Origin of the sequence: Arthrobacter sp. Rue61a (assembly GCF_000294695.2) — a bacterium.
Lineage (GTDB): Bacteria > Actinomycetota > Actinomycetes > Actinomycetales > Micrococcaceae > Arthrobacter > Arthrobacter aurescens_A.
The window spans coordinates 4,461,673-4,573,505 of sequence record NC_018531.1; the positions used below are offsets into that span (position 1 = coordinate 4,461,673).

119 protein-coding genes and 1 riboswitch (2 of these 120 only partly in view) are annotated in these 111,833 nt (G+C 63.2%); of the genes, 56 read left to right on the forward strand and 63 right to left on the reverse strand.

The window, feature by feature from the left end:
* The 4 genes from ARUE_RS20370 to ARUE_RS24245 form a co-directional block, all read right to left on the reverse strand.
* Positions 1-254, reverse strand: the 5' portion of a protein-coding gene (locus ARUE_RS20370) for a DUF1206 domain-containing protein (protein ID WP_014923140.1). The gene continues 595 nt to the left of window position 1, outside the view; 254 of the gene's 849 nt are visible here — the first part of the coding sequence; the start codon lies at positions 252-254; the stop codon falls past the left edge of the window.
* Positions 255-338: 84 nt separating this feature from the next.
* A complete protein-coding gene (locus ARUE_RS20375) occupies positions 339-542 on the reverse strand; it encodes a hypothetical protein (RefSeq protein WP_014923141.1) in 204 nt (67 codons plus the stop codon).
* A 120-nt stretch (positions 543-662) separates the two neighbouring features.
* Positions 663-2,570, reverse strand: coding sequence for a DUF2264 domain-containing protein (locus tag ARUE_RS20380; protein ID WP_014923142.1), 1,908 nt, complete (start codon positions 2,568-2,570; stop codon positions 663-665).
* Positions 2,571-2,665: 95 nt separating this feature from the next.
* On the reverse strand, positions 2,666-2,842 hold the full coding sequence (locus ARUE_RS24245; RefSeq protein ID WP_162486197.1) for a hypothetical protein: 177 nt from the start codon (positions 2,840-2,842) through the stop codon (positions 2,666-2,668).
* A 191-nt stretch (positions 2,843-3,033) separates the two neighbouring features.
* On the opposite strand from ARUE_RS24245, the gene ARUE_RS20385 reads away from it, so the two are divergent.
* The 14 genes from ARUE_RS20385 (at position 3,034) to ARUE_RS20445 (ending at position 12,644) form a co-directional block, all read left to right on the forward strand.
* Complete coding sequence (locus ARUE_RS20385; RefSeq protein ID WP_011776531.1) at positions 3,034-3,522, forward strand: Asp23/Gls24 family envelope stress response protein; 489 nt, start codon at positions 3,034-3,036, stop codon at positions 3,520-3,522.
* Entirely contained in the window at positions 3,519-3,710 is a 192-nt protein-coding gene (locus ARUE_RS20390) for a DUF2273 domain-containing protein (RefSeq protein ID WP_011776532.1), read from the forward strand. Before ARUE_RS20385 ends, ARUE_RS20390 begins: the two co-directional genes overlap by 4 nt.
* A complete protein-coding gene (locus ARUE_RS20395) occupies positions 3,707-4,084 on the forward strand; it encodes a hypothetical protein (protein ID WP_011776533.1) in 378 nt (125 codons plus the stop codon). Before ARUE_RS20390 ends, ARUE_RS20395 begins: the two co-directional genes overlap by 4 nt.
* Entirely contained in the window at positions 4,081-4,662 is a 582-nt protein-coding gene (locus ARUE_RS20400; protein WP_014923143.1) for a hypothetical protein, read from the forward strand. Before ARUE_RS20395 ends, ARUE_RS20400 begins: the two co-directional genes overlap by 4 nt.
* Positions 4,659-5,264 (forward strand): hypothetical protein, encoded by a 606-nt coding sequence (locus tag ARUE_RS20405; protein ID WP_014923144.1) that lies wholly within the window; start codon positions 4,659-4,661, stop codon positions 5,262-5,264. Before ARUE_RS20400 ends, ARUE_RS20405 begins: the two co-directional genes overlap by 4 nt.
* A gap of 43 nt (positions 5,265-5,307) precedes the next feature.
* A complete protein-coding gene (locus tag ARUE_RS24845) occupies positions 5,308-5,439 on the forward strand; it encodes a hypothetical protein (protein WP_286139874.1) in 132 nt (43 codons plus the stop codon).
* Positions 5,440-5,532: 93 nt separating this feature from the next.
* Positions 5,533-6,132, forward strand: a complete 600-nt coding sequence (locus ARUE_RS20410; RefSeq protein ID WP_014923145.1) for an RNA polymerase sigma factor — start codon at positions 5,533-5,535, stop codon at positions 6,130-6,132.
* Positions 6,129-6,740 (forward strand): Asp23/Gls24 family envelope stress response protein, encoded by a 612-nt coding sequence (locus ARUE_RS20415; protein ID WP_014923146.1) that lies wholly within the window; start codon positions 6,129-6,131, stop codon positions 6,738-6,740. The genes ARUE_RS20410 and ARUE_RS20415 overlap by 4 nt, the downstream gene beginning before the upstream one ends.
* Entirely contained in the window at positions 6,737-7,087 is a 351-nt protein-coding gene (locus ARUE_RS20420; protein WP_011776539.1) for a hypothetical protein, read from the forward strand. The genes ARUE_RS20415 and ARUE_RS20420 overlap by 4 nt, the downstream gene beginning before the upstream one ends.
* A gap of 74 nt (positions 7,088-7,161) precedes the next feature.
* On the forward strand, positions 7,162-8,265 hold the full coding sequence (locus ARUE_RS20425; RefSeq protein ID WP_011776540.1) for a substrate-binding domain-containing protein: 1,104 nt from the start codon (positions 7,162-7,164) through the stop codon (positions 8,263-8,265).
* A 138-nt stretch (positions 8,266-8,403) separates the two neighbouring features.
* On the forward strand, positions 8,404-9,717 hold the full coding sequence (locus ARUE_RS20430; protein WP_014923147.1) for an ABC transporter substrate-binding protein: 1,314 nt from the start codon (positions 8,404-8,406) through the stop codon (positions 9,715-9,717).
* A gap of 58 nt (positions 9,718-9,775) precedes the next feature.
* Positions 9,776-10,735 (forward strand): carbohydrate ABC transporter permease, encoded by a 960-nt coding sequence (locus tag ARUE_RS20435; protein ID WP_014923148.1) that lies wholly within the window; start codon positions 9,776-9,778, stop codon positions 10,733-10,735.
* Positions 10,732-11,643, forward strand: a complete 912-nt coding sequence (locus ARUE_RS20440; RefSeq protein WP_014923149.1) for a carbohydrate ABC transporter permease — start codon at positions 10,732-10,734, stop codon at positions 11,641-11,643. Before ARUE_RS20435 ends, ARUE_RS20440 begins: the two co-directional genes overlap by 4 nt.
* Positions 11,640-12,644: a hydroxyacid dehydrogenase gene (locus ARUE_RS20445; RefSeq protein WP_014923150.1), complete on the forward strand. Its 1,005-nt coding sequence runs from the start codon at positions 11,640-11,642 to the stop codon at positions 12,642-12,644. Before ARUE_RS20440 ends, ARUE_RS20445 begins: the two co-directional genes overlap by 4 nt.
* A gap of 225 nt (positions 12,645-12,869) precedes the next feature.
* On the opposite strand, the gene ARUE_RS20450 is transcribed toward ARUE_RS20445, so the two are convergent.
* A complete protein-coding gene (locus ARUE_RS20450) occupies positions 12,870-13,295 on the reverse strand; it encodes a DUF7793 family protein (RefSeq protein ID WP_286139880.1) in 426 nt (141 codons plus the stop codon).
* A gap of 228 nt (positions 13,296-13,523) precedes the next feature.
* On the reverse strand, positions 13,524-14,936 hold the full coding sequence (locus ARUE_RS20455; RefSeq protein WP_011776546.1) for an MFS transporter: 1,413 nt from the start codon (positions 14,934-14,936) through the stop codon (positions 13,524-13,526).
* Between the two features lie 78 nt (positions 14,937-15,014).
* Between ARUE_RS20455 and ARUE_RS20460 the strand changes: the two genes are divergently transcribed.
* Positions 15,015-16,244 (forward strand): GAF domain-containing sensor histidine kinase, encoded by a 1,230-nt coding sequence (locus tag ARUE_RS20460; protein ID WP_014923152.1) that lies wholly within the window; start codon positions 15,015-15,017, stop codon positions 16,242-16,244.
* A gap of 84 nt (positions 16,245-16,328) precedes the next feature.
* Positions 16,329-17,786, forward strand: a complete 1,458-nt coding sequence (locus ARUE_RS20465; protein WP_286139881.1) for a polysaccharide deacetylase family protein — start codon at positions 16,329-16,331, stop codon at positions 17,784-17,786.
* Positions 17,787-17,850: 64 nt separating this feature from the next.
* Here the strand turns inward: ARUE_RS20465 and ARUE_RS20470 are convergent, their stop codons facing one another.
* Entirely contained in the window at positions 17,851-19,215 is a 1,365-nt protein-coding gene (locus ARUE_RS20470) for a serine/threonine-protein kinase (protein WP_014923154.1), read from the reverse strand.
* Between the two features lie 228 nt (positions 19,216-19,443).
* Positions 19,444-20,085, reverse strand: a complete 642-nt coding sequence (locus tag ARUE_RS20475; protein WP_043470821.1) for a TetR/AcrR family transcriptional regulator — start codon at positions 20,083-20,085, stop codon at positions 19,444-19,446.
* A 127-nt stretch (positions 20,086-20,212) separates the two neighbouring features.
* On the opposite strand from ARUE_RS20475, the gene ARUE_RS20480 reads away from it, so the two are divergent.
* From ARUE_RS20480 to ARUE_RS20500, 5 genes are all read left to right on the forward strand, one after another.
* Positions 20,213-21,658 (forward strand): purine-cytosine permease family protein, encoded by a 1,446-nt coding sequence (locus ARUE_RS20480; RefSeq protein ID WP_011776551.1) that lies wholly within the window; start codon positions 20,213-20,215, stop codon positions 21,656-21,658.
* Positions 21,655-22,878, forward strand: coding sequence for a serine hydrolase domain-containing protein (locus tag ARUE_RS20485; RefSeq protein WP_014923156.1), 1,224 nt, complete (start codon positions 21,655-21,657; stop codon positions 22,876-22,878). The genes ARUE_RS20480 and ARUE_RS20485 overlap by 4 nt, the downstream gene beginning before the upstream one ends.
* Positions 22,875-24,488 carry an amidohydrolase gene (locus ARUE_RS20490; protein ID WP_014923157.1) on the forward strand — a complete coding sequence of 538 codons (1,614 nt, stop codon included), beginning with the start codon at positions 22,875-22,877 and terminating at the stop codon, positions 24,486-24,488. The genes ARUE_RS20485 and ARUE_RS20490 overlap by 4 nt, the downstream gene beginning before the upstream one ends.
* Before the next feature lie 83 nt (positions 24,489-24,571).
* On the forward strand, positions 24,572-25,495 hold the full coding sequence (locus ARUE_RS20495) for an alpha/beta fold hydrolase (protein ID WP_043470825.1): 924 nt from the start codon (positions 24,572-24,574) through the stop codon (positions 25,493-25,495).
* A gap of 82 nt (positions 25,496-25,577) precedes the next feature.
* On the forward strand, positions 25,578-26,171 hold the full coding sequence (locus ARUE_RS20500) for a histidine phosphatase family protein (protein WP_014923159.1): 594 nt from the start codon (positions 25,578-25,580) through the stop codon (positions 26,169-26,171).
* 9 nt (positions 26,172-26,180) lie between these two features.
* On the opposite strand, the gene ARUE_RS20505 is transcribed toward ARUE_RS20500, so the two are convergent.
* Entirely contained in the window at positions 26,181-26,465 is a 285-nt protein-coding gene (locus tag ARUE_RS20505) for a hypothetical protein (RefSeq protein ID WP_011776556.1), read from the reverse strand.
* A gap of 17 nt (positions 26,466-26,482) precedes the next feature.
* On the reverse strand, positions 26,483-27,127 hold the full coding sequence (locus ARUE_RS20510) for a TetR family transcriptional regulator C-terminal domain-containing protein (protein ID WP_011776557.1): 645 nt from the start codon (positions 27,125-27,127) through the stop codon (positions 26,483-26,485).
* Between the two features lie 113 nt (positions 27,128-27,240).
* On the opposite strand from ARUE_RS20510, the gene ARUE_RS20515 reads away from it, so the two are divergent.
* The 3 genes from ARUE_RS20515 to ARUE_RS20525 all read left to right on the forward strand — a co-directional run bounded on the left by ARUE_RS20515 (position 27,241) and on the right by ARUE_RS20525 (position 30,603).
* Complete coding sequence (locus tag ARUE_RS20515) at positions 27,241-28,803, forward strand: APC family permease (RefSeq protein ID WP_014923160.1); 1,563 nt, start codon at positions 27,241-27,243, stop codon at positions 28,801-28,803.
* Entirely contained in the window at positions 28,804-29,703 is a 900-nt protein-coding gene (locus ARUE_RS20520) for a carbon-nitrogen hydrolase family protein (protein WP_014923161.1), read from the forward strand. It abuts the gene before it with no gap.
* A 102-nt stretch (positions 29,704-29,805) separates the two neighbouring features.
* Positions 29,806-30,603: a ZIP family metal transporter gene (locus ARUE_RS20525; RefSeq protein ID WP_014923162.1), complete on the forward strand. Its 798-nt coding sequence runs from the start codon at positions 29,806-29,808 to the stop codon at positions 30,601-30,603.
* A 76-nt stretch (positions 30,604-30,679) separates the two neighbouring features.
* Here ARUE_RS20525 and ARUE_RS20530 read toward each other — a convergent pair whose 3' ends face one another.
* Both ARUE_RS20530 and ARUE_RS20535 read right to left on the reverse strand, forming a co-directional pair.
* Positions 30,680-30,910: a DUF6458 family protein gene (locus ARUE_RS20530; protein ID WP_043470828.1), complete on the reverse strand. Its 231-nt coding sequence runs from the start codon at positions 30,908-30,910 to the stop codon at positions 30,680-30,682.
* Between the two features lie 118 nt (positions 30,911-31,028).
* Positions 31,029-31,925 carry an SDR family oxidoreductase gene (locus tag ARUE_RS20535; protein ID WP_014923163.1) on the reverse strand — a complete coding sequence of 299 codons (897 nt, stop codon included), beginning with the start codon at positions 31,923-31,925 and terminating at the stop codon, positions 31,029-31,031.
* Positions 31,926-32,041: 116 nt separating this feature from the next.
* Here ARUE_RS20535 and ARUE_RS20540 point away from each other — a divergent pair, with 116 nt between their 5' ends.
* Genes ARUE_RS20540 through ARUE_RS20550 form a run of 3 tightly spaced genes read left to right on the forward strand, consistent with a single transcriptional unit; the run spans position 32,042 to position 34,466 of the window.
* Complete coding sequence (locus tag ARUE_RS20540) at positions 32,042-32,644, forward strand: helix-turn-helix domain-containing protein (RefSeq protein ID WP_014923164.1); 603 nt, start codon at positions 32,042-32,044, stop codon at positions 32,642-32,644.
* On the forward strand, positions 32,641-33,570 hold the full coding sequence (locus ARUE_RS20545) for an EamA family transporter (protein WP_014923165.1): 930 nt from the start codon (positions 32,641-32,643) through the stop codon (positions 33,568-33,570). The genes ARUE_RS20540 and ARUE_RS20545 overlap by 4 nt, the downstream gene beginning before the upstream one ends.
* Before the next feature lie 2 nt (positions 33,571-33,572).
* Entirely contained in the window at positions 33,573-34,466 is an 894-nt protein-coding gene (locus ARUE_RS20550; RefSeq protein WP_014923166.1) for a dihydrodipicolinate synthase family protein, read from the forward strand.
* A gap of 47 nt (positions 34,467-34,513) precedes the next feature.
* Here ARUE_RS20550 and ARUE_RS20555 read toward each other — a convergent pair whose 3' ends face one another.
* Positions 34,514-35,566 (reverse strand): NAD(P)-dependent alcohol dehydrogenase, encoded by a 1,053-nt coding sequence (locus tag ARUE_RS20555; protein WP_014923167.1) that lies wholly within the window; start codon positions 35,564-35,566, stop codon positions 34,514-34,516.
* 117 nt (positions 35,567-35,683) lie between these two features.
* On the opposite strand from ARUE_RS20555, the gene ARUE_RS20560 reads away from it, so the two are divergent.
* Together ARUE_RS20560 and ARUE_RS20565 are read left to right on the forward strand one after the other, a co-directional pair.
* Positions 35,684-36,349: a TetR/AcrR family transcriptional regulator gene (locus tag ARUE_RS20560; RefSeq protein ID WP_014923168.1), complete on the forward strand. Its 666-nt coding sequence runs from the start codon at positions 35,684-35,686 to the stop codon at positions 36,347-36,349.
* Positions 36,350-36,444: 95 nt separating this feature from the next.
* On the forward strand, positions 36,445-38,304 hold the full coding sequence (locus ARUE_RS20565) for a glycoside hydrolase family 15 protein (RefSeq protein ID WP_014923169.1): 1,860 nt from the start codon (positions 36,445-36,447) through the stop codon (positions 38,302-38,304).
* On the opposite strand, the gene ARUE_RS20570 is transcribed toward ARUE_RS20565, so the two are convergent.
* Positions 38,273-38,473, reverse strand: a complete 201-nt coding sequence (locus tag ARUE_RS20570) for a hypothetical protein (RefSeq protein WP_014923170.1) — start codon at positions 38,471-38,473, stop codon at positions 38,273-38,275. The two genes, ARUE_RS20565 and ARUE_RS20570, sit on opposite strands and share 32 nt — an antisense overlap.
* 114 nt (positions 38,474-38,587) lie before the next feature.
* Entirely contained in the window at positions 38,588-39,436 is an 849-nt protein-coding gene (locus tag ARUE_RS20575; protein ID WP_011776567.1) for a PRC and DUF2382 domain-containing protein, read from the reverse strand.
* 274 nt (positions 39,437-39,710) lie between these two features.
* Between ARUE_RS20575 and ARUE_RS24250 the strand changes: the two genes are divergently transcribed.
* The 3 genes from ARUE_RS24250 (at position 39,711) to ARUE_RS20590 (ending at position 42,354) form a co-directional block, all read left to right on the forward strand.
* On the forward strand, positions 39,711-39,956 hold the full coding sequence (locus tag ARUE_RS24250) for a hypothetical protein (protein ID WP_143711672.1): 246 nt from the start codon (positions 39,711-39,713) through the stop codon (positions 39,954-39,956).
* Between the two features lie 106 nt (positions 39,957-40,062).
* Positions 40,063-41,463, forward strand: coding sequence for a glutamate decarboxylase (gene gad, locus ARUE_RS20585; RefSeq protein WP_014923172.1), 1,401 nt, complete (start codon positions 40,063-40,065; stop codon positions 41,461-41,463).
* A 21-nt stretch (positions 41,464-41,484) separates the two neighbouring features.
* Positions 41,485-42,354: a class II glutamine amidotransferase gene (locus ARUE_RS20590; protein ID WP_043470834.1), complete on the forward strand. Its 870-nt coding sequence runs from the start codon at positions 41,485-41,487 to the stop codon at positions 42,352-42,354.
* A gap of 85 nt (positions 42,355-42,439) precedes the next feature.
* Here the strand turns inward: ARUE_RS20590 and ARUE_RS20595 are convergent, their stop codons facing one another.
* On the reverse strand, positions 42,440-43,822 hold the full coding sequence (locus ARUE_RS20595; protein WP_014923174.1) for an MFS transporter: 1,383 nt from the start codon (positions 43,820-43,822) through the stop codon (positions 42,440-42,442).
* Positions 43,823-43,988: 166 nt separating this feature from the next.
* Here ARUE_RS20595 and ARUE_RS20600 point away from each other — a divergent pair, with 166 nt between their 5' ends.
* Together ARUE_RS20600 and ARUE_RS20605 are read left to right on the forward strand one after the other, a co-directional pair.
* A complete protein-coding gene (locus tag ARUE_RS20600; RefSeq protein WP_043470837.1) occupies positions 43,989-44,873 on the forward strand; it encodes a helix-turn-helix transcriptional regulator in 885 nt (294 codons plus the stop codon).
* Between the two features lie 93 nt (positions 44,874-44,966).
* On the forward strand, positions 44,967-45,590 hold the full coding sequence (locus ARUE_RS20605) for a hypothetical protein (RefSeq protein ID WP_043470839.1): 624 nt from the start codon (positions 44,967-44,969) through the stop codon (positions 45,588-45,590).
* 11 nt (positions 45,591-45,601) lie between these two features.
* Here the strand turns inward: ARUE_RS20605 and ARUE_RS20610 are convergent, their stop codons facing one another.
* Positions 45,602-46,060 (reverse strand): VOC family protein, encoded by a 459-nt coding sequence (locus ARUE_RS20610; RefSeq protein WP_011776573.1) that lies wholly within the window; start codon positions 46,058-46,060, stop codon positions 45,602-45,604.
* A 44-nt stretch (positions 46,061-46,104) separates the two neighbouring features.
* Here ARUE_RS20610 and ARUE_RS20615 point away from each other — a divergent pair, with 44 nt between their 5' ends.
* Both ARUE_RS20615 and ARUE_RS20620 read left to right on the forward strand, forming a co-directional pair.
* The gene (locus ARUE_RS20615) at positions 46,105-46,455 is read left to right on the forward strand and encodes a MerR family transcriptional regulator (RefSeq protein ID WP_014923178.1); all 351 of its coding nucleotides are present in this window, start codon (positions 46,105-46,107) and stop codon (positions 46,453-46,455) included.
* Between the two features lie 48 nt (positions 46,456-46,503).
* Positions 46,504-48,510 carry an HNH endonuclease signature motif containing protein gene (locus tag ARUE_RS20620; RefSeq protein ID WP_014923179.1) on the forward strand — a complete coding sequence of 669 codons (2,007 nt, stop codon included), beginning with the start codon at positions 46,504-46,506 and terminating at the stop codon, positions 48,508-48,510.
* Between the two features lie 136 nt (positions 48,511-48,646).
* Here the strand turns inward: ARUE_RS20620 and ARUE_RS20625 are convergent, their stop codons facing one another.
* Together ARUE_RS20625 and ARUE_RS20630 are read right to left on the reverse strand one after the other, a co-directional pair.
* Complete coding sequence (locus ARUE_RS20625; RefSeq protein WP_014923180.1) at positions 48,647-49,834, reverse strand: 4-hydroxybenzoate 3-monooxygenase; 1,188 nt, start codon at positions 49,832-49,834, stop codon at positions 48,647-48,649.
* Positions 49,835-49,952: 118 nt separating this feature from the next.
* Positions 49,953-50,693, reverse strand: coding sequence for an IclR family transcriptional regulator (locus ARUE_RS20630; RefSeq protein ID WP_011776577.1), 741 nt, complete (start codon positions 50,691-50,693; stop codon positions 49,953-49,955).
* A 216-nt stretch (positions 50,694-50,909) separates the two neighbouring features.
* On the opposite strand from ARUE_RS20630, the gene ARUE_RS20635 reads away from it, so the two are divergent.
* The gene (locus ARUE_RS20635; RefSeq protein ID WP_043470842.1) at positions 50,910-52,223 is read left to right on the forward strand and encodes an MFS transporter; all 1,314 of its coding nucleotides are present in this window, start codon (positions 50,910-50,912) and stop codon (positions 52,221-52,223) included.
* A 15-nt stretch (positions 52,224-52,238) separates the two neighbouring features.
* On the opposite strand, the gene ARUE_RS20640 is transcribed toward ARUE_RS20635, so the two are convergent.
* The 3 genes from ARUE_RS20640 to ARUE_RS20650 form a co-directional block, all read right to left on the reverse strand.
* Complete coding sequence (locus tag ARUE_RS20640) at positions 52,239-52,655, reverse strand: Hpt domain-containing protein (RefSeq protein WP_014923182.1); 417 nt, start codon at positions 52,653-52,655, stop codon at positions 52,239-52,241.
* The gene (locus ARUE_RS20645; RefSeq protein WP_014923183.1) at positions 52,648-53,340 is read right to left on the reverse strand and encodes a signal peptidase I; all 693 of its coding nucleotides are present in this window, start codon (positions 53,338-53,340) and stop codon (positions 52,648-52,650) included. The genes ARUE_RS20640 and ARUE_RS20645 overlap by 8 nt, the downstream gene beginning before the upstream one ends.
* Before the next feature lie 107 nt (positions 53,341-53,447).
* A complete protein-coding gene (locus ARUE_RS20650; RefSeq protein ID WP_014923184.1) occupies positions 53,448-54,056 on the reverse strand; it encodes a TasA family protein in 609 nt (202 codons plus the stop codon).
* Positions 54,057-54,276: 220 nt separating this feature from the next.
* Here ARUE_RS20650 and ARUE_RS20655 point away from each other — a divergent pair, with 220 nt between their 5' ends.
* Complete coding sequence (locus ARUE_RS20655; RefSeq protein ID WP_043470845.1) at positions 54,277-55,032, forward strand: ZIP family metal transporter; 756 nt, start codon at positions 54,277-54,279, stop codon at positions 55,030-55,032.
* Positions 55,033-55,066: 34 nt separating this feature from the next.
* Here ARUE_RS20655 and ARUE_RS20660 read toward each other — a convergent pair whose 3' ends face one another.
* Entirely contained in the window at positions 55,067-56,323 is a 1,257-nt protein-coding gene (locus ARUE_RS20660; RefSeq protein WP_014923186.1) for a hypothetical protein, read from the reverse strand.
* A 209-nt stretch (positions 56,324-56,532) separates the two neighbouring features.
* On the opposite strand from ARUE_RS20660, the gene ARUE_RS20665 reads away from it, so the two are divergent.
* Genes ARUE_RS20665 through cls form a run of 3 tightly spaced genes read left to right on the forward strand, consistent with a single transcriptional unit; the run spans position 56,533 to position 59,600 of the window.
* Positions 56,533-57,018: an SHOCT domain-containing protein gene (locus tag ARUE_RS20665; RefSeq protein ID WP_353580103.1), complete on the forward strand. Its 486-nt coding sequence runs from the start codon at positions 56,533-56,535 to the stop codon at positions 57,016-57,018.
* Between the two features lie 44 nt (positions 57,019-57,062).
* Positions 57,063-58,127 (forward strand): AI-2E family transporter, encoded by a 1,065-nt coding sequence (locus ARUE_RS20670; RefSeq protein ID WP_014923187.1) that lies wholly within the window; start codon positions 57,063-57,065, stop codon positions 58,125-58,127.
* A gap of 6 nt (positions 58,128-58,133) precedes the next feature.
* Positions 58,134-59,600, forward strand: coding sequence for a cardiolipin synthase (cls, locus tag ARUE_RS20675; protein ID WP_014923188.1), 1,467 nt, complete (start codon positions 58,134-58,136; stop codon positions 59,598-59,600).
* A 31-nt stretch (positions 59,601-59,631) separates the two neighbouring features.
* Here the strand turns inward: cls and ARUE_RS20680 are convergent, their stop codons facing one another.
* Complete coding sequence (locus ARUE_RS20680) at positions 59,632-60,282, reverse strand: DedA family protein (RefSeq protein ID WP_014923189.1); 651 nt, start codon at positions 60,280-60,282, stop codon at positions 59,632-59,634.
* Between the two features lie 74 nt (positions 60,283-60,356).
* Here ARUE_RS20680 and ARUE_RS24255 point away from each other — a divergent pair, with 74 nt between their 5' ends.
* Both ARUE_RS24255 and ARUE_RS24260 read left to right on the forward strand, forming a co-directional pair.
* Complete coding sequence (locus ARUE_RS24255) at positions 60,357-62,807, forward strand: winged helix-turn-helix domain-containing protein (RefSeq protein ID WP_014923190.1); 2,451 nt, start codon at positions 60,357-60,359, stop codon at positions 62,805-62,807.
* A complete protein-coding gene (locus ARUE_RS24260) occupies positions 62,711-62,992 on the forward strand; it encodes a response regulator transcription factor (protein WP_286139900.1) in 282 nt (93 codons plus the stop codon). The genes ARUE_RS24255 and ARUE_RS24260 overlap by 97 nt, the downstream gene beginning before the upstream one ends.
* Positions 62,993-63,146: 154 nt before the next feature.
* On the opposite strand, the gene ARUE_RS20695 is transcribed toward ARUE_RS24260, so the two are convergent.
* The 17 genes from ARUE_RS20695 to ARUE_RS20775 all read right to left on the reverse strand — a co-directional run bounded on the left by ARUE_RS20695 (position 63,147) and on the right by ARUE_RS20775 (position 81,041).
* The gene (locus ARUE_RS20695; RefSeq protein WP_011776589.1) at positions 63,147-63,407 is read right to left on the reverse strand and encodes a GlsB/YeaQ/YmgE family stress response membrane protein; all 261 of its coding nucleotides are present in this window, start codon (positions 63,405-63,407) and stop codon (positions 63,147-63,149) included.
* Positions 63,408-63,480: 73 nt separating this feature from the next.
* On the reverse strand, positions 63,481-64,410 hold the full coding sequence (locus ARUE_RS20700; RefSeq protein WP_014923191.1) for a serine/threonine-protein kinase: 930 nt from the start codon (positions 64,408-64,410) through the stop codon (positions 63,481-63,483).
* On the reverse strand, positions 64,407-64,772 hold the full coding sequence (locus ARUE_RS20705; RefSeq protein ID WP_286139902.1) for a hypothetical protein: 366 nt from the start codon (positions 64,770-64,772) through the stop codon (positions 64,407-64,409). The genes ARUE_RS20700 and ARUE_RS20705 overlap by 4 nt, the downstream gene beginning before the upstream one ends.
* A 115-nt stretch (positions 64,773-64,887) precedes the next feature.
* Complete coding sequence (locus ARUE_RS20710) at positions 64,888-65,385, reverse strand: MarR family winged helix-turn-helix transcriptional regulator (protein ID WP_051025037.1); 498 nt, start codon at positions 65,383-65,385, stop codon at positions 64,888-64,890.
* A gap of 96 nt (positions 65,386-65,481) precedes the next feature.
* Positions 65,482-66,546 carry an FUSC family protein gene (locus ARUE_RS20715; RefSeq protein ID WP_043471576.1) on the reverse strand — a complete coding sequence of 355 codons (1,065 nt, stop codon included), beginning with the start codon at positions 66,544-66,546 and terminating at the stop codon, positions 65,482-65,484.
* A 159-nt stretch (positions 66,547-66,705) separates the two neighbouring features.
* On the reverse strand, positions 66,706-67,971 hold the full coding sequence (locus ARUE_RS20720; RefSeq protein ID WP_014923195.1) for an Ig-like domain-containing protein: 1,266 nt from the start codon (positions 67,969-67,971) through the stop codon (positions 66,706-66,708).
* Positions 67,968-68,483 (reverse strand): hypothetical protein, encoded by a 516-nt coding sequence (locus tag ARUE_RS20725; RefSeq protein WP_014923196.1) that lies wholly within the window; start codon positions 68,481-68,483, stop codon positions 67,968-67,970. Before ARUE_RS20725 ends, ARUE_RS20720 begins: the two co-directional genes overlap by 4 nt.
* Position 68,484: 1 nt before the next feature.
* Positions 68,485-69,333 (reverse strand): COG1470 family protein, encoded by an 849-nt coding sequence (locus ARUE_RS20730; protein WP_043470848.1) that lies wholly within the window; start codon positions 69,331-69,333, stop codon positions 68,485-68,487.
* Between the two features lie 90 nt (positions 69,334-69,423).
* Positions 69,424-69,876: a hypothetical protein gene (locus tag ARUE_RS20735; protein WP_014923198.1), complete on the reverse strand. Its 453-nt coding sequence runs from the start codon at positions 69,874-69,876 to the stop codon at positions 69,424-69,426.
* Positions 69,877-70,169: 293 nt separating this feature from the next.
* Positions 70,170-70,610, reverse strand: a complete 441-nt coding sequence (locus tag ARUE_RS20740; protein ID WP_286139905.1) for a hypothetical protein — start codon at positions 70,608-70,610, stop codon at positions 70,170-70,172.
* Positions 70,611-70,728: 118 nt separating this feature from the next.
* Positions 70,729-71,736 carry a lipoyl synthase gene (gene lipA / locus ARUE_RS20745; protein ID WP_014921380.1) on the reverse strand — a complete coding sequence of 336 codons (1,008 nt, stop codon included), beginning with the start codon at positions 71,734-71,736 and terminating at the stop codon, positions 70,729-70,731.
* Positions 71,737-71,782: 46 nt separating this feature from the next.
* Positions 71,783-73,195 carry an L-serine ammonia-lyase gene (locus tag ARUE_RS20750; RefSeq protein ID WP_011773727.1) on the reverse strand — a complete coding sequence of 471 codons (1,413 nt, stop codon included), beginning with the start codon at positions 73,193-73,195 and terminating at the stop codon, positions 71,783-71,785.
* A gap of 302 nt (positions 73,196-73,497) precedes the next feature.
* Complete coding sequence (gene glyA / locus ARUE_RS20755) at positions 73,498-74,817, reverse strand: serine hydroxymethyltransferase (RefSeq protein WP_011776600.1); 1,320 nt, start codon at positions 74,815-74,817, stop codon at positions 73,498-73,500.
* The gene (gene gcvH, locus ARUE_RS20760) at positions 74,814-75,197 is read right to left on the reverse strand and encodes a glycine cleavage system protein GcvH (RefSeq protein WP_014923200.1); all 384 of its coding nucleotides are present in this window, start codon (positions 75,195-75,197) and stop codon (positions 74,814-74,816) included. The genes glyA and gcvH overlap by 4 nt, the downstream gene beginning before the upstream one ends.
* A gap of 22 nt (positions 75,198-75,219) precedes the next feature.
* A complete protein-coding gene (gcvT, locus tag ARUE_RS20765) occupies positions 75,220-76,341 on the reverse strand; it encodes a glycine cleavage system aminomethyltransferase GcvT (protein ID WP_014923201.1) in 1,122 nt (373 codons plus the stop codon).
* Between the two features lie 11 nt (positions 76,342-76,352).
* Complete coding sequence (gcvP, locus tag ARUE_RS20770; protein ID WP_043471578.1) at positions 76,353-79,205, reverse strand: aminomethyl-transferring glycine dehydrogenase; 2,853 nt, start codon at positions 79,203-79,205, stop codon at positions 76,353-76,355.
* 147 nt (positions 79,206-79,352) lie between these two features.
* Positions 79,353-79,451: riboswitch (glycine riboswitch) on the reverse strand.
* Positions 79,452-79,526: 75 nt separating this feature from the next.
* Positions 79,527-81,041 (reverse strand): PucR family transcriptional regulator, encoded by a 1,515-nt coding sequence (locus tag ARUE_RS20775; RefSeq protein WP_014923203.1) that lies wholly within the window; start codon positions 81,039-81,041, stop codon positions 79,527-79,529.
* 187 nt (positions 81,042-81,228) lie between these two features.
* Between ARUE_RS20775 and speB the strand changes: the two genes are divergently transcribed.
* From speB to ARUE_RS20805, 6 genes are all read left to right on the forward strand, one after another.
* Positions 81,229-82,245 (forward strand): agmatinase, encoded by a 1,017-nt coding sequence (speB, locus tag ARUE_RS20780; protein WP_187329906.1) that lies wholly within the window; start codon positions 81,229-81,231, stop codon positions 82,243-82,245.
* Positions 82,242-83,681, forward strand: coding sequence for a purine-cytosine permease family protein (locus ARUE_RS20785; RefSeq protein ID WP_014923204.1), 1,440 nt, complete (start codon positions 82,242-82,244; stop codon positions 83,679-83,681). The genes speB and ARUE_RS20785 overlap by 4 nt, the downstream gene beginning before the upstream one ends.
* A gap of 44 nt (positions 83,682-83,725) precedes the next feature.
* Positions 83,726-85,243 carry an aminobutyraldehyde dehydrogenase gene (locus ARUE_RS20790; RefSeq protein ID WP_014923205.1) on the forward strand — a complete coding sequence of 506 codons (1,518 nt, stop codon included), beginning with the start codon at positions 83,726-83,728 and terminating at the stop codon, positions 85,241-85,243.
* Between the two features lie 29 nt (positions 85,244-85,272).
* Complete coding sequence (locus ARUE_RS20795) at positions 85,273-86,565, forward strand: D-arabinono-1,4-lactone oxidase (RefSeq protein ID WP_051025039.1); 1,293 nt, start codon at positions 85,273-85,275, stop codon at positions 86,563-86,565.
* Positions 86,566-86,772: 207 nt separating this feature from the next.
* Entirely contained in the window at positions 86,773-87,237 is a 465-nt protein-coding gene (gene mscL / locus ARUE_RS20800) for a large conductance mechanosensitive channel protein MscL (protein ID WP_014923207.1), read from the forward strand.
* 149 nt (positions 87,238-87,386) lie between these two features.
* Positions 87,387-88,301, forward strand: a complete 915-nt coding sequence (locus ARUE_RS20805; protein WP_014923208.1) for an ACT domain-containing protein — start codon at positions 87,387-87,389, stop codon at positions 88,299-88,301.
* Positions 88,302-88,335: 34 nt separating this feature from the next.
* Here the strand turns inward: ARUE_RS20805 and ARUE_RS20810 are convergent, their stop codons facing one another.
* The 6 genes from ARUE_RS20810 to ARUE_RS20835 form a co-directional block, all read right to left on the reverse strand.
* Complete coding sequence (locus tag ARUE_RS20810; protein ID WP_011776611.1) at positions 88,336-88,893, reverse strand: dihydrofolate reductase family protein; 558 nt, start codon at positions 88,891-88,893, stop codon at positions 88,336-88,338.
* A 6-nt stretch (positions 88,894-88,899) separates the two neighbouring features.
* The gene (locus tag ARUE_RS20815; protein ID WP_014923209.1) at positions 88,900-89,247 is read right to left on the reverse strand and encodes a hypothetical protein; all 348 of its coding nucleotides are present in this window, start codon (positions 89,245-89,247) and stop codon (positions 88,900-88,902) included.
* 114 nt (positions 89,248-89,361) lie between these two features.
* Positions 89,362-89,616: a hypothetical protein gene (locus ARUE_RS20820; protein ID WP_238324420.1), complete on the reverse strand. Its 255-nt coding sequence runs from the start codon at positions 89,614-89,616 to the stop codon at positions 89,362-89,364.
* A 119-nt stretch (positions 89,617-89,735) separates the two neighbouring features.
* On the reverse strand, positions 89,736-91,109 hold the full coding sequence (locus ARUE_RS20825; protein ID WP_011776614.1) for an NAD(P)(+) transhydrogenase (Re/Si-specific) subunit beta: 1,374 nt from the start codon (positions 91,107-91,109) through the stop codon (positions 89,736-89,738).
* The gene (locus ARUE_RS20830) at positions 91,106-91,483 is read right to left on the reverse strand and encodes an NAD(P) transhydrogenase subunit alpha part 2 (protein WP_014923211.1); all 378 of its coding nucleotides are present in this window, start codon (positions 91,481-91,483) and stop codon (positions 91,106-91,108) included. The genes ARUE_RS20825 and ARUE_RS20830 overlap by 4 nt, the downstream gene beginning before the upstream one ends.
* Complete coding sequence (locus tag ARUE_RS20835) at positions 91,483-92,694, reverse strand: Re/Si-specific NAD(P)(+) transhydrogenase subunit alpha (protein ID WP_043470852.1); 1,212 nt, start codon at positions 92,692-92,694, stop codon at positions 91,483-91,485. Before ARUE_RS20835 ends, ARUE_RS20830 begins: the two co-directional genes overlap by 1 nt.
* 186 nt (positions 92,695-92,880) lie before the next feature.
* Between ARUE_RS20835 and ARUE_RS20840 the strand changes: the two genes are divergently transcribed.
* Positions 92,881-93,492: an NADPH-dependent FMN reductase gene (locus tag ARUE_RS20840; protein WP_011776615.1), complete on the forward strand. Its 612-nt coding sequence runs from the start codon at positions 92,881-92,883 to the stop codon at positions 93,490-93,492.
* A 118-nt stretch (positions 93,493-93,610) separates the two neighbouring features.
* On the forward strand, positions 93,611-93,994 hold the full coding sequence (locus tag ARUE_RS20845; RefSeq protein ID WP_043470856.1) for a superantigen-like protein SSL4: 384 nt from the start codon (positions 93,611-93,613) through the stop codon (positions 93,992-93,994).
* Positions 93,995-94,017: 23 nt separating this feature from the next.
* Here ARUE_RS20845 and ARUE_RS20850 read toward each other — a convergent pair whose 3' ends face one another.
* Together ARUE_RS20850 and ARUE_RS20855 are read right to left on the reverse strand one after the other, a co-directional pair.
* Positions 94,018-94,722, reverse strand: coding sequence for an HAD family hydrolase (locus tag ARUE_RS20850; protein ID WP_014923214.1), 705 nt, complete (start codon positions 94,720-94,722; stop codon positions 94,018-94,020).
* Positions 94,712-94,993 (reverse strand): hypothetical protein, encoded by a 282-nt coding sequence (locus tag ARUE_RS20855; protein ID WP_043471583.1) that lies wholly within the window; start codon positions 94,991-94,993, stop codon positions 94,712-94,714. Before ARUE_RS20855 ends, ARUE_RS20850 begins: the two co-directional genes overlap by 11 nt.
* A gap of 115 nt (positions 94,994-95,108) precedes the next feature.
* On the opposite strand from ARUE_RS20855, the gene ARUE_RS20860 reads away from it, so the two are divergent.
* Positions 95,109-95,750 (forward strand): NADPH-dependent F420 reductase, encoded by a 642-nt coding sequence (locus ARUE_RS20860; RefSeq protein ID WP_043470859.1) that lies wholly within the window; start codon positions 95,109-95,111, stop codon positions 95,748-95,750.
* Between the two features lie 214 nt (positions 95,751-95,964).
* A complete protein-coding gene (locus ARUE_RS20865) occupies positions 95,965-96,762 on the forward strand; it encodes a VOC family protein (protein ID WP_187329907.1) in 798 nt (265 codons plus the stop codon).
* Here the strand turns inward: ARUE_RS20865 and ARUE_RS20870 are convergent, their stop codons facing one another.
* Together ARUE_RS20870 and ARUE_RS20875 are read right to left on the reverse strand one after the other, a co-directional pair.
* Entirely contained in the window at positions 96,763-97,647 is an 885-nt protein-coding gene (locus ARUE_RS20870; protein WP_011776619.1) for a PaaX family transcriptional regulator, read from the reverse strand.
* 153 nt (positions 97,648-97,800) lie between these two features.
* Complete coding sequence (locus ARUE_RS20875) at positions 97,801-98,181, reverse strand: hypothetical protein (RefSeq protein ID WP_014923218.1); 381 nt, start codon at positions 98,179-98,181, stop codon at positions 97,801-97,803.
* Positions 98,182-98,363: 182 nt separating this feature from the next.
* On the opposite strand from ARUE_RS20875, the gene ARUE_RS20880 reads away from it, so the two are divergent.
* Positions 98,364-98,897: an ABC transporter permease family protein gene (locus ARUE_RS20880; protein WP_011776621.1), complete on the forward strand. Its 534-nt coding sequence runs from the start codon at positions 98,364-98,366 to the stop codon at positions 98,895-98,897.
* A 29-nt stretch (positions 98,898-98,926) separates the two neighbouring features.
* On the opposite strand, the gene ARUE_RS20885 is transcribed toward ARUE_RS20880, so the two are convergent.
* Genes ARUE_RS20885 through ARUE_RS20915 form a run of 7 tightly spaced genes read right to left on the reverse strand, consistent with a single transcriptional unit; the run spans position 98,927 to position 107,104 of the window.
* A complete protein-coding gene (locus ARUE_RS20885; protein ID WP_014923219.1) occupies positions 98,927-99,322 on the reverse strand; it encodes an acyl-CoA thioesterase in 396 nt (131 codons plus the stop codon).
* 7 nt (positions 99,323-99,329) lie between these two features.
* Positions 99,330-100,688 carry an MFS transporter gene (locus ARUE_RS20890; RefSeq protein WP_014923220.1) on the reverse strand — a complete coding sequence of 453 codons (1,359 nt, stop codon included), beginning with the start codon at positions 100,686-100,688 and terminating at the stop codon, positions 99,330-99,332.
* A gap of 2 nt (positions 100,689-100,690) precedes the next feature.
* A complete protein-coding gene (locus ARUE_RS20895; protein ID WP_014923221.1) occupies positions 100,691-103,081 on the reverse strand; it encodes a bifunctional salicylyl-CoA 5-hydroxylase/oxidoreductase in 2,391 nt (796 codons plus the stop codon).
* Between the two features lie 15 nt (positions 103,082-103,096).
* A complete protein-coding gene (locus ARUE_RS20900; protein WP_043470861.1) occupies positions 103,097-104,794 on the reverse strand; it encodes an AMP-binding protein in 1,698 nt (565 codons plus the stop codon).
* 56 nt (positions 104,795-104,850) lie between these two features.
* The gene (locus ARUE_RS20905; protein ID WP_014923223.1) at positions 104,851-105,723 is read right to left on the reverse strand and encodes an acyl-CoA thioesterase; all 873 of its coding nucleotides are present in this window, start codon (positions 105,721-105,723) and stop codon (positions 104,851-104,853) included.
* 3 nt (positions 105,724-105,726) lie between these two features.
* Entirely contained in the window at positions 105,727-106,209 is a 483-nt protein-coding gene (locus tag ARUE_RS20910; RefSeq protein WP_011776625.1) for a cupin domain-containing protein, read from the reverse strand.
* Between the two features lie 40 nt (positions 106,210-106,249).
* Complete coding sequence (locus ARUE_RS20915; protein WP_014923224.1) at positions 106,250-107,104, reverse strand: fumarylacetoacetate hydrolase family protein; 855 nt, start codon at positions 107,102-107,104, stop codon at positions 106,250-106,252.
* Between the two features lie 137 nt (positions 107,105-107,241).
* Between ARUE_RS20915 and ARUE_RS20920 the strand changes: the two genes are divergently transcribed.
* Both ARUE_RS20920 and ARUE_RS20925 read left to right on the forward strand, forming a co-directional pair.
* Positions 107,242-107,640, forward strand: coding sequence for a RidA family protein (locus ARUE_RS20920; protein WP_011776627.1), 399 nt, complete (start codon positions 107,242-107,244; stop codon positions 107,638-107,640).
* A gap of 41 nt (positions 107,641-107,681) precedes the next feature.
* Positions 107,682-108,026 carry an iron chaperone gene (locus ARUE_RS20925; protein ID WP_014923225.1) on the forward strand — a complete coding sequence of 115 codons (345 nt, stop codon included), beginning with the start codon at positions 107,682-107,684 and terminating at the stop codon, positions 108,024-108,026.
* Here the strand turns inward: ARUE_RS20925 and ARUE_RS20930 are convergent, their stop codons facing one another.
* The 5 genes from ARUE_RS20930 to pcaC all read right to left on the reverse strand — a co-directional run.
* Complete coding sequence (locus ARUE_RS20930; protein WP_014923226.1) at positions 108,027-108,830, reverse strand: IclR family transcriptional regulator domain-containing protein; 804 nt, start codon at positions 108,828-108,830, stop codon at positions 108,027-108,029. It lies immediately after the preceding gene.
* A gap of 105 nt (positions 108,831-108,935) precedes the next feature.
* Entirely contained in the window at positions 108,936-109,604 is a 669-nt protein-coding gene (locus tag ARUE_RS20935) for a 3-oxoacid CoA-transferase subunit B (protein ID WP_011776630.1), read from the reverse strand.
* A 2-nt stretch (positions 109,605-109,606) separates the two neighbouring features.
* Positions 109,607-110,293, reverse strand: a complete 687-nt coding sequence (locus ARUE_RS20940; RefSeq protein ID WP_014923227.1) for a 3-oxoacid CoA-transferase subunit A — start codon at positions 110,291-110,293, stop codon at positions 109,607-109,609.
* A 14-nt stretch (positions 110,294-110,307) separates the two neighbouring features.
* Positions 110,308-111,522, reverse strand: a complete 1,215-nt coding sequence (locus ARUE_RS20945; RefSeq protein ID WP_011776632.1) for a thiolase family protein — start codon at positions 111,520-111,522, stop codon at positions 110,308-110,310.
* 36 nt (positions 111,523-111,558) lie between these two features.
* Positions 111,559-111,833, reverse strand: the 3' portion of a protein-coding gene (pcaC, locus tag ARUE_RS20950; RefSeq protein ID WP_011776633.1) for a 4-carboxymuconolactone decarboxylase. 169 nt of this gene lie beyond the right edge of the window; the window shows 275 of its 444 coding nt (coding positions 170-444); its start codon lies off the right edge, out of view; it ends in the stop codon at positions 111,559-111,561.

The window sequence follows — 111,833 nt, forward strand, 5'->3', positions numbered from 1 at the left end:
CAGAGCAGGAAGGGGCCGGCTGGCTTGTTGGCCAATTCGGTCACCGCACCACTGACATCGGCCTCACCGCCGCGGCCCACCGCGAGTTGGACTGCGATGACGCCGATCAGCACGTGCAGCAGCCCGCTCACGGCGTAACCGGCCCGGGCAACAGCTGCGAAAGTTCGCGAGTTCGCGGCTTCCTCGGCCACATCAGCGGCCTTCCTCATCTCTTCCTTGATGGCAAGCCTCCTTATTTTCGCGTTGGACTCCATCGTCCCTTAAACGACGTCGGGCAGGCACCCCTTGGTGCCTGCCCGACTCAAAGGGTGCCCGCCCGACTCAAAACTTGAAGGGACTTAGAATCCGACGACCGACTGTGGCCAGATGCTCCGGAGACCCGCGCCCAGGGGATTGAACGGCTCGCGGACGATCACCACGGCACGGGCCTGGCCTGGAAGTTCCCCTGACTGGTGGGCAGCCTCCGCTGCGCCTGCATGGGCATCGGACTTTACGTGGGTAGCGCCGGTGTTCATGGACTTGGCGGTGATCTGCTCGGTCATTTCGGTGGTCCTTCCTGGAAGTTCCCGTCAGCTCCATTGGCTGATGTTTCAACCATCGGACGGGCTCCTCAAGAAGGACGCCGGGTCATCTCAAGATTTCCTCAAGATTCCGAGCGGGCGTCAGAAAGCGAGCAGCACCTCCAAAAGCGGCCCGGATTCCAAGGCGAGACACGCGCTCACGCGGGTGCCGTCGTCGAGCAGTTCGATGGAAGGCCCGACGGCGGGCGGAACCCAAGCCGGCGGCTCACCGCCGAGGTACACCAGCGAAGCGAAGCAGCTGCGTTCCCCGGACAGCGTGCCCTCCAGGTAGCCGCAGGCTGCCTGCTGACCAAGGGGTGAAACGCCTTCCGCCCGGTAGACGCCGCTGCCGGAGTACCCGTGCAGCGGCCACATGGCTGTGTGAAGCCCACCGGCCGTGAGCACGCCGTGGTGTTCCTCTACAAGGAGTGCATCGGCCAGCGCGTAACCGCCATCGCGGACGGCGGTTACGCGCTTGCCGGAGCCAGCCTGCGCCACCACAACGTGTACCCGAAGCTCATACCCGCATGCTGCGGCGGTTCCCGTCGCCACCCGCCAGGGCGACTTGGCGGGATCATCGTTGTCACTCCACACGGGGGCGTGCCAGCTGGCCCCTTGCCGGTGCCGTGCCCCGAGCCGGTGGATTCTTGCCCTGCGGCTGGGCGTTGCGGAGCCGTTGAGAATCGCGAAGTGGTTATCCACAGGATGCCCGGTAAACAGGGGCGCTGTGTGGCTCGAATACGCGAGTCGGCGGTAGAGGGGATCGTCCGGGCCCGGTGCGTAGTATTTGTCGCTGCCGTGGTTGAGCAGCCGGGCGATGCCGTCCGAGGCGGTGGAGTGAAGCAGGTAGTTGGGTGCCTCAGCGTACTGGAGGCCATCGCTGACTTCCACAGGTGACTCCTCCTCCACAGCAGTCCACACAGGATGCTCCGCGGGCAAAAGGAGGCCGACGAACGCCTTGGATGTCCAGTATGGCGATGCGGGACCCGAGTATTCCTGCGTCATTGGTTCAAAAGCGCCGAGCCAGCCGAGGGACGGCAGGCCGCCGTCGTAAGCGCCGCCGTCGAGGAAGTACTTCGCTGCGCCGCTGGCGGTCCGGCGGGTCTGCCCGGGGTTGAGCGGCGTCGCGGCGATCGCCTCGCCCAAGAACAAAGGCGCGACGGCGGCGTAGCGGTAGATGAGCGAGCGGCCTTGGAAAACAGGGGCACCGTTCGAGCCAAAGAACCGGACATGGTCCTCAAGGAATGCAGCAAGCCGGGTCCGGTAGACCTCCAGCCGGTCATCAGCCCCGGGGTGCCTGCCGGAGGCGAACTCCGCCCACAGGATCGGGTACAGATGCATAGCCCAACCGCAGTAATAGTCGAAGAAATCGCCGGTGCCGTCGTTATCCCCGTCCCTGTACCACCCGCCGCCCACGTACCAGTCTTCAAGCCGCTGCAGACCGTGCTCAATCTGCTCCGCGTTGTGCTCAAACCCGGCACCGGCCAGGAATTCGGCGATCATCACCTGGAAGAGCACCCAGTTGTTGTCCACGCAAGTGCTCCGCGAGGAACCCTGCAACCATGCGGCAACCTGCTCTTGCTGCGCAGCGGAAAGCGTGTCCCACAGCCATGGCTTGGTGAGCTGGAGGCCCAGGACGATGGACGCCGCTTCCACCATCGGCTGAGAACGGTCGGTAATCGGCAACCACGCTTCCGGGCTGTCGGTCCGCGTTCCTTCCAAGAGCCCCTGCCGGTAAAGGTCCACATGGCTGTGGGGATCTCGGCCGTGCTCACCCGAAACCCGGAACGCCATCATCAGGAAGGTCCGGGCAAAGCCCTCCATGCCATCGGATAAAACCCCCGACGACGACGGACGGCCGCCCAGCCGGATCAGCGCCTTTCGTGGGGAAAAGAAGGGGCGCACCGCGAGCAACTGCTGATCGGCGAAGGCAACCCAGTGCTCCCGTGTCCACCCGGTCATGGGGCTGAGCTCAAAATCCGGGGCGGGCATGGTGAAGGCGGTTGCCATGAGTCTCCTGCGGGGGCACGTAGTAATAGCCCCTCAACCGTAGGCGCCGCATCGATAGACCGGGGCGAGGTGAACAGAAATGAACCCTTACCGGGCTACTCCAGGAGCCGCTCTATGGCGTCGAAGCTCAGCCCGGATGCGATCGCGAGGTCGGGAAGGCCTGCTCCTGCTGCCGTCGTGCTTCGCACGGCGCGCACCAGACCATCTTCTGCCTGGCCCATTTCCCATCGGAGCCCCTCAGCCCGGGCCGCCGCCGTCCACACGTCATCCAACAGACTGATTCTTTTCGAGGACGTGGAGGCGGAGAACTAGTTATATGCCAATCTAACTAAATATGCCAGCTCATGCCTTGCGGAAAAGTGACACACGTCACGTGAATGTGCGCGTGAGAATACCTGGTCCACCACGTCTTATTCATGACGGCGCACAAGAACGCCGCAACCCACGGACAGGAGCTATCGCCATGACGATCCAAACGCACACACCCGCAGACGTACCGGCCAAGAACACGCAGACTCCCTCACCAGCCCTTTTGGGCGCACCTTCACCCAACAAGGGCAAGGACGGACGCGGCGCCACCACCGTTGCCGACGGCGTAGTAGCAAAGATCGCCGGAATCGCCATCCAGGAAATCCCCGGCGTGCACGCCCTCGGCGGCGGCGCTGCCCGCGCAATCGGCAACCTCCGGGAAAAAGTCGGCCAAAAGGACCTTACCCAGGGTGTCAGCGTAGAGGTCGGCCAAACCCAGGTGGCTGTTGACGTAACCCTGGTAGTTGAATACCCCCACCCCCTCCAGGAAGTGGCCGACAACGCCCGTGACGCCGTTTATACAGCGATCGAGGACCTGGTTGGCATGGAAGTCACCGAGGTCAACGTCACCATCACGGACATCCACGTACCGTCCGAGGACGCAGGCGCTGATGACGCCGAGCGCGAGCCGAGGGTGGCATGAGCCCCACCATCGCAGGTTTGGCGATCGGCGCCGCCCTGGCGCTCGCCGGACTGGCGTTCGGTTTTTGGGGCCTCCTACTGACGGCCTTGTTCATGGGAATCGGGGCTGTGTTGGGCCGTTCCGCCGAGGGAAAGCTTGACCTTCACGGGGTGCTGGATGCCCTGCGGGGTAAGCGCTCCTCCTCATGAGCGGGACCATTTCCGGCCTACCGGTCCATGCCACTGCCGGAGCCCGGCTGGGCCACAACCGCATCACCCACACTGCGATTCGAACCACCCTGGAAGCGCTCACCGCCCGCGCCTTTCGGGTGGACAGGAGCAACGTGTCGGCAGAGTTGAAGGACGACGCCGGAAAGCTCGGGGTCAGCGTCTCGGTCAAGTTGGCACTCCCGCCGCTCCTGGAGCCGCGCATCGGTTCAGGCACGGTCTTTGACATGGCACAGTCTGCCCGCGCTGACGTTGTGTCCCGCGGTGTGGAACTGACCGGATTGGAAATCGGCCGGGTAGACATCCGCCTCGTCGGCGGCCACCAGGAACAGCAAAGGAAAAGGAGAGTGGCATGAGCAAGGATCCAGCAGTCCGGCGTCTGGTCCGCAGGGAAACGCACTCTTCCAGGGCGGTCCCGTCCATAGTGGCTGCTTCGATCCTGCTTGTTGCCTGCCTTTGGCTGACACTCGAATTCATCCTATGGCTGCTCAAGGACCAGCCCTTGCTGGCCAGCCCTGCCCAGCTCTTCCGTTGGCTTATGGAACTTCCCCGCACCACGATCCCGCTGGGCATGACAGGAGCCGGCGCCGGACTTGTACTCCTGGGGCTGGTGCTTCTCGGACTCGCTCTGGGGAAGGGACGCAAACGTCGCCGGGCTTTTGGCAGCGACCGCGCGGCAGTAGTGGTGGACGACGAAGTACTCGCGGCAGCCCTCTCCGGCAAGGTAAGGCTGGCTGCCGGTCTTTCGCCTGGACAGGCGACCACCACCGTCAGCGCGCGCTCCGTCCTCGTCCGGGTACGTCCGACGTCGGGCCATCCGCTGGTGGGCGAGGACATCCGGGCAGTTGCCGACAGCGAACTGGCCTCCTACGGACTGGGACGCAAAGTAAAGACCAACGTCCAGATACTGCATGAAGGAGCGGTCGGGCAATGAGGAACACCAATCGGGCACTCAACCGCAGCCTTCTCTCCCTCTTGGGCATCGTCCTGCTGGGCGCCGGCGCCGCACTCATCGCGGCCGGAACCCTCCCCGGCGCGGCAGAGCTGTGGGCCACCACAGCATCTTCGATACGGGACAACGCACGCAATCTGACAAGCACCGCGACGCTGCCGGAACCCGTCCGAAGCTGGTGGATGGTGGCGGGTGTAGCCGTGCTGCTGGCAGGTGCCGGACTCGGTGCAGCATGGTTGGCCTCCCAAGGGGGCGGCCGGACACCGTGTCTGGCCGAGCATTCAGATGGCATGGCCGGCCGCACCGTGATAGATGCCGGGCTGGTCTCCGCCGCCGTCCGTGAAGCCCTTGCCGGTCACCCCGACGTGCTGGCGACTTCAGTCTCCGCATGGGAATCACCGCGAGGCACGGCACTCCGGCTCCGCTTGGAAGCACGCAAAGGAGCGTCCCCCAAGGACCTCACGGACACGGCAGAACAGCTACTCCAACAACTGGATGCCTGGCTGGGACGTCCAATGCCCGTCCTCGTCCGAATTACCAGCGGCACCCGCACACAAGTGTCCGGAACAAGACGCGCCCGGTAATCACAGCTCCAAGGCTTTCCAGTAAGTCACGCAGGGCACCACAGTGCAGTGCACCGAAAAGAAACAGTGCAGTGCACCGAAAAGAAAAGGGAACACCATGGGAATCAGCGACAAGATCAACAACGCAGCCGCCGACATCAGCGACAACATCAAGGACGGCTTCACCAAAAAGTAGGCCGGCGTCCGGGACGTTTCCGTCGCGAGACGGAACCGTCCTTCGTCATCAGGGGATCAAAGTGCCGGACTCACCGCACTGGAAAGGCAGAACGTGACTGGTTCATCCCCGGCGCAGCACAACGTGGCGCAGCAGCACCTGGACCTCGTACCGGATGCGCTGCTGGCCGGCCGCGCAGCAGATGGTGATACTGCCGCCTTCGAAGCACTCGCCCGACGCTACGGCCCCTTGATGCGGGCAACGGCGCGCCGCCTGACCGGCACAATGGCTGACGCCGATGACGTGGTCCAGGAAACGCTGATGCAGGCTTGGAAACAGCTGGACAGCCTCCGGGAACCCGCTGCCGTCAAGGGCTGGTTTCTCCGCATCGTGGCTACCCGCAGCATCGACCATCTGCGGAAGCGCCGCAACCATGAGGCTTTGGATGACATGGAAAACCGCAACGGCGCCCCTGGCGGACCAAGAACGCAGGATCCGGAAAGCAGCGCCGTCAACGCTTCGCGGGTGGCCGCATTAAAGTCGGCGCTCGCGCAGCTTCCCGAGGAACAACGGCGGTGTTGGGTACTGAAGGAATTCAATGAGATGAGCTACGAGGAGATTGCGCTGACATTGAATATCAGCCCGACCAGCGTCCGCGGCCGTCTGGCCCGGGCACGGATTGCCCTTGCACGCACAATGGAGGAGTGGCGATGAAAATCCCCGGCGACACCCTGGAGTGCGGGCACAGTCTCGCGGAACTGAGCACCTACTTGGACACGGGAGAGCTTGAGGATCCCACCCATGTGGAGGGTTGCCCCGAGTGCCAGTCGGGATTGGCCGCACTGCGGAGACTCTCCGAACTTGGCAGCGAATTGCTGACATCCGATGTTGCCGATGCCGGATCCGGCAACGACGACTGGATGCAGTCCATCCTGGACAACCTTCGCTTGGAACTTCGGCCGGGACGCATCATCCCCCTCCGTCCCGGAAACCCCATGGACTCCCTCGGGGAGACGGAAGGCTCAGTGTCGGCCCTGATCCGTTCAGTGGCCGACGCCCTCCCCGGAACAGCCGTTGGCAGGTGCCGCCTGAACGGCGATGTCACAGTGCCAGGTGCCGGCATCACCGTGGAGGTGGACCTGGCGGTGGTCTTCGGACACTCCATCGAAGAGCGCGCCGCAACCCTGCGCGACGAGCTGGCTGAGGTCCTGGCCGTCCAGACGGAACTGAATATCCAATCGATCAACATCACCGTAACTGACGTGCTGGAGCCACCGGCCCCTGCCCGGCACACCACACCCACCACGGAGGAACAGCCATGACGGAGCCTGCGGAAACTGCCAACCACTCCCACGCCGTCATCTCAGCTGACGTGGCCAAGGAACTGCTCGGCATTGTCCAGGCGGTGGCAGGAGTGGTGTCGGTCTACCCAGCCCAGCCCCTGTGGCAGTCCATTGCCGGGGCAGCGGTGGCGGCAATCACGGGAGAGGCTCTTCCGCTGATCGGCGTAACGGTCAGCCCGGACGGCGTGGCAGTCAAGGCCAGGATCGGCGTGGGCACCGTCCGTCCCGCGCCGGAAGTAGCCCGCGAAGCAGCCGCTGCCGTCCGTCAGCATCTGCACCCCGCATCAGCCGCCGTCGAGATCCTGGTGGTCAAAATAGGTCCGTAGTCACCTGGGCATCGTCAAGTTCTGGTTCATAATGAACAAACTGAACACAAGTGAACTTGATAGGTGGAACCTGCATGCTTGCCGAGGATCGTCAACAGCTCATCCTCCGAGAACTGGCCCTCCACGGCTCCCTGAATGCCGGCGAATTTGCGGCCAAGCTTGGAACATCGGGGATGACAGTGCGGCGCGATTTGGCGGTGCTTGCGGAGCAGGGGCTGCTGGAGCGGGTCCACGGCGGTGCCATCGCAGTCGGGGGAAAGCCCACGGCCAGTCCAAGCGCTCAGCCGTCAACGTCGTGGCGTCCGGGCGGAAGGCGGCCCTTGGCGACGATCGGCATGATCGTACCGTCGGCGTCGTACTATTTCCCGGGCGTGATCCGCGGTGCCGAAGCGGCCGCGCAGGAATCCGGGGTGCGGTTGGTGCTGGGGGTTTCCAACTATTCGGGCGCCGAAGAGCGGCGGCAGTTGCGCAGACTCTACGAACACGGTGTGGACGGCATCCTGGTCACGCCAAGTGAGCAGTCGTTGGCCGGCACTGAGACCTTGGATCTGCTCGCGGAGGCTGAGGTTCCCGTGGTGGTGGTGGAGCGTTCAATCGACGACGCCCTGGACCACGGCCGGCTCGAATCGGTGCGGAGCGACCATGTCCGCGGCTCGGAGATCGCAGTCAACCACCTGCTGGGGCTTGGGCATCGGAAGATCGCGATTTGCCTTCGCGAGAACAGCCCCACCGCGCCGCAGCTGATCGATGGCTTCCATGTGGCAATGCAGCGGGCCGGGCATGCGCGCGACGATTCGATGGTCCGCGCCATGTCCCGCGCCCAAAACGATCCGCAGGCCCACCGTGAGCTGGTGGACGGGATCCTGAACTGGTGTGCCGATTACGAGGTGACTGCCGTGGTTGTTCATACCGACGAGGACGCGCTCCAGTTTGTGAGCGCTTGCCTGGAACGCCAGATACGCGTCCCGGAGGACTTTGCGATCGTCTCCTACGACGACGAGATCGCAGCCCTTGGCGCTGTCCCGCTCACCGCTGTGGCACCACCGAAGTACGACGTCGGCCACCAGGCTTTGGTGATGTGCCTCAACCGGATCGGCGGCAAGCGTGGAAGCACGTCCGCGTTGCAGCGCGTGAATCTCTCCCCGGCGCTGGTGGTGCGGGACTCGACGCAACCGTAGCGCTGCCCTCGCAGCCTGTTTACTTCTGTTCACTTCATTGATTATGTTCACTTTTGTGGATTTCATAGTGCCTAGTCAAAGGTGCCCCCCCCCAGGGCACGCCACGACTTCGCATCGTGAACTTCAAAGGAGAACAGAATGAAGCGTCGCCAGCTTCTGCTTGGAGCAGTCAGCCTCATGGCCAGTACTGCCCTCGTCACCGGCTGTGGGAGTACCCCGGCAGCCACGCCAACCCCCACTCTCACCGAAGACCCCAGCGGCACCATCACTTTCTGGTCCTCCATGGCCGGGATGGACAAGGTGGCCGAGGCGTTCAACGCCAGCCAGAGCAAGATCAAGGTCAACTTCGAGACCATCCCCAACGGCGGGGCCGGCGGGTACGCCAAGCTCTCCACCGCGATCACAGCAGGCAACGGTCCGGACGTTGCCACCATCGAATACCCGCAGCTGCCGCAGTTCGTCAGCAACGGCCAACTGCAGCCGCTGGACGGATACATCAACAAAGCCGAAACCGTGGACAAGCTCACGGATGAGACCAAGGCATTGGTGCAGTTCGGCGATCAGACCTACGCCCTTCCCTACGATGCCGCCCCCATGATCATGTGGTACCGCAAGGACATGCTGGACAAGGCCGGTGTCTCCACGCCCAAGACCTGGCAGGAATTTGAAGAAGCGGGCAAGAAGATCAAGGCGGTTGCCCCGGAAGCACACCTCGCCAGCTTCAACCCTAACGAGGCCGCGCTGACTGCGGCTCTCTCCTGGCAGGCCGGTGCCAAGTGGTTCGGCACAGAAGGTGATAGCTGGAAGATCGGCGTCAACGACCAAGCAACCAAGAAGGTGGGCACCTACTGGCAGAAGCTGATCGACCAGAAGATCGTCAAGGTTCAGCAGTCCTTCAGCGACGAGTGGTCCGCAGATCTGGCGAGTGGCGCCGTCGTGGGTGTCCTGGGTGCCAACTGGAGCGCAACCGGCATCCAGAAGCGTACGGAAGCAAGCGGCCAGAAGGGGCAGTGGATCGCTGCCGAGGTGCCCAACTGGGGCTCACCCGCGGACGCGTTCTACGGCGGTTCCAGCTTCAACATCACCAAGAGCAGCAAGAACCCGGCAGCCGCCGCCAAGTTCATCGAGTTCCTGGCCACCAGCAAGGACGCCATCACCGCCCGCGGAAACACCGGCTCCGCCTACCTCGCCTTCCCCGGCCTGACCCCGGTTGCGCAGGAGGCATTCGACGCCAGCTACTTCGGCAACGACATCTACTCCGTCTTCGACAAGGCCTACGCCTCGATCACGCCGGGATGGCAGTGGGGTCCCAATTGGGACATCACCAACACCGCTCTCAAGGACGCCTACGGCACGTTGACCAGCGGCGGCAAGGTGCTGGACGCCGTTGACACGGCCCAGGGCGCCACGGTGGCCGGACTCAAGCAGAACGGCCTCTCCGTCAAGGAGTAGGCCCGCACGGAAGGACGGCCCGTATCCACGGGCCGTCCTTCCAGCGAGGAGATTAATCATGGCTACCCCAGCACCCACCAAGCAGTCCACCACAGTGGAATCAAACCCCCGGACACACTCCAAACCCCGCGCAATGTCCGGAACCGGGGGCCGCACGGCTGCACTGTTCCTGACCCCGTTCTTCATTATTTTCGCCCTCGCAATGGTTGCGCCGGTCATCTACGCCGTTGTGCTGAGCTTCTTCGCACAGCAAAAGTCCGGATTGGGCTTTGGCGAGGCAAAGACCGCCTTCGTTGGCTTGGAGAACTACCTGCAGGTCCTGCAGTCCGAGAGTTTCGTGGGCGGCATCGGACGCCTCGCGTTGTACTGCCTGCTCTACATCCCCTGCATGGTGGGCGGTGCCCTGGCCTTCGCGCTCCTGCTGGATGCCGCCGTGGCCCGTGCACGCAAGCTCTTCCAGCTTCTGGTCTTCCTCCCCCATGCGGTTCCGGGCGTCATTGCCGCACTCATCTGGGCGTACCTTTACACCCCTGGCGTCAGCCCGATCGTCTCGGCATTGGAAACCGGCGGGATCTCCCTGAACTTCCTGGACAATCAACTGATCCTGCCGTCAATCGTGAACATCGCTGTGTGGGAGTGGACGGGCTACAACGTGATTGTGCTCTTCACCGCCCTCCAAGCCGTTCCCCGGGAAATTTTGGAAGCCGCACGCGTGGACGGTGCCGGTGAAGTCCGGGCGGCCATCAGCATCAAGCTGCCCCTGATCCTTCCGGCGTTGAGCGTCATCATGCTCTTCACCGTGATTGGCACGCTCCAGCTGTTCACCGAGCCCTCCATCATTTCCAAGGCCACGGCCTCCGTCACCAGCACCTGGGTGCCGAACATGTGGGCCTACGACGCCGCGTTCAACCGGCACAACCTCAACCAGGCCGCGGCTGCCTCCATCATCATCGCGCTCATGGCCGCCGTGCTGTCCTGGGCCGTAACCCGCTTCAGCTCAAGGATGAACAAAGCATGAGCACCTCAACGTTGTCGCGCCCCAGGGCCTCAACTCCCGCCGGGCCGCCGAAGAGGCGTCGGGTTGCCCGCAACGGCGGCTTCGCCAGTTCGTTTACCGTGAACGCCCTGCTGATACTGGGCTGCGCCTACATGGTCCTTCCAGTGGTGTGGCTGTTCTTCGCCTCCACCAAGAACACTGCGGACCTCTATGGAACGGCCGCCTACGCTTTCGGTGAGCCGGCGTTCATGGACAACATCAGTGCTGTCCTGAATCAAGACGGCGGACTGTTCCTCCGGTGGATGGCCAACTCCATGTTCTATGCGGCGTTCGGGGCGATCTTTGGCGGCCTGATCTCGGTCATGGCCGGCTACGCGTTCGATAAGTTCCAGTTCCGCGGGAGGGACTCTTTCTTCGGCATAGTCCTGGTGGGCGTCCTGATTCCCAACACCGCAACTGTGCTCCCGATGTACCTCCTGGCCTCCGTCTTCGGCATCACCAACACCATCTGGGCCATCCTCATCCCAGTGCTGTGCAACCCGTTCGGTGTGTACCTGGCCAGGGTCTACTCCGCCGCTTACGTTCCGGCAGAAACGCTGGAAGCAGCCCGCGTTGACGGTGCCGGCCCCATCCGTTCCTTCTTCTCCTTGGGCCTGCCCATGATGATGCCCGGCTACATCACCATTGCCCTGTTCCAATTCGTGGGTGTGTGGAACAACTTCATGCTCCCGCTGGTCATGCTCCAGGATCAGCAATTGTTGCCTGTCAGCGTCGGCATCTCCATCTGGCAGGGTTACTCCATCCCCCAGCCCGAGTTCACGCCCATGGTCATCACTGGCTCGTTGCTTTCGATCATCCCGCTGTTGGTGGCCTTCATCATGCTGCAGCGCTTCTGGAAGTCCGGACTAACCGCAGGAAGTGTTAAGTGAGCTTGAATGTTGCCTTGGCCATGCCGTCCCATACCGCGCGGGCGGTGTTTCCGCCCAGGAGCCTGGAGCCGTTGGAGCCCGGCCTAAACCTGCTAAGCCGGGAGCCGATCCAGGACTTCACTACACCGGAAGGCCGTTCGTTGCTCGCAGAGGCGGACATTCTCATCACCGGTTGGGGCTGTCCGATGATCGACCACGACGTCCTCGATGCCGCACCCCGCCTCCGTTACGTCCTTCACGCCGCGGGCAGCGTGAAGCACCACATCGGTGACGCCTGCTGGGAACGCGGCATCCACATCAGCTCAGCCGCGGACGCCAACGCCATCCCGGTGGCCGAGTACACCGTTGCCATGATCGTCCTGGCCAACAAGCGCATTCTTCAGATCGCGCGCGCCCTGCACACCACCAGGACGGATGTCCTTGCGGAGCAGCTTTTTCCGGACATGGGCAACTACCGGAAGCGCGTCGGCATTATTGGTGCGTCAAAGATCGGCCGGCATGTCATCCGCCTGCTTGCCCCCTACGACCTGGACGTAGTGGTTGCCGACCCCTACCTGTCCCCCGCTGAAGCGGCCGGTCTCGGCGTCGGGCTTGTCAGCCTTGACGATCTTGTGGCGGGCTGTGACGTGGTCAGTCTCCACGCGCCGTCGTTGCCCTCCACAAAGAACCTCATCGACGCCGGGCAGATCGAGCGGATGCGGCCCGGCGCCACCTTCATCAACACTTCCCGCGGCGAGTTGGTGGACCAGGATGCGCTGCTCGCCCGAGTAGAAAATGGCGATCTTTACGCCGTCCTGGACGTGACCACGCCGTGGGTGCTGCCTGCCGAGTCCCGCCTGTACACGCACCCCAACGTGCTGCTCACACCCCATGTGGCGGGGTCGTTGGGCAACGAACTCGAGCGCATGGCGGCGAGCGCGGTGGACGAGGCCTTGCGGTTGTCCCGCGGGGAGGAGTTGCGGTTTCGGGTGAAGGAAGAGGACCTGGCGTTTACGGCTTAGGCGGTCTGGCAGCATGTGGACATAACGCACGACGGCGACCTCCCGCCGTCGCGCGTTTGCCGCTTTTTCGCTTGTGGCCGGCTTAGCGTGCGTCCTTCTTGGCTAGGCGTTGGGCGCCTTGCGAGAGGCTGGAAGCGGACAGGAGCGCCTCGGACTCGGTTGCCACCCGGCGCTGCCGGGTGGCAACCGGAGGGGGTTTTGTTCTCCTCACCGCCGGCGTGGTCACTACGGAGATCCTCCACGGCCCGTTTGACGATCCTTGACCTGCCGATCATCGCTTTGCTGATCCGGTTCCAGGAGCCAGGCCATTGCCTCCGCTTCGGACGTAAAGAAACGGGTGGGGCAGGGTGCCGGTTGGGCGGCCAATTGGTAATCGACAAGGATGCGGTCAACGGCGTTTTCACCCAGCAACGCGATTCTGGAAGCCGCACAGGGTTCGATGAAAACGTCACGTGCCGCGCGGCTCAGGTGGCTGGCGTTAGCCATCCTGACCAGTAAGGGATAACGATTGCCGGCAGCGACTTGGTTGACCGCGTCCACGGCTGCACGGGCATTGCCCGCTTCGATTCTGGCCCCAGCGTCCCACGCCAACAACAAGACGTTGTCCGGCTCGAGACGGAGGGTGTAATCCACGTCTTCTGCCTCAGCCATAGAACTGCTCCATCTCTGCAGGATTGCAGGATTGCCCGCGTTCCACGGACTGACTCCACCCTGCACCACGCTCAATGACGCCGTCTCATCCGAAACGAGTGATTTTTGGCGTAAATCGAGCGTGGCGTCCGGGCAGCCTCTGGGAAGGAGCGATCCGGGCAGCCCTGCCACGGGCAGGAGCGGCCCTTTACGCAGCGTCCTGATCAGGTGCGGATTGTCGTCACTCCCTTAGTGGGACGGCGACTCCGCACCTTCACTTTCGGTTTCTTCCGCGCCGGCCTGCGCGTACGAGGCAGACACGCGACGGTAGACCGGTGTCAGGAATGCGATCAGTGCCACCACAATCATGATGAGTCCGGCCACCAGGAACACCAACGCTATGCCGCGGGAGATTCCCTCACCCAGCAGGGGTTCAAGTTGGGCTGCCCCTTCTGTGGAGCGGGCGTAGGGGATGATCCAGAATTGGGCGATCGGGGCAATAAGGAACGCGGTGATGGGCGCTGCGGCCGATTCGAACGCCATGGCGAAGCCGAACACCCGGCCTTGCCGAGGAAGTGGCACCACTTTTTGGATGACTGTTTGCTCGGCGGCCTCCACTACGGGAACCAGTGCCAGGTAGAGCCAAATGCCCACAATGTAGAGCCAGGCCCATTCCCGCAGTGTGAACACCGCGCCGAGGAGCCCCATCAGGGCCACCGCGATCAGCATGGTCCGCAAAGGGTTGGAGCCGAGCCCGAACTTTCCGATCAGTGCGCCGCCCACAATGAATCCGGTGGCACCCACCGCAAAGACAGTTCCCCAGATTTCCACCGAGAACATCTCCAGGCCGTAGGGGTCCATTAACGCCATGTAGACGCCGCCAATGAAGTTGTTGAACGTGGAGAAGAGGATCAGCGCGAACAACCCGGATATTGCCATGACGGCTGCCCAAGACCCACGCAGGTCGAATCCGCCTTGCGCGTCGGAGGCAGCTGCCCGCACTTCCTCCGGCAAACGCAGTGTGAGCAGGTGTAAGAACGCCAACGCAGTGAGGACCAAGGCGACCACTACAGTCCAGCCCATGCCCAGCAACCCCACAGACAACCCGGACAGCACCGAGGTGACGATGAACGTGAGCCCCTGCACCATGCCCACGAGTCCGTTGGCGTTGGCTCGTCGATCAGGTTCCACCAGGATGGTGACCGTAGTGGAAAGGGCAATATTGCGCATGTTCTCCACCACCGCGCCGATCAGGATGATCATGGTGAAGATCCAGAACCACGGCTGCGTCAGGTCGAGTAGCGCCTGCTCAGGTGTCAGGAGAAACATGATGCCGGAAAGGACGAACATCACCAGGGTGAAAATCGCGGCGAAACGCATCACCGCCAGTTTGCGATAGCGGTCCACGAGAGTGCCAAAGCTGATGCTGGAGAGGGCGATCAGCAACATGTAGGCGCCACCGATCACGCCTGTAGCAATGACATTGCGCGTTTCCAAGTACACCCAGAACGTCAAGGCGTACCAAAGGTAGCTGGTGGTGATGTTGGCGAGGGCGGTATTCACCAGGATCCCGGTGAACGTACGGGACCTTTGCGCGGGAGTTCGTTGAGATAGATCGATAGTGTCAGTAGACGCGGCCGGGGCCGGTTCCTGCTCGGTCATGCGTCCCAGTAAACCACTGCATCCAAGCTCCCGGTAGTATCGGCAGGGAATCCTAGAGACGCTTGGGGGAAATGTTTTATGACGCGTGCACAAGGGCAGCTCGCCTTTACCGACGACGTTAGCCGGGACCTGGAATTACAGGAATATGGCCTGGACCCTGCAGTGGATTCGACTCTTCTTCCCAATGCCGCCGTGATGAGCGCTCTGCAGAACCTCGTGCGGCTGGCCACGGAGCTGTGTGGCGCTCCTTTCGGCGTGGTCAATATCATCAGCGCGGAGTACCAGCACCAGATCGGTGCCTGGGGTGTGGACCCCGGCGTTTGCTCGCGCGAGGATTCCATGTGCGCCAAGGTCTTCCTCTCCCGCGAGAGGACCGTAGTGGAAGATGCCTCCAAAGATCCCCGTTTTGCGGACAATCCCTTTGTCACAGGGGAGATTGGCAATGTTCGCTTTTATGCGTCCGTCCCGCTGCAGACAGAATCGGGCTTCGTCCCGGGAACGTTGTGCGTATTCTCGGACAAGACCAAAGAACTGCGCCCCGAACAAATCAGCATGCTGGAGGTCTTGGCAAAACAGGTAGTGGAGTTGCTGGAACTCCAGCATCGAACGGTCCAACTCGACCGAACGTATGCCGAGCTCAAAGACAGCAATGCGAAACTTGCCGCATTCGCCGGACGCGTCAGCCACGATCTCCGCGTTCCCCTCACCACCATCCTCGGCTACGTGGAACTAGTGGAGGACGACCCCGATGTGGAGCCTGCCAGCACCGCGGCCAAGTACCTGGACCGCATCGGCTCCAGCGGTCGGCGGATGCTGGGCATGCTTGAAGATGTTCTGAGCTATTCCCGGGTGGGCGGCGCAATTCAGCCGGCCAACGTTTCACTCCGCCAGGTCACCGAAGAAGTTGTCCGCGATTTGGCCATCGAAAACGACGGCATCGTGGACGTGGAAGATCTGACGCTCCATGCAGACAGGGGCCAGCTCCGGACGCTGTTGCAGAACCTGCTTTCCAACGCCATGAACTACCGCAGCCCCGATCGCGATCTCCGCGTCAGGATCAGCGGGGTTGCCAACTATCATGGCGCCACGATCTTTGTGGCAGACAACGGCAAGGGCATCAAACCCGAGGACCGTGCCAAAGTACTGGAACCCTTGGTGCGTCTGCGGCGGCAGGGTGACGGCCCGGGCTCCGGGCTGGGCCTGGCCACCTGCAGCAGCATCGCCAAAGCCCACGGAGGCGAGCTCTCCTTGGCTGAAACCCCCAACGGCGGAACCACCGTGACAGTCAGCTTTCCAGCCGGTCTTTAGCCGCTCCGGGGTGTCTCCAGGTACTTGGGCTTTGCACCTGCCATCATTCGAGGCATGACCACCTGGTACGCCCGGTAGGAAAGCATGAAGCGGCCCGCCCCAGTCCGCTTACTGTTCACGATCCCGCTCGTAGTCATCGTGCTCTTCATGGCCGCCTGCGTGCCCATGCCCATCCAAGCGGCGCCCACCGCACCAATCGCTGTAATCGGGACGGCTCCGTCCAAGGTCGGCCCGGGGAGTCCGTCCATCGTGGACATGACAACGCGCACGGCCGGGGCTTCCCCCACGGTCGCGACGTGGCAATACATCAGCGGTGCCGAGGCCTTCAACAGCAAACTCGACGCCAGGCTGCTCAGCATCTTCGATGCCCGAGGCGGCGGACGCCATGAACCCGCGGCACTGCCGGCCACCCCCGGCGCCCTCCTGGCCGACGGGGTCTCGGTCATCCATGGAATTGTGCTGGCCACCGGGAGCGTTGTGGGGTCCAGGTTCATGCAAACAACCATGAACGGAGGCGTCCGCACCGCCCGCATCGACGAAATCACCTACGAGGACCTCGGCACCGGCGTTGTCAGTGGCAGTGCCACCCTGATCCACCCCGCCATGACCGGCACCTTGCGGACAATACTTGGCGAAGCAATCGGCCACCCGCCCCCTACCCAGCCTCCAGCAGCAGTTTCCGATGCTGAGCTGCTCACCGCCGTCGCCTTTACCTCCAGCGGGGATCTCAGCGTCACCGTTCACCGGGACCCCGGAACAGGCGCCGATCTGCCCGACACCGTCACAGTGGTCTTGAATGCGGACGCCACAGACGATGTCATTTCGCCTGCTGGCCAAGCCCTTCGCACCGCCGTCATCGCCGGTGCACCGTTCAACGCCCCTTCGCCCGCCCCGGGCGGCCTGGCCCACATCAACTGCGACGTCGTGGCCTGCGCTGCACTCACTTACGACGACGGGCCCAATGCGCAAACCACCCGGCTCTTGGGGATCCTCGAAAAGCACAAAGTGTTTGCCACGTTCTTCCAGCAGGGTGGCTACGTCCGGGCAAATCCGGGAGTCGCGAAAGCCGTGGCAGCAGCGGGCCACACCATCGCAAACCACACCATGAGCCACCCGTATCTGACCAAATTGGCGCCGGCCAGCATCCAGGGCGAGGTAAGAGGGGCTCAGGACGCCATTGAAAAAGCGACAGGAGTGGTGCCGGCTTACATGCGGCCGCCCTACGGAGCGAGCAACACGACGGTTGCGGCTTCCGTGGGGCTCCCGCAGATTATCTGGGATGTCGATTCCCTGGATTGGCAGTCAAAGAACAAGGCGGTTTTCCTCCCCAGGATCATGGGCCTGGTCAAGCCGGGATCGGTCATCCTCCTGCACGACGTCCACGCGTCCACCGTGGACGGCCAGGACCAACTCATCACCCAGCTCAAAGGCAAGGGCTTCTACTTGGTCACCCTCCCACAGCTTTTCGCCGGGATCGAACTGAAGGCGGGCGCCTCCTACAAGTGCCGCGGTGCCGCACCGGGGTGCGTTGCCGGACGCTGAACTTCCGGACGTTAGCGCACGACGGCGGCAGGTGGCCGTGGTGCGTTAATTCACGCCGGCGGGGCTACTTGCCCTCTCCGTTTCCCTTGGCTTTCTCAGGCTTGTTCTCGCTCTTGCCGCCGCTCTTGTCCTTGGCAAGGTCCTGGCCGGGCACCACAGCGGGGGCAGGCGCCGGGACTGGTGCCTGCACTGGTGCCTGTGCAGGAGCCTGCGCCGGCTCCTGCAGATTGACCGCCTCAGCGGGCTGGGCGTCGGCGGGGACAGCGTCGACGGGCGCCGGCGCGAGAGATACAGCGGGCACCACCGGCGCAGTGGGCTGCGGTTCGGCCTGGGAAATGCCGGTGTCTGCAGGCTGGGAGGGATCCGCCGTGTTGCCTGTAGGAGTAAGCCCCTGGGAGAGGATCAGCAAAGCGAGCGGTATGGTGACCGCCGCTGCGGCCACGCTCCTGACGGTCTTAGGCCGGCGTTTACTGAAGCCCCTGAGACTGGTAACAGTGGCTTGCCGCTTGGTTGGCGTGCGGAGTGGTGGCCGGGACGGAACGGAAGGAAGCAGCGCGGTCCTTCGCCCCGACTGGATCCCTTCTTCGGCGAGAGCCTGTTCAACGTGCTGCGCTGTGGGGCGCTTTTCGGGGTCCATGTCCGTCATGGCTTCGAGGAGCTCACGCAGCGGGCCGGGCAGTTCCACGGGGACCTGCGGCGCCCGGTGGAGGCGGGCTGATGCCGTTTCAATAGGTGTCCCGGGGTACTCAGCCCGCCCGGTGAGGCATTCGAGGAGTACCAGGCCCAGCGAGTAGATGTCGCTTGCGGGGGTCAGCGAAAGACCCTGTGCCTGCTCCGGGCTGAGGTATTGGGCGGTGCCAACGGTGAAGCCTGTTGCGGTGAGGCGGTTGTCGTTCATCACCAGCGCGACGCCAAAGTCCGCCAACTTCACTGTTTGCGCCAACCCGTCGTCGTCGGAGACCAGGATGTTGGCAGGCTTGATATCCCGGTGGATGACGCCGTGTTCGTGGACCTGGGACAACGCTCCGGCAATCCGGATGCCAATGCGGGCAGTCTCCGGAACGGTGAGTGGCCCGGCGGACAGCACGGCTCGCAGGTCGCGGCCCTCAGCGAGTTCCATCACCAGAAAGGCGCGTTCTTCGTCGTTCCGGGTATCGACGCCAGCATCGAAGGCTGCGACGAGTCCGGGATGGTCAAACCCTGCCAGAAGCCGCATTTCGTTTTCCTGCCGGCCGCGGAAGGAGTCATCTCCGGAGCCCGGGAGGAATATCTTGATGGCCACTTCGCGGCCCAGCAGCAGGTCCGTTGCCCGGTAGACAGTGGACATGGCGCCCCTGCCCAGCACGGGTCCCAGCTGGTAGCGCCCGTCAAGTGTGTCGTCGATGGAATCGGGGACGCGGGAGTCCACGGCCTCTTCATTGTTGCCCACGAATGGTCACGCCCTTCAGGCCCACTTGGATGCCCCGGACCAACCCGCCGTCCGACGTACCAAGCAATGCCGTCAATCAAACTCACGATGGCCGCGGGGCCGACTGCTTCAGCCCCTTACGGCCCAGGCAAACAGCCCAAGCAGCATCATCCGGTTACACCAGATAAGTCATCAGGATACTGATTAACCAGCAGGGAGGGCAATGCGGAGTATCGGCGAACGCCGGAATCAGGCGCTGCGAACCCGATCCACGGCCCTGCGAAGTACCCCGGATTGAACACCCAACGACCATTCAGCCACGTCAGTGACGAACCGGGTAAATGCCTCGTAATCAAAGGACGCTGGATTGTTGACATAAGAGCCCACGCCGTCGATGGCCACCCAGATCCGGATGCATGCAGAGAACGGGTCATCCACCGCGAAGTCACCGGAGGTAACACCATCCTCAACGAGTGCTGTCAGCCGCGACCTATCCAGGTATTCCTGCGCCAGCAGCGCCTCGGACAAGGCCGGAATGAAGCGGGACAGGTGCCGGGCATTGAGCCATAGCCTGGTGAGCTCGAAGGCGCCATTTCCCTCTATGCGTCCGATGAGGTGGGCCATTCGCTCCAGGGGAGTCCCGCCGTCGGGGAACAACTCTTCCCGCTCCTCCGAAACGGCGAGGACGAAGGCCGCGATCACCAGGTCCTCGGCGGCCGGGTAGTAGTGGCTGATCAGCCCGGGGCGCACACCCAGCCGGTCAGCTACGGCGCGGAGGGTGATCCGCTCCAGCCCCTCATTCAGGGCGATCGAAGCAGCTTCGGCCAGAATTTCGGCGCGGCGCTCGTCAGGTAATTTTCGAACACGTTGGGACGTGGGGCTTGACACCATGCCCATCAGTCTATTGGATTAGTGACCAATAGCACGTTGGTCATGCGACCAATAGCGTCCCTGGGCCGGTATCCCAGCGTTGCGAACCGGTCCTTGCCCGAGAGGAACAGCGTTGTCCCAGCACCATATGACCGATGCGGTCAGCTACCCCGAACCCCTTGCCCACCCCGAAAAACGCGGCATTGAACTCATCGAATCGTCCGAACGCCATGGCCGTGCCCGGGACCTCTTCCCGGTGTGGGCCGCCCCAAACGTCAGCGTCCTCAACTTCACGGTGGGCGCCACGCTCATCCTGCTGGGCATGGAGCTCTGGCAGGCTTTCCTGGTCATCATCGCGGGCAGCCTCCCGTGGATCCTCACCGGCATCGTGGCCACCAGCGGCCCGGCAGCAGGCACCTCCGGCTCCGTCATCACAAGGGCCATCTACGGAATCCGCGGGAACAGGGTGGTTGTCGCCTTCTTTGGCTGGTTCATTTCCGCCGTTTTCCTGGCGCTCAACTGGCTCGCGTCCTCGTTCATGGGCGCTGAGCTCCTGGCGCAGATTGGCTTCACCGATCCCGTCCTCGTACCGGTGCTCGTCACCATTATTGTTGCCGCCATCACCGTGCTGGTGGCTGTGTTCGGCCACAGCCTGATCCTGCGCAGCTACCCCGTGGTTGCCTCGGTGTTGCTTGCCATCTTCCTGCTGGTGACGGCCTTCGTCCTGCCGCACGTGCAGTGGGGCTACACGGCTCCTGCACCGTTGGAGGGTCTGCCGCTATGGTCTGCGATGACCATCGGATTCGCCATCCTCGCTTCCTCTCCCCTGTCCTACTCAAATAGCCCGGACCTGGCGCGATACCTCCCCACATCCACCAAGCCTTCGCACATCATCGCGGCCACAGCGCTCGGTGGCGCCCTGCCAGCCATCTTCTTCACCTCAGTGGGCGCATTGCTCGCAACAGGGATTGACTCCGCCGCGATGGATCTTGGCATCGAATCGGCGCTTCTGGCCCTGCTCCCGGCCTGGCTCGGGCCCATCTTCGTGGTGGGCGTCATCATCAACACCATCGCGCTCAACGGCATGACCACCTACACGGCGAGCATGGCGTTCCAGTCCATCGGCGTCCCCATCCGCCGCATCCCCTCGGCGGTGGTAGTTGGAGCGATCGGCACAGCGCTGACCATCTACCTCGTCATGTCCACCAGCCTGCTGGACGCCGTGAACCTCATGCTGCAGCTCTTGGTCCTCATCTCCGGACCCACCATGACAGTCTTCGCCACCGACGTCATCCTCCGACGCAACCGCTACAGCGGCGATGACCTCTTTGACGAGCAGCCCGGCAGCCGCTTCTGGTACTCCGGCGGCTGGCACGTCCCCGGCTTGCTCGCCATCGGCCTTGGCGCAGCCGTGGCCTCCCTGTTCCTCACCAGCTCTGTGTGGACCGGCCCTATCGCCGCGGCTATGGGCTTCCTGGACCTCTCGGTGCCGGTGTCCATGGTGGTGACAGCCGGGGTCTACATCGCCCTGACGCGCCTCGCCGCGAAACGCCGCCCCACCGCAATCCCCTCCATCGAAGGAGCCCCCGCATGACCACCACCGGAGCCCATCCCCCGCGTTACGTTGGCGCCGCCGGCCAACCCACCGTGGACTCTTGGCAGGAAGGCCCGCATAACCGGTGGACCTTCGCCCACCTTGGTGAAATGCTGCCGACGGCGTCAGTCACCCGCCACTTCCCGGCCGCCCCGGCAGCGGCTACTGAGCGGCTGGATGCCCTTGCCGTTCCAGGCCTGAGCCAACGGCTGGAGGAGAGCTACACCGACGCATTCCTGGTCCTGCACCGCAACAATGTCATTGCGGAGTACTACCGCCCTGGCTTCGCCCCCGATGACCTGCACCTGGTCATGAGCATTTCGAAGTCGATGTGCGGCCTGGTGGTCGGGGCCTTGGTGGATTCCGGAGACATCGTCACGTCCGACCGCGTTGTCCACTACGTCCCCGAACTCGCCGGATCAGCCTATGACGGTCCCACCATCCAGCACGTGCTTGATATGGCCATCCACCTCAACTACAGCGAGGACTACATGGATCCCGCCTCCGAGGTGCAGACCCACGACCGCTCCTCCGGCTGGCGCACCCGCCGGGACGGCGACCCCCAGGACACCTACGAGTTCCTCACCACGCTCACAGGCAACGGAACCGTGGGCCGCTTCCAGTACTGCTCCGCGAACACGGACGTCCTGGCTTGGATCATCGAGCGCGTGACCGGGCTCCGCTACTCAGAGGCCCTGTCCAAGTACCTGTGGTCCAAGCTCGACGCAGACCGGGACGCCACTATCACCGTCGATTCCAGTGGCTTCGGTTTCGCTAACGGCGGGGTCTCCTGCACTGCCCGCGACCTCGCGCGGGTGGGCCGGTTAATGCTCGACGGTGGCGTAGGTCCGGCGGGCCGGGTGGTGTCCGAAGGGTGGGTCCGCAGCATACTCGCTGGCGGAGACCGGGAAGCCATGGCCGACGCTTCCTTCACCGGCATACACCCCCAGGGCTCCTACACCCGTCAGTGGTGGTGCACGGGAAACGAGCGAGGCAACGTGACAGGAATCGGCATCTACGGCCAGTACCTCTGGATCGATCCCGCCACCGATACCGTGGTGGTCCAGCTCTCCACCTGGCCGGAACCGGATAGCGGCCACCTCCACGAGCTCCAGAACCAGCTGCTCCTCGATGTCAGCCGCTCCTTGGATCAGCCCCTCGCATCACAAGAGATACCAACAGAAGAAACAGCCCAGGAAAGCAAGGAAACCGCAGCGTGAGAACCCAGCTCTACACCAACGCCCGCATCTTCACCTCCGATACCCGCCGCTGGGCTGAGGCTATGCTCGTCCAAGGTGAACGCATCCTCTACGTGGGAGACGCCCACACAGCCGAACGCCTCCGCCCGGACGCCCAACGAATTGACCTTGAGGGCCGCTTGGTGGTCCCCGGTTTCGTGGATGGGCACGCCCATGTTGTGGGCACCGGCGAAGCCCTGGGACAGGTCAGCCTGTGGGGTGCCCGATCCGTGGAGGAAATCCAGCAACGAATCAAGGCAAGGGCCACCGAACGCCCGGATGCCGTGAGGATCCTGGCCACTGGCTGGCTGCACGGTGCCATCCCAGGCGGTGTACCGGACGCGGGGATGCTGGACGCCGTAGTCCAGGACAGGCCTGTGTATGCCTTCGCTTACGACTTCCACTCGGTGTGGGTGAACTCCGCGGCGCTGACTGAACTCGGGATTGATGACCACACTAAGAACCCGCACGGCGGCACCATCAAACGCGACTCTCACGGGCACGCCACCGGCTACATCGACGAGAACGCGTTTTACGACATCGTGCTCCCCTTCCTCGACGCGCAGGTCAGCGAGGATGAGCACGAGGTCAGCATCGCCGCCGTCCAACAGGCCTACCGCGAGACCGGCGTGACCACTGCGTGCGATATGGGATTCAACGAGACCGACCTCGAAGCCTTCAACCGTGCCGACAAAGACGGCACACTGACCAGCCGGCTCATCGCCTATTGGCGCGTCAACAACGCTGGATCGGCGGAGGAAAACATCGCCCAGGTCCAGCGGGCGGCCGCGCTCGCCGTCGATCATGTTTCGCCGTTCCTGCGCGTAGTGGGCATCAAAGTCATCATTGACGGCACCATCGACGGGTGCACGGCCACCTTGGGTATGCCGTACGCCGATGGTTCGAATGCGGAGCCGATCTGGAGCCTTGAGGAACTCGCGCCCGTGGTTGCCGCCGCAGATGCCGCCGGTTTGAAAGTTGCCATGCACGCCATAGGCGACGAATCGGTGAGGATCGCGATCGGCGCCGTGGAACACGCCGTTGCGGAGAACGGCCCCCGCGAACGCCGTCATCGCATTGAGCATCTTGAGCTGGTGGACAGGGCCGACGTCGATCGCCTCGCCGCGCTGGGCATCACCGCCAGCATGCAGCCGGTTCACGCCGATCCCGCTATCAGCGAGAACTGGGCCGCCAAGCTGGGTGACCACCGCGTGGAGCACGGATTCGCGTGGCCTTGGATCACTGACGCCGGTGCCCGTCTCGCTTTCGGCACGGACTCCCCCACTTCCCCGCACGCACCACTGCCCAACATGTATGTGGCCACCACGCGCGCTTCGGCCTTGGACGCGTCCGCCGGAACCAACGTGCCGGAGTTCGCGCTGCCGCTGGCCGATTCCATCGAACATGCGACGCGCGATTCTGCCTGGACGTGCGGGGCTGAGCATGAGATTGGACGGCTTGCCGCCGGCTTGTACGCGGACTTCGTTGTCTTGGATACGGACGTACTCGCCACAGAGAGCCCTGCCTCGCTCCTCGAAGCCAAGGTTGTGCGAACTGTGGTGGGCGGACGCACAGTGTTCGAAAGGGACTAACCCGCCTGCCGATCCGGATTGCCCGCTGCTCCGAATCAGTGTCAAAGGTGGATCACTGTCAAAGGTCAGGAGCAGCGGGTCGCATGGAATTTCTGCAGGAAGCGTCGCGGTCGGGCAGCGCAGCGTTATCGGGCGTTGCTTCGCCGCGGCGCGAGGTGATCGCCACGGCCCTGGGACCGTGTGTGGCACGCGTACAAGAATCCTCGGAAGGTGGTGGTGACTTCGCTGACGTTTACCTGCACGGGGCCGCGGGGTCGTGGACAACTTTCCAGCCGCTGCTCTCCGATACTCCAAAACGCGACCGCGTCCTCATAGACCTGCCGGGCTGGGGCGATTCCACCCAAGGTGCGCAGCTGGAGACGGCCACGATCGAAGCCATGGCGGGTGCCGTCGTCGAGGTTTTGACTGCCTTGGGGAACAACAAGTGGAACATCGTGGGCCATTCCATGGGAGGTGTCCTGGCCCTGCATATTGCTGCGGCATGGCCCGGATCCACCGTCAGCGTCGTGGCGGTTTCGGCAACCACTCTTGGAGTTGCCGGATCGGTGAAGAGCCCGTGGCGTGGGCTTGCCAAGATGCCATGGTTCGTGGGCATGCTGCTGCTCATGAACACCACCGCAGTCTTCGGTAATGCGGGAAGAGCCTTGATCCGCGGGGTCGGGCACACGCCATTGATGCGGCTTCTGCTGTCACCACTTTTCGCGGACCCGGCGGCCGTCCCCTCGGGCCTCATCCGCAGGCTGGCACAGGAAGCCCGGCCAGCCAGCTTCAGTGCAGCCGCGCGAGCCATTGCACTGTACGACTTTGGCCAGTGGCGCCGTATCAGCTGCCCCGTGCTGGCGATGCGTGGCGACCACGACGCCTTCACGCCAGCATCCGACCATTCCCAGCTGGCCTCGCTCGGCCCGCATGTCCAGATCGTGACGGTAACGGAGTACGGACACTTCGCGATCGCCGAGCAGACCGCCGTCGTAAAGCAACTGATAGAGGAACTGCGGCAACGCTGAACGCCCGACGGCGACCTCCCGCCGTCGGGCGTTTGCCTTACGTGACGTAGCGAACTGCGGCCCGGCAGGACCTCAGGGCACAATGGAGAGCATGACCCTCACAACTTTCGCCCTCGTCCGCCATGGCCAGACCGATTGGAACGCGGAGCGCCGGTTGCAAGGGTCCACTGACATTGCGCTGAACGACGTCGGTCGCGGCCAGGCGCGCGACGCCGTCGCCTTCCTGTCGGACCAGCCTTGGGACACCGTGGTGTCCTCGCCCCTGGGCCGCGCCGCCGAAACTGCCGAGATCATCGCCGATGGACTGGGGCTGAAAGTTGCTCGGCTGGTTCCGGAGCTCACAGAGCGCAGCTTTGGTCCTGCCGAAGGACTTCAGGCCGGGCCTGAGCTGGAGGCTTTGCGCATCCCCGGAGGTTTCCGCGGCGGCGAAACTGACGAGGCCGCCGCTGATCGCGGCATTGCTGCCTTGGAAGAGCTGGCCGAGGAGTTCGCCGGCAAGCGCGTCCTGGTGGTGGCTCACGGCACTTTGATTCGGCTGACCCTGAGCCGGGCCATCGGACGCACCTTGGACAGCGTGCAGAACGCGGTCCTCAACCTGGCCCATCACCATGTCACGGACGGCTGGCAGCTGGAGTACTTCAACGGCGAGCGGGTCACGGCCGGCGTCGAGTCCTGAGCTAGGCTGCTACCGCGCTTCGAGGCGCGCCTTCAGCTGCTCCGCGTAGTCCGTGTACGCGGCGGCGATCTCTTCCAGGTCAACCGTTTGGGGGAAGTCGATCACGGGCTGGTGTTCCGCGAGGTAGGTGGTGGTTTCTTCGACCACGAGTTGCTCGTCGAAGCCCTCCAGCCCAACCTCAGCAAGGAATTCCGGGTTGGTGTGGACCAGGGATTCCCCGGTTTGTCCTTCGGATGCCCAACGCACCAAGTACTCGTTCTGGTTGACCATTTCAATGTCGAATGACTTCTCCATGGCAGCAGCCTACGCCGTTACGTGGCGGCTGCCGGCACACCGCGGGCAGCGATGAGGTCCAGCAGAGTCTCGGCCTCAAGGCCCAAAAGTGCGGCCGCCAGGCTCCCCATCAGGTCCAGCACATACTCACTGCCGGCACTTCCGGCCAGCACATCCATGACAAGTCCATCTTCCTGGGCAACCAGGGTGCGGGCGATCTTGGCCGGGTCCAGAAGGGGAGCGAACTCGCCGGAGCGGGTTCCGGCGTCGATGATTTCACGGTAGACGCCTTCCTGCGCACGGGTGAGCTCGTCTTGGATCCGGCGCTGCTCGGGGTCTCGCAGCATGTGGGGCCAGTATTCGTAGAGGATCCGGGAGACATCATCGTCAAGCCCGGCAGTGGTTCCCGCGCTGATGACCGCGGCGAGCCTGGCTGTGGGGGTCATGCTCTGATCCACGGCTTCGGCGAGCTTCTCTAGAAATCTGCCGGAGGAAGCCTGCACGGCGGCAGCGATGATGTCGGCATGGCTGCCGAAGTAGTAGAGCACGGCGTTTGCGGCCATGCCTGCCTCCGCGGCAATGGCGCGGAGTGTGGCCCCCTCAGCGCCGTCGCGCGCTGCAACAGCCTGGGCTGCCGCCACTATTTCACGGCGTCGGATTTCCTTCTTGTCTGCCTTGGCCACTACCGCTCCCCCGGGGACTCTTGAAAATTCCTGTTGACATTGACTCTAGACCGGTATTGAATGGCATTCAAATTTGAATGTGATTCAAATTACTGATTCAACGAGGAGTCTCCGTGTCCCATCCCCCTTCCCGCATCTCACTCGCCAAAGACCCAACCCCGAAGGACCCAACATCCAAGGGCCTGAAAGCCGGCTCCATCGGCATCGGTCCAACAGTCGCCCTCGGACTGGCCGCCGTCGCCCCCGCCTACAGCCTGGCCGTGACCCTGGGCTTCGTGGTCCTTGCCGTTGGGGCGAGCACCCCTGCAGCGTTCCTGCTTGGCTTTGTCCCCATCCTCTTTACCGCCCTCGCGTTCAGGGACCTCAACAAGGAAATGCCTGACTGCGGCGGCGTTTTCGTCTGGATCACCCGCGTTTTCGGACCGGTTGCAGGCTGGTTCCTTGGCGGATGGGTGCCACAGATGGCCACGTTCATTGCGAGCGCCGCACTAGCTCAAGTGGCCACAACCTATCTGCTCAACTTCCTTGGTTTGGCCTGGATCGCCGCGGAGCCTATCGCAGTAGCTGCCATCGCGTGTGGGCTGATCGTCCTGAGTGCTTGGATCGCGGCGAGGGGAATCGAACTATCCGCCTGGGTGCAGTATGCGCTGATTGCCCTCCAGCTGGTGGCACTTGGCGGTTTCTGTGTCGCGGCTTTCGCGGCGATGGCCACGGGCACCTCCGTCGGAACGGCAGAAGGTGGCGCCGAACAGCCAAGCCTGGAGTGGTTCAACCCCTTTGCATCCGGCGACATGTCCGGGCTCGTGTCCGGCGTCATCCTGTGCCTGTTCATTTATTGGGGCTGGGATGCGCTGATAGCGGTGAACGAAGAAACCACGGACCGAAAGGGAACTCCCGGCAAGGCCGTAGTCATCACCACCGTCATCCTGCTGTTCTTCTACGTGGTGACGGCCACGGCCGCCGTGGGATTTGCCGGGACTGCGAGCATCACCGATCCTGAAACCGTCTCTGATGTCCTCTCGGTCCTCGGTCCGCAGGCGACAGGAGATGTGTTTGGCCAGGTCATCATCCTGGCCGTGGGCCTTTCAGCGTTGGCAGCACTGATGACAGTAGCTGTCAGCACGCCGCGGACCTGGCTCAGCATGGGCACCTATGGTGCGCTCCCCAAGGCGACAACCAAGATGCACTCCAAGCGAGGAACACCCACCACCTCCATCGCCTGCTGGGCGGTCATCACCATGGCCATAACCTTGGGACTAACGGCAATCAGCGCTGACTTCATCGGGCTGGCCATCCTCTCCGTGGGCCTGATGATCGCGGCTTACTACGCGGCCACCGCCTTGGCATCCGTGGTGTACTTCGCCCCGCTGATGCGCACCTCTGCATCCGCCCTGATCCTGAAGGGCCTCCTTCCTGGTTTGGGAGCACTTCTGATGATCGGAGCGTTCGCGTACAGCGCCGTGGACATGCTGTCCCCTGAATACGCGGGGCTGGCCTGGCTGGGCATCGGCTCGGTGTTCTGGATCGGCATCGGTGCGCTGGCCTTGGGCCTGGTGGTCACCGCGATCTTGAGGACCAGACTGCGCCGCTTCTTCTCCAGCAAAACCATCCCCCGCGGAAACGTCACCACCCGGCACCAACTTCCATCCATTCTCAGCAACGAAACCGAGGCATAAATGCGCATCCTGTCCATCGCAGCACTTCAGACCAACCCCGTCCCCCACGACCTCGAGGCCACGTGGGCCCGGTTCGAGGCCCAAGCCGAATCAGCCAAGAAGCTCGGCCCGGACGTGGACGTCATCGTGGTTCCGGAGCTGCTGCTGTCCGCGCCGGGCGAGTTCCTGCTCCCGGACCCCGACGGCGAAACGCGCTCTGCCGCACCCATCCCCAGCCCACTTACCCACCGCATCTCCGCACTGGCCCGCAGACTTAATGTCTGGCTCGTACCCGGTTCACTGCTGGAAACGGACAACGGGAACACTTACAACACAGCCATCGCCGTCTCCCCGCAAGGCGAGATCGCGGCCCGCTACCGGAAGCTCTTTCCGTGGCGCCCGTTCGAAACCACCACGCCCGGCGATTCCTTCGTCACTTTCGACATCCCCGGCTGCGGACGGATCGGCCTGGCCATCTGCTTCGACGGCAGCTTCCCCGAAGTGGCCCGCCAGCTCGCGTGGCTAGGCGCAGAAGTCATCATCCAGCCCACACTCACCACCACCCGGGACCGGGCCATGGAAATCGTCATGTCCCAGGCCAACGCCTTCGCCAACCAGGTGTATGTGGTGAACGTCAACGGCGCATCCCCCTCCGGCGTGGGCGAAAGCGTCATCGTCGACCCGGAGGGCACCATCATGCAGCAGGCTCGGGGCGGCGAAGAGATCCTGTTCGCCGTGCTGGACTTGGACCGGGTCACCCAACTCCGCCGCTATGGAACGCATGGCATTAACCGTCCGTGGGCCCAGCTCCGGGACCAGGAAGGTATGCTGCGCTTCCCCATGTTCGGGGGCGCACACTTCCAAGCGCCGGACTGGAGCGGGGATTCGGTGGACGCGCGACAAGCCAGCACTACGGCCTGACGACGCACCCAAGGTGAGAAGCGTTCGACGGCGGGCTGCCGCCGTCGAACGCTTTTCCCTCACCCTAGAGAAGATCAGGTTACTTACTTCTATACTGGCGTTGTGATGGCATCACTGTGGTTCGGATTGATTGCCTCCAGCGCCTTGGTCATAGGCGCTTTCGTGGGCGTGCGCTTCGAGCTGCCGAAGCGGCTTCTGGCCATCCTGCTGTCGTTCGCGGCGGGGTCCCTTATTACCGCCCTGGCGTTCGAACTGTTCGAGGACGCCTACGAACAAGGCGGGATCGTGCGCGCGGCGTTGGGACTGCTGGCCGGCGCCATAGTGTTTACGGCCCTCAGCGCCTTGCTCGATCGTTGGGCGCAGCCCGGAGGCAAGTCCAAAACCAAGGCCGCGGACGAAATACAGGGCAGCCCCAAACTGGACACCGACGCCGCCGCTTCGGACAAAGCTGCCACCTCCGCCTCAACGCGCGGCGCGGCCGGCATGGCATTGCTCGCGGCCGTGACGTTGGATGGCGTGCCCGAAAACCTCGCCCTGGGCATCTCCCTGGGCGAAGGATCCGGCGGCCTGGCACTGCTGGCGGCCATCTTCGTTTCCAACCTGCCAGAGGCCTTGGTGGGCGCATCATCCATGAAGAGCCAAGGCCGGAAAGCCGGGCCCATCATGCTGCTTTGGAGCGTCTGCGCAGTGCTGCTGGTTGCCGCCGTGGTACTGGGCGCGGGGCCTTTGTCCTCCGCCGAGCCCGCAACCATCTCCCTGCCTTTGGCCTTTGCAGCGGGAGCCGTGATCGCGTCCCTCGCGGACACACTCATGCCCGAGGCCTACGAGCACGGCGGCCCGGCTGTGGCGCTAAGCACCGCAGCTGGATTTGTTTTGTCGTTCACGCTCTCGCTCGCCTGAGCCGCCGGAGGCAAACACAAGAAAAGACACGACGGCGGAGGTCGCCGTCGTGCGCTTTCTTCGCTGGTTGCGGCCGCTAGACCTCGGGGCGCCGCTCAACAACCGTGTGGGGATCGCCGCGGCGCTCAACAACGGTACGGCGGGTGCGGTTGGACATGGCGATGGAAATGATGAGGCCGATGATGCCTACGCCTATCAGGATGTAGCCAACCAGTACCTGGTCAAGGAAGGGAATGATTCCGGGGGCGAGCGCGAAAGCCAGAATAGCTCCGATGGCAATCAGGGCGATGGAAGAACCGATTCTCATAGCGTGCTCCTCATGTTTGTTCGGCGCAGTCAGGGTCTGCAGCCGAATCTGTATCATCAGGATACTTATGACCTACCGCTCCGACCAGACATTGCCGCGCCGCATTAGTCAGCATTAATCAGTGACCGTAGCGCTCAGCCACCCGGGCGATCGCGTCCTCAGGGGTGGGCGGGGGGCCGAAGACCTGCTCCTGGCGGGTGGTGTCCGCCACGTACTTTCCGGTCTCGAACCACGCCACCATGCTCGCCATATCGGCCACCAACGGAAGGACCTTTGACGTGACCTTGCCGAGTGCGGCGATCGCTCCGGAAGGTATGGACATCACCTTGACCTGCTTGCCGGCCCGGCGACCAGCCAGTTCGGCGGCTTCATGAATGCTCAGGGGCCTGCTCCACCCAATGTCGATGCGCTCCCCCTCAACAATGTCGGCATCAACCGCCTCCGCAAGGTAAGCGGCGACATCGCTGGCCAGCACGAACGTGAGCCGGGCATCCTTGGATCCGAGCCACACGAAGCGCCCCTTCTCGAAGGGATCACCACCCATTCCCACCGCTTGGTCAAAGAAAGCACCCGGACGGAGGGCCACGAAGGGTACCCCGAGCTCCTCGAATTTGTCCTCGGCCAGTTTCTTGTTCCAGAAATGGGGAATCTGGGGAGTTTGGTCACTGGTGACGATGCTGATCAGCACAAAGCGAGGCACACGGGCATGCTTGGCCGCGACAGCCAGATTGCTATTGCCGAAGGTGTCTATGGCTTTGGCGTTCTTGTCATTCCGCGTGTAGCCGGCCGCCGTCGAAATGGCCGCGGAAACGCCCGTCATCGCAGTGACCAAGGAGGCGGCGTCCAGCATGTCACCCCGGGCGATCTCTACGCCTTTGGCCTCAAGTTTGGCGGCGTTGGACTTGGGCCTCACTAAAGCGCGAACCTTCTTTCCGCGCTTGAGAAGCTCGTCCACCACCTGGCCGCCCAGGAAACCCGTGGCGCCAACAACAAGGACAGGCAGGTCTTCGGCCACAGTTTCTCCTCCAGGTTCGTTCCTAGGGTCAGTGGTAGCACGCGATGGGAACTGCGGGCTAGGGTGCGCCGCGCCTTCCCAGCTATAGTGCACTCAAAGTGCAGTATGATGCACTAATGGATGAAAGCACCACCACACTTTCCTTGGCCATCGGAGCCCGGGTTAGACAAGAACGCCAAAACCGCGGATGGACCCTTGATCAGTTGGCTGAAGCTGCCGGCGTGAGTCGGCGGATGATCATCAACGTGGAGCAGGGAGCCGCGAACCCCAGCGTCGGGACACTACTGCGCATCAGTGATGCCCTAGGCGTCGGACTTCCCGCACTGGTTGAATCCCCACGCCCCAAGCCGGTCAAAGTGACCCGCAGCGGCGAAGGCGCAACCTTATGGACCAGCGAGCAGGGCGGACGCGGAGTCCTGGTCGCCGGTACCGAATCTCCGGATGTGGTGGAACTGTGGGACTGGACCTTGGGCCCGGGAGACCAGCACGGCAGCGAAGCCCACGCCGCTGGAACCAAGGAACTCCTGCAGGTTCTCCACGGCACCCTGACCGTGGACGTTGACGGGCATATGAACACCCTTGAGGCGGGAGATTCCATGACCTTCCCGGGCGACGTCGCCCACTCCTACGCAAACCCCGGCACAGATCCCGTCCGATTCTCCCTGGCAGTGTTCGAGCCTGGCGTGGGCTCAGGACACCTGCAGGAGGCTGGCTCATGAAGACCCGCCAACGCATCCCCGTTCCACCGTGGGGGCTCGCGGTTGCGGCCATGATCTCCGTCCAGCTGAGCTCCGCTTTCTCCGTGGACCTCATCGCCGACGTGGGTCCGGCCGGTACCGCATGGCTGAGGTTGAGCATGGGGGCCATCATCTTCCTGGCCATAGCCCGCCCGCCGATTCGCTCTGTACGCCGCCCTGACATCCTTCCCCTCCTGGGCCTCGGCGTAGCCACAGGCCTCATGACCATCATGTTCCTCGCCGCGATTGAGCGCATACCGCTGGGCACCACGGTGGCCATCGAGTTCCTCGGACCGCTGACGGTGGCAGCAATCCGGAGCCACAACCACAAGGCCCTGGCGTGGCCGGCGTTGGCGTTGGCCGGGGTCGTCCTTTTAACGGAACCCTGGCATGGCGAGATCGACGCCCTTGGTGTGATGTTCGCAGCCATCGCGGCCGCTGGCTGGGGTGCCTACATCCTGCTGACCCAACGAGTTGGTGATCGCTTCACGGGAACCGGAGCACTCTCACTCACAGTCCCGGTGGCAGCTGTCACGGCCGCAATCGTGGGCGTCCCACAGGCCGCCGGACACCTTAGCTGGGAAGTCCTGCTGGCTGCCCTCGGAGTCGCCGTACTGATGCCAGTGCTCCCCTTCATCCTGGAAATGATGGCCTTGCGACGCATGACGTCCACCGCTTTCGGCACGCTGATGTCCCTGGAGCCGGCATTTGGCGTGCTTCTCGGGCTGCTGGTGTTGCATCAACAACCGTCCATCATCCAGTTCGTTGGCATCACACTGGTGGTGGTTGCGGGCGCTGCGGCCCAGCGTGGCGGGGACAGGCGCCCAACGTCACCAGAACCCGTCACCGGCCTGGAACCGCCCCTTCCCCATGCCCTACCTGCCACCAGCCCACGAAACGAGGTCTGAGCATGTTCACAGGACTGAGCGCCTTCCCCTTGACGCCGCTCACCAACGACTCCCTGGACGAACGGTCCTACGTTGGACTCATCGAACGCCTGCGTGATGCACGCGTGGACTCCATCACCGCACTGGGATCCACCGGCTCGTATGCCTACCTGACACATGAAGAACGATGCCGCGTAGCTCACCTCGCCGTTCGGCACGCCGGGAGCGTCCCTGTCTTCGTGGGTGTGGGGGCTCTCCGCACCTCGCACGTCCTGGCCAACGTCGAGGCTGCCGAAGAAGCGGGCGCCTCCGGGGTGTTGCTGGCGCCGATGACGTACCAACCGCTCACCGAGGATGACGTGTTCGAACTGTTTCACACCGTCACCTCCCACTCCTCCCTTCCGGTGATCGTCTACGACAACCCCGCCACCACCCACTTCACCTTTCACCCAGGGCTATACGGCCGCATTGCCCAATTGCCCGGGGTTGCCTCCATCAAGATTCCGGGCAGCCCGAACACCATGCACCTGGAGGAACGGGTGCGGGAGATCCGATCACTTGTGCCGGACCACGTGACCCTCGGCATTTCCGGCGATGCCAACGCTGCCGCCGGATTGAGCGCTGGATGCGACGCCTGGTATTCGGTGATCGGAGGAACCTTGCCCGGCATCGCCCAACGCATCACACATGCTGCCATCAACGGACGGCCCGGTGAAGCGGCCTCCGAGTCCGAGCGCCTTGCGCCCTTGTGGCAACTTTTTGCGGATTTTGGTGGAAGCCTGAGAGTGGTCGCCGCCATCGCGGAACAGCTGGGACTGGCCTCCACCAAGAGCCTGCCGCTACCCATCCAAGGCCTGGGCCCTGAGCAGCGGGCCCGCGTTGCCGGGGTCATCGAGGAGCTTGGCCTGGGAACCTAGCGCAAGAAATCCAGCGCAATAATCCTGATTCGGGAATCCTGCCACGCCTAGATGGCGATGACCACCTTTCCGCGGGCCTTACCGGCATCGAGATACCGCATTGCGTCCGGGACCTCGGCCAGCGGATAAACGCGATCGATGGCCGGGGCAATGGTTCCCGATTCCAACAGTTCGGCAAGATATTCCAGGTCCGCTGCAGTTTGGGTGCCCACGACCATGGTGAGCCGCTGGCGAATGAACGGGGAAAGAGCCACAGCGCGGAGTTGCCGGTCCAGGCTGCCGGTCCATGAGCCACCTTCCTCCCCACCGGTGATCACGGCCGTCCCCGTTGACGTGAGCGACCGGCGAAGACGGGAAACGGAAGGATTGCCTGCGATGTCGATAATGACGTCGTAGGACTCAGCGCCGTCAGCAAAGTCCTGCTTGGTGTAGTCGATCACCCGGTCTGCACCGAGGGCTCGAACCAGCTCCACTTTGGCCGTACTGGCCACACCCGTGACTTCAGCGCCAGCCGCTTTAGCAAACTGCACCGCATAGCTGCCCACACCGCCCGAGGCGCCGGTAATCAAGACTTTTTGCCCCTTCGGCATCCGCCCAGCCGCGGGATCGATGCCGCCGGCGCGCACAGCGATCAGTGCCGTGCACGCAGACACTGGCACTGCCGCTGCCTGCTCAAAGCTGATAGTGGCGGGCTTGAGGGCGAGCTGCTTTTCGCGGGCAGCGGCGAACTCGGCAAAAGTTCCCTTCCCTGAGCCGAAGACGTGGTCACCCACCGCAAACCGGGTCACCTTCGCGCCCACGGCTTCCACGGTGCCAGCGAGGTCCAGCCCGGGAACAGGGTTTTTCGGAGCCCGGAAACCGTAGGCCAAGCGCAGCGCATACGGCAGGCCGGTTGTGACGTGCCACGTCCCCCGATCGAGCCCGGCAGCTCGCACCCTCACCAGTACTTCGTTGTCCGCGATGGCCGGGCGAGGGACCTGAGCCTCGTGCAGGACATCGGCGGAACCATAGGCTTCCTGGACGATGGCCCGCATAGTGGGACCGGGCAGGGACTGATCCCTGTGACGGCGCGAATCTTTGGCTTGCTGACCAGTGGTCATGGCCGGACCTTTCTAGTGTGGTGTTGTGCCTGACGAGTCTTTCGTACGCTGTACTAAATACGCTACCGTACACTGTACTAAACCGCTAGAGGGCAATATCGAACCGAGGGAGATCCCGTGACCACCGCAGCATCCCAGCGCCTGCCCCTCAGCAGGGAACGAGTCCTGGAGTGCGCGGTTGCACTCGCCGACGAGTCCGGACTGGCCGCGCTGACCATCCGTACGCTTGCCCAGAGCATGGGCACCAAGCCCATGTCCCTGTACTACTACGTAGCCAACAAAGACGAGATCCTGGACGGCATCGTGGACATGGTTTTCAGCGAAATCGAGCTGCCGGCACCGCAAGGGGACTGGCGCGAGGAAATGCAGCGAAGGGCCCGCGGAGTGCGCTCAGCACTCAGGCGCCACCCGTGGGCAGTCGGGCTGCTCGAAAGCCGGTCCGCGCCGGGACCTGCCACGCTGCGGCACCATGAAGCAACGCTTGCAACGCTGAGGGAGGCCGGGTTCTCCGTCCAGCTGACAGCACACGCCTACGCCCTCTTGGATAGCTACATCTATGGCTTCGCCCTGCAGGAAGCAGCCCTTCCGTTCGAGGGGCGGGACACCGCGGCCGAGATCACCAACCCCATCATGGAGCGTTTCGCCACGGGTGAGTATCCGCGCATGGTGGAGATCGCCGTCGAGCATGTCCTCAAACCCGGCTACGACTTTGGCGACGAGTTCGAGTTCGGCCTGGACCTCATCCTTGACGGTCTCCACCGACTGAAAGCCGGCGAGGAGTAGAGGCCTTCCGGCTGGAGCTGCGAGTCTCATTGGAGGCACTCGGGCCAACGCGGTACGGTCAGGCATAGCCGACGCCGAGTGAGGGAGCTGAGTTCATGGCCAAGATCGAGGACTATGCAATCATCGGGGACCTGAACACGGCTGCCCTGGTGGGGCGCAGCGGTTCCATCGACTGGATGTGCCTGCCGCGCTTCGACTCCCCTGCTTGCTTCGCATCGCTGCTGCACACGTCTGAGGCCGGCCGCTGGCTGCTGGCGCCCGCCGGGACACCGGAGGGCGGCAACTGCACGAGGCGCCAATACCGTGAGGACACCCTGATCCTGGAAACGGAATGGAAAGTGGACGGCGGCTCGGTCCGGGTCATCGACTTTATGCCCGTCCGTGACGACGCCGTGGATCTGGTGCGGATCGTCGAAGGACTGTCCGGCGAGGTCACCATGCAAATGGAACTGGTCCTGCGCTTCGATTACGGCCGGGTGGTGCCGTGGGTCCGGCACGGCGAGCACGGCATCAGCGCGGTGGCCGGCCCCGATTCGGCCTACCTCACCACCCCCGCACCCTTGGTGGGCCGGGACAAACGCACCGTCAGCGAATTCACTGTCCGCGCCGGCGAGCGCGTTCCGTTCGTGCTGCGTTGGGCACCAAGCCACGAACGGGAGCCGCGCCGGATTAATCCGTTGCGGGCGCTGGAGGCGACGGAGGCGTTCTGGCTGGAATGGATCGGCCGCAGCGAAATGACCGGCAAATACAAGGAGCCGGTGGAGCGGTCCCTGATCACCCTCAAGGCGCTGACGTACGCACCCACAGGCGGCATCGTGGCTGCTGCGACAACGTCCCTGCCCGAGCAAATCGGCGGACCCCGCAACTGGGATTATCGATATTGCTGGTTGCGGGATGCCACTTTGACCCTGCAGTCGCTGCTCGCAGCGGGCTACACCGAGGAAGCTTCCGCTTGGCGCGACTGGCTGCTGCGCGCTATCGCCGGTGACCCGTCAGAACTCCAGATTGTGTACGGGCTCGACGGCGCCCGGAGACTCCCGGAAGCGGACATCCCTTGGTTGTCGGGTTACGAAGGTTCACTGCCCGTCCGCACCGGAAACGCCGCCGCTCCGCAGCTTCAATTGGATGTGTGGGGCGAAGTACTGGACGGGCTTTCGCTGACCCGGGCGGCCTCCCCTGATGGCAGCGTGGATAGCTCCTGGGATATCCAGGTCGCCTTGATGGAGTTCTTGGAAGGGGCTTGGGACCAGCCGGACAACGGGCTGTGGGAAATGCGCGGCCCGAGGCAGCACTTCACCCATTCCAAGGTGATGGCGTGGGTGGCTGCTGATCGAATGGTCAAAGCCGTTCGAACGTCAGGCTTGCCCGGCCCTGCCGATAGGTGGGCCGCCCTCCGCAGCGAGATCCATGCGGACGTCATGGCCAAGGGCTTCGACGAGAAACTCAACACCTTCGTCCAGTCCTACGGCAGCACGGAACTGGACGCGAGCCTCCTCCTGATTCCGCGCGTCGGCTTCCTGCCGCACCGGCATCCGCGGGTCGCAGGAACTGTGGACGCCATCCAGAGGGGACTCACTGACGACGGACTGGTCCTTCGGTATCGCACGCAGTCCGGACATGACGGACTTCCGGGCGACGAAGGCGTTTTCCTGGCGTGCTCGTTTTGGCTGGTGGATGCGCTGCTGGGAATCGGCCGCTCCGACGAGGCGACCGAGCTGTTTGAGCGGCTGCTCAGCCTCCGCAACGATGTGGGCCTACTCAGCGAGGAGTGGGATCCGCGGACGCAGCGGCACCTCGGCAACACTCCGCAAGCCTTCAGCCATTTCCCGCTGATTCACAGTGCCCTGCAGCTTCACCAGGGTGAAGCCCACAGCAGTGACACGCCGCTCCATAGACCCAAACATCCGGGCCGGGCCAGCGGCTCTACCCTTCGGAATGATCCTCGCCTTCGGTAGCTGATGGTTCGCCCTTGTGGCTCGCTTCCTCCAAGTGGAGGTCCAGCTTGCGTTCGGCTTCACGCCGACGCTGGCCGACGGTCCGCATCTGCTGTGTGTTCGGGTCACCCCGATCTTCTGACGCTGCACCCAAGGGCGCGGCGGGCTGCACATTCTCTTGTTCGCCCATACAAACAATGGTCCCATCACCAGTTCGTCAGCGATAGCTCAGCGGACGTTGTGACGCCCGCCCTGCGCACTCTTCCGAGTTTTTGGGGCGCAGAGCGGGCCTCACATCATGCAACTAGCGGCGCGTCTCGCCCGTACCGGTTCCTTCAGTTTCAATACGTTCCTTGCGGACTTCCTCGTCCACCTGGACTTCATCAGTGACGGTGTCCTTTTCCAGGCGTACGCGCTCCACCGGAACGGTTTCCTTCTGCACCACGGGCCGCTCCTCATGGAGGGTGACCTCGTGTTCGCTCTCGGTCAACTCCGCCCCGGACATGGCGTCCCCGGCGTTCGCATCCGTGATGGGCTCGCGTTCCAGGCGGACCTCCTCGCGCTGCACCGGAACCGTGGTGGTGACGTTCTCCGTGGTGATGTATTTGCGCAGCCGCGCCCGGCCAGTGGCTTGCTTCTCCGTGCCCACGTTCAGCCGTTCTTCCGAACGGGTCATGGCATCATCGCCGCGGCTGGTGTCCGTATCCCGGGTGTAGCTGGCGTCCGTATCCACGGCGTCCCTGTCCACCGTGTCCCTGGTGCCGGTTGTGCCTGCAGTCCCCACTGTTCCGGTGGTGGTGCCGGCGTAGTCATCGTGACCGCTGAAGCCACTCTCGCCCTCAAGTCCATAGTGGTTGTACAGGCGACTCTCCTCGCCCGGATCCAAGTGCCCGTCCTCGGCAACACGCGGTGCGTCCTTGATGTGGTCCTTGCTGAACGGGACCACCACATCGTCGCCTTCGACTGTGGCTTCTTGAAGCGGAATGAACGATTCCGAACTGCCGAAAAGACCTGTCTTGACGGTCACCCAGGTAGGTTCACCCGTGTCATCGTCGGTGTAAAACGTGCCGATGGAGCCCACCTTGTCACCTTCAGTGGTGCGGACGTTTCCGTTGAGGCCCATCAGACGGTCAATGTTTTCCCTCGCGAGCATGATGTCTCCTTGGAATGCGGTTCTCTTACTGTGGAGTGCCAAGCGGGCTGCATCACCGGGCGTGGTTTCCGGATGCCGGAGCGGGGAGCAAGTTTCAACCCGTCGACTTTAAGGAACACCAATACAGTAAGCATGCTTAGTGTTTGCTTGGCAAGCCCTAATTATGGAGAACGAGTGGCGCTTGCCACACTGCCCGCTGGCCCGTAGGCTCGAAGCGGAGAAATCAGTACTTGTGCCCAAAGGTATCCATTCTCCCTTCCCGCCAGGGTTCATCATGTCTGCTCAGCCAGAACACTTCCCCCTTCCAAGCCAAACCCCCGCGCCCGCTCCGCTCCACCTCCTCCAGCTCGGCAACCATTACCTCCACTGCGGAGTTCCCATGCATGCAGGCCTCGGGAAGCAACACGTTTTTATGGTCGAAACCACCGGCCAATCCATTGACCCTGAGCTGGAGGTCTACCTCAGCACCAGGGTTCTGCACTGCGACGAGTGCGGATTCCAGATGGAGATCCCCGACTAATCTCCACTTGGTCTGCGGAGCTTGGGTGGGCGGGCCGTCCCGGGTAGCGTGAGCCAAAGACAGGTTGCGCCCCGCCGCGAGCGGACGATTTCCAAGGAGCTGGCCCATGAGCAGATCCCACCGAGCGTCACAGCATGAACCGGACACCGCCGTCGAACTCAATCCCCTGTTCAGCAGGCCCGGAGAATCCACCATCTTTCCCCGTTTCACCCTGCCGGACGGTGAATCCTTACCGGCCACGGCCTACCAGGTTGTGCACGATGAAGCGATGCTGGACGGCAACTCGCGGCTGAACCTGGCCACTTTCGTTGGAACGTGGATGGAGACGGAAGCCTCCAAGCTCTACGCCGAGACGTTCGACAAGAACATGATCGACAAGGACGAGTACCCCCAAACGGCTCTGATCGAAACCCGTTGCTGGCGGATGCTCGCGGATCTGTGGAACGCTCCGGATCCCGAGAAGAGCATCGGCACCTCCACCATCGGATCGTCGGAGGCCTGCATGCTGGGTGGCTTAGCCTTGAAGCGACGGTGGCAACACGCAAGGCGCGCAGCGGGCAAGTCCACGGAGAAACCCAATCTCATCCTCAGCTCCGCCGTTCAAGTGTGCTGGGAGAAGTTCTGCAATTACTGGGATGTGGAGCCCCGTTTTGTCCCGGTCTCAGCCGAGCACCCCACGCTGGATGGCCATGACCTGGACCAGTACGTGGACGAAAACACCATCGGCGTGGTCGCCATCCTGGGTGTCACCTACACCGGGAAGTATGAGCCTGTGGAACTCATCTCGGACGCGTTGGACGAGATCCAGGCCCGCCATGGACTGGACATTCCCATCCACGTGGACGGGGCTTCCGGAGCCATGGTGGCACCGTTCCTGCAACCTGAAACGGTGTGGGATTTCCGGCTCCCCCGCGTCGCATCGATCAACACCTCCGGCCACAAATATGGGCTGGTGTATCCCGGACTGGGCTGGGTGGTGTGGCGGGACGCGGCGGCGCTCCCCGAGGACCTGATCTTCCACGTCAGCTACCTCGGCGGGGACATGCCCACGTTTGCGCTGAACTTTTCACGGCCCGGCGCCCAAGTGCTGCTGCAGTATTACCTCTTCCTGCGCCTTGGCTTTGCCGGGTACAGGTCCGTCCAAGCGACGTCACGGGATGTGGCCCTTTACCTCTCCAGCGAAATCGGTGCCATGGACGCGTTCACCCTGTGGAGCGACGGCTCGGACATTCCGGTATTCGCGTGGCAGCTCAGCGACGGCCACACGGAACACTGGAACCTGCACCATCTCTCGGAACGGCTCAGAATGAACGGCTGGCTGGTTCCGGCGTACCCCCTCCCTGACGGTTTGGGTGACGTCACGGTCCAGAGGATCGTGGTCCGCAACGGTTTCACCCGCGACCTCGCCTCCAGTTTCCTGGCTGACCTCAAGAAGGAAGTGGACTACCTCGACAGTCTCACGGCACCGATGCCCACCGACAAGCAGGCAGAGGGCTTTCACCACTAAGCACTGGAAGGGAAGTTGGATATGTGCCGTCTCTTCGGGCTCCACGCCGGTCCCCGGCCGGTGCGGGCCACCTTCTGGTTGTTGGACGCCCCGGACAGCCTTTCCGCGCAAAGCCGGCGGGAGCCCGACGGCGCCGGCATAGGCACGTTCGATTCTGCCGGCAAGGCGCACGTGGCCAAACAGCCTTTGGCCGCATGGGAGGACCACGCTTTCGCCCGTGAAGCGAGGGACTTGAAGAGCACAACGTTCCTGGCCCACGTGCGGTATGCCAGCACTGGTGCGCTCACCATGGTCAACACGCACCCGTTCGAGCAGGACGGGCGGCTGTTTGCGCACAACGGCGTTCTTCACGGCCTGGACCAACTCGACCAGCGACTCATCGAGCTCGGCGTGATGGACCTGGTGTTGGGTCAGTCGGACAGCGAACGCCTTTTCGCGCTTATCACGGCGGAAACGAGGCGGGCCGACGGGGACGTGGGGGCAGGCATCGCGGCGGCCATCAATTGGGTTGCCAGGGATCTACCCGTTTTCAGCCTCAACTTCATCCTGACCACCGCAACCGACATGTGGGCGCTGAGGTACCCGGCCACCCACCCCTTGTATGTGCTGGAAAGGGATCCAACTGCGGCACCTGATCCGTCCGCCCCGCTGGATGCTCGAAGCAAGCGAATCCGTTCGAAGAGCACCGAGCTCTCCCGTTCTCCGCATGTCCTCTTCGCCACCGAACCCATGGACCCGAACCCCGGCTGGCGGCCCATGGAATCCGGCGAGCTGGTTCACGTGGGCCCGGGTCTCGCCGTCACCTCCACTGCGCCCTTCCCGGATGCTCCTGCGCGTCTGCTCACGCTCGCCGATCTTGAACCGACCGCGGCGGCGTCGCAACAGCCTTGACCGCCACTTCTGCAGTCCGTTCCCAACGCGACAAACGCACGACGGCGACCTTCCGCCGTCGTGCGTTTGTCGCCTTTGCGCGACGTCAGGCGGAAGCCGGCTTCCTGAGGAACACCGCAACGGCCACGGCAGCCGCGACGCACATGGCCGCATTCACCCCCACCGCCACCGTGACGCCGCTGAGCACGGCGGGAGCGTCCGATGCGCCGATAGCCACCAGCTGGGCGGTGAATACCGCGCTCATCACCGGAATGCCCATGGTGATGCCGATCTGCTGGCTCATGGTGGCCAGACCCGTGGCCATTCCTTGATCAGAGTCGGGCAGCCCGGACGTGGCGGTCACCATAAAGCCGACGATGACCACCAGGTTGGCGACACCCCCAATGAATGTCGCCACCAGCAACAGCCCTAAGGACGCCGGATCTGAGCTCAGCCACACCAACGCTCCGGTAGCCACTGCCTGAACCACGAACCCATACACGATTGCCCTCTTGCTGCCCACACTCGCGATCACTCTTGGCCCCAGCACGCCGCCGAGGACCGTGCCCAGGCCCAGGACGGCAAAGGAAAGACCCGCCGCGAGCGGCGTATAGCCGAGGACCTGCTGCAGGTACAGGGTCAGCAGGAACACCAGCGACGTCTCGGTGACGAACGCCAGAACCCCGGCGATGTTGCCCCACGCCACGCTTGGACGCTTGAGGATGCCGAGGGGCACCAGCGGGTGCGGGGCACGGCTTTCAACCCTGGCAAACACGGCAAAGAGAATGACGGCGGCCGCAAGCGCACCTAGCGTCAGAGGCTCGGTCCATGAGTGTTCGGCGGCATGGGTGAGGCCGAACACCAGGGTGAGCAAGCCCAGCGTGACCGTGATGGCGCCGGGAACGTCGAGCCGGACCTTGGACGATGGTCGGCTTTCGGCGAGTACAACGGGTGCGATGAGGAGAACTGCTACCGCAACGGGAACATTGATGAAGAACGCCCACCGCCAGCTCAGGAGCTCGGTCAGCAGCCCACCAAGGATTGCCCCCGTGGTGAATCCGGCAGCCATCAGGGAGCCGTTGAGCCCGAGTGCCCTGTCCCGAAGAGGGCCCTCCGGGAACGAAACCAGCAACAGCGACAACGCAGCCGGTACCACCATGGCTGTCGCGATGCCTTGGCCAACCCTTGCCAGCAGCAGCCACGCCGGTTCAGTGGCGAGGCCACCAGCCAGGGAAGCTACCCCGAGCAGTGCCATGCCGATCAGGAACATCCTCCGGCGTCCCGCCAGGTCCGCTACGCGCCCGAAAAGCAACGTGAGGCCGGCTGCGCACAGGGCAAAAGCCGTTGCCACCCATTGGAGGTTTTCCAGCGAGAAGCCCACGTCTGAGCCGATGGCAGGCAGGGCGACGTTGAGGATGGAGAAATCGACTGCCAGCGTGAAACTCGCAGCCAGGAGGACAATGAGCGCCAGCCGCTGCCTGGTGGTCATGCCTTGTTTGGCTACGCCTGTTACTGGCTCGACGTGGGGATGACTGATTTTGTTGGATGTTGGCATGCCCCCAGCGTGGCCGTGTTCGTGTTTGGCAACCACACCCCGTTGTGGGTACCACTGGCAGTGACAGGACAATGCCGGCCAGCACATGAACAATGGGGGCATGGGTACACACAGTGAACTTGGGGAGTTCCTTCGCGTCCGCAGGGCAGCCTTGCAGCCAGATGACGTCGGCGTTCTGAACTACGGCACCCGGCGCGTCCCTGGCCTGCGACGGGAGGAACTGGCCATGCTCGCCGGAGTCAGCACCACGTACTACACACGGTTGGAGCAGGGCCTCAGCACTAATGCTTCAGAAGCCGTGATCGGTGCGATCGCCCGTGCCCTGAACCTTGACGAGGCCGAGCGCGCGCACCTCTTCAACTTGGCGCGCCCCGGAAAGGCGAAGCGGCGCATGCCGTTCAAACCGGACAAAGTGCGGCCCGGGACCCTGCGACTGATCCAGTCCATGTCCGGTACCCCGGCCGTTGTATTGGGTCGCCGAAGTGAAGTGCTGGCGTGGAATGCCCTGGGGCACCGGCTCGTCGCCGGCCACCTGGAATACGCCGCCCCGGAGACCCCGTCCTCGCGTCCCAACATGACCCGGCTGTTGTTCCTCGACCCCCACACACGGGAGCTGTACACGCGCTGGCCAGAGGAGGCCAGCCGTGCAGTAGCGTCGTTGCGCCTGGTGGCAGGAAAGTCCGCCGATGATCAGGAACTGGCTGCCCTGGTTGGTGAGCTCACTTTGAAGAGCCAGGAGTTTGCGAAGCTCTGGGCCAAGCATCCAGTGGAGAACTGCATGTCCGGAGTGAAATACATGCAGCATCCGGAAGTGGGTCATCTGGAGCTGAACTTCGAGGTACTTACGCCGCCGGATGAGTCCGGGCACCGGGTCCTCCTCTATGCCGCAGACCCGGGATCTCCGGGAGCGGCGGCCCTGCAGCTTCTCCAAGGTGCGGGTGATTTCGAAGGCGCGCTGCGCAGCGCGGCTGAAATCGACCGCTGAGAAAAATAGTAAGCCTCCTTGCTTTCTCGCTGATGAGGATGTTTTGCTTGACTATGAAAGGCCAAAGCCCAGGCATCCGGACAAGGAGCTGACATGGCAGACAGAAACATCGCAGGGTCAAGCACACCCAGGGGCCGCAGGAACGACGTGGTCGCTGCCGAGAAAGAACGCTTTGGCGGCATCAAATGGGGCTCGGCCTCCTTTGGCTGGCTAACGGCAATCGGGATGACTGTCCTGCTGAGCGCCTTAGCTACCGCGATCGGCGTCGGCGTGGGGGCAGCGAATTCTTCCACCGCCGAACAAGCAGCGGAACAGGCGCAACAGAACGCAGAGACTCTGGGCATCGTCAGCGGCATCGTCCTGGCAATCGTCTTATTCCTGGCGTACTACTGCGGTGGTTACGTCGCCGGACGCATGGCCCGTTTCGACGGAGCGAAGCAAGGGCTCGCGGTGTGGCTATGGGGCATCATCGTCGCCATCATCGTAGCGATCCTCGCGACTGTGGCCGGGAGCCAGTTCAACATCCTCAGCGATCTCAATGGCGCGCCCCAGATCCCCGTCGACGGAAGTCTCATGACCGCCAGTGGCATCATTGGCCTCGCCATCGCGTTCATCGTGCCCCTCATCGGCGCCATTCTAGGTGGCAAGGCCGGAATGCGCTTCCACCGGAAGGTGGACCAAGCGGGGATCGACCATCAAACGGGAGTCGCCGGTTAGGCCACGAGCGGTCAGGGGCGTTTGAAACCAGGCTTCGAGCTACGTTCTTCGATGGATTCAAGCTCCTGGAACAGCGTGATTTGGAGCCCGCCGGGTGCTTCGAGCCTCGAATTCAACGACTTCCACGGGGTTTCCCTGGGTTCAGCAATCAAGGTGCCTCCTGCTTCGACCAAGTCTCTAGTGGCCGCGGCGGAATCATCCACTTCGAAGGCGATTCGAATCTTGGCACTGGGCTGTCCGTCGGCCTCAACCTGGTCGATCAGCCGCACCTGCGCGGGGTTGGAAATCTCCAGCGTGGCTCGGCCGGCTTCCAAGATGGTGACGCGGGCGTCCCCTTCCCCTTCAAAAGCAGCCTGCTCCGACAGGCCCAGGGTGTCGCGGAAGAACATCAATGCAGCCTCGTAATCCTCAGCCTCCACGACGAGGCGCAACTGCCGGACCGGTGACTTTGGGCTTGGTTCACTTGTCATGTCTGTACCGTAGGACCTGACACCAACGTGAGGGGCAAATACTTATGCGTATCGGCGAACTCGCTGCAGCGACCGGGGCTAGCGTGCGTTCACTTCGCTACTACGAAGATCAAGGCCTTCTCAGTCCGTTGCGCTCACAATCCGGGCAGCGGACCTACAGCCACGACGCTGTTCAGCGCGTCGGGTTAATACAGCGTCTCTTCGACGCCGGACTCTGCAGCAAAGCAATGACTGAACTCCTGCCCTGCATCACTGATCATGGAAAGCGGACATCGGAATTGCAGGCCCGGCTCCTGCGCGAACGGGCAAGACTCAGCAACAACATCGCTGTGATCGAGCGCCACCGCGCGTCCTTGGACCATCTGATCGACGAACTGCGCACTTTATCCACATAGCGGCGATGAGGGCTGATGCCTGATGGACCCAAATGACATTGTTGATTTATGGAAGGCATTGGGCAGACATTGGCGCGGCGGGCGGATTCGTCCGGTGCCGACGGGCTGCCGGGACGCATCCCCCTAAGAACGACAGCGGTGCCCGGTGAGATCGCAATCGGTCATAAGCTTTCGACGGCGGTAGGCTCCACTGCGGGCAACCCACTCAGCGCTGAGCTGCTTCACGGCTTGGAGTCGATCGCCAACTCCTCGGAGTTCCAGCGGGACCGCAGGGTTGGCTCAAAACAAGGTTCGCCAACGAAACCAATTACATCGAGTGAGGACTTAGAACCACGCAGCGGCTGCACCGGCACCGTCCCGGGGCTGACTCAGGTGCTCGGCCAGGGGGCTGCCCTGTTGGAATCGATGCGCTCGACTGCTGCCGCGGAGGCCCGGCTGTTTGGGTTTGTTGAGGCCGCGGATTTTGCCGGCAGGGTCGAGGAGATCTCGCGATCCGTGGAGTATTTGCAGGTGGTTGCGGCGCAAGCCGTGGAACGAACCCGGACGGAAGCACAGCATGCGCCACCGGGGTCGTCAGCAGCGCCGGAGTGGCGGACAGGTTGGACTGAACCGGCGGGGCCTTCGACGGTTCCCGCAACTTCAGCCTCGGCGGATACCGTCCCGGCGGGAGCAGCAACTCATACCAGTACGGCCGTCGCGGGTGCGGGCAATGCGACGGCGACGGCATCCGCCAATCCTTTGGACGATGGGTATCGGAACGCGGCGGAGTTCCTTCGGGCACGGTTGCGGATCGGTATCGGCGAGGCCAGGCGCAGGCTCGCCCTCGCCGCCGAGGTCCTCCCCCAGGCCGGAATGACCGGGCAGGACGTCCCGGCCCGGCGTGAAATCCTCGCCGACGCCATCGGATCGGCTTTGGTGCCCTCCCGGTCCGCGACGATCATCAGTACCGCCCTGGACAAGGTCCGGCACCTCGCAGAACCCGGGACCATCACCGACATGGAACACGCCCTCACCACCACCGCCATCGAATCCGACCCGGACTTCGTGGCCAAGATGGCCCGACGCTGGACCGACCTGATCGATCAGGACGGTCCCGAACCCACTGAAGAAGCACTCCGGCAACTCCAAGGCGCGTTCCTCCGCCGCCGACGCCGCCACGGACTCCACCACCTCGAAATCTTCGCCACCGCAGAACAATACGAAACCCTCACCACCGCCATGAACGCCGCCACCAACCCCCGACTCACCACCACAGCCGAGGGCGGCCCGGACGACGAACCTGGCACGGGAGCCCCGGCCGGAGCAGCCACAGACGGAACAGACCCCGACGGATCAGGCGCCGACGGCCGAGCGGCGCATGGAACAGGACCTGGATTAGCCGGCCCCGACTTGGACCGGCGCTCGAGGGCCCAGAAACTCCTCGACGGCCTCGTCGGTGCGTGCAGCGTCGCGATGAGCACCGGGAAACTCCCGTCGAACGGCGGCCTCCGACCCCAAGTCACCGTCACCATCGACCGCCGCGACCTCCTCAACCAACTCCAACTCACCCACAGCCAGCTCCCGGAAACCGGCACGGCCGCGAACCCGCCCAGCACCCGCAACCAACCCGGTACCCGCAACCGGCTCAGCACCGGCACAGCCACGTTCACCGGCCCGATCCACCCCAACACCATCCGCAAAATCGCCTGCGACGCCGACATCCTCCCCGTCCTGCTCGGCAGCGACTCCCAAATCCTGGACATCGGCCGCACCACCCGGATCTTCCCACCCCACATCCGCAAAGCCATCACCGCACGCGACCAAGGCTGCGCCTTCCCCGACTGCACCATGCCCGCACCCTGGTGCGAAGCCCACCACACCACCTACTGGTCCCACGGCGGCACCACAGGCACAAACAACGGCACCCTGCTCTGCAGCCACCACCACCACCTCATCCACAAGGAGCAATGGCGCATCGACATGACAACAGGCATCCCCTGGTTCATCCCCCCACCCCACGTCGACCCCCACCAAACACCCCGACGCAACCACCACCACACACCCCACAAGACATGAGCGAAAGGTGGGAAGAGCTGGAAGCGGATTGCTGTTTCGGCGATTCAGCCACTCACTGATACAGCGAGCCACCAAACCAACAGCCAGTGAGTCACCGGGTGCTGCTAGTGCAGCATGCGGCCTGCCTCCACCAGGATTACCGGGAGGTCGGCCAACCTGTGTACGACTCCGCCAGGTATGCCTTGGCGTGCTCGGACGTCACAACGGAGTGCAGCTCACCAAGCTGGCGGGCGCGGTCGAAGTCGTCGGCGCCCGGCACGGTGTGCAGCATGGACGTCATCCAGTACGAGAAATGTTGGGCCTTCCAGACACGGTCCAAGGCGCGGTCGCTGTAGGAATCGAGCAACGCAGTGGAGCCGCTTGAGTAGAACGAATCCAAGCCTTCGAACAGCACCTTGACATCGTGTATCGCCAAATTGAGGCCCTTGGCGCCAGTGGGTGGGACGGTGTGCGCAGCGTCGCCGGCGAGGAAGAGGTTGCCGTGACGCATGGGGGTGTGGACGAAGCTGCGGAACGGCAGGACCATCTTTTCCAGGACCGGCCCTTCTTTGAGCTCAAACCCGTTGCCGTTGACTCGCTTGCGGAACTCGGTCCAGATGCGTTCGTCGTCCCAGTCGGCCACGTTCTCCTTGGGGTCGCACTGGAAGTACATGCGCTGAACGGTTTCGGTGCGCTGGCTGATCAGGGCGAAACCGTTCTCGGAGTTGGCGTAGATGAGTTCGTCGGCGCTGCGCGGGGCCTCGGCCAGGATTCCGAACCATGCGAACGGGTACTCGTGGAAGTACCATTTGCGGTTGGCTTCGGGGATCTGGAAGCGGCAGTGGCTGCGCGACCCGTCGGCACCCACCAGGAAATCGGCTTGGATTTCGAACTCCTGGCCCCCGGCGTCGGTGAACCAAACTTTCGGCTTGCCTTCGAGGTCGTGCACAGTGGTGTCCGTAACGCTGTAACGGACGTCGCCGCCGTCGGCCTCCCGCTTGGCGGCGAGGTCCATGAAAACGTCCGTCTGCGGGTACAGCCACACGGATTCGCCTACGAGTTCCTTGAAGTTGATGCGGTGGCTTTCGCCGTTGAATCGCAGTTCGATTCCGTCGTGTCGGTCGCCTTCGCGCAGCACCCGGTCCGAGACGCCGGAATCAACCAGCAGGTTCACAGTGCCATGCTCGAGGATTCCGGCGCGGACCGTTTCCTGGATATCCTTGCGGCTACGGATCTCCACCACCACCGATTCGATGCCCTGCTGAGCCAGCAAGTGGGAGAGCATCAAGCCGGCGGGGCCAGCGCCCATGATGGCGACTTGAGTGGTGATAGCTGTGCGTGCCATGGTATTCCTCGCTTCGTTGCGTATCCCGGCTTGCTCGGAAGCGGGGATGAGTCTGGAATTAGTGTGGCCCGGGTTTCGTGATGAGCGTTACAACAATTCCGTTGAACGGAAAGCAGATCTAGTCGGCGAGTTGGCGCCCTATCCCTCGAGCCGCCGTCTGGAGCGCGGGCACAAGCGCTTGGAGCCGCATCTCCGCAAGGGGCACAACTACCCCGAGCGCCGCCACCGTGCGTCGCTTACCGTTCATCACCGGCACGGCAATGCCCCACGTGTCCGGGTCCACCACGCCAGCCAGTTGCGCGTACCCCTGCTGCGACGCTTCGGCCAGGTAATGACGCACGACGTCGGCAGTCACCTTTCCGAACGGATCCGCGAACTGCTCCAGGTACTCCGCCTGCAGTTCACGCGACTGGTGTGACATCAGGGCCAGCCCTGCTGAGGAAATATGGACAGGCATCCTGCCGGCGATCTGCGCCCTGTTGGCCACCGATCCCCGCCGGGAAAGCCGCTCAACGAAGAGCGCCTCCCATCCGTCAAGCACGGCCAAGTTCACATTCTGGTTGAGGACCTGCTGGATGTCCTCCATGAACGGCATGGCTGCCTGCCGGAGGGCAAGCGTGGGCGAATTCCGGTTCACGAGCTCCCACAGACGCAGCCCCAAGCGGACAGTCCCCCCGGCCCCAAGATCCAGAAGTCCGTGTTCGGAAAGTTGCCGGACCAAGCGATGGGTTGACGAAAGCGGGAGTCCGGCGCGGTGGGCCAGCTCGCTCAGCTGCAGCGAGGGCACCCCTTCCGGAAAGGCCTCGATCAATCGCACCACGCGGTCCACCACAGAATCGCCGGATGCCGAGTTGGCCACGATACGCTCCCTTGCCTCTTGGTCACTGCCTCTTGGTCACTGCCTCTAGCCACGGCTTCTTGGTTAGTGTCTCGTCTTCAATATGACGTGACACCCCAAGCATCTTCCATTCAATGGTAGAACGTGTGCCAGACAACATCATGCGGTGATACAACTCTCATGAATGACCGACCGACCGTTCAGCGGTCGGGCCCACTGAGAAGTACCGAGGACGCTATGCCAACGATGTCATCTGCCCGCCGCTCCCAATGGCCTGTTTGGCTCTGTTGGCTGGCCATGGTCCTGGACGGCTTCGACCTTGTGGTCCTGGGCACCGTCATCCCAACACTCATCAAGACCGGCGAGCTTGGATTCGACGCCGTCGGAGCCACCTTCGCAGCCACCATTTCGTTGGTGGGCGTGGGCCTCGGCGCTCTCTTCATCGCGCCGCTCTCGGACAAGTTCGGACGCCGCAAACTGCTGATCGCCTGCGTGGCAAGCTTCTCGCTGTTCACCATCGGAGTTGCCTTTGCCCCGAACGTCGCCGTCTTCTCCCTGCTTCGCATGCTGGCTGGGCTCGGCTTGGGCGCCTGCCTCCCTGCCGCCTTGGCCTACATTAACGACTACGCCCCAGCCGGATCCGCGGGCAAGTCCACCACGCGGACCATGACCGGGTACCACGTTGGCGCTGTTGCAACGGCACTCCTGGCAATTTTCATCGTTCCGAACTGGCGACTCATGTTCATCATCGGTGGCGTTGCCGGCCTGGTGCTCCTGCCGTTCTTGTGGGTCAAGTTGCCTGAATCGCTCCGTGAAGTAACGCCCGTGAAGACCGGCTCAGCACAGGCCGGCTCGCCAAGGGCTGCCGAACGAAAGCCGAGCGAATCCGCGAACGCAACAACCGGCGTCGAGCATTCAATCGTCGCCAAGCCAAAGACAGGCTTCCGGGACCTCCTGCAGAAGCCCTATCCCATGGTTGCCGTGGGCATCGGCATCGCGTCATTCATGGGCTTGCTGCTGGTTTACGGCCTGAACACGTGGCTGCCGCAATTGATGGCCGCCGCCGGATACCCCGTGAGCACGGGCCTGACGCTGCTGCTGGTCCTGAACCTCGGCGCCGTGGCGGGTCTTTTCCTCGCCGGAGTTCTGGCCGACAAGCACGGGACCAAGAAGATTGTGCTGATGTGGTTTGGATTGTCCGCGGTGTTCCTGGCGATTCTGAGCGTCAAGATCCAGAACGAGTTCCTACTCAACGCTGCGGTGTTCGTCACCGGCGTCTTCGTCTTCAGCTCACAGGTGCTGGTCTACGCCTGGGTCAGCCAGCTTTTCCCGCCCCGCCTCCGCGGAACTGCACTGGGCTTCGCAGCAGGAGTGGGCAGGCTCGGTGCGATCGTTGGGCCTGCCGTGACCGGGACCTTGGTGGCCGCGAACATCGCCTACCCTGCGGGGTTCTACGTATTCGCCGCAGCCGGGATCCTGGCAGTCGCCGCGCTATTCGTGGTGCCGCATGAGGTCAAGACCGCTGACTCCAGTGTGCCGGTAGACCGCTAGACGCCAGGTTGGCCGCTAAGTCGTGCGAGGAATCATCGACTGGCAGAGCGACTCCCGAGCCTTCCCCAGCAACTGCGGTCCGGCAGCGAAGCAGCGGTCCGTAGAGTTCTGAAGCGCCGGGAATGCCTCCACTGCGGAGTCGAAGTGGTCTTCCCGGATCATCAGCTCAATGGCCCGGCACTGGTCTTCTGTGTCCAGGGCGCCCACCATGGCCGAGGAAACCTTGAGGCTGAGGATGGCGTCCATGCTCGCGTCGACGTCGTGCCGGCACAAGCCGTTGGAGATCCTCAGCATCCGGCCGGGCAGCATGGACAGATATGTGGAGAGAAAACGGAGCGCTGGTGTTGAGTCTCCCAACTCGTCAGCCAGCACTGTCAGCTTGCACGGTTCAAGGGCTGTTGCCTCCGGCGTTGGGTCCGGGTCCTTACTCACCGCTGGCTGCCTGGGGAGCTGCGACGCTTTCCGGCGCTGATTTGCTGGGGTCTTTGGTCCAGATGGAGGCGAGCATTCCGATGACCAGGATGGTGGGTGCGCCGTACATGAGGGTGTTCATGACGATGGGTTCGCGGAGGGTGCGGATGGCGTTGCCGACGTAGGGGATGGTGGCGATTTGTTTGTCCACGGTTTTGCCTTGGAGGGTGGCGATCCAGGGGTCGATGCCGTTGTTGGCGTCGCCTTTGGTTTGGACTGCTACTCCGCCGTCGGCGGTGGTGGTGATCTCGGTGATGCGGTGGGTTTCCACCCGCTGGTCTTCGACGGGGATGTGGTAGGTGATGACGTCGCCCGCTTTGATGTCCGTGACGGGGGCGGGGACGGTCACGACGACGTCGCCGGGGTTGATCAGCGGCGCCATGGAGCCGGTGAGCATGGTTGAGGTTTGGTAGCCCAAGATCCGTGGTCCGATCGCCAGGAACAGGAACACCATTGCGCCCAGGACCAGCATGCCCACACCAATTCCCCTGGCTACCTTGCCGGCGACCCGACGGAACGCACCCGGTTTGCCGTTGGCTGTTGTTGCGGCCGCAGCTTCCGTAGGGATCACGACGGCGGCAGTAACCTTCCCGGCGGAACGCCGGCCATGGACTGCGGGTTCGCTGATGGTGGTGATGGCGCTCATTGCCTGGCGTTCCTTCCGTGGCTGGGTGGGTCTACCGGCGGACCTGATCGGGCAGGGGGGGCGCCCGACCAGGCCCGGCGGGGCTGTTGTTGTTTCTAGGGCAGTGCTTACTTGGTGGTTTCGGTGCGTTGGGTGCCGGTGAAGGCGAAGGCGATGGTGGATGCGGCGCCTTGGAAGTCGTTGTTCGCAGTGGTGGGGAACGCGGTGGTGACTTTGAGGTTGTCGGTTTTGGCCGAGGTCAGGGAGGTGAGGTTGTTCAGGGCCTTGTTCGCTGCGATGACCGGGCCGGAGGCCAGGACGGTGGTTTTGGTTCCGGTGCAGTTGTAGGGTGCAGCGGCGCCGGTCCAGGCTACGGAGCAGTTTTCGATGGTCAGCTGCAGGCCGTTGGTGGCGTCCGTGGTGAGCAGGGATGCGGTGGCGCCGGCGGAGGTGGTGAGGGTGACGTTGTTCAGGTCCGAGTTGCCGGTGTTGGCCAGGGTGACGAGCTTTTCGACCTTGTCGCCGGGCAGCAGGCCCGTGACGGGGACGTTGAGGGTGTTCGCGGGGCCGGGTGCGCCCAGGGCGATGGTGACGGTTCCTGCGGTGACGGCCTGGGAGGCGGAGGTGGAGGAGGTGAACGCGCCGTAGGTGCCCATGCCGGCGACGGCGGCTGCGGTGCCGACCAGTGCGACGGAAGCGAGGATCTTGCCTGAGGTGGTCTTGAGGCTGATGGCCATCTGAGTATGGTCCTTTCGGGAGGCCACCGCGGGTCCGGCCGGCCGTTCTTTTTCAGCCTCTCTGGCTGACAAGAACTACTGTGCCGGGCCCGGATCAAGAACCAATCCTGTGTTCGGTCAACAGTTCCTCAGGAAACCCTCAAGACTTTCAGCAGTCACACAAGGTGCCATGTGCAACACTTCATGATGCACGTGAACGGCCGATGAGAGGGCAGGAAAAATGCCAATGTGGTTGCAGCCCTTGATGTGGGGAACGCTGGCCGGCGGTGCCTTGGTCCTTGGGGCGGGCATCGCGTGGATGTGGAAAGTACCGCCCAAGATCGTGTCCACGGTGATGGCATTCGGCGCGGGTGTATTGATCTCGGCGTTGGCGTTCGAGTTGGTAGACGAAGCCGTGGAGGGCGGCGGCTTGCTCCCCACAGTCCTAGGTTTCCTCCTGGGCGCCCTGATCTTTGTGGGCTCCAACGCCCTGCTGGCCCGTGCCGGCGCCAAGCATAGGAAACGCTCCGGCGGCTCTCAGCCTTCCGAGAAAGACTCCCCCGGAAGCGGCACGGCCATCGCAGTAGGTGCCCTCATTGACGGCATTCCCGAATCCGTGGTCCTCGGCGTCGGACTCCTCGCCGGTGGAGCAGTCAGCCCCGCCATGCTCGCCGCCGTTTTCATTTCGAATGTTCCCGAGGGGCTCTCCAGCACGGCAGGCATGAAGAAGGCCGGGCGCAGCCCCGCGTACGTCTTTGGTACGTGGATCGGCATCGCTGTGTTCAGCGGGCTTGCTGCACTTCTGGGGTACACCGCATTGGAGAACGCTCCGGAAACCGTGATCGCGTTCATCACCGCCATCGCCGCAGGCGGCATCCTTGCTATGCTCGCCGACACCATGATTCCCGAGGCCTTCGAGGAGCATCACAATCTGACCGGGCTGACTGCCGCCGTCGGCTTCCTGAGTGCCTTCACCATTCATCACGTGGGCGGCTGACGCGCTGCACCGGCATGAGCGGGGAGGGCTGGGTCTAGAAGGGCAGCAGCCCAAGCGCCGGCAAGGCAACCGCCGTCGAGATTGCCATGGCCGCTGTATTGCCGATGACAGGATGGAATCCGGCCGGCAGCCACGCGGATATGGCCCTGGCTATAGGCGGCGCAAGGACCGCACCCACTACGGCCCCGCCCACCATCGCCGTCCAGGAGCCGCCGTACGCGAGGACTGTTGCAGGAGCCACTGACACGACGGACGCGTAGGTGGCCGCCCACCCGCCGTCGCGGTACCAACCACTCCATAGCGTGACGCCGATGGCCGACGTCAGCGCTTGGGCAAACAGTATGTGTGGCAACAGGCCCGTTCCGTACGACGACAATCCCGGGTTCAGGACAAACGCCGCGCCCACGGCCAGGATCACGCAGGCGCCGGCGAGTTCGTTGGCAAAGAAGTGGGTTTCGGTGAAGTCCCTGAGGACCCGGCGCGCCGCCCACTGGACGTCCCTGAGAAATTTCGGGATAGGGCCCGACGGCGGCAGCTCGGGTTGCGTCGCCGGCCGAGGCTCCCGCAGGACAAGCCACGGCAGCCGCCGGGCAAGCATGAACGAGATGACCGACCCCACTGACATAGCCAGGACACACGCCACCACGGCTGGCAGGCCAAGCGGCGCAGAGACGGTAGGGATGAACAGCAACGCCAGCGGTGTGGTGGTGGCTGCCCCCAGGACAGCGCCGGTGATGCAGGTCCGCCACCCCGCCCCGTAGAGAAGAACCATGGCGGGGGCGACGCACACCAACGGCACGAATGTAGGCTGCCACCCGTCGTCGAGCATCCCTCCGAACGCCAGGTTGGACAGCATCAGACTCAGTGACGCCGAGGTCAGGACCCACGGCCACAGGCCTGTGCCGTAGCTGAGCGTGCCGGCCCATTTCGCGCCTCGTCGGCCGGCCCACCACGCAGCCGTGGCACCCGCGAGCAGTCCGAGCGCTGCAAGATCGGACTTGTAGAACAGGGGCTCGGTCATGTCGCCGAAGAACCAGCGCAGGGCGGCAAACGCCGAAACTGTGGTGTCCTGCGCCCAGCCCTCGTAACCGGGGCCAATCCGCGGCGAATGCTGCGCCAGCCAGTGGAGGAGAAGTGCGAATCCTCCGATGACGGCGGCAATTCCAAATGCTCCCAGGGCGGTGCCGGCGACGGTGCGTTCGTCGCCTGTTCGGAGCGAAGGTTCCGACGACGATTCCGCCGGATTTTCCGACTGCGGGACGGCGTTGTCGGCTGCGAAAGAGTGCGTCATTGGTGGCCCTAAGCGTGCGGAGTGGCGTTGCTTGAGCAGCGTAACGGACCGTTGGATGCAGTCCGCAGCCGCCGTGCTACGGGAGATTTGTGACCGACCGGCGCCCAGGCCCCAGGACCGCCCGTGGTGAGAGCCGGGGCCACCTGGGCTCACCCTTAGTGGGTGATCTTTCTGTTCAATCGTTACCTATCCACTGAAGGCACGCACACTTGGGCGTCAGCGAATTGAAAATGGTGTTGTGGTCCTGCCGGGGATCGGTTCCCGTGCCGGATGACGGCGGTCCAGCCCCGGGCCGAATGAACGATGGGAAAGACACCATGAGCTTTTTGGAATCGTTGTGGAGCATCATTGTTGCTTTTTTCTTTATTGCTTACCTGATCCTCCTCTTTCAGATCATTTCCGATCTTCTCCGCGATAAAGCCCTCAGCGGTGGCGTCAAAGCATTATGGATCCTGTGCCTGTTTGTGGCTCCCTTTATCTCCGCATTGATATACGTGATCATGCGCGGGAAGGGCATGGCCCTACGCAGTGAAATACGGGTCCGGGAATCCGTTGAAGAGGCGGAGAATTACATTCGTGAAGTCGCCGGAGCCCCATCGCCCACCCAGCAAATCGAAGCAGCCAAGGCACTGCTTGCGGCTGGAGATATAACCGAAGCCGAGTACGCTCGCCTCAAGGAGATCGCTTTGGCCTGACTCAGGCTACGGTCCGCCATTCCCGTACGGCCGAAAGGGACCGCATGACGCGATTGAAGGCATTTCCGCTGCTGGAGAGCGGACCGTTTCGATTCGGCCTCATCGCAGCGCTCGGTGTATTGGTCGCCTTGGCCTTGGGCTCCGCCGTCATCACGCTGCGGTATTCGCTGACCTTGATCTTTGCGGCCCTGTTTATTTCACTGGGGCTCTATCCCTTGGTTCGCTGGCTGGAACGCTGGAAACTCTCCCGCGGTGGCGCCGTCCTTGCTGTGGCGGTTGGCTTCCTGGTGCTTGTAGTGGTGCTGATCCGTTTCATTGTCCCGATTCTGGTGGAGGAGGGCGCCGCGCTGGTCCGGGTGCTTCCTTCCAGCTTTGATGCGGTGGGCGAACAGGAATGGTTCCGGGACTTCAACGGCTCCCTGGGCGGAGCACTGTCGCCGTTGCTCGAATGGCTGGAAACCTCGGCCGCGGATCCAAATGTGTGGCTTGCCATTGGCGGCGGCGCCGTGCAGGTTGGCTACAACGTGGTCAACGGAACCTTCGCCGTGATCTTCGTAGTAGTCCTGACGCTCTACTTCGTGGCCGGGCACGAGGTCATGAAGTCCAGCCTTTATGCGCTGGTTCCGGCTTCCCGCCGGGAATCTTTCGCTGATATCTCGGAAACAATTATCGCTTCCGTGGGTAAATACCTGAGTGGAATGTCAATTCTCGCCCTGCTAAATGCGATCTTCACCTTCATTGTCCTGTCGGTTGCCGGGGTGAGATATGCGGCAGTACTCGCGGTCCTGGCATTTCCCATCACCCTCATACCTTTGGTGGGCAGCGCGATCAGCACCACAATCATCACAGTGGTTTCGCTTTTCACGTCTCCCGCAACTGCACTGGTGGTTTTCCTCGTCATGCTGGTCTACATGCAGGTGGAGGCCTACGTACTGACGCCCCGGGTAGTGGGGAAGGCGATCAGCATCCCGGGCTCCTTGGTCCTCATCGGCGCGATGGTGGGAGGGACGCTTCTGGGCCTGCTGGGGGCGCTGATAGCGTGCCCCACCACAGCCTCGATTCTGCTGATCATCAAGAAGGTTGTCATACCGCAGCAGAACGCCAAGTAGCGCGGCATGCAAGGACTACTGAACGACGTCGATGTTGTCGCCTTGATCTTGTTGGCGCTCCACATCGTGCTCGGATCAATCGCGGCGGTGATGGTCTCAGCCAATCGCCGCCCGTCGTCCGCCATTGCCTGGGTACTGGCGATTATCTTCATCCCCTACCTGGGAATGGTGGCGTTCCTGCTGGTGGGCCGCGGCAAGCTTCCCAAGGCTCGGCGGGAGAAGCAGCGCGCCGTGAACGAGCTCATACTGGGACGGACGCCAGGCCTCTCAGCAGTCAGCCACAGTGAGGAGTGGCCCGCCTGGCTGCGGTCCGCCGTCGAACTTAACCTCCGTCTGGGCGCGCTGCCCATGGTGGGCGGCAACCGGGCCGAGTTGCTGGAGGACTACAAGGGTTGCTTCGATCGAATGATCGCGGACATCGACTCCGCCACGGAGTACGTGCATGTGGAGTTCTACATTCTGGCGTTGGATCCCACTACGGCTCCGTTCTTCGAGGCCATGGCCAGAGCACGCGCGCGTGGCGTGGCGGTCAGGGTCCTGTTCGATCATTTGGCGGCGGTGCGCGAACCCACGTATCGGGACATGCTGCGCGCTTTTGAGGGGATGGGCGCCGAATGGCATGCCATGCTCCCCCTCCGACCGTTCAAGGGACAATGGCAACGCCCGGACCTGCGCAACCACCGCAAGCTGGTGGTGGTGGATGGAAGGGTGGGTTACACGGGTTCGCAAAACCTCATCGACGCGTCCTACAACAAGAAAAGCAACGTCAGGCGCGGGCTCCAATGGCACGAACTGATGGTGCGGTTGGAAGGGCCAGTGGTGCGCGAGCTCAACGCCGTGTTCGTCACTGACTGGTACAGCGAATCCGAGACCCTGCTGCCGCTGGACACCTCCCCGGTTGTCCTCGGTTCCGCGCCCGAGCTCATCGACGCCCAGATCCTGCCGAGCGGCCCCAGCTTCGACAATGACAACAACCTCAAGCTGTACACCACGCTCATCTACAAGGCCGAGCATCGCGTCAGCATCACCAGCCCCTACTTCGTGCCCGACGAAGCCATCCAGTTGGCCATCATTACGGCCGCCTCCCGGGGCCTCAGCGTGGAGCTCTTTGTGTCCGAAGTGGGCGACCAAGCCATGGTTTATCACGCACAGCGTTCCTACTACGAAGTGTTGCTGCGGGCCGGTGTCCGCATCTACCTCTACAAGGCCCCGCAGGTCCTGCACGCCAAGCACTTCACAGTGGATTACGACGTCGCTGTGATCGGCTCAAGCAATATGGATGTCCGATCGTTCAGCCTCAACATGGAAGTCTCCGTGCTGGTTCACGGACGCTCCATCGTGGACCAGATGCGGGCTGTTGAAGACGGCTACCGGGAAGCCAGCACGGAGTTGCTGCTGGAGGATTGGCTCCGGCGGCCAGTGGGCCACGTGGCACTGGATAATCTGGCCCGACTGACGTCGTCGCTTCAGTAGCCGGTCACGTCACTAGCCCGGCTGGGTTAAGTCAGTCGTCCAGCTGGAGATACCACGTCACGCCGGCACTGATACCCCTGCCCAGCAGCAGCGAGAATGCTATTGCCATGACCACTGCGAATTCGGTGGACAAGCCAGGCAAAAGCCCTGAAAGGGCACCAATGCCAACGGAGTATGCGGACCACAGGATGCCGGCAGCCACTGAATAAAGGATGAACCTTCCCCGCGGAACGGGCGTGATGGCGCTGGCCACGTTCATGGTGAGCCGCCCCAAGGGAACGAACCTGGACGTCAGGACCCACGACGCTGCGTGCTTGGCTAAGCGCTCCCGGGAAGCGTGCAGGGCCTTCTGGGTCCGGGGGCCACGGAGTATCCTCCAGTTGGCCATATCCCGGTGCCGGACCAGTTCATACGCCCCCACATCGCCGGCCACGGCACCGGCCAGCATCGCCACCACCAACAAGAACCCGTTCGGAAGGTTATCCGTCGCTGAAAGAGCTCCCAATGCCACAAACAGGGACGTCGTGGGAATTGGCGGGAAGACGGCAGACAACGCCACGAAGATCGCTCCGAGCGGGTAGACCCACCCGGAATCCGCGGCGCTCATGAAGTCCTTAAAAGCCTGCACGGTGAAACCCCTCTCCCGGGCCTCGTCCAAGCGTCTCACGGCCGCCAAGATCATCCTTACGTCCTGGAGTCGCCACGCGGATCGCCTTTACCGGGTGAATCCTCGATACCCCGCCCTACACTGAAGGAGTGGACGACCAAGGTGGTACCCGCCCGGACCTCTTGAGCCTGAAGCCAACTGCGGTCCCCCGGCTGCCCTTGGTCCTGCTGGCTCGATCCCGACTCGTGGCCAAGCTCGACGACACGGCCGATACCGTCCTCATCTGCGCCCCTGCCGGGTACGGAAAAACAGTGCTTCTGAGCCAGTGGCTGGAAGATCAGGCACACAAGGTGGCGTGGCTCAGCCCCAACCAACACAACAGGGACGCGCTTTGGCCCGCGATGTTGCAGGCGCTGAGGCGATCCCCGGCCATCCCGCCCGGTGCACTCAGGCAATTTTCCGGAGACGAAAGAGATGCCGTGGAAGTCCTGGGTGACCTGGCCCAGGAGCTGGCCTCCACCGGCACCAGCGTTCGCCTGGTCATCGACGGAGTGGACGGCTTCAGTTCCGATGAACGCGAGCGTTGGATTCCGGCGCTGCTCAACCAATCCGGACCACCCATCCAACTGGCACTCGTTGCACGGGACAGCACTGCGGTTGATGCCGGACCTGCCCGGCTCAGCGGCCGCATCGTGGAACTGCGCTCGAGTGACCTGGCTTTCAGTCTTGAGGAAATCAACGTACTGGCAGCAAAGACGACCACCCTGACGGGGATGCACCAACGGCGCGAGCTGTTCAGGCAGACCGCGGGCTGGCCTGCCTGTGTAGTCCTCGCGCTGCGTTACCTGCGCGAAGCCGCCGATACCGAGGCCCCCTTGGGAGACATCGCTGCCAACAACCGGCAGCTCTCCGATTACCTGGACCACCACATCATCCGCACCCTTTCCGGTGAAGAACGGCATGTCCTTTCCAGTACCAGTGTGTGCCACGTGGTGGTTGCTGCTCAGGCCAATACCCTTGCAGGCCACCGGAACGCCGGAAGCATCCTCTCCAGCTTGGCCGATGACCGCGACCTTGTTGAATCGGCAGGTAGCGGGCGGAAAGTCTTCCTGGTCCATCCCCTGATCCGTGCGTTCTTCAGGGCCGAACTAGCCCGGAAGCAGCCAGACGAACTACTCCGCTTCAGCCGGATCGCCGCCCAGTGGCATGAGCAGGCCGGCGAACCCGAAGCGACGCTCAGGCACGCCATGGACTCGGCGGACAACGGCCTGATCGGCGAAGTCCTTGAACGGCACGGCGCATCACTCCTGGGGTCCGGTGAAGTCATGCAGGTCCGCCGTGCGATAGCGGCTTTGCCCGATGCCGCCTTCGCCACGAACCCCACGCTCTGCGTGGTTGCCGCCCTGGCACACGTGGAAAGCCGTCAGCCCACCACCGCAACCCGCTACATGGCCGCGGCTAACCGAACCCGGGCAGACGACTTACCTCCCGATCTCCGCGAACTGCAGGCATTGGCAAAAGCACGCCTTTCCTGGTTCAACGATGGCTGGGAAGATCAGGACCCGCAAGCCACGGCGGACTATGCTGCCCTCCGTTTCTCGAGGCAAAGTGATGTCCGCATCGAGGCGAGAATGGTCAGCGTCACCGCCGCACTGGTGGAAGGGAAATATGGAACCGCGGAGAACGAGGCTTCCGCCGCCCTGATGGAGGCCACCGAGGCGGGCAACGCCTACCTCGCCGGCAAGGTGTACCTCAAACTCGCCGCCACCTACTCCATGCAAGGCCAGCTACGCCGTGCCAGTCACTTCCTGCGGCTCGCCGAGGACAAGCTTCCGGCACACGTGTGGACGGCCGGAGCCGGCAGGTCGGTTGGAGCCCTGATGCATGCCTCTGCTGCGCTCCTCCGAGCGGAACCAGCAGAAGCCCTGCGTTTCGCTGCAGCCGGCGTTGCCGAACTCGGTCAACTCGGGGCTGCCTCCAAGGGTGTGGGAGCTGCCATGCGAGCCACCTTGGAAATAATCACTGCGTGCGCGCACATGGATTCCGGGGACAGGCGCAACGCTCTTGAAGGCATGCGCCAAGCCCGCCTGCGCATCGGCAGGGACCATCTCTTTGCACAACCCCTGGCTGCCTGCATCGCTGTCATTGAGCACACGGCCGCGCTGGTACTGGGGCATGCCGACCATGCCCGGGAGGTCCTGGAATGGGCGGAGGAGCGAATACCAGGAACGGGTGAGCTTTGCCTCCTCCGCGCCCAGGGTCCAGCAGGGATCAGCCGATTCGACGCCGCTGCCGATCGGCTCAAGCCGTTTCACACCGGTGCGGTGAAGCCCGTGCTGGAATGGACCCGGCTCCACGTTAACGTCCTGGAATGCTCCATGGCCATCCGGACCGGACGACGGTCACTTGCCGGCAAAATTCTGGAAGAAGCCCTGCGTCAGCCGACGACCTGGACGTGCTCCGGCCCTTGGCAATCGCGCCCCACGAGGTCATTGATCTCCTGGTGGAAAGGGCAGGTTCCTACGGACCCCAAGAGACTCTCGCTCAGCGCCTGCTGGTTTTGCGGCCGCCCACCGATGCCCGGCGGGCGCAGGCCTTGACTCCCCGGGAACGGGAAGTCCTCACTCTTCTTCCGTCTCACTTGTCGCAGGAACAGATGGCAGCGGAACTCCACTTGTCCGTGAACACCGTGAAGACGCACGTTCGGATTATCTATTCGAAGCTGGGGGCCGGTTCGCGGCATGACGCGGTGGCCGCAGCCTACAAGAGCGGATATTTGCCGTAGCCGTGACCTCGGAAGACGCCGCTCATCGACCTGGCCCTCGGCTACTCAGCCGAATAACAGCCTTTAACTCCTGGATAACCCCCGGAGGGCAGCAAAGAGGCCCCGACCCTGCAGAACCAGCAGCAGAATCGGGGCCTCTTTGTCATTCAGACGGTTATGCCTTCTTGCGTGTGACCAGTCCCCAAATGATGAGTACCAGCAGTGCGCCGCCGATTGCGAGCAACCACGTGGAAAGCGACCAGAACTCGTTGATGCCTACATTGAAGAGCGCGCTGCCGATCCAACCGCCCAGGACGGCACCCACGATGCCCAGGAGGATCGTGGCGATCCATCCGCCACCCTGCTTGCCGGGCTTGATGGCCTTTGCGATGGCTCCGGCAATCAAACCCAAAACAATCCAACCGATGATTCCCATTTTTCTTTCTCTCTTTCATGAAGAGGCCCCAGTTCGGCATAAGGACGCATGCCGCTATCGGCCTGATTGTTGGCTACCAGCTGAGCCGTCGGAGCATACCGACGGTTTGGCTGGCAGACGGCCTGCCGGCAGGATCGGGGTCTGTCATGGCATGAAGCACCATGGACCAGCGCCGCCGCACCGTGCCGGGAATTCGGGGTTCTCCAAGAGTCCTTGCCACCATGGACTCAAGGGGAGGGCCTGGGAACGCTTTGGTTCCGGTCAGGCATTCGAGGGCAACCAGTCCCAGCGAGTAGATGTCGCTGGCGGTTGTGGACGTTCCGCCGCACACTTCTTCAGGGCTGAGGTAGTGCGGTGTGCCCGAGGAAGAGTTGGGCACACCGTGGCGTCCGTTGAGGGCAATTCCGAAGTCGGCCAGTTTAGCGACTCCAGGGCCGCCGGGATCGGACGCGAAGTCCACCAGGATGTTGCCCGGCTTGATGTCGTTGTGGACAATTCCCCTGCGATGAACGTGGGCCAAGGCGCGGGCAACGTCGGTCATCCACGCGGCAGTTTGTTCCGGGGACGCGGGCTTGTCCTGCAGGATCCACCGCAGGTCCTTACCGGCCACCAGCTCCATCACCACGAAGTGGCGGTTGTCCTGACTGACGCCGACGCCGTCGCCACGGGAGTCGGTGTCACCGGAGTCGAGAATCCTGACGATGTTCCTGTGCCGCAAACGTCCATGGATTTCCAGCTCCCGCCGAAAAGGGGCGTTGTCCAAGGAGTTCGTTGACCTGAAGATCTTGACCGCCACCGTTTTGCCGGAGAGCAGATCCAATGCCTCGTTGACATACGCTTCCGAGCCGCCACCCAGTTGGGCACCGAGCCGGTAACGCCCTCCAAGCAGCACGTCCTGGTGCACCGATTTTGCGCCTGCATTTGCACTGGCATTTGCGGCCGGGCGCTCAGCAGTTGCGGCCCCGCGATCAGCGCGGACGGCCGCCCGGTCAAGGAGCGTCACTGCAGGAGGGATTCGATTTCGGCGGCGGGCACTCCGGTCACGTCGGCCAGAGCGCGAGGGTCGACTCCGGCGTCGACCGCTTTTTTGAACGTCAGTTCCAGGGTGTTCTGGGCGATTGCCAGTTCATGCTGCAGGCTCTGGCGGCGGAGAGCGGCGATCCAGACGCCGCTCACGGGGTCCAGGGCGTCGATATCCATCCGGAAGCCGCAACCGCAAGCCCACTCCGGCCAGATGGGTTCCACTGAAACCCACTGCATGGAGTCATATGATGGCCCGGCGGAGATGGCCATGTGTGCACCGCAATGCACGGGCCCCTCGGGAATAACCTGCTCCGTGACTACGTCAACGGTATTCTCAGCCACTGGTGTGGAGCTTGGTTCACGCAGCGCGACTGTCATCGTTCTCTCCCACACATTCCCTAGTAAGTAGCTTGGCTATCTAGTTATATGTGTACTTACTACTTAAGTCCAGTCGGGATTATGTGGCGATGGTGTCAATTGCGCCGCGCATACGCCTGAGAAATTCAACCACTACCGCGGATTCCTCGGCACTCAAGGTGCCCGCAACCTCCATCATTCGGGCGTGCATGTCGCCCAGAGTGCTGCGTACTTCCTGGTCCGACCCTGGGGTTGGTTTGAGGATGAGTGCCCGCCTATCAGTGGGATGCGGTTCGCGGATGACGTATCCGGACCTGACCAGCCGATCCACCAGCGACGTCATGGAAGCGGATGTCATACCCAGGCGGACCGTCAGCTCTTTTGGCCCCACGTCCCTGCCCGCGCGCTCGGCTTCCAGCAGGTACCGCAGGGCCAACAGGTCCGTTTCACCCATTCCCATGGAGGCCTGGGTGCGGCGCCGCATGTCGGCTTCGGCCGAGCGATAGTCCCTGAGTGCATTCAGGACGTCAACGGCGCCCATCTGCTTGCGGCTCTCCAGTCCGTACCAATAGCCCTGACGTTCACTTTTGTCGCTCATCACCAGTCCTTTGGTAGACATGTATCTCGATTGTCTAAGCAATTGATACTAGGTGATTTGCGCGGATGGCGCAGACCGTCACCGGTCCCCGGGTGGCTAAGCGTCCGGACCAACGGCCCGTAGTCGCCGCCAAACAGCCGGAGCTGCCACCACTGCAACGCCGACGGCGGCACCAATGACGGTCTCAACGATGCGATCACGCAGCAGTAAGGCAGGATCAACCGGCGCCGCCAACAGCGTGGCGATCAACGCCAGCGGCGTCACAAACACCTGCGCCACCAGGTACTGGCGGGCAATGAACATCTCCGCTCCGAACTGGCACGCGGCAATGGCCAAAACCATGGCCCACGGCGCGGGATTCAGCCACAGAATGCCGGCCAGCAAAACCAGCCCAATCACCGTACCCGCGATCCTTTGAATACCACGGCTCACCCTGTGACGAGTCGAATGACCCACCAACGGAACTACGGCCGCCACCATGGCCCAGTAGGTATGACCGAACCCCAGCCGTTCCCCCACCAACGTCGCGATGGTCCCCGCCAGGCCCGCAGCCACCAGGTAGCCGCCGCCTTCAAGCCAGATCGCCCGGCGCTCGGCTGAGGTGTGACGGATGGGCGGCGGCCGTTTCCACGGCGTCCGGTGGCTTTTGAGTACGCGCGAAGACATGCCGATGAGCAAGCAAAAGACTGTGGTCCCCACCGCAACCAGCATGGCTTCCCAGAGGGGAGGCTGCGCGGCGATGGAAGCAATGGCAGCGAAGGCAAAAATGTGAAAGAGTGAGCCGCCGGGCCGCAGCCGCCACGCGGCCACCACCACGGAACAAACACCGGCCACAACGGTAGTCGCAGCCGTCAGGAGCCAGGAATATGCTGCACCTTCGATGCCTCCAGCTTGCGCAAAACGGGCCATGAGCGTGGCCAGAAGAATGATCAAAAGCATGAAGCCGCCGGCGCGCAACTGGCTCCGGAACCGCACGCTGTGGGGCTCATTCCGACCATAAATTCCGGTGAAGGCACCAAACGACGCAAACACGGCAAGGTCCAGCCGACCCAACAGCGTCAACGTAATCAGCGGAACAAACACACCTACAGCGCAGCGGAGTGCGGGATGGTGGTCCTTGTTTCCAGGGCCCATCGTGAACATTTCCGCTACAGCCTTCAAGGAGCGGCTCGCCTTTCGTCGCAGGATCAAAAGTACGACGGCGGCGCTGGCGTCCGCTTCAAGGTTACGCCCGGGATTTAGGGCTACCCCGGTAATGGGCATAGATAGTGCCCCTCATCACGTGGGCGAGGGGCACTGCCTCTGGACAAATTTCTGGGGTCAGAAGAGCGAGGGAGCCCCTGGAACCGGCGAGGTGCCAAGCTGGTTGCCAGCGACGTCAGTCAAGCCGGAGGCGGGGGTGTAAGTCGGGAAGATAGTGGTTGAAGAAAGGGTCGCCCCTCCAGCGTTCCCTCCACCCAAAGTGACGGTGAGTGTTTGGGATGTTGAGCTCCAGTGCAAAATGCCGCCACTGTTGGCTGTATTGAAACTCAAATTGCTCGATGTGTAGTCTCCTCCGAGAGCGACCGAGCCTACTCGTAGCACGGGGCAGCTATTGGTGGTCACGGAGAGAACGTCGTTAGCACCGACATTCACCACCACCCGGTTATTCCCGTTGCCGCTCACAGTTTGTGTGCTGGCGGGGCTGGTCCAGGTACTGCAGATGGTGCTGGCCTTGAGCGGCTCTGAGAACGTCAGCGTTACATAATCGCCTGACTCAACCTTGCCTGGCGTTGCTCCACCGTTAGTGAGCTGAACCCCGGTCACCGTCGGTGCGGTCACGTCCTTCGTGGAATCTGCCGAACCTGCAGTGCCGGTGTTGCCGGCTGCATCTGTTGCCCTGGCGGAGTAGTTGATGGTTCCGTCAGTGAAGTCCCTAAGATCAACCGGAGTTGCCGTCCAGTTTCCCGAACCGTTGGCCGTCATGGTTTGCGTCAAAGGCTGGGCCCCGGCACCGGTGACCGTGAGAACCACGGTTGAACCGGGTTCGGCGGTGCCGCTGACAGGAACGCTGTTCACGGTGCTGGAATTCACGTAGAGAGGAGCAGCAATCACAGGTGCTCCCGGCGGAGTCGCGTCCATGGCCGTAGCCGTGCTCCTGGTGCTTTCCGCGCCTTGCCAGGCCGACAACAACGGGGTGACCGCGTAATACCAGGTCCCGGTAGGAACGTTGTTGTCCACGCAACTGAGGGCGGCGATGGTTCCCGTGCAGGTTCCTGCCGCAGCGATCCCGGTACCTGCGGTGGCTGTGGCGTAGCGCGCGATGCTGTAGCCGGTTACGGGCCGGCCTGCCGCCGTCGTACTCGCCGTCCACGTGACCGTCACGCTGGTGCCGGAAACCGCGGTAGTGGGCCTCGCGCCCTGGGCTACGGCGTCGGCCTTGGCCGCACCGAATCCGCTGCTGACCGAACCCCAGAACGCACTGGCAGCCGGCCCTCCCCAGGAAACCAAAAGTATCCCGAGGACAATCACGACGATCCTGTTCCAGCGTCCAAAGGTGGCGGACGAGGACGTCGCCCGGCCCGTGGCCTGATCAAGCCGGCTCATTTCCGTACCTCCAGAGTGACGGGAACGTTGAATTGGGCACCTTGGCAGGCTGACACGGACGCCGCACTCATGCTGGCCGCATTGCCGAGCGTGAGCTGGATGGAGGTGTTCGGCTGGATGATTACTGCGGGGGTCAAGGGTGCGGCCGGGGGCGTGAACGTCACTCCGGTGGTGGTGCATCCCGGGTGCCCGGAGTCGGCAGTCACAGGACCGCTCGCCGCAATGCCGTAGATGGTGACGGCGTGGGCGTTGAGGTTGGTGGCGCGCAGAATGACGTCGGCAGTCCCACCGGGGACCAAACTGGTTTGCAGGGTATCGCCAGGGATGAGTGCGTCCACTGTGACGGCCTGCATGGTGCCATTCGTTGCCGATCCACTACCAATTCCGGTGGTAGTCCAGTAGGCGTACGCGGAGCCTGCACCGCCGAGGATGCAGAGGGCCACGGTGGCAGCGGCTGTTCGTGCCAGGCGTCCGGTGCCTGGAGTGCGCGGGGTTCGGACTGTCGCAGTCATGTCAGTTCGCCTGTCCCGTGCCGGAGTACGTGAGCTTGAGGGTGGCGCCTTTGCAACCGTCCTGGAGCTTGGAGGTGTCGAGCATGGCGATCTGCGGTCGTTTGGACTCCGGCACGCCGAGCTCGGAAAGGGTGCGGACGCCAGGTGCAACCGTCAGCGGGTACACCCCCGAATATTGGGTGATCTTGTAGTCCGCCGTGGTGCAGGGCAGGTTGGCAGCCACCGCCGCTGAGGTTCTGACCACTTGGCTGATAGCCATGGTCAGATTGGTCACCGCGATGCTCTTGTTGTGGGAGTTGGAAATCTGGAGATTCACGGGCCTGGTGATTCCCGGTGCGAGCAAACCATCCACCGAGCCGGAAACGTCAAAGGTCCGCTTAACCTCCAGGACGTGCAGCTGCGCGGGCGCTGACGCCTGCACTGATCCGCTGGTGCCCTTCACCGTGAAGTCCGTCTTACCGGCAAGTGTGGTGGGGCCCGTCTGCACTGTCATGGTCACCTGCGCGGTGCTTCCGGAGGTGAGAACCACCTCCGACGGTTGCCACGCCACTGCCGCGCCTGCCGGCAGCCCACTGGCGGCGAACGTGACAGTCCCGGCGAAACCTCCCGTTGACGTGGCTGACACGGTAAACGAGGTGGACTGCCCCGGGTCCAGGGTCCGGCTTGAGGGAGACAACGTCACCGCAATCCCCTTGGAAACCTTGGCCTGGTTCCCTTGCGAGGTGCCCTGCCCGCTGCTTGCTGCGAGGGCCGCCACCGGGACGAAAGCAACTAGGAGCGCAAGTATCAGCGCACGGAGTGGCAATCTTGTTCGGTGGAACGGCGTTGTTCGCGTTGGCCGGTGGTCCATGGAAGCTCTTTTCGGACGTGTTCGGTGCTGCGGGCAGGAATGCGTAGGCCGGGGACCACCACTCGCAAGGTGGTCCCCGGCGCTCCGACGCTAGCTGCTGGTGACGTTGACCTTTACGACTGCACCCTTGCAGGCGTCTTGGTTCACCGCTTCGTCCTTGAATTTCAGGACGCCGGCGCCCACGGATGTTCCTGTGGTGTTGGCCGCGACCGAGCTGTTGCTGGTGACGGCCGTGACCTCGAACCATTCCGGAAGACAGCTCGCCACATCGGTGGTCACATTGGCGCTGAGCGCCCCAACCACGGTGCTGGAGGTCGTGGCATTGTCGGCAGTGTAGGCAACGCTAACCTGGTTGCCCGGCGCCAGTCCGCCTGCGAACGTCGCGTGAAGGGTGACCGTTCCGCCGCCGGTCGAGTTGGTTGCCGTGCCGTTGCCCGAACCGGTGGTGGTCCAGTAGGCGTAGGCAGCTCCGCCACCCACTGCTACCAATGCAACGCCTGCGACGGCTGCGGTGACCCGGCTCTTCTTGGAAAGCTTGCGCATGATAAGACTCCTTGGTTGATCTACGTCCCGGGGAGCCGCGTCGCAACCCCCAGCATCCGATCGTTCTTGTCGGATGAAGCGATGTCCCCAATGGTTCATTCAGCACAAGCCCTGTGGCTAGCTTTCCGGGTACGCCTCTTTTCATTCGAACAGGGAGTAGAAAATACCCACCTTCATGATGCAGGTACTTAGTTTTTGTCCTCGGACTACTTGGTCCGTTGCCAGAAACTGCTGTCAGATTAGGGCTGGGAATACTCAATTTCCCGGAGTATGTCCAAGAAGTGGACAGGGCCTCAAAGCTGCGTCACCGCCCGAATCGGGGCATGTGTGCGCGAACATTGTGCCCATCTTGAGCTAAAACTGCGCTGGCGTTCGATTGCTTCGGCATCATGACTTAACCCCCGACGGCGGCCATCCGCCTCCCAGAGGCAACCATCCGCCGTCGTACTACTGCTGCAGTCTGCGCCGAGACACCCGTCCATCAGGGCCGCTGTCACACCGGCTGCGGGCAACGATTCCAAGGAGCTGAAGCTGTAGAGCTGGATGCCATCGATTCCCGGGCGTTCGGCCAGTTCGTGGATCAACGCGTCCCGCGAATAGCGCTCGCCTGCCAGGAGCCGCCGGGCGAGCGGTCCCTTCTTGCTGAGGAACTTCAACGACGAACCGACGCCGATCTTGATGGCCAGCGAATTGAGCTTGGCCTTGGGCACCGCGCCTGCGGCGCCGGCAGTCACCGGAAGGTGCACGCCTTCCCTCCGCAGCCGGCCACCACAACCCTCATCTCGCCGCTGGTGATTTCCGCGATGTCGAGACCTTTTGGGCGCGCGAGTAGCGGCTGTTGTGGAGCGGCGCTTAGCCGTGGGCGGCGAGGATGGTGGAGGCTTCCTGGCGGGTGGTGCCGGAGGACTCGATGTGGGAAAGGGCGGCCGGGATTTCCCAGCCCTTCTTCCGCATCGCGGTGGCCCACAGGCGCCCGGCCCGGTACGAGGACCGCACCAACGGCCCGGACATGACACCGAGGAACCCGATTTCTTCGGCCTCGTGCTGGAGGTCCACGAACTCCTGCGGCTTGACCCACCGGTCCACGGGCAAGTGCCGCTCGGACGGGCGCAGGTACTGGGTGATCGTGATCAGGTCACAACCGGCCGCGTGCAAGTCACGGAGCGCTTCGGAGATCTCCTCGCGGGTCTCGCCCATGCCCAGGATCAGGTTGGACTTGGTCACCATGCCCAGATCCCGGCCCTGCGTGATGACATCCAGGGACCGCTCATACCGGAACGCCGGACGGATGCGCTTGAAAATCCTCGGCACGGTCTCCACGTTGTGCGCAAACACCTCGGGCTTGGAATCACAGATCGCCGCGATGTGCTCGGGCTTGCCGGAGAAATCAGGGATCAGCAACTCCACCCCCGTGCCCGGGTTCAACTCATGGATCTTCCGGACCGTTTCGGCGTACAACCACACACCCTCATCGGCCAGGTCATCACGGGCCACCCCGGTCACCGTCGCGTAGCGCAACTGCATCGCCTGCACGCTGCGGGCCACCTTGGTGGGTTCGAACATGTCCACCGGGGACGGTTTGCCGGTATCGATCTGGCAGAAATCACAGCGCCGGGTGCACTCGGACCCGCCGATCAGGAACGTCGCTTCCTTGTCTTCCCAGCACTCAAAAATGTTCGGGCAGCCGGCCTCTTCACACACCGTGTGCAGGCCTTCCTTCTTCACCAGGTTCTTGAGCTGGACGAACTCCGGCCCCATCTGGACCTTGGCCTTGATCCACTCGGGCTTACGTTCAACCGGGACCGCCGAGTTACGCTGCTCAACGCGCAGCAACTTACGGCCTTCAGGTGCGAGTGTCATGAGTTTCTTCCTTGTTGGTATTCCATTTTCGCAGGAGCGCCCGCGATCAGCATTCGACGACGTTGACGGCAAGGCCGCCCATCGCGGTTTCCTTGTACTTGGAGGACATGTCCTTGCCCGTTTCACGCATGGTCACGATCACCTCATCCAAAGACACCCGGTGCGTCCCGTCCCCCCACAACGCCATCTTCGCGGCGTTGATCGCCTTCGCCGCCGCGATCGCGTTCCGCTCAATACACGGGATCTGCACCAAACCCCCGATCGGATCACACGTCAACCCCAGATTATGTTCCATCGCGATCTCCGCAGCGTTCTCCACCTGCCCCGGCGAACCACCCATCACCTCAGCCAACCCCGCAGCAGCCATCGACGACGCCGAGCCCACCTCACCCTGGCACCCCACCTCAGCCCCCGAAATGGACGCCTGCTCCTTATACAACACACCCACCGCACCCGCGGCGAGCAGGAACTTCACCACCACATCGTCCTTATCGGCCTGGCTGGCCTTGTCCATGCCCGGCGCGTAATTCAACGCGTAATACAACACCGCCGGAATGATCCCCGCCGCACCATTGGTCGGCGCCGTCACCACCCGGCCACCCGAAGCGTTCTCCTCGTTCACCGCCAAGGCGATCAGGTTCACCCACTCCTGCCAATACTTCGGATCATTCCGGTCCTTGTCCTCCTTCAGCAGCCGCTCCAACCAGTCAGGAGACCGACGCCGGACCTTCAACCCCCCGGGCAGCACACCCTCACGCTTCAACGACGTTTCAACACACGCCTCCATCACGGACCAGATATGCAAAAGACCCTCCCGGATCTCCTCCTCACTCCGGGACGCACGCTCATTGATGAACATGATGTCGCTGATCCCCAACCCCTTGGACGAACACCGGCCCATCAACTCCGCCGCCGTCCTGAACGGCAACGGCAACTCCGCCTTCGTCTCCTCCAACTCGGCCCGGGCAGCGTCCTCCTCACCCTCACGGACAATGAACCCGCCACCCACCGAAAAGAACGTCGCCTCCCGCAGCACATTGCCCTGGGCATCAGACACCTGGAACTTCATCCCATTCGTATGCCGCGGCAACACCGTCAACGGATGCAACACCATGTCCTCCACCGCATACGGCAGCTCCACACCGTCCCCGGACGCACCGGCCAGATTCAGCACACCCGTCTCCGCGATCGTCGCCAGCCGCTCCTCCACCTCGTCAGGCAGGATCAACTCGGGGTGAAAGCCCTCCAAGCCCAGCAGCGTGGCCGTCATGGTGCCGTGCCCACGACCCGTCGCAGCCAACGAACCATACAGATCAACCCGCAGCGACGCCACGGAACCCAGGACACCGGCGTCCTTGAGTTCGCCAGCGAACACCGCCCCAGCCCGCATCGGCCCCACAGTATGAGAACTCGACGGGCCAATACCCACAGAGAACAGATCAAAAACACCAACAGCCATGGCTGGGATCCCTTTCAGGGAAGAGTGAAACAAACAAGAATGTGGGGCCGGGCCAAATCCCGAGCCAAGGCAGGCCCAGCCCCTGTGGAAGCCGAGTGCAGCTTCCAAACCCGGTGTTTACGTGAGGCATTCGTTCCCAGCGAACGCCTCACCCGGGAGATCAAATGTGCATCGTGTGCACCACGGCCGGTCGCACCAACGGCCGTTGGGGCCGTTCCGTAAACGGGGTCCCGCTGCAAAACATGCCGTGCGCACGGCATGTTTTGCAGCGAGCCCACGAAACGGCCTGCAAAACCGAACGGCTAGCCGAGGTTCGCGACCCCCGGGTACAACGGGTGCGCCTTAGCGAGTGCCTCAACACGGTGACGCAACCCGGTAAGGTCCGCGTCGGCGTCGGCGATCAACACTTCGGCGATGATGTCCGCTACCTCGCGGAAGGCCGCTTCCCCGAAGCCGCGCGTTGCCAGCGCCGGGGTGCCGATGCGCAGGCCGGAGGTGACCATGGGCGGGCGGGGGTCGAAGGGGACGGCGTTGCGGTTGACGGTGATGTCGATTGCGGCGAGGCGATCTTCGGCTTGCTGGCCGTCGAGTTCGCAGTTGCGGAGGTCGACGAGGACCAGGTGCACGTCGGTTCCGCCGGAGACTACGTTGATGCCCTTGGCGGCGACGTCGGGCTGCACCAAGCGTTCGGCGAGAATCCGTGCACCGGCGAGGACGCGTTCCTGTCGCTCCCGGAATTCCTCCGAGGCGGCAATTTTGAACGCAACAGCCTTGCCTGCGATGACGTGTTCCAGCGGTCCGCCTTGCTGGCCCGGGAACACGGCCGAGTTGATCTTCTTGGCGATATCGGCGTCGTTGGAGAGGATGATGCCGCCGCGGGGGCCCGCGAGGGTCTTGTGCGTGGTGGACGTGGTGACGTGCGCGTGCGGGACCGGCGAGGGGTGCAGGCCCGCGGCCACAAGGCCGGCAAAGTGTGCCATGTCCACCATCAGGTACGCGCCCACGGAGTCGGCGATCCGGCGGAACTCAGCGAAGTCCAGCTGCCGCGCGTAAGCGGACCAGCCGGCGACGATGAGCGCCGGTTTGTGCTCTTGCGCCAGGCGCTCAACCTCGGCCATGTCCACGGTGTGGGTGTCCTCGCGAACGCCGTAGGGGACCACGTTGTAGAGCTTGCCGGAGAAGTTGATGCGCATGCCGTGGGTCAGGTGGCCGCCGTGGGCCAAGTTCAGCCCCATGATGGTGTCACCCGGCTTGATCAGGGCGTGCATCACGGAAGCGTTGGCCTGGGCACCGGAGTGCGGCTGGACGTTCGCGAATTCGGCGCCGAACAGTGCCTTGATGCGGTCGATCGCCAGCTGCTCAATGACATCGACGTGTTCGCAGCCGCCGTAGTAGCGCTTGCCCGGGTAACCCTCGGCGTATTTGTTGGTCAGCACCGAACCTTGGGCCTGCATCACGGCAACGGCCGTGTGGTTCTCGGAGGCGATCATTTCCAGCCCGTCGCGCTGGCGACCGAGTTCGTCGTCGATCTTTGCGGCGATCTCAGGATCCAGCTCTGATAGCTGGGCGTCCAGCGACGCCGACACAACTTGCTGGTACTCAGTCACAGATACCGGGTTCACAGTTCTCCACCGTTCGTTGCAGCGTATTCTTCGGCCGACATGAGCGGCCCTTCTTCCGTGGCGGCAACCTTGAAAAGCCAGCCGGCACCGTAGGGATCGTTGTTGATGAGTGCCGGATCGCTGACAACGGCGTCGTTGATCTCGGTCACCTCCCCCGTCACGGGCGAGTACAGGTCCGATACCGACTTGGTGGATTCAACCTCGCCACAGGTCTCGCCTGCGGTCACTGTGGAACCAACCTCGGGGAGGTCCACGTACACAATGTCGCCCAGGGCGTCAGCGGCTACAGCAGAGATCCCGATCCCGACAGGCCCGCCCCCATCAGAGGCAACCCACTCGTGCTCGGCCGAGTATTTCAATTCAGCAACTACCTTGCTCATTTCAATTCCTAACTTCTCGTGACTACTTTTGGCGCTTGTAGAACGGCAGGGCGACAACTTCGAATGGTTCGGCTTTGCCTCGGAGGTCGACCTCAACGATCGTTCCCGGCTCTGAATGCTCGACGTCGACGTAGGCCATCGCTACCGGGTAACCGAGCGTCGGGCTTGGCTGGCCGGAGGTGACTTCGCCGATCAGGGAGCCGTCCTTGAGCACCGAGTAGTGGGCGCGCGCGGCACGGCGGCGCGTGCCCTTGAGGCCCACGAGCTTCTGCCCAAGGGTGGACCCCACACCGGCAGCCTTGATGGCGGTGAGTGCCTCCCTGCCCACAAAGTCGCTTTCCTTGGCCAGGGAAACTACCGGGCCCAGGCCTGCTGCGTAGGCATTGACGTGCTGGGAGAGCTCGTTGCCGTAGAGCGGCATGCCGGCTTCAAGGCGGAGCGAATCGCGGGCGGCGAGACCTGCGGGGATGAGTCCGTGGCCTTCACCGGCTTCCAGCAGCGCTTCCCAGAGGCCTGCGGCGTCGACGTTCGGGACGTAGATCTCGAAGCCGTCTTCCCCGGTGTAGCCGGTGCGGGCGAGCAACAGGTCCTCCCCGTTGATGGATACCTCAACCGCGGCGTAGTACTTCAGTTCGGTGACCAACTCGTGCTGTTCCGCAGGGACCAGTTGCAGCAGGATGGCTTCAGCGGTCGGGCCCTGCACGGCGATGAGTGACGTCTCGGCAGAGACATCCTCGACGACGACGTCAAAACCGGCCGCGCGCTTCAGCAGCGCCGCGGAGACCACCTTGGCGTTGCCCGCATTGGGGACTACCAGGTACTTGTCTTCAGCCCGTCGGTAGGAGATGAGGTCGTCGATGATGCCGCCGTCGGCGTTGCAGATCAGCGAATACTTGGCCTTGCCTACAGCGATCGCTGACAGCTTGCCCACCAGGGCGTAGTCCAGGAAGGCCGCAGCGTCGGGGCCGCTGACCCAGACCTCGCCCATGTGGGAGAGATCGAACAGGCCCGCCGCGTTACGGACGGCATGGTGCTCGGCGAGTTCGGACTCGTACTTCAGCGGCATCTGCCAGCCGCCGAAGTCCGTGAAGGAAGCGCCGGCCTTTTTGTGCTGCTCGTAGAGAGCGGTGTAGTTCTCAGACATGTCGGGAGTCCTTAGTTTTCGAAGTCTTCGAGCGGAGGGCAGGAGCACACCAGGTTGCGGTCACCGGCAGCTCCATCGATGCGTCCAACTGGCGGGAAGTACTTGTCCTGCTTCAAGTGGTGGACGGGGAACGCTGCCTGCTCGCGCGGGTAGTCGCGGTCCCAGCCGGAATTTACGACGGCGGCAGCTGTGTGCGGCGCGTTGCGCAGCGGCGATTTCTCAAGAGTGAAATCACCGCTGGCCACCTGCTCGATCTCGGCGCGGATGGTGATCATGGCTTCGATGAAGCGGTCGATCTCGGCAAGGTCCTCGGACTCGGTCGGTTCCACCATGAGCGTGCCCGCAACCGGGAACGCGAGCGTGGGGGCGTGGAATCCGAAGTCGATGAGGCGCTTGGCCACGTCTTCAGCGGTAACTCCGGTGCGGGTGGTCAGTTCACGCAGATCCAGGATGCACTCGTGGGCAACAAGTCCGCCCTCGCCCGTGTACAGGACGGGGAAGTGCTCGTCCAGGCGGGAGGCAACGTAGTTGGCTGCGAGCAGCGCGGACTTCGTGGCGTCGGTGAGGCCTTGGCCGCCCATGAGTTTCACGTAGGCCCAGGAAATCGGCAGGACGCCGGCGGAACCGTAACGTGAGGCCGAGATGGCTACGCCATGCCCTTCCTCGTGCGCTGCTTTGTTCGCATCGCCCGGCATGAACGGAGCCAAGTGTGCCTTCGCAGCAACAGGGCCAACGCCCGGTCCACCGCCGCCGTGCGGGATGCAGAAAGTCTTGTGCAGGTTCAGGTGCGATACGTCACCGCCGAACTTGCCCGGCTGGGCCAGGCCAACCAGCGCGTTCAGGTTCGCACCGTCAACGTACACCTGGCCGCCGGCTGCATGGATCGCGTCACAGACTTCGCGGACGTCGGCGTCGTAAACGCCGTGCGTGGAGGGGTAGGTGATCATGATGCAGGACAGGACGTCTTTGTTGGCTTCGATTTTGGCGGTCAGGTCTGCGTGATCGATGGTGCCGTCGGCAGCCGTGGCCACCACCACAACCTTCATCCCGGCCAAGACCGCGGACGCGGCGTTGGTACCGTGGGCCGACGCGGGGATCAAGCAGACAGTGCGCTGCTGGTCACCACGGGACAGGTGGTATCCACGGATGGCCAGCAGGCCGGCCAGCTCTCCCTGGGAACCGGCGTTCGGCTGGATGGAGACCTGGTCGTAGCCCGTGATCTCGGTGAGGTCGGCTTCCAGGTCTTCGATCAGTTCCCGCCAACCCGCTGTCTGGTGGTCCGGAGCGAACGGGTGGATCGACGCGAACTCAGGCCAGGAAATCGCTTCCATCTCAGCAGTCGCGTTGAGCTTCATGGTGCACGAACCCAGCGGAATCATGGTGCGGTCCAGTGCGAGGTCCCGGTCGGACAGCCTGCGGATATAGCGCAACAGCTGCGTCTCGGAACGGTGCGTGTTGAACACCGGGTGCTGCAGGAAGTCGCTGCTTCGGACCACGTCTGCGGGCAGTTCGAACCCTGCTGCGTCCCCTACCGGACCGGCTCCAAAGGCGACGGCCACCGCGGAGAGGACCTCCGGCGTCGTGGTTTCATCAATGCTCACCCCAACGGTGTCGGCGTCGATGAATCGCAGGTTGATGCCGCGTGCCTCGGCGGCGCCGATGACTTTGTCAGCCTTGCCGGGGACGCGCACTGTGAGGGTGTCGAAGAAGGACTCGGACGTAAGTTCCCGGCCAGCTTTCTTCAGCGCTGTGGCAAGGGTGCGGGCATGGCCGTGAACGGTTTCGGCGATCGCCTTCAGGCCTTCCGGACCGTGGTAGACGGCGTACATCGAGGCGACAATGGCCAGCAAGGCCTGCGCTGTACAGATGTTGGACGTCGCCTTTTCGCGGCGGATGTGCTGCTCGCGGGTCTGGAGGGCCAGACGGTACCCGGGGACGCCTGCGTTGTCCTTGGAAACGCCCACGATACGGCCGGGAAGTGTGCGCTCCATGCCTTCGCGGACCGCCATGTAGGCCGCGTGCGGGCCGCCGAAGAACAGGGGCACGCCGAAGCGCTGCGCGGTTCCGACGGCGATGTCCGCACCTTGTTCACCCGGGGGCGTGATGAGGGTGAGCGCCAAAAGGTCAGCCGCGACGGTGACCAGCGCACCGCGTTCCTTGGCGTCGGCGATCACGACGGAGTGATCGAAGACTCGGCCCGAAACGCCCGGCTGCTGGAGCACGATGCCATTGATGTCGCCGTCGGGAAGGCCCGCCGAAAGGTCAGCGATCTCCACCTCGAAGCCCAACGCCTCAGCGCGACCCTTCACGATCGCGATGGTCTGCGGGAGGAGGTCGGAGTCCAGGACAGTCTTACCGTCCTTGGCAGTCTGGTTCTTGTTGGCCCTGCGCATGAGCAACACGGCCTCGGCCACGGCGGTGGCTTCGTCCAGCAGGGAAGCGTTCGCAACGGGCAGGCCGGTGAGGTCCTGCACCATGGTCTGGAAATTGAGCAGCGCTTCGAGGCGGCCCTGGGAAATTTCCGGCTGGTACGGGGTGTAAGCCGTGTACCAGGCCGGAGCTTCAAGGATGTTGCGGCGAATGACCGGGGGCGTGACGGTGTCGTAGTAGCCCTGGCCGATCATCTGCACAGCGGTCTTGTTCTTGGAAGCGAGCTTCCGTAGCTCGGTCAGGACCTGGACCTCGGTGAGGGCGTCCTCCAACTTCAGGGCAGTGTCCTGGCGGATCGAATCGGGGACCGCGACGTCTACCAGGCCGTCGACAGAGTCGTAGCCAATGGCCTTGAGCATGGTGTCAACATCGGCTTGGCGACGGGCGCCGATGTGCCGGTCCGCGAAGGCGGTGGGGGTTGATTGAACAGTCAAGAGGAACTCCATGATTCAGGCGCCCAGTGAGCGCTCGATGATGTGGGTTCCTCCCCGCTCTGTATTGGACCTGAGAGATTCCGCAGGAATGGTTGCCTGCTTGCACCGTCGGTGAGCCCGGTTACCCGGACTGCTTTCCAGAGTTGCCTAACCGCGGCGGTACATGGGCCTGAGAGATTCCTGGGGAGGATTTGCTCCTACGGCGCCTGACTGGATGTACCGGCAGGGCTCTCCCGCCGCAGATCAAAAGCGTTGCGTCACCGTGAGTGACACGCTTCACACCATAGCTGGTTGTTTTGAAAAAGCGCAAGCAAGGTGAAGTTACTGATGCATCGCCTCATGGATTTGCAGCGCGAACCAGAGCTGGGCAACTGTGGACGTTTCACCCATATCCAGCCCCGTCAGCTCGCCGATTTTCCGTATCCGGTAGATGATGGTTTGCCGGTGCGCGAACAACGCCGTTGCGGTCTTTTGCCAGGACCGTTGCGAGTCCAGATACGTCCTGAGCGTGACGAGGAGATCGCCCTCCTGGCTCTGCTCGTAGTCGAAAATCGGGCCTAAAAGCCGCCGAACCAGCGCCGTTCCTTCCTCGAAACCCGTCAGCCCCAGCCATGACGGCCCCTCCGCATAGCGGGCCAGTGCCAGCTTGTTGGCACGGGCGGAGCCAAGCGCCCAGAGGGATTCCTGCAGTGCGCGTTGGATGTTGGCAACGGCCGCCGGCGCGCTGATCCCGATCGCAGCATCCGCCCCGGCACAGTGCGCCAGGACGTGGTCAGGGACGTCGGCCGGGACCACCACATGGAGCCTGTTGTTCCGCTTCAACGACGCCGACGCAACCCCGTGCCTCCACAGTTCGATGTGCACATTGGCCAGCCTGTCGCCGTCGTCCGCTTGTCTGTCTCCGCCGCCCGCCGACATCGAGGCGAGCAGGAAATCCTGGGGCGAAACCTCGAAAGCTGCCAGCCGGCTCTCCATTTCGGCCGCGCCCAAGCGTCCGTCCATTGCCTGCAGGAGGAACTCGCCGGCCAGCCGGTGGCGGCCTTCCAGCGACAAAACGATGCGCGAAAGCTGCAGTCCCAGCACGGTTGCGGCGTGAAGGAGTACGACGGCGTCCGGGTGCGGTTCGCTGTTGGGCAGCACCACCAGGAGCGCATTGGCATGCGTGGGAATGTCCATGGTGAGCACGTGACGGCCCCGGATGCGGTGCCACTGGAAGTTCTTTCCGGCGAGGGACACCTGCCCGGACAGCGGAGCCCATTCCTCGGCAAGGAACTCTGGCAGCGTTTGCCCGTCCGGATGCCAGGGATGGAGGCAGCGTCGGTCCACCACGAACAGGTTTGCGTCGAGCTCAGTGGCCAGCCGCTGGACCAGGCTCTGCCAATGGTCCTCGGAAGCTCCGGCGGTGCGGAGCAGATCGTAGACGCGGGCCGTCTGCCGCAGTCGGCGCGATTCTTCGAGCAGTGAGGACTCGGCAACCGACCGGGCGATTGCGATGAACGGCAGCGGATACGGGATGTTGACCAGTGGCAACGGCAGCCGCTCGCACGCCGCCAGGAATTCCGCGGTGAGGGGCGGCGCGTGCATCTTCTCACCGATCGCCAAGGCGCTGGCACCGCTGTCCACCAAGGCCTCTGCGAGCGCCACCTGACCTTGCGCGTCTGGCGGGATGGACAGGCCGTTGGTCATCATGAGCTCGCCGCCTGTCACCCATTCCCACAGTCTGGGCAGATCCGAGGTGTGGGCCCAGGTGATGCGGTTGTCCCGGCCCGCCGATCCTGCCAGGAGCGTGAGCCCGAGTTGAGGCTCGGCCACGAGTTCAGCCACGGTGATTGCCATGCGGGGTCCTGTTTTCCTTGCGTTCGATGAGGGGTTGGCGCCATTTCAGGCACCTCTTAGACATTCGTCTAAACGCCTCGACCATTTGTAGTCAATGTAGCGCTTTTCGGAGTGATCGGCGTCACCAAGAATGGAATTACTTACTTCCCGCTCAACGGCGAGCACCCCTCACCCCAAGGATTCTTCAATGGCAACGCATCAGCCCATCGGCCCTGTCGACGCAACCAAAGTTCCCCGGTATGCAGGACTCGGTACCTTCGCCCGTCTCCCCCAAATTGACCGCGTCCCGGACTACGACATCGCGATCGTAGGAGTACCGTTCGACGGCGGAACCTCCTTCCGGCCGGGCGCCCGTTTCGGCCCTGCCGCAGTCCGCGAGGCCTCCCGGCTCCTCCGCCCGGGCTATCACCCGGAGCTCGACGTTGAACCGGTATACGAAGCCCAAGTGGTGGACGCCGGCGATATTGCCTGCACCCCCTACGACATCACTAGGGCAGTCCGCGAGATCGAGGAGCAGGCGTTGCCCCTGATCAGCGGAGGCAACGGGCTCAGCGAGGACAAGCGGCTCATCTCGATCGGCGGCGACCACACCATCGCCCTGCCCATGCTGCGAGCGCTGAACAAGGTTCATGGTCCGGTGGCACTGCTGCATTTCGACGCCCACCTGGACACGTGGGACACCTACTTCGACCAGCCCATCACGCATGGAACCATCTTCCGTCGGGCGTTCGAGGAAGGCCTCCTTGTGGAGGACAAGTCCATGCACGTGGGTATCCGCGGCCCGGTCTATGACCGCAACGACTTCCTCCGCGACCACGAATTCGGCTTCCAGATCATCCGTTGCTCGGACCTGGACGTTATTGGGGTCCCGGCGGCCATTCAGCGGGTGAAGGACCGGCTGGGCGATACCCCGGTGTACGTTTCCATCGATATCGACGTCCTGGATCCGGCGTTCGCACCCGGCACCGGCACCCCGGAGATGGGCGGGCTCCACTCCCGCGAACTCCTTGCCCTGCTCCGCGGACTGAACGGCATCAACATCGTGGGTGCCGACGTCGTTGAGGTCGCCCCGGCGTATGACCACGCTGATATCACCACGGTCGCCGCGGCCACCCTGGTCTTCGACCTTCTCGGCCTCATGGTGAACCGCAGCAAGGCCACCGCTGGCCGCGAACTGGCTTCGGCATCCCGGACCGCGTCATGAGCACCGCGCCCACCGCTGAGGTTCCCCGGCTGGAAGACAAGACCATCCAGCCCATCCCGGCCAACGAGCGCCACGGCAAGGCCCGGGACCTCTTCACCATCTGGTTCGGCTCCAACATCATGATCATGACCATCGTGACCGGCGGACTCGCCACTACGGTGTTCGGCCTGGGCTTTGTTCCGGCGATCGTGGGCATCATCATCGGCAACGTTGTGGGCGGCATCTTCATGGCGCTGCACTCTGCCCAAGGACCGCAATTGGGTGTGGCACAGATGATCCAGACCCGTGGCCAGTTCGGGTCGTTCGGGGCACTGTTGATCGTGGTCATCGTGGTGATCATGTACGTCGGATTCTTCGCGGCGAACCTGGTGTTTGGCGGCGAAGCAATGGCGGCCGTCAGTCCCGGCATCAGCGTTGACGCGGGCATCGTCATCATCGGTGTGGTCAGCGTTATCGCCACGATTTTCGGCTACCGGCTCATCCATGCCTACGCACGCGTTTTGAGTGTCGCGGCCGGTCTGGCCTTGTTGCTGGCCTTTGGGTGGATCCTCCTGGTCCATGGCCTTCCGGCCAGCTTCCTGGAGCAGGGCAACTTCAACTGGGTCGGCTTCATGGGGACCATCTCCGTCTCGGCGCTGTGGCAGTTGGCTTATGCGCCGTACGTCTCGGACTACTCCCGCTATATGCCGCAAGGGACGGGCTCGGCCCCGGCCTTCTGGGCCTCCTACTCGGGCTGTGTGCTGGGAACCCTGTTCCCCATGATCCTCGGCGCCTTGGTGGGTACGCTCGCAGTGTCCATGAGTGCCGGCGATGTCGAAATTGTTGGCAGCCTGGGCGCGATGCTCCAACCGTGGACGCTGATCATCGTCGGCATCTTCTGCCTGGGCGTTGCGGCTTCCAACGCCATGAACCTCTACTGCGGCGTCCTGTGCACCCTCACCATCGGCCAGACGTTCAAACCCCATTGGCTGCCGCGCGCCAAGACCCGCAGCGTCGCCGCGATCATTCTCTTCGTCGTCGCCGTCAGCATCGCCCTGTTTGCCCGCGACAATTTCATCCTCTTCTACACCAACTTCCTGTCGTTCCTGATGTACGTCCTGGTTCCCTGGACAGCCATCAACCTGGTGGATTACTACCTTCTGCGGCACGGCGACTACCGCGTTGAAGACTTCTTCAAGCGCGACGGCGGCGTGTACGGGCGGTTCAATTGGGTCGCCATCGGCTCCTACATAGCAGGCGCCCTGATCCAGGTCCCTTTCTCGGCAACAGCTGTATACACCGGCCCGCTGGCCGCCGCGATGGGCGGCGTGGACATCTCCTGGATCGTCGGCCTGGTAGTCGTCGCTCCCCTCTATTACTGCGCGGCACGCATCTTTGGCCAGAAGCCTGAAGCCGCCCCCTTTCCCTCCCCTGCAATCACCGCCGACCTCACCTGATCAGCCCCTCATCTGATCAGCCCCTCATACGAAAGCGAATCATCATGACTACAACCCAGACCGAACAGTTCACCGTCCGACGCTCCACCGGAGGTTCTCCGGATATCGCCGGCGCCCTCCCTCTGCCTTTGCCTCCAGCAGGACACTTCATCAACGGTTCCTTCGTCCCCGGATCTTCAGGCCAGTCCATCGACGTCGTGGATCCCGCCACGGAGCAGGTCATCGCCTCGGTGCAGGCCGGCACGGCCGATGATGTGGACGTCGCTGTGGCAGCCGCCGTCGTAGCCCAAAAGACCTGGGGTGCCACCACCCCGAAGGAACGCGCCGATGTCCTGAACCTCATCGCCACTATCATCGAGCAGAACCGCCAAGCGTTCGAGGCCATCGAGTCCGCCAACACCGGCAAACCGCGGGCCGTTTCCGAAGACGATGTCTCCAGCACCATCGACACCTTCCGGTTCATGGCCGGAGCCTCGCGCACCCTGACCTCCATGGCCGGCGGCGACTACGCCACGGACCACACGTCCGTGATCCTCCGCGAACCTGTGGGAGTGGTTGGCGTCATCACTCCCTGGAACTATCCGCTGCTGATGGCCGCCTGGAAGATCGCACCCATCCTCGCTGCGGGCAACAGCATCGTCATCAAGCCGTCCGAGCAAACCCCGTTGTCCACCCTGAAACTGGTGGAGGTGCTGGCCGGCCGCATTCCGGATGGAATCCTCAACGTCGTCACGGGCCGCGGCCGGACCGTTGGGCAGAGGCTGTCCGAACATCCGGACATTGCTTTGGTCGCGCTGACGGGCAGCGTCGTGAGCGGCCAGGCTGTGGCCGAAACCGCTGCCAAGTCCGTCAAGCGCGTCCACTTGGAGCTCGGTGGCAAGGCTCCCGTTGTTGTCTTCCCTGACGCCGACCTCCGTGCCGCCGCTGCGGGTGTACGCAATGCCGGCTTCTGGAACGCCGGGCAGGACTGTGGCGCTGCCTGCCGCGTGCTGGTCCACGAGTCCGTGGCCGAAGAATTCACAGAGCACTTGGTCCGCGAGGTCAGCACCCTGGTGATCGGTGCTCCAGACGCCGGTGACGACGTCGAAATCGGTCCCATGATTTCCCTCCCGCACTACGAGCGGGTCAAGGAATCGCTGGCTGAAGCGCGCGCTGCGGGCCATGACGTGGCCATCGGCGGATCCACCATGGAAGGTCCCGGCTACTTCATCGAGCCCACCGTCATCAGCAACGTGCCGGCGGGCGCACACATCGCCACGCACGAAATCTTCGGACCCGTCGTCACCGTGGAGACCTTCAGCAGCACCGAGGAAGCAGTCACGCGAGCCAACGAGAGCCCGTATGGTTTGTCAGCCTCCGTGTGGACGCGCGACTCGAGCCTTTCCCTCCGGATTCCCAAGCAACTGGACTTCGGCACCGTCTGGGTCAATGCACACCTTGTGCTGGCCTGCGAGGTACCGTGGGGCGGATTCAAAGGTTCCGGCTACGGCCGTGACCTCTCGCTCTACGCACTGGATGATTACTCGCGCACCAAGCACGTCATGATCAACCACGGCGCGTGAGCGTTCAGACAAGCAACGGAGCTTTCACCATGACCACTCGTGTTTCCCGGGCATCCGGCATACCGGCCGCAACCACCCCCACCGCCCCTTTCGGTACAGATGTCACCTGGACCAACTGGGGCGGGAACCAGAGCGCGACGCCAGCCTTTACGGTTCGGCCCAGGAACGAACAAGAAGCGCTCGACGCCGTCCGTTTCGCCATCCGCGAGGGCTTGCCCGTGCGGGCGGTCGGCTCAGGACATTCGTCCTCACCCTTGGTCCAGACCGGCGGCGTGCTGATGGACATGTCCGGTCTCTCTGCCATCACCGGCACTGATCGAGTGGGACGCCGCGCCCGGGCTTTGGCCGGCACCACCATCAACGCCTTCGGGGACGCCCTGTGGGACAAGGGACTGGCGCTCAGCAACCAGGGCGACATCGACAAGCAACAGATCGCCGGGGCACTGGCCACCAGCACCCATGGATCCGGCAAGGACCTGGGCAGCTTCTCGTCCAAACTGCGCTGGGTGAAGCTGATCAACGGCTACGGCCAGATCGTCGAAATCGGTGAGGGCCAAATCCGTGAACTCCGGGCGGCACAGGTAGCCCTGGGAACCTTGGGGATCTTCCTGGAAGTCGAGTTGGCCGTCGAGGACAGCTACTACCTGCAGGAACAGATCACGTATCCCACCTGGGCTGAAACCACCGCTACTTGGCAGGCCGACATCGATGACAACCGGCACTACTCGTTCCTCTGGTGCCCGGAAGACGACTCGTGTGAACTCCTCGACCTGCCCGGTTCACCGGACCACAGCATGAGCGGGCGGAGCTACACCAAGCGGTACAACGTGGCTTCCGTTCAGGATGAAAGCCAGCTCTCCACTGTTGAGGGTGCCCGGCTGGACCGTTCCTACCGGATCTACCCGGGCGGCTTCACCACGCAGTTCCACGAACTTGAGTACTTCGTCCGCAGCGAGGACGGCTTAGTGGCTGTCGAAGCCATCCAGGAACTGATCCGCAGCAAGTATCCCGAGCAGAAGTACCCGGTTGAGGTCCGCTGGGTGAAGTCCGACGACGCCTACATGTCCCAGTTCCAAGGCCGCGACAGCACCGTCATTACTCTGACCACGGAGCCAGGCACCGACTACTGGCAGTTCTTCCGGGATGCTGATGCGGTGCTGCAGGAATTCGAACCCCGCGCACACTGGGGAAAGATCCACTTCATGACCCGCAGCCGCTTGGAACGCCTCTATCCCGAGCTGGACACCTTCATCCAGGTGCGGAGGGAATTCGATCCCCGCGGCATGTTCCTGAATGACCACACCAGGTCCCTGCTCGCCTGAAGAGTACTGATTGCCTGATTGCCCGCCGGGATGTGAGAGAACGGCCATCGCTCTCTCACATCCCGAGCCCTTCACCCCAACCCTCTCTCACATCCCGAGCCCTTCACCCCACCCCTCTCTCACATCCCTGTGACAACCCCTTGAAACCTCGGAGTGGTAGTTTGTTCTCTGCTGAGGCAGACAACGCACCCAACCGGAGGACCATCCATGTTTAAGGGTTTCAAGGACTTTATTCTTCGCGGAAACGTGATCGAACTGGCCATTGCTGTCGTTATCGGCAGTGCATTCACCGCGCTCGTTACAGCCTTCACCAACAACATCATCAACCCCGTCATTGCCGCCGCCGGCGGCATGAACGCTGACGGGCTCGGCTTCAGGATCTGGGAGAACAACCCCGCCACGCTCGTCAACATCGGCGCCGTATTGACCGCCCTGGTGACCTTCGTGATCACTGCTGCCGTGGTCTACTTCATCTTCGTGGCGCCCATGAACAAGATCAATTCCCTGGTCAAGGACCGTCTCTCCACCGAGGAGCCCGAGGAAGAGCCGCTGCCTGCAGACACCGCGCTGCTGGCCGAGATCCGCGACCTCCTGAAGGACGCAGCCGCCGCCCGCAACGCAGGCCAGGTTTCCGACCTCGACCCGGACCTCGATTCCGACCGGATCCGCTAGGACAGCCATCGCGGGATGATCCTTCCCGTTTGCTTCTTGAGCCCGGCGTTCTCTCCGCGAGAACGCCGGGCTCTTGCGTTCACTGAGCTGTCCCCGAAACGTGACGCACAGGCAACCGGTTGGAAACAGGGGCGGGGCAGCATGAGAATATGAAGCCCAACCCGAGCACTCCCGTCACCGCGGACCTCCTCTGTGATGTCTGCGGGCAGTTGCCCGAACCGCCCAAAGGCAGGCTCACCCTCGCCAACATTGCCGTCATGCTCCCCATCGAACTTCTAGTGCATGCCGCCGTGGTGGAAACGCACCTTCCCTACGTTGCCAAAGTCCTGCTGCTGGCGGTCACAGCCACTGTCCTGGTCATCTGGGTGGCCGAACCATCCGCGGCGAAGGTCCTACGGCGCTGGCTGCACGCGCCTGCTCTCCGACAACGACACAAGCTGCACCTCGCTCCTGCCCTGTGGCGTGCACGTACGCTGCTGCTGGACCAGCCAGGGTCCCTGCAGAAAATTACCCAGTCGCTCGCGAAGCTTGACACCAACATCCTCAGCCTTCACGTCCACCCCATGGCCAGGACTAGTGGCACCGCCACGGGCCTCGGGGAATCAGTCATGGATGAGTTCGTTCTCTCCGCCCCTGGCGATGTCACCGAGCAGGAACTGCTGAAAGCACTTCACGACGGCGGCGGGCACGAGTCCCATGTCTGGCCCACCACCGCACTGGCCATGGCCGATGGCCAAACCAAGGCACTGAGCCTCGCCACCCGCATCGCCGGAAACCCGAAAGAACTTCCCCACGCTGTGGCCGAACTCCTGTCCGCCAAAGTAGTCCCCAACGATCCTGAGCATACGGCCCCCGAGGCGAGTTCCGCCGTCGGGCCTTCCTCCGACATCCTCAAAATCCCGACGGCTTGGCACGGCCCGCTGGTGTTTTCCAGGCCGGGTGAGCCTTTTTCGCCCGCTGAATCGGCGCGCGCACACAGGCTGGCTGAGCTCGCGGAGATTTTGGCGCATACTTCAACTGACCCGTTGCGTTCCCTCCCGGTCAGCGCACCGCAGCGGGCTTAAGTTCACGCGAAACACCCAACCGCAGAGGCCGGTCTCAGTCGAGCACCCGGTATTTGAGGAAGATGGCGCCGCCGTTGAACGTACGCTCCTGCACAAGCTCCAGCCGGGCGTCCACGCCGTCAGGCAAGCCCTTTTTGCCGCCGCCCACCAACACCGGCACGATAATGAGTTGGCATTCATCCACCAAGCCCTCGCGGAAAGCCTGCGCCGCGAGTTCAGGACCTCCGATCAGGATGTCGGTGGCAACCGAGGCCTTCAACTGCCGAATATCTTCTGCTATGAAATCGCTCTCTATCCTGGTGTTTCCGGTGCTCGGGTCCTGCAATGTCCTGGAGAACACCACTTTGTCGGCCTGCCGCCAGAGATTCGCGAAGTCGTCGATGAACGCAGGTTCCGATTTCGTGTCCCAACTATCCCAAGCGCTCATCACGTCGTAGAGCCGCCTGCCGTAGAGGTAGTGCTGCACGGAGCGCTCACGATCATTGATGAAACGGTGCACTTCCTCGTCCGGCACGCCCCAGTCGAAGTTGCCCTCGGTGTCCGCGATGTAGCCGTCCAGGGACATGATGGCCGAATAGATGAGCTTGGCCACGGGGGTTCAATCCTCGTCAATCTTTTCGAGAAGCTTTCCCAGAGCATCACGAATATCGTCGTAGTCGTACTGGCCGGCTCTGCTCTCGGCAGAGATCACGCCACAGCGATGGATCTTCTTGAAGTCGCCCACGGGGAACTTGTAGTGGCCCTTTTGATCGTCGGGGTGTTCGTCGTCCACACCAAGAAACCACTTGGAGTACTCGGCGTGGCCGTTCTTATCCAGAAAGGCATTCTCATCCTTGGTGGTGGGCGCGTGCTCACTCCAGTCATCGCGGGTGTCCTTGACCACGTTGCCGTCGCGGATCAGATGCTTCGCGTGGTCGAAGGCCTTCTTGTTGAGTTTCACGGTCATGGCGCAACCTCGCTTGGATGTGACGGTTCGGCATGGGCAGGGCAACTCGTACGGTTCAGCATAGGACGACGGAAAGCCGCCGGGAAGGCCGGAGAAGCAGGTCCGCGGCCTTGCTCAGTTGATGAGCTGAATCCGGATGCCCGCCCCGTGTTCTTTCACCACCATCCGCCGCCCTACCGCTCCCTTTTGATTGAGCCATAGAACGCTGCCGTCCGGCGTCACGGCGTCCACCACACCTTGGTCAACGACGACGTTGTCGCGCCGGATTTGAACAGCCTGGCCAACCAACAACCTCCAGTTGGTCACCTGCTTCCCCCGCGCTTGGTCCACGGGTGCTTCAAACAACGAATCTTTCTTACGGTCCTGCAATGGGTGACTCCTAGCATCGTGCACAATACGTTCCGTGAAGGGTTTCTGTACAAGACGTGTGCAATCACCGCTCAGTCCATGACGCTCTTACCAAGGCCCATTTGTGTGATGTGTATCAACTACAAGGCCTTCACGGCCCCCAGCACCTTGGTTAATGAGTCCTTCGCGTCTCCGAACAGCAGGGTGGTTTGGGGCTCGTACAACAGCTCATTTTCAATGCCCGCAAAACCGGGGCGCATGGAGCGTTTGAGGAACACCACCTGCCGTGCGTCCGCTACTTCCAGGATGGGCATTCCGTAGATCGGCGATCCCGATGTGGTCTTTGCCGCAGGATTCACGACGTCGTTGGCACCCACCACGAGTGCGACATCGGTGGTCTTGAACTCGGAATTGATGTCGCCCATTTCCTTTAGCGACTCGTACGGCACGTTGGCTTCTGCCAGGAGTACGTTCATATGGCCCGGCATCCGTCCGGCCACAGGATGGATGGCGAAGTCCACCTCAATTCCCCGGGCTTCCAAGGCCAAGGCCAGCTCCGCCGCGGTGTGCTGCCCCTGGGCGACGGCCAGCCCGTATCCCGGAACGATGATCACACGCTGGGCATAGCCGAGCAGTACCGCTACGTCCTCCGCACTGGAGGAACGCACGGGCCGCTCACTCACGGCGGTTGATCCAGCCGTGGATCCACCCTTGAAGGCTCCGAACATGATGCCCGCCACGCTGCGTCCCATCGCGGCAGCCATGGCGCGGGTAAGGATGGTGCCGGAAGCTCCCACCAGCGTGCCGGCCACCAGCAGGAGGACATTCCCCAGCACCAGCCCGGACGCCGCGACAGCCAAGCCGGTGAAGGCGTTCAGGAGCGAAATGACAATCGGCACATCAGCGCCGCCCACAGGGAGCACCAACAAGATTCCGGCAACAAGACCCAAAACAAGCAGGACCAGCGCCAACAGCAACCAGCCATTCAAGATCACCACGATGCCGGCGCCCACGGCGGCCAGCAGCACCACGGCCATCAAGGCGGGCAGTCCAGGGAACGTCACCGGCCGGGTGGTCATGAGCCCTTGAAGTTTGGCGAAAGTGACACCGGAGCCCGCGAAGGACACCGCACCCACCAGCAACGTGAAGACGATGGCCAAGCGAACCCACGGATCTTCCGTATGGGAGAGTTCCAGCAACGCCACAAGCGCCGCGGCACCACCACCCACACCGTTGAAGAGCGCCACGAGCTGCGGCATCTGAGTCATTTGCACGCGCCGGGCTACCGGCGCAGCCACACCCGAGCCCACAGCAATGGCCCCGAGGATCCATGGAATGTTGTCCAGCTTCACGGAGACGAACACCGTTACCACTGCCAGCAGGGCGCCAAATGCTCCGATCAGATTGCCGCGCCGGGCAGTCCGTGGTGAATTCAGGCCTTTCAGGGCGAGGATGAAGCACGCCGCCGCCGCGAGGTACAGGAGAGCCGTCCAGGTGGGGTTGAGCAGCGTCATTGCCGGCGCCCCTTATCGCCCGGCTCCACGGTGGTGGCGGGCTCCGCGCCTCCGGAAGCTACGGAACCTCCCGGACCTCCAGCGTTCGACGACGGCCGTTGCCTTCCGCGGAACATCTCCAGCATCCGGTCGGTCACCACGAACCCGCCGACGAGGTTGGCTGTGGCAAGGACAACGGCCAGCAGGGCGACCGCCAGTACCCACGGATCCGCGGCTTGTCCGGCCACGATGATGGCGCCCACCAGGATGATGCCGTGGATGGCGTTGGCCCCGGACATGAGGGGTGTGTGCAGGGTGCTGGAGACCTTGGAAACCACCTCGAATCCCACGAACACCGCCAGGACCGTGATTGTCAGCAGGCTCATACCGTCCATCAGCGCACCCCTTCACTGCCGGATTGGATACCGCTGGCATGTCCGCTGCCAAACGGCGCAGTCTCCCCTGCGAGCGCCTTGAGTGCTTCGGCAGTTGGTGCGTGCCGGACTTCCCCGTCATGGGTGAGGCACGTACCGGCAATAACTTCGTCCTCAAAGTCCGGAGCAACCACGCCGTCCCGCGTCATGAGGCCCAAGAGGTTGGCTACGTTCTTTGCGTACAGGCGTGAGGCGTCAGCGGGCATGGCCGAAGCAGGGTCTTTGATTCCCACCAGCGTCACCACGCCCTGGCCGTCGCCTGTAGGGATGGGGATGTCTTGGCCCGGGATGCTACCTTCAACGTTGCCCCCGGATTCGGCTGCCAAGTCCACCACTACAGATCCCGGACGCATGCCTTGGACCATCTCCCGGCTGACCAGGAGTGGGGCGCGCCTGCCCGGAACGGCGGCGGTGGTAATCAGGACATCGGCTTGGGCTACGTGGGGCGTCAAGAGTGCACGCTGCAGGGCGCCCCGGTCGGCGCTGAGTTCCCGGGCGTAGCCGCCGGAGGCCTCGGCGGTTTCGAGGTCCAGTTTGATGAAGGTGCCTCCCATGGATGCCACCTCGTCGGCCGAGGCGGGACGGATGTCGTTGGCTGAAACCCGGGCTCCGAGCCTTTTGGCGGTTCCGATTGCCTGCAGACCAGCCACTCCGGCGCCGAGTACCAGCACGCGGGCGGGCGGGATGGTCCCTGCTGCGGTCATATACAGCGGGAAGAATCGGGGGAGCCGCATGGCCGCCTCAAGGACGCATCGATACCCAGCCACCAACGCCTGCGACGTGAGCGCATCCATGGACTGGGCGCGCGATATTCGGGGAACCAGTTCAAGGGCAAAGGAGGTGATGCCGCCGGCGGCGAGTGCCCGTACGGTGGGCAACTCGGACGACGGTGACCCTAAGCCGACGGTGACAGAACCGCGGCGGAGAGCTCCCGCCGTCGACGGTTCCATGGGACGTACGTGGCAATAGACATCCAGCGATCCGAGAACCAGTGACTGCACCACTGAGGCACCCGCCGCCCGGTAGTCGTCGTCGCTGTGGCCGGACGCGAGCCCCGCACCGGGCTCGATCTCAACTTCAAGGCCCAACCCCACCAGTTGCTTCACCGTTTCCGGTGTTGCGGCCACACGTCGCTCACCGTCGAGCGTCTCGCGCGCTATGCCTGCTTTCACCCGCCACCCCTTTTCCGGAACTCTCCAGAACCCAGTTGGCATGAGTCTATGACTGCATAGGGCCGGGCGGGAGTAGGGGCTGCGCTATGTGCATAAGTCAATTAGTGTCGGTGGAAGCTGGGGGCAACCAGCCACCACACCGTCGACGAGCCGGTTCCGGCCGTGCCGTCGGAAGGGAACGCCGCTATGGACACTTTCAAAATCGGTTATTTCGTAGGAAGCCTGGCAAGCAATTCCATCAATCGGGTCCTCTCCAAGGCCCTTATCAGCGTCGCGCCGCCGGAACTCGAGTTCCATGAGATCGCCATCAAGGACCTCCCTTTGTACAGCGCGGACTATGACGCTGACTTCCCGCCGGCGGGCCGGGAACTGAAGGATGCCATCGCAGCATCGGACGGGATACTGTTCGTCTCCCCCGAGTACAACCGCTCCATTCCGGGCGCGTTGAAGAACGCCATCGACTGGGGTTCGCGGCCGTGGGGCACCAATTCATTCGCGCGCAAGCCCACCGGAATCATCGGCGCTTCGCCGGGCGGCATTGGAACGGCCGTGATGCAGTCGTCCATGCGCAGCGTTTTGAGCTTCCTGGACGCACCGCAATTGAACGCGCCTGAGGCTTACATCCGCTTCGTCGCAGACGCGTACGACGACGACGGTTCAGTTAAGGACGAAGGAACCGCCGGGCTGTTGCGGCACTACATGGAGGAGTACAGCGCGTTTGTTCAGCGTGTCCTCGCTGCCAACGCACCTGGCCACATTGGTGATCCGGAACCGGATTCAGCCAAGCTCACGCGGTAAGGCCAGGCCGGTGCCGCCCGCGACGCCTCCGGGCGGCACCCGCCAAAAGCATCCACAGTTACGGTTTAGTCAGTATGCTTACTACACGAGAAATCATGCTAGTAACCCAGGAGGAACCATGCTTCGCAGATTAGCCGTGACCACCCTTGCCGTGGCACTTTTCGCCGGGTCCATGCTTTCCACTACCGTTGCAGCCAACGCAGGAGTCGGCGCGCTGGGCAGCGTAGCCGCCACCACAACCCCGGCGCCCGAGCCGAGCAACCCCTCCGGGCCATCCACGGCGACACCCACGGCGGAGCCCACCACCGACGTCTCGAACCCCGCCGGCACCGGGCCCGCCAACCCGGGCACAAGCGAAAGCGAACAGCAGGAGCAGACGCGCACTGATGTGGTGCCGTGGATTCTGGCGGCCGTTGCCGCGGCCATCATCATCGTGTTGATCATATGGACTTTGCGGAACCGGCGCGGACGGGACAAGGGAATCAGCGACGAGCCGCGCTAGGCGCAGGCAACCGCCCCAGGGCCTTAGTCGTCCAGCGAACCAGCCATCAACGTGCCGATCGCGCTGCTTTCCAAGTGCTCCAGCAGGTGCCGCGGATTGTCGTAGACCTCCACGGCACCGGCCTCGCGCAGTTCGGCCTCGCTGATGCCACCGCAGGTCAGGGCGATGACGGGAACACCGATAGCCGCGCCGGCCTTCACATCCCATACGGCGTCGCCAACGAACACCACGTCCTTTGGGCTAAGACCAAGCTTGTCCAGGCACGCCTCCAGAATGTCCGGGGCAGGCTTGCTCTCTTTGGCATCGTTGGAGCTGGTCCACGCATCAATGGAGGATCCGGCGTCGAGAAGATGCCTGCTCACTTCCAGGTCGCGTTCCTGAGCTGACGACGCCAAGCCCACGGCCAACCCGGCATCCGAGCACGCGGCCAGCAGGTCCCTGACGGAGTCGAAAGTCCGCAGCGTGGGCCAGAAGGTGGAGAAGACAGCACTATGCGCCGATTTCAGGTCCTCCAACATGTCCCTGGGGCAATCCGGAACCAGGCTTTGGATCAGCCGGTCGCCTCCCATGCCCACGCGCCGGTGGATGGCCGACATTTCGATGTCCAACCCTTCACGTCGGAACGCTTGCCACCACGCCATGGCGTGGAAATAGCTTGAGTCAATCAGTGTTCCGTCCACATCAAAGAGGACTCCGCGCTTCTTTCCCGACGTCGAGTCAGCTTCCACAATTAACCACCTTCGATTGAGTCCGTGCACACTGCTCCGCGAGCGCAGAGTCGATGACGGGTTCCTCCAACATCAGGACGGCGTAGCGCTCGGCAGAGCTCGTGCGAAGAAGTCCCGTCCCCGCCACTTCCCGGATCGCCGCGACCCCTTCAACAGCCTCGTCCACGGAGGAATAGCGCTTGGACAGCCCCATGAGGCAATCCTCGCCGTCCACCATCAGAATTCGACATCCCCCATCGGGGGTTTCAACCAGCTCCAAATGCCCGGCCATGCAAACCTCCTCGTCGTCAGCGACACACCGCATAGTAAGACTCCTTAGTATAAGCCGGGACGAAATATTGCGTAACGCGGGAAATAGGCGTCTGCAACTTCTTGTTGGCGCAGATATGACAACAATCGGAATCATCGGTGCAGGACACATTGGCGGCCAGGTTGCCCGCAAGGCAGTAGAACTTGGCTATGACGTCGTGATCAGTAACTCACGGGGGCCCGAAACCCTCGGCGAGCTCGTAGCGGAACTGGGGCCGCGGGCAAGGGCCGCGACGGCAGCTGAAGCAGCAGCGGCAGGCGATTTCGCCGTCGTGACCGTTCCCCTGAAGAACTATCAAGACATCCCCGTTGAACCGCTCGAGGACAAGATCGTCATCGACACCAACAACTACTACTGGGAGCGCGACGGCCGCATCCCGGAGCTGGAAAACGGTGAAGCCACCACCTCCGGCCTCCTCCAAAAGCACCTCCCCACATCCAAGGTGGCTAAGGGCTTCAACCACATTTTCGCCAAGGACATCACTACCGACGGCACGCCCGCAGGGTCGCCGAATCGACGGGCGCTGGCCACCTCAAGCGATTTCCCCGAAGCCGCCGATCTCGTCACCAAGCTCTACGACGAGTTCGGTTTCGACACCGTCAACGTCGGCCCGCTGGAGGAGAGCTGGCGCGTTGAGCGCGACCGGCCCGCCTACGTCATCCGGCAAAACGCTGACGAACTCCGCGAAAACCTCGCCAAAGCGACCCGCACCATCTAACACGCAACGCACGACGGCGGGAAGGCGGCTTTCGCTTTCCCGCCGCCTTTATTTGGGCTGCTGTTTCGGGGCTCCTGAGAAATTTGGATTGAAATCGTGTCACGAACCGGGTCCGGCAACCACTCTATGGATGGCTGCCTCCTCGGGCGCCCGGCGCATCGGGCAGCCGGGGAGGCAGCTTTGTCCTTCAAAGCAAGCTATCCAAAGGAGCCCCATGTCCACCAAAATCTCAAGCTGGCCCGCGGCCACACCCATGTGGGTGGATCTCGGCGTCAACGATCTGCCGGCTGCCAGGTCCTACTACGCGGAGCTCTTCGGCTGGGAGTACGTCTCCGGCGGCGAGGGCTCCGGCGACTACCTCTTGGCGCACGCTGACGGACGCGCTGTCGCGGGAGTTGGCCCCAAGCAGGATCCGGGCATGGCTACTGTTTGGACCACATACCTGGCTACCGACGATGTCGATGTGACCGCCAAGAAGGTAATCGCCAATGGAGGACAGCTGATTGCGCCCCCGTTTGACGTGCTGGACTCCGGTCGGATGGCGTTGGCCATGGACAGCGTGGGCGCGGTCTTCGGCCTCTGGCAGGCCGGAACCCATATCGGGGCCGAACGTGTCAACGAGCACGGCGCACTCTGCTGGAACGAGCTCCACACCCGCGACTACGCCTCGGCCCAGGCTTTCTACTCCAAAGTTTTCGACGCCAGCTACCAGGACATCAGCGGGGACGATTTCACCTACTCCACGTTCAAGCGCCCATCGGACGGCCGGGAAGTGGGCGGAGTCCACCACGACACGGACATGCCGGAAGGTCTGCCGAACTACTGGCTGGCCTGGTTCGCCAGCGACGACGTTGATGGAACCGCAGAAAAGGCCCTGGAGCTGGGTTCCTCCCTGCTGGCACCTGTCATGGACAGTCCGTTCGGACGCATGGCAATCGTGCAAGGGCCACAAGGTGAAACGTTCGGCATCATCGACACGCCACCCACTGGCGATCAGTCCGCCAGCGAGTAGTCAGGCGGCAGCCGGGTTCAGGGCCTCAGCGATGACCTCGTGCGCGTGCGCCGCCGCAAGGGGTGCCGCCAAGCGATGTACTGCCTGGAACGTCCTGCGAACCGCCGGTCCATGCCACTCGGGCGGAAGGTAATCGGCGGGCAAGTTCGGGTCCCGATACGGGAACTTGCGCCACATGGTGAGCATCGGAATGTAATAGCGGAAAGCGTCGCGCCGCAGCTCTTCGGTGGATTCAGCAACGGCGACCTCCGGATCGTCCCCAACGCGTTCGGCCCACTGCTGTTCAGCGCCGTCGTAGAGCTCAAGGAACTCGGTGAACTGGTCATCGAGTTCCTTGAGGTCCCACCATTCGGAGATCTTGGGACGCATGGGTCCGTCAAAGACGTAGTCACTCCGGAAAAGATCCACGAACTCGATCAGGTCGCTCGCGGTGAGGCGTTCCCGGGCTTGCTCCAGCTTGTGCGCGGGTGCGATCCACACTCCGTTGGCCACGGAACCGAAACCAAGCCCCAGCAGCGCGGACCGCAGCTGGTGCCTGCGGTTCCGCATGGACTCCGGCACCGAGAATACTGCCAGCACCCAGGTGTCTACCGGCGCAGGCTGCTCCGGCGCGAAGATCCGCCGGTCCCCTTCACGGAACACGTCGCTGACGGACTCCGAAATCTTGTACTTGGCGATCCCGCCCTCGCGGACGCTCTTCAGAACGCCCTTGGACTTGAGCCTGGAGACCGACGACCTCACTCCCGGAGCATCGTAGCCGAGCGAACCCAGCATGGAGATCAGCGCAGAGACCGGCAATGCGTCACCGGCGTTCCGGCCGTAGAGACCGAAAATCGTGACGAGCAGCTGCTGGTGGCGCACCGGGGGTGCCGGAACGGCGAACATCTAAAGGCCCTCATTTCCGCGCCGGAGTTCCGGCGCCAGTCCAGTTCATCATAGGTGCGGGACTGTCCGCCGAGTTGGCAGTTAATGCCAATGTTCCAGCGCGGCATTGCCATTACCTGGTATGTCGCGGGACGCGTGCCTTGTCCGCGAGGGTCAGCCCAGCGAAAGAAGCAGGAAGAGGACGGCGAGAACCAGCGCCACGGGCGTCATGACCAAGCGTTCGGGCTTGCTGCGGGAGATCGCATTCATGCCGACACCCAGGGTGAAGTAGGCGGTAAGTACCCACATGAAGACGTCGGTGAAGGGCTGGCTGATCAACGCGGGGACCAGCTCGGCCTTGGCCAACGCCGTGTAGCCGAAGAGCACGTACAGCAGGATGGAGACGATGCTGCCGATCCTCAGCTTCCGCGGCAGGACCTCGTGCTGGCCACCCCAAGCGAACCGCCCGATGGGCGCACCGGCCACCAGTGCCAATTGGAAGATCGCAAGTAGGCCAAGAATTATGCACGCGAGAATCGCGTAGAGCTGCTCCACCGGCTAAGCGTAACTGCCGAGCGCCCGCGCCATCGGTGAACCAGACATGAACGTGAAACGAAAGACCGGCGAGCTGGCCGCGCCTTAGTAAGCATGCTTACTATAGATGGACGCGCGAACTCCCCGTACGGGGCTAAGCAGCCACCCGGAGTACTTTCCGTATCAACGATAGGAAGCACATCATGGCAGGAAATCTCGTAGCCCGTTCAATTCACGACCTCACAGCCGCTGCATGGTTCGGCGGCTCCTTGATGGGGGCCATCGGACTCAACGGCGCCGCAGCAGAAGCCAAAGATCCCACCGAGCGCACCCGCCTCTCAAGCAAAGGCTGGGGTAAATGGGCTCCGATCCAGACCGCAGCTTTCGCCGGACACTTGGCCGCGGACCTTGCCATCGCTTGGGAAAACAAAGGCCGTATCGCCAAGCAGGACAGCGTCGCCGCAAACACCATCTACAAGACCGTAGTGACTTTGGCTGGAGCTGCAGTCACCCTGTACGCAGGTGTTGTGGGCAAGAAGGTAGATGAGCTCTCCGATGAAGGCGCCCAGGGTGCCACGGAGCCGCGCGCCGGTGCATCGGATGAATTGAAGACCGCCCAAACGCAGCTGAAAGCACTCCAGTGGGCCATCCCTGCGTTCGCAGCCTGGGTGATCATTCTTGGCGCCAAGCACGGGGAGATGCAGCGGCCCAAGAACATCCTGAAAGGCCTGCGCTAGCCAACCCGCCTCGCGCTCGCGGCGAGGGGTTAGGAACCCTGCACGGCCTTGACGAAGTGTTCCGGCCAAGGCCGTGCAGTGGTGCTGCCGTTAGGTACGTGCACCGTGGTGACCGTCCCGTGCGCGGCCACCTCACCGGCGTCGGACGTTACTTCGAAAGCCATGGTCAGCGAGGTCCGGCCGAGCGCCTGAATCCTCACCGTTGCGGTGATGCGCTGGCCGAACCACAGCTTGGCTTGGTAATTGATCACTTGCTGCACACGCGGGGCGCTGGGGAAATAGTCGGGCAACTCCAGCGATCGGAAGAGCTCGGCCTCCGCAGCCTCAACCCAGCGCAGGATGGCTGAATTGTGCTGGTGTCCGGAGGCGTCGGTGTCCACCCACTCCACCGTTCGCTCGACGCACGCCTCCGGAAACCTGTCCATGATTCTCCTAGCGGGCGCTGACGGCGATGTCGTCAGGATCAACGTCGACGGCGGCAACCGGCACCTCGGGCTGCGGCTTGGGAATCATCGCCACAGCGCCTGCCGCAAGTACGGCGATCCCGGCGAAGATGGCGAAGTTGGCCTCAAACGGCAGCTTGGAGCCTGCGATCCAGCCACCAATCAACGGCCCGGAGATAGCTCCCAAACGGGCGAAGCTCAGGGCCCAACCCGTCGCCGTACCGCGGACCTTCGCCGGGTAGTAGTCGGCGATGTAACCGGTCAAGACCAGCGACGTGGAGATGGACCCGACACCGGCGAAGGCCACGAACAGCAGGTTGACCACCATGGTGTTGGGGAAGACCAGCAGCATGATGCCCAAGCCGCCCAGGATGTAGAAGACCACCAGGATGAGCTTCTTCCCGTACTTGTCAGCAGCGCGGCCCAGGAGCAAGCCACCGATCGCGGAAGCAAGGCTGAAGACCAGGAGGAACGTCAGGGACGAGCCGAGATCGTATCCGGCTTTCTTCATGATGCTGGGCAGCCAGGTGTTGAGCCCGTAAACCAGGACCAAACCGCAGAAGAGTGAGATCCAGAAGAACACCGTTGAACGGATGTACTTCCGCGAGAACATGGTGGTGATGGTCTTCCACCACGGATCGGCTTGCATACCGGCTGCGGGCGCCACGGGGACAACCGGCCGGTAATCAGTGATGCTCAACTTGGCAGCCAGAGCCTTGGCCTCCGCCCTCCGGCCCTTTGATTCCAGGAATTCCAGGGACTCGGGGAGGAACTTCCAGATGATCGGAATCAGCACCACCGGCGCAGCGCCAATGGCGATGACGGCACGCCAACCACCGAGGGGCAGCACGAACAACGCAGCAAGTGCGGCCGCGACGATTCCCAGCGAGTAACCGGAGTACATGAGGCCGTAGTTGTAGGAGCGCTTATTCGGAGCCGAGTATTCAATGGTCAGGGCCGCTGCCACGGGAATGACACCGCCCATGCCCAGGCCGCCGATGAGCCTGAAGATGCCGAAGAGCTCCGGCGTCGGAGCCCACGCTGCTCCGGCCTGGGTGAGAGTGAAGATCACCATGGAGGCCAACAGCATTTTCTTGCGGCCCACGAGGTCGCTGAGCGTCCCGATGAACAGGGCTCCGATAAGCATGCCGATCAAGGCATATGATCCGAGTCCGCCAAGGGCCAGCGGACTGAGGTTCCATTCCTTGTATTCGGCAAGAGCGGGGAGGATGGCTCCCAGGACGCCGACGTCGTAACCTTCGGCGAGGATCGCGAGCCAGCAGCAGAACAACACCAGGCCGGTGGTCTTCTTGGGCACGTTCCAGTCGTTGACCGGTGCGGTGGCCATGGCTACTTCACCAAAACCGATGCTGCGGCGGACTCGGGAGTCCAGCGAAGATGCGTGTTGGCCTCTTCGATGTCCGTTTCCTTGAGCAAGGACAGGCGCGGACGAACGGCGTCAGTTCGTGAGCTCGGTGGCTTTCGACGCCCGGCACGGAACTGCGGGATCCACTCGGCGCCGGGGCCCTGGTATTCCTGTTCGGCAGCGGCGTGCAGCGTCCACTGGGGATCATAAAGATGCGTACGGCCCAAGGCGATCAGGTCCGCGCGGCCCGCGAGGAGGATGGAGTTCACGTCGTCGTAGGTGGAGATGGCGCCGACGGCGATCACAGCCACGCCTGCCGGAGCAGCAACTTCCTGACGGATGCGGTCGGCGAAAGGCGTCTGGTAGCTACGACCGAACGCGGGCTTCTCCTCCTTGGCAACCTGGCCGGTGGAGACATCCAGGCCCGCAGCACCGTGTTCAACAAATGCCGCGGCTATGGACACGGAATCATCGGAAGTGTTGCCACCATCGATCCAGTCCGTGGCTGAGATGCGCACCGTCACCGGCTTGCTGGCAGGCCAAGCCGCACGAACGGCGTCGAACACTTCCAGCGGGAACCGCAGCCGGTTCTCCAAGCTGCCGCCGTACTCGTCGGTCCGCTTGTTGGACACCGGCGAAAGGAAGGAGGACAGCAGGTAGCCGTGGGCCGCGTGGATTTCCAGGAGGTCGAACCCTGCCTGCTCGGCGCGGACGGTTGAGGCCACGAACTCCGCCTTAATGGCGTCCATGCCGGCACGATCCAGCTCAACGGGGGTCTGGTTCTCCGGACTGTACGGCAGTGCAGAGGGCCCCACCGCGGTCCAGTTGCCGGACTCGAGCGGCTGGTCAATGCCCTCCCACATGAGCTTGGTGGAGCCCTTGCGTCCCGAGTGGCCCAGCTGCGCGCCGATCTTGGCGGTGGAACGATCATGAACGAAGTCCACAATTTCCTTCCAGCTATCACGCTGGCCATCCGTGTAGAGGCCACTGCAGCCGGGGGTGATGCGGCCGGCTTCGGAGACACAGATCATCTCGGTCATGACCAGGCCGGCGCCACCGAGTGCCTTGGAACCCAAGTGCACCTTGTGGAAGTCGCCCGGAATACCGTCCGTGGCCGAGTACATGTCCATCGGGGAGACGACAATACGGTTCTTCAGCTCCAGTTGGCCGATGCGGAAGGGCTGGAACATGGCCGGAGCCACCTCGCTGAGGCCCTGGGATTCGGCAAAGCCGCGGTCCACGGCGTCTGCGAATTCAGGATCGCGGAGGCGCAGGTTTTCCTGGGTGATGCGGCGGCTGCGGGTCAACAGGTTGAACGCGAACTGGGTGGGGTCCTGGTCCTTGTACTGGCTGATGCGCTCAAACCACTCAAGGGAAGCCTGGGCTGCGCGCTGGGTGGAAGCGACCACGGGCCGACGCTCGGCCTCGTATGCGACCAGCGCGGACTCGACATCCGGGTGCTCGTGCAGGCAGGCGGCCAGCGCCAGCGAGTCCTCCATGGCCAGCTTGGTGCCGGAACCGATGGAGAAGTGGGCGGTGTGGGCGGCGTCGCCCAGCAGCACTACGTTGTTGTGGCGCCAGCTCTCGTTGCGGACCGTAGTGAAGTTGATCCACTTGGAGTTGTTGGTGAGGACCTCGTAGCCGTTCAGTTCCTCGGCGAAGATCTCGCGGATCTTGGCGATGGCCTTCTCGTCGGAGACGCCGGGAGGGAAGATTTCGTCGGCGGTTTCGTCGAAGCCGGCGGCGTGCCACACGTCCTGGTGCATTTCCACGATGAACGTGGAACCCTCATCCGAGTACGGGTAACCGTGGATTTGCATGACGCCCCACTCGGTTTCCTTCACGAAGAACTTGAAGGCCTCGAACACCTGGTCCGTACCGAGCCACATGAACTTGTTGGTCCGCGGGTCCAGGTTCGGCTTGAACGAGTCAGCGTACTTAGTACGGATCTGCGAGTTGATGCCGTCCGCGGCAAGCACCAGATCGTAGTTCGCTTCGAGTTCCTCAACAGCCGGAGCCAGGGTACTGAAACGCACGTCCACGTTCAGTTCGATGCAACGGCGCTGAAGCAGTTCCAGCAATTCCTTGCGGCTCATGGCAGCGAAGCCCTGGCCGCCCACCGTCATCATCTCGCCGCGGAAGTGGATGTCGATATCGGACCAGCGGGCGAAGCGTCGGCTCATGTAGTCAGCCACCACGGGATCAGCGTTGCCGATGCCGCCCAGGGTCTCATCGGAAAATACGACGCCGAAGCCAAAGGTGTCGCTGGCAGCGTTACGTTCCCAGAGGGTGATGTCATGCGACGGGTCCAGCTGCTTCATCAGTGCTGCGAAGTACAGCCCGCCGGGGCCGCCTCCAACGATTGCGATTTTCATGGGTGTTGCTCCTTCTCAGGCCTGGCTCTGGCCGGCGGGGGTAAGTTGTTCGGTGTTTTCCGGGGCACTCTCTAATGGGGCCGTCGCCGCATTTTCTGAAAGGAGTCCGTCGCGGAGCTTGAAGTGCTGGAGTTTGCCGCTGGGATTGCGGGGCAGTTCGTTGACGAAGCGGACGTCGCGCGGGTACTTGTACGGGGCGATGGTCTGCTTCACGAAGTCCTGGATTTCCTTGCGCTTTGCGGCGTCGCCGGTGATGCCTTCGCGCAGGACAATGAACGCGCAAACGATGCTTCCGCGCTCCTCATCCGGGATTCCGATGACCGCGTTTTCCACCACATCCGGGTGTTGATCGATGGCCGTTTCAACCTCGGGCGCACCGATGTTGTAGCCGGAGGAGACGATCATGTTGTCCGAGCGAGCCTGGTACGTGAAGTAACCGTCAGCGTCCATGGAGAACGTGTCGCCGGTGACGTTCCACCCCTTGACCACGTAGTTCGCCTGCCGGGGATCGTCCAGGTAGCGGCAACCGGTGGGGCCGATCACTGCCAGGCGGCCGATCTTGCCGGGGCCGAGTTCATGGCCGTCGTCGTCCAGGATGGTGGCCCTGAACCCCGGGACAGCGCGGCCCGTGGTTCCGGGGCGAATGTCATCACCGGCGGCGGAAATGAAGACGTGCAGCATCTCCGTGGCGCCGATCCCGTTGACCAATCGCAGGCCCGTGGCCTCCCGGACTGCTTCCCAGGTTTCCTTGGAGAGGTGCTCTCCGGCAGAGACGGCAAGGCGCAGGCCCCGCAGGAGGTCCCCGCGGTTTTCCTTGAGGATCGCCCGGTAGGCCGTTGGCGCGGTAAAGAGGATGGTGGCCCCGGCTTTTGAGGCATGCTCGGCCAACTCCACGGGGCCCGCCTTCTCGGTCAGGAGCGACGACGCACCGAACCGAAGCGGGAAGACCACCAAGCCACCGAGCCCGAAAGTGAAGGCCAGCGGCGGTGAACCGGCAAAGACGTCATCCGCGGTGGGCTGCAGGATGTAACGGGCGAACGTGTCCGCGTTGGCCAGGATGTCCCGGTGAAAGTGCATGGTCACCTTCGGCACACCCGTGGTGCCCGACGTCGGACCCAACAGGGCAACGTCGTCCGCGGAGGTGTCCACGGCAGTGAACACCCCGCTCTTGCGCCCGCAGCGGGAGCTGAGGTCGCCGTCGTCGTCCGCTCCATAGGCGAGCACGGTGACAGCATCCCCGGCCGCGACCGCGAGCTCGTCCACGAAGCGGTGGTCCGATATCGCGACCACCGGCTTGGTGAGACCGATGAGGGTGGAGACTTCGTTGGAGCGCAGCATGGGCATGGTGGTCACCACTACCGCTCCCGCTTTCAGCACGCCGAGCCAGGCAGCGACGATCCACGGGTTGTTGGGGCCACGGAGAAGTACGCGGTTGCCCGGAACAACTCCGAGGTCTTCGGTGAGGACCTGAGCCACCTGGTTGGAACGCTGCTGGAGCTGACCATAGGTCCAAACAGTGCCATCAGGGGTCCGCAAGGCCGGGCGGTCTGCGCCGTACTGTTCGACAGCGTCGTCGATCAGCACCGCGGCAGCGTTGAGCCGCTCCGGGTAGTGGAGTTCGGGGAGGGTGAATTCAAGCGCAGGCCAAGTATCGGCGGGCGGCAGGTGGTCGCGGGTAAACGTGTCCACGTGGGCCGATGGCAACATGCTCATGGCCGGTCCTTTCAGTGGTGCGTCGTTGAAGCGGATGAAGGTTGGGGCAAAACTGTTCAGGCGCCGGCCCGGATCATGCCCTCTTGGGCGACCGTGGCAAGCAGCCTTCCTTGACGATCGAAGAAGCGGCCCATGGCGAGGCCCCTGTTGCTTTGACCGGAGATTGCGTCCTGGGCGTAGAGCACCCAGTCGTCGGCGCGACCGTCGCGGTGGAACCACATGGAGTGGTCCAGGCTGGCGGTGGCAAGTCCGGGGCTGGACCAGTTGAGTCCGTTCACCCGGAGGAGTGGCTCCAGAATCGTGTAATCGCAGACGTAGGCAAGTGCAGTGCGGTGGAGGTCGGCGTCGTCAGGCAGGGCGTCGAAGGCCTTGACCCAAATCGCTTGCTGCGGCACCGAACCGCCCTCCAACTCGATATATACCGGCCCTGGAATATGGCGCATATCGAAGCTGCGCCCCGTGGACCAGTAGTCCGCTGCAGGACCATCGGTTCCGTCCAGCGCTTCAGCAGCGCTCCTCAGCGATTCAGGCTCGACGGCGGCAGGAGCCTCGGGTTGGAAATCCGGGCCGTTTTCGGGAACCTGGAAGGAACCCATCGCGGCATACACGGGCTTGCCGTTTTGGAAGCCCCGGACCGTGCGTGTGGAGTAACCCCGGCCGTCCCGGAGGCGCTCCACCTCGTACCGGACACTGGAACCGATATCCACGGGACGCATGAAGTAGCTGTGCATCGAGTGCAGAGCCCTGTCAGCATCAACGGACCGCATCATTGCGGCCGCAGCCTGTGCCACCATGTCTCCACCATAGGCTTTTGGCCACGGAACGTATTGGGTGGTTGCTTCATAGGCTTCGTCGAAGACCTCGGCCGTTGCGGGCGTGAGTTCAACGGCCTTGAGGAAGGTCTCGGACGTCAGGGTTCCAGTGATCATGGCTTAGGCCCGGCGGTAGTCGGCGAGGGTATCGTCGGCAACGTCTTCGAGGTTGACCACCAGGTTTTCCGGCGTGCGCGCGGTAAGCCATACGAGTTCTTCCGTGATGGACATGTTGGCTTCAACGTGGGGCATGAACGGCGGCACGAACACCCAGTCGCCGGCCTTCATGTCGATGAACTCCGAGTAGTTTTCGCCGAAGTAGATGCGGCCGTGGCCACGGAGCACGTAGCCGCCGGTCTCAGCCTCGCCGTGGTGGTGCGGAAGTGAGCGGTAGCCGGGGGTGTTGGACACTTGGCCGAACCAGATCTTGGTTGCCGGGGTGTGCTGGATGCTGACGCCGGAGACGCGGATGCAATCGCCGGACTGGGCAGTGTTGGTGTCCTCAGCTCCGGCGCGGGTGACAACCGGGACAACCTTGCCGTCAGCCTGCGCGTAGATGGAGTTATCGCCTTCGAGTTGGTACTCGGTGGTGGTCTGGCTCATGGGTTTTCTCCTTTTAACTGGTGGTTCTGGACGTTTGCTGTCAGGCGGGGACCGCGACGGGTGCGTGGATTCGGAATTGGTTCTCCAACCGGCCGATCCCGTCGATCTCGGTGGTGAGGACGTCGCCGTCCTTGAGGAAGCGCGGCGGGGTCATTCCCATGCCCACTCCCCCGGGCGTTCCCGTAAGGACCAGGTCGCCGGGGCGCAGGGTGGTGAATTGCGAAATGTAGGACAGCAGCTGCGCCGGGCCGAACACCAGAGTGCTGGTGTTCCCCTGCTGCACAAGCTCGCCGTTGACGTAGCCGCGGACGTCGAAATGTTCCCCGGCTTCATCCGCGGTGACCATGACCGGGCCTACGGGGGTTGTGCCGTCCCAGGCTTTGCCTTGGAACCACTGCAGGGTCCGGTTTTGCCAGTCGCGCATGGAAACGTCGTTGGCCACCGTGTAACCGGCGATTGCCTCACGGGCTAGGTCTTCGTCCGCGCGGAACAGTTCAGAACCCACCACGACGGCGAGCTCGGCTTCCCAGTCGACGCGGCCGCTGCCGTGGACTTCCACGGCGTCGTTCGCTCCGACCAGGGTGTCCGCGTACTTGGCGAAGAGCGTGGGGTATTCGGGAAGGTCTCGGCCCATCTCCTGGATATGGTCACCGTAGTTCAAACCGCAGCAGATGACTTTGCCTGCGCGGGGCAGGAGCGGCGCCAATTCAGCGGCCGCTGCGTCGATGACCGTCTGCTCCTTGGACGCCGCGGCTTCTTCCACCATGGACCGCCACGCCGGCTGGGCCAGCAGGGCCCCAACATCAGAGGCGGGCAACGCGAGGTATGAGTCGTTGCCCGTGGCGAGTGCCGCCGTCGTACGTCCGCCGGCCGTGCGCAAGGTGGCTAGTTTCATTGCGGGTTCCCTTCGAGATTTTGTGATGTGTCGACTTTTTTACGATCGTCACATATGCTCAACGTAGCACGGCGGAAATGATCTGCACAGAGGCTTTCCAAAAGTTTTTGCAGTTGCCACAACCGAGGAGGAACAGCATGAGCCACACAACGATCAACCCGGAATCGCTGCCCAAGCCATCGGGCTTCGCGCACGGCATCCTTGCCGGCAACACCGTTTTCCTGGGCGGGCAGACGGCCTTGGACAAGAACATGAACATCGTTCCCGGTGGCATCGTGGAACAGTTCACGCAGGCGTTTTCCAACGTGATCACCACTCTTCGTGAGGCTGGCGGAGAGCCCGAAGACCTGGTCAACGTGACCATCTACCTCACCGACGTAGACGACTACATGGCCAACGGCCGTGAAATCGGACGGATCTGGCGGGAAATGGCGGGCTCGCAGTACCCCGCAATGGCCGGCATCGGTGTCACTCGCCTGTGGCAGAAAGAGGCCCTGATCGAAATCCAGGGCATCGCGGTGATCCCGGAGCGCTAAACCTCTGGCCGTTTTGGGTGCGCGTGGTGAACCATGTCCCTATGGGAACCGTCACCGAATATCTTGAGGGCGTCAGCGAGGCCAACCGCAGAATTCTGGAGCGGATTGTGAGGATCGCCCGCGAACTTGCGCCGGACGCCGAAGAAGGCGTCAGCTACGGAATGCCCGCGCTGCTGGTTGATGGCAAGGGCTTCCTCAGCGTGCTGGAAACCAAGAAGCACCTTGCCCTGTATCCCTTCAGCGGGCAGATCCTGCCGGAAATGTCGGAGGAGCTTGGGGGTTACTCGTGGTCGCCGGGAACGCTGCGGTTTTCTGCGGACAATCCTGTGCCGGACTCGCTGGTGCGCCGAATACTGGAGACCCGGTTGGCAGCGATCCGGAAGTAGTCAGTGCTTCGCCGACACGTCCTGGGAGATGGCGTTGGCGGTGGCTACGACTTCCTGGCGCACATGATCCAGGTACTTTGCGGGGTCAGGTTGCGCCGCTACAGCTTGGGCCTGAAGCGACACGTTGATGGCCGCGACATTGTCGCCATTGTTGTGGTTCCACACGGGCGCCGCGATGGACATCAGCCCGATCTCCAGCTCTTGGTCGAGCAGGCACCAGCCCTGCGTACGGACACGTTCGACGGCGGCCCGCAAGTCGGGCACGCTGGCGACGGTTCGAGGCGTGAGCGGGGTGAGTTCCGCCGTCGTGAGGTAGGCCTCCAGTTTGGCCTGCGGCAGTCCAGCGAGCAGGACGCGACCCATGGACGTTGCGTATGCCGGGAAGCGGGTGCCAACTGTGATGCCGACGTTCATGATTCTGCGTGTGGCAACGCGGGCCACATAGAAAATGTCCGGCCCGTCCAGCACTGCGGCCGAGGTGGACTCTCCCAGCTTCAGGCTGAGCTGTTCCAAGTGGGGCTGGGCCAACTGAGGCAGGGAAAGCGCAGAGAGGTACGAGTATCCGAGCTGAAGCACTTTGGCAGTGAGCGCGAAGGTCTTGCCGTCGGTGCGGACGTAGCCGAGCTCAACCAAGGTGTGCAGGAATCTCCGGGCCGTGGCGCGCGTCAGGTCGGTGCGGGCAGCGACTTCACTGAGGGTCATCACGGGGTTGTTCGCGTCAAACGCCCGGATCACTGCGAGTCCCCGGGCCAGCGACTGGACGTACTGGTCGCTGGCCTGCGGAGTAACTGCGGAGTCGGTCATGGTTACCAATCCTAGAGTGCGTTGCGGGGCCTACTCCGCAGGGCTCACGCCCCGAAAACCCTGCCGAGCGGGCCTCACAACGCGCAGGGCCGGAACTTGCGGGGCCTACTCTGCCTTTTTCAGGGGCAACGGTACGAGCTCCTGGATTTCCTCGAACGTGCAGCCGAACGTCTCCCGGACGGTGACTCCGTCGGGTCCTGTCAGGAACACAGCCTTGTCCGTGTACACGCGGGTGACGCAGCCGACGCCGGTCAGCGGGTAGGTGCACTGCTCCACGAGCTTGGACACGCCCTCGCGGGTCAACAAAGTCATCATCACGAAGACGTCCTTGGCGCCGGTGGCAAGGTCCATTGCGCCACCGACGGCGGGAATCGCATCCGGGGCGCCGGTGTGCCAGTTGGCGAGGTCACCGGTGGCGGAGACCTGGAAGGCGCCGAGCACGCAGATGTCCAGGTGCCCGCCGCGCATGATCGCGAACGAGTCTGCGTGGTGGAAGTACGAGGCGCCGGGCAGTTCGGTGACGGGGATCTTGCCGGCGTTGATGAGGTCGCCGTCGATCTCGTCTCCCTCCGCGGCCGGGCCCATGCCGAGCATCCCGTTCTCCGTGTGGAGGGTGATGTTCTGTTCCTCGGTGAGGTAGTTGGACACGAGCGTCGGCTGGCCGATGCCCAGGTTCACGAACGAGCCGGGAACGATGTCGCGGGCCACCAACTGGGCGAGCTCGTCGCGGCCCAGCGGTTTCTCGGACGTCTGGATGCTTGTCTGGGTGCTCATGCTCAGGCCACCTTTTCTTTTGTTCCGGCAGAATCGACGCGGACCACACTGTTGACGTAAATCCCCGGGGTCACCACGTTCTCCGGGTCCAGGGAACCGGTGGGCACGATCTCCGAGACCTGCACGATAGTGTGCTTGGCCGCCGCAGCCATGATGGGCCCGAAGTTCCGGGCGGTCTTGCGGTACACGAGGTTGCCCTTGCCGTCGGCATTGAGTGCCTTGATGAGCGCGACGTCGGCGTGGATCGGCGTTTCGAACACCTGCCACTTTCCATCCAGCAAACGGGTTTCCTTGCCCTCCGCCAGCGTGGTGCCGTAGCCGGTGGGCGTGAAGAACCCGCCAATTCCGGCGCCGGCTGCGCGGATGCGCTCGGCCAGGTTGCCTTGCGGGACCAGTTCCAGCTCGATCTCGCCGGCGTGGAACTTGGCATCGAAGTGCCAGGAGTCGGACTGCCGCGGGAAGGAACAGATCATCTTCCGGACCCGGCCTTCCTTGATCAGCAGCGCGAGGCCCTGATCGCCCTGGCCGGCGTTGTTGTTGACCACGGTCAGGTCCTTGGCGCCGCAATCCATCAGGGCATCGATGAGTTCGAACGGCTGCCCGGCGTTGCCGAAGCCGCCGATCATCACGGTGGAGCCGTCCTTGATGCCGGCGACAGCCTCGCCCACAGTGTCAATGAAATTCAGCATGATCCTTAACCCTCCTATGCCGATGCGCCGGCAGTAACGTTTTCGAGCACCACGGCCAGGCCTTGGCCCACGCCGATGCAGATCGCTGCGACGCCCCAGCGCTGCCCGGAAACCTGCAAGGAACGGGCCAGCGTGCCAAGGATGCGAGTACCGGAGGCACCGAGCGGGTGGCCCATGGCGATCGCACCACCGTGGCGGTTCACGATTGCGGGATCAATCCCCCACGCGTCAACGCACGCCAGCGACTGCGCGGCGAACGCCTCGTTAAGTTCGACGGCGCCAACCTGGTCCCAGCCGATGCCCGCCTTCGCAAGGGCCTTGTTAGCCGCTTCCACCGGCGCGAATCCGAAGAACTGGGGATCGTTGCCATGCGCACCACGGCCGGCGATGCGGGCCAGGGGCTCCATGCCCAGCATCCCAGCAGCCGCTTCCGAACCGATCCACGCAGCCGAAGCACCATCAGACAACGGCGAGGCGTTCCCGGCGGTGACCGTACCGCCGTCGGGCCCTGAGGACTCAGGCCGGAAAACGGTCTTCAGCCCAGCCAGCTTCTCCGCCGATGATCCGGCACGGATGCCCTCATCACGGACCAGATCGGTGCCCGGAACCTGTGACACCAAAGAATCGTAGAAGCCTTCGTTCCACGCAGCGTCGGCCAGATTGTGGGAATCTGCCGCAAAAGCATCCTGCCGCTCACGGGTGATCCCGTACTTCTCGCGGAGGCGTTCGGTGGCTTCGCCCAGGGAAATGGTCCAGTCCTTGTTCATGGCCGGGTTCACCAAACGCCACCCCAGCGTGGTGGACGCCAGGGTCATATCCCCGGCCGGGTAGGGCTTGGAGGTCTTCGGCAGCACCCACGGCGCACGGCTCATGGATTCCGCGCCACCCACCAGCATCAACTCAGCGTCGCCGGCGTTGATCTGCCGCGAAGCGATGATGGCAGCATCCAGGGAAGAGCCGCAGAGCCGGTTGACCGTGGTGCCCGGAATGGAGACGGGCAGGCCGGCCAGGAGGGTGGCCATACGGGCGACGTTGCGGTTTTCCTCGCCGGCGCCGTTGGCGTTGCCGAACACCACCTCGTCGATCCGCTCCACGTCCAACCCCGGCGCCCGGCGAACGGACTCGCGGACCACGTGTGCGGCAAGGTCATCGGGACGGACAGCGGCAAGGCCGGAGCCGAACTTGCCAAAGGGCGTGCGTACGGCGTCGTACACGAAAGCCTGGTTCATGGGTTTCTCTTTCGTTCTTCCCACCTGAAGTGCGACTCAGTTGGGTTCGGATGCGTCGATCTCAGCGAATACTGTCTGTGCCGTCTTGAAGGCCGAGTTGGCCGACGGCACACTGCAATAAATGGCGGTCTGCAGCAGGATTTCCTTGATTTCGTCCCTGCTCAGGCCGTTGTTGAGGGCCGCCCGGACGTGCATGGCAAGCTCCTCCCAGTGACCGTGCGCCACCAGCGCCGTGAGGGTGACAGCGGATCGCATGTGCCGGCTCAGGCCGGGCCGCGTCCAGATGCCACCCCAGGCGATCCTGGTGATCA

Coding starts and splice junctions, on each gene's coding strand:
- ARUE_RS20905 (WP_014923223.1), bottom strand. CDS start 105,723: ATGATCACTGGAACCCTGACGTCCGAGACCTTCCTCAAGGCCGTTGAA.
- ARUE_RS20750 (WP_011773727.1), bottom strand. CDS start 73,195: ATGGCTGTTGGTGTTTTTGATCTGTTCTCTGTGGGTATTGGCCCGTCG.
- ARUE_RS20620 (WP_014923179.1), top strand. CDS start 46,504: ATGGAAGGCATTGGGCAGACATTGGCGCGGCGGGCGGATTCGTCCGGT.
- ARUE_RS20455 (WP_011776546.1), bottom strand. CDS start 14,936: ATGACCGAGCAGGAACCGGCCCCGGCCGCGTCTACTGACACTATCGAT.
- ARUE_RS20720 (WP_014923195.1), bottom strand. CDS start 67,971: ATGAGCCGGCTTGATCAGGCCACGGGCCGGGCGACGTCCTCGTCCGCC.
- ARUE_RS20830 (WP_014923211.1), bottom strand. CDS start 91,483: ATGGACGGTATGAGCCTGCTGACAATCACGGTCCTGGCGGTGTTCGTG.
- ARUE_RS20465 (WP_286139881.1), top strand. CDS start 16,329: ATGAAGCGGCCCGCCCCAGTCCGCTTACTGTTCACGATCCCGCTCGTA.
- ARUE_RS20660 (WP_014923186.1), bottom strand. CDS start 56,323: ATGACGCACTCTTTCGCAGCCGACAACGCCGTCCCGCAGTCGGAAAAT.
- ARUE_RS20500 (WP_014923159.1), top strand. CDS start 25,578: ATGGAGAGCATGACCCTCACAACTTTCGCCCTCGTCCGCCATGGCCAG.
- ARUE_RS20415 (WP_014923146.1), top strand. CDS start 6,129: ATGAAAATCCCCGGCGACACCCTGGAGTGCGGGCACAGTCTCGCGGAA.
- ARUE_RS20555 (WP_014923167.1), bottom strand. CDS start 35,566: ATGACCACTGGTCAGCAAGCCAAAGATTCGCGCCGTCACAGGGATCAG.
- ARUE_RS20385 (WP_011776531.1), top strand. CDS start 3,034: ATGACGATCCAAACGCACACACCCGCAGACGTACCGGCCAAGAACACG.
- ARUE_RS20910 (WP_011776625.1), bottom strand. CDS start 106,209: ATGAGCCAGACCACCACCGAGTACCAACTCGAAGGCGATAACTCCATC.
- ARUE_RS20880 (WP_011776621.1), top strand. CDS start 98,364: ATGGCAGGAAATCTCGTAGCCCGTTCAATTCACGACCTCACAGCCGCT.
- ARUE_RS20485 (WP_014923156.1), top strand. CDS start 21,655: ATGACCACCACCGGAGCCCATCCCCCGCGTTACGTTGGCGCCGCCGGC.
- ARUE_RS20460 (WP_014923152.1), top strand. CDS start 15,015: ATGACGCGTGCACAAGGGCAGCTCGCCTTTACCGACGACGTTAGCCGG.
- ARUE_RS20505 (WP_011776556.1), bottom strand. CDS start 26,465: ATGGAGAAGTCATTCGACATTGAAATGGTCAACCAGAACGAGTACTTG.
- ARUE_RS20405 (WP_014923144.1), top strand. CDS start 4,659: ATGAGGAACACCAATCGGGCACTCAACCGCAGCCTTCTCTCCCTCTTG.
- ARUE_RS20805 (WP_014923208.1), top strand. CDS start 87,387: ATGAAGCCCAACCCGAGCACTCCCGTCACCGCGGACCTCCTCTGTGAT.
- ARUE_RS20540 (WP_014923164.1), top strand. CDS start 32,042: ATGGATGAAAGCACCACCACACTTTCCTTGGCCATCGGAGCCCGGGTT.
- ARUE_RS20520 (WP_014923161.1), top strand. CDS start 28,804: ATGCGCATCCTGTCCATCGCAGCACTTCAGACCAACCCCGTCCCCCAC.
- ARUE_RS20550 (WP_014923166.1), top strand. CDS start 33,573: ATGTTCACAGGACTGAGCGCCTTCCCCTTGACGCCGCTCACCAACGAC.
- ARUE_RS20475 (WP_043470821.1), bottom strand. CDS start 20,085: ATGGTGTCAAGCCCCACGTCCCAACGTGTTCGAAAATTACCTGACGAG.
- ARUE_RS20935 (WP_011776630.1), bottom strand. CDS start 109,604: ATGAGCACCCAGACAAGCATCCAGACGTCCGAGAAACCGCTGGGCCGC.
- cls (WP_014923188.1), top strand. CDS start 58,134: ATGCAAGGACTACTGAACGACGTCGATGTTGTCGCCTTGATCTTGTTG.
- ARUE_RS20595 (WP_014923174.1), bottom strand. CDS start 43,822: ATGACCACCAGGCAGCGGCTGGCGCTCATTGTCCTCCTGGCTGCGAGT.
- ARUE_RS20650 (WP_014923184.1), bottom strand. CDS start 54,056: ATGGCCATCAGCCTCAAGACCACCTCAGGCAAGATCCTCGCTTCCGTC.
- ARUE_RS20890 (WP_014923220.1), bottom strand. CDS start 100,688: ATGGCCACCGCACCGGTCAACGACTGGAACGTGCCCAAGAAGACCACC.
- ARUE_RS20425 (WP_011776540.1), top strand. CDS start 7,162: ATGCTTGCCGAGGATCGTCAACAGCTCATCCTCCGAGAACTGGCCCTC.
- ARUE_RS20945 (WP_011776632.1), bottom strand. CDS start 111,522: ATGAACCAGGCTTTCGTGTACGACGCCGTACGCACGCCCTTTGGCAAG.
- ARUE_RS20575 (WP_011776567.1), bottom strand. CDS start 39,436: ATGCTCGCGAGGGAAAACATTGACCGTCTGATGGGCCTCAACGGAAAC.
- ARUE_RS20430 (WP_014923147.1), top strand. CDS start 8,404: ATGAAGCGTCGCCAGCTTCTGCTTGGAGCAGTCAGCCTCATGGCCAGT.
- ARUE_RS20775 (WP_014923203.1), bottom strand. CDS start 81,041: ATGGCAATCACCGTGGCTGAACTCGTGGCCGAGCCTCAACTCGGGCTC.
- ARUE_RS20590 (WP_043470834.1), top strand. CDS start 41,485: ATGTGCCGTCTCTTCGGGCTCCACGCCGGTCCCCGGCCGGTGCGGGCC.
- ARUE_RS20545 (WP_014923165.1), top strand. CDS start 32,641: ATGAAGACCCGCCAACGCATCCCCGTTCCACCGTGGGGGCTCGCGGTT.
- ARUE_RS20840 (WP_011776615.1), top strand. CDS start 92,881: ATGGACACTTTCAAAATCGGTTATTTCGTAGGAAGCCTGGCAAGCAAT.
- ARUE_RS20635 (WP_043470842.1), top strand. CDS start 50,910: ATGCCAACGATGTCATCTGCCCGCCGCTCCCAATGGCCTGTTTGGCTC.
- ARUE_RS20860 (WP_043470859.1), top strand. CDS start 95,109: ATGACAACAATCGGAATCATCGGTGCAGGACACATTGGCGGCCAGGTT.
- gcvT (WP_014923201.1), bottom strand. CDS start 76,341: ATGTCTGAGAACTACACCGCTCTCTACGAGCAGCACAAAAAGGCCGGC.
- speB (WP_187329906.1), top strand. CDS start 81,229: ATGGCAACGCATCAGCCCATCGGCCCTGTCGACGCAACCAAAGTTCCC.
- ARUE_RS20605 (WP_043470839.1), top strand. CDS start 44,967: ATGGCAGACAGAAACATCGCAGGGTCAAGCACACCCAGGGGCCGCAGG.
- ARUE_RS20815 (WP_014923209.1), bottom strand. CDS start 89,247: ATGACCGTGAAACTCAACAAGAAGGCCTTCGACCACGCGAAGCATCTG.
- ARUE_RS20440 (WP_014923149.1), top strand. CDS start 10,732: ATGAGCACCTCAACGTTGTCGCGCCCCAGGGCCTCAACTCCCGCCGGG.
- ARUE_RS20670 (WP_014923187.1), top strand. CDS start 57,063: ATGACGCGATTGAAGGCATTTCCGCTGCTGGAGAGCGGACCGTTTCGA.
- ARUE_RS20735 (WP_014923198.1), bottom strand. CDS start 69,876: ATGCGCAAGCTTTCCAAGAAGAGCCGGGTCACCGCAGCCGTCGCAGGC.
- ARUE_RS20710 (WP_051025037.1), bottom strand. CDS start 65,385: ATGAGCGACAAAAGTGAACGTCAGGGCTATTGGTACGGACTGGAGAGC.
- ARUE_RS20645 (WP_014923183.1), bottom strand. CDS start 53,340: ATGAGCGCCATCACCACCATCAGCGAACCCGCAGTCCATGGCCGGCGT.
- gad (WP_014923172.1), top strand. CDS start 40,063: ATGAGCAGATCCCACCGAGCGTCACAGCATGAACCGGACACCGCCGTC.
- ARUE_RS20825 (WP_011776614.1), bottom strand. CDS start 91,109: ATGACGCTGCTCAACCCCACCTGGACGGCTCTCCTGTACCTCGCGGCG.
- ARUE_RS20795 (WP_051025039.1), top strand. CDS start 85,273: ATGACCACTCGTGTTTCCCGGGCATCCGGCATACCGGCCGCAACCACC.
- ARUE_RS20615 (WP_014923178.1), top strand. CDS start 46,105: ATGCGTATCGGCGAACTCGCTGCAGCGACCGGGGCTAGCGTGCGTTCA.
- ARUE_RS20610 (WP_011776573.1), bottom strand. CDS start 46,060: ATGACAAGTGAACCAAGCCCAAAGTCACCGGTCCGGCAGTTGCGCCTC.
- lipA (WP_014921380.1), bottom strand. CDS start 71,736: ATGACACTCGCACCTGAAGGCCGTAAGTTGCTGCGCGTTGAGCAGCGT.
- ARUE_RS20570 (WP_014923170.1), bottom strand. CDS start 38,473: ATGGGCGAACAAGAGAATGTGCAGCCCGCCGCGCCCTTGGGTGCAGCG.
- ARUE_RS20375 (WP_014923141.1), bottom strand. CDS start 542: ATGACCGAGCAGATCACCGCCAAGTCCATGAACACCGGCGCTACCCAC.
- ARUE_RS20915 (WP_014923224.1), bottom strand. CDS start 107,104: ATGAAACTAGCCACCTTGCGCACGGCCGGCGGACGTACGACGGCGGCA.
- mscL (WP_014923207.1), top strand. CDS start 86,773: ATGTTTAAGGGTTTCAAGGACTTTATTCTTCGCGGAAACGTGATCGAA.
- ARUE_RS20920 (WP_011776627.1), top strand. CDS start 107,242: ATGAGCCACACAACGATCAACCCGGAATCGCTGCCCAAGCCATCGGGC.
- ARUE_RS20870 (WP_011776619.1), bottom strand. CDS start 97,647: ATGTTCGCCGTTCCGGCACCCCCGGTGCGCCACCAGCAGCTGCTCGTC.
- ARUE_RS20940 (WP_014923227.1), bottom strand. CDS start 110,293: ATGCTGAATTTCATTGACACTGTGGGCGAGGCTGTCGCCGGCATCAAG.
- ARUE_RS20625 (WP_014923180.1), bottom strand. CDS start 49,834: ATGGCACGCACAGCTATCACCACTCAAGTCGCCATCATGGGCGCTGGC.
- ARUE_RS20380 (WP_014923142.1), bottom strand. CDS start 2,570: ATGGCAACCGCCTTCACCATGCCCGCCCCGGATTTTGAGCTCAGCCCC.
- gcvH (WP_014923200.1), bottom strand. CDS start 75,197: ATGAGCAAGGTAGTTGCTGAATTGAAATACTCGGCCGAGCACGAGTGG.
- ARUE_RS20390 (WP_011776532.1), top strand. CDS start 3,519: ATGAGCCCCACCATCGCAGGTTTGGCGATCGGCGCCGCCCTGGCGCTC.
- ARUE_RS20900 (WP_043470861.1), bottom strand. CDS start 104,794: ATGAGCATGTTGCCATCGGCCCACGTGGACACGTTTACCCGCGACCAC.
- ARUE_RS24250 (WP_143711672.1), top strand. CDS start 39,711: ATGTCTGCTCAGCCAGAACACTTCCCCCTTCCAAGCCAAACCCCCGCG.
- ARUE_RS20680 (WP_014923189.1), bottom strand. CDS start 60,282: ATGATCTTGGCGGCCGTGAGACGCTTGGACGAGGCCCGGGAGAGGGGT.
- ARUE_RS20885 (WP_014923219.1), bottom strand. CDS start 99,322: ATGGACAGGTTTCCGGAGGCGTGCGTCGAGCGAACGGTGGAGTGGGTG.
- ARUE_RS20790 (WP_014923205.1), top strand. CDS start 83,726: ATGACTACAACCCAGACCGAACAGTTCACCGTCCGACGCTCCACCGGA.
- ARUE_RS20730 (WP_043470848.1), bottom strand. CDS start 69,333: ATGGACCACCGGCCAACGCGAACAACGCCGTTCCACCGAACAAGATTG.
- ARUE_RS20400 (WP_014923143.1), top strand. CDS start 4,081: ATGAGCAAGGATCCAGCAGTCCGGCGTCTGGTCCGCAGGGAAACGCAC.
- ARUE_RS20695 (WP_011776589.1), bottom strand. CDS start 63,407: ATGGGAATCATCGGTTGGATTGTTTTGGGTTTGATTGCCGGAGCCATC.
- ARUE_RS20930 (WP_014923226.1), bottom strand. CDS start 108,830: ATGACCGACTCCGCAGTTACTCCGCAGGCCAGCGACCAGTACGTCCAG.
- ARUE_RS20845 (WP_043470856.1), top strand. CDS start 93,611: ATGCTTCGCAGATTAGCCGTGACCACCCTTGCCGTGGCACTTTTCGCC.
- ARUE_RS20865 (WP_187329907.1), top strand. CDS start 95,965: ATGTCCACCAAAATCTCAAGCTGGCCCGCGGCCACACCCATGTGGGTG.
- ARUE_RS20565 (WP_014923169.1), top strand. CDS start 36,445: ATGGCCAAGATCGAGGACTATGCAATCATCGGGGACCTGAACACGGCT.
- ARUE_RS20600 (WP_043470837.1), top strand. CDS start 43,989: ATGGGTACACACAGTGAACTTGGGGAGTTCCTTCGCGTCCGCAGGGCA.
- ARUE_RS20530 (WP_043470828.1), bottom strand. CDS start 30,910: ATGAGAATCGGTTCTTCCATCGCCCTGATTGCCATCGGAGCTATTCTG.
- ARUE_RS20785 (WP_014923204.1), top strand. CDS start 82,242: ATGAGCACCGCGCCCACCGCTGAGGTTCCCCGGCTGGAAGACAAGACC.
- ARUE_RS20420 (WP_011776539.1), top strand. CDS start 6,737: ATGACGGAGCCTGCGGAAACTGCCAACCACTCCCACGCCGTCATCTCA.
- ARUE_RS20395 (WP_011776533.1), top strand. CDS start 3,707: ATGAGCGGGACCATTTCCGGCCTACCGGTCCATGCCACTGCCGGAGCC.
- ARUE_RS20855 (WP_043471583.1), bottom strand. CDS start 94,993: ATGGCCGGGCATTTGGAGCTGGTTGAAACCCCCGATGGGGGATGTCGA.
- ARUE_RS20895 (WP_014923221.1), bottom strand. CDS start 103,081: ATGAAAATCGCAATCGTTGGAGGCGGCCCCGGCGGGCTGTACTTCGCA.
- ARUE_RS20435 (WP_014923148.1), top strand. CDS start 9,776: ATGGCTACCCCAGCACCCACCAAGCAGTCCACCACAGTGGAATCAAAC.
- ARUE_RS20495 (WP_043470825.1), top strand. CDS start 24,572: ATGGAATTTCTGCAGGAAGCGTCGCGGTCGGGCAGCGCAGCGTTATCG.
- ARUE_RS20725 (WP_014923196.1), bottom strand. CDS start 68,483: ATGACTGCGACAGTCCGAACCCCGCGCACTCCAGGCACCGGACGCCTG.
- ARUE_RS20925 (WP_014923225.1), top strand. CDS start 107,682: ATGGGAACCGTCACCGAATATCTTGAGGGCGTCAGCGAGGCCAACCGC.
- ARUE_RS20450 (WP_286139880.1), bottom strand. CDS start 13,295: ATGGCTGAGGCAGAAGACGTGGATTACACCCTCCGTCTCGAGCCGGAC.
- ARUE_RS20480 (WP_011776551.1), top strand. CDS start 20,213: ATGACCGATGCGGTCAGCTACCCCGAACCCCTTGCCCACCCCGAAAAA.
- ARUE_RS20655 (WP_043470845.1), top strand. CDS start 54,277: ATGCCAATGTGGTTGCAGCCCTTGATGTGGGGAACGCTGGCCGGCGGT.